Annotated in this window: 69 protein-coding genes (1 of these 69 running past the window's edge); 34 read left to right on the top strand and 35 right to left on the bottom strand. The window is 41.8% G+C overall.

Annotated features, from left to right (window positions below; translation table 11 throughout):
• The first annotated feature begins 187 nt into the window (after window positions 1–187).
• Window positions 188–772 (top strand): LEA type 2 family protein, encoded by a 585-nt coding sequence (locus tag M2470_RS13240; RefSeq protein ID WP_280745476.1) that lies wholly within the window; start codon window positions 188–190, stop codon window positions 770–772.
• A gap of 26 nt (window positions 773–798) precedes the next feature.
• Here the strand turns inward: M2470_RS13240 and M2470_RS13235 are convergent, their stop codons facing one another.
• Window positions 799–3,291 carry a TonB-dependent receptor gene (locus tag M2470_RS13235; protein ID WP_280745475.1) on the bottom strand — a complete coding sequence of 831 codons (2,493 nt, stop codon included), beginning with the start codon at window positions 3,289–3,291 and terminating at the stop codon, window positions 799–801.
• A gap of 383 nt (window positions 3,292–3,674) precedes the next feature.
• Here M2470_RS13235 and M2470_RS13230 point away from each other — a divergent pair, with 383 nt between their 5' ends.
• The 9 genes from M2470_RS13230 to M2470_RS13190 all read left to right on the top strand — a co-directional run bounded on the left by M2470_RS13230 (window position 3,675) and on the right by M2470_RS13190 (window position 12,724).
• Window positions 3,675–4,313: a SagB/ThcOx family dehydrogenase gene (locus M2470_RS13230; RefSeq protein ID WP_280745474.1), complete on the top strand. Its 639-nt coding sequence runs from the start codon at window positions 3,675–3,677 to the stop codon at window positions 4,311–4,313.
• Between the two features lie 9 nt (window positions 4,314–4,322).
• Window positions 4,323–5,411, top strand: coding sequence for a metallophosphoesterase (locus tag M2470_RS13225; protein ID WP_280745473.1), 1,089 nt, complete (start codon window positions 4,323–4,325; stop codon window positions 5,409–5,411).
• Window positions 5,412–6,536 carry a metallophosphoesterase gene (locus M2470_RS13220; RefSeq protein WP_280745472.1) on the top strand — a complete coding sequence of 375 codons (1,125 nt, stop codon included), beginning with the start codon at window positions 5,412–5,414 and terminating at the stop codon, window positions 6,534–6,536.
• A 124-nt stretch (window positions 6,537–6,660) separates the two neighbouring features.
• Window positions 6,661–6,948, top strand: coding sequence for a LysO family transporter (locus M2470_RS13215; protein WP_280745471.1), 288 nt, complete (start codon window positions 6,661–6,663; stop codon window positions 6,946–6,948).
• The gene (locus M2470_RS13210) at window positions 6,945–7,571 is read left to right on the top strand and encodes a lysine exporter LysO family protein (RefSeq protein WP_280745470.1); all 627 of its coding nucleotides are present in this window, start codon (window positions 6,945–6,947) and stop codon (window positions 7,569–7,571) included. Before M2470_RS13215 ends, M2470_RS13210 begins: the two co-directional genes overlap by 4 nt.
• Window positions 7,572–7,653: 82 nt before the next feature.
• The gene (locus M2470_RS13205; protein ID WP_280745469.1) at window positions 7,654–8,781 is read left to right on the top strand and encodes a hypothetical protein; all 1,128 of its coding nucleotides are present in this window, start codon (window positions 7,654–7,656) and stop codon (window positions 8,779–8,781) included.
• 10 nt (window positions 8,782–8,791) lie between these two features.
• Window positions 8,792–10,648, top strand: a complete 1,857-nt coding sequence (locus tag M2470_RS13200) for a DNA topoisomerase IV subunit B (protein WP_280745468.1) — start codon at window positions 8,792–8,794, stop codon at window positions 10,646–10,648.
• A 6-nt stretch (window positions 10,649–10,654) separates the two neighbouring features.
• The gene (gene coaD, locus M2470_RS13195; protein WP_280745467.1) at window positions 10,655–11,116 is read left to right on the top strand and encodes a pantetheine-phosphate adenylyltransferase; all 462 of its coding nucleotides are present in this window, start codon (window positions 10,655–10,657) and stop codon (window positions 11,114–11,116) included.
• 27 nt (window positions 11,117–11,143) lie between these two features.
• Window positions 11,144–12,724, top strand: a complete 1,581-nt coding sequence (locus tag M2470_RS13190; RefSeq protein WP_280745466.1) for a S41 family peptidase — start codon at window positions 11,144–11,146, stop codon at window positions 12,722–12,724.
• 67 nt (window positions 12,725–12,791) lie between these two features.
• Here M2470_RS13190 and M2470_RS13185 read toward each other — a convergent pair whose 3' ends face one another.
• The 4 genes from M2470_RS13185 to M2470_RS13170 form a co-directional block, all read right to left on the bottom strand.
• Window positions 12,792–14,870 (bottom strand): beta-galactosidase, encoded by a 2,079-nt coding sequence (locus M2470_RS13185; RefSeq protein ID WP_280745465.1) that lies wholly within the window; start codon window positions 14,868–14,870, stop codon window positions 12,792–12,794.
• Window positions 14,867–16,048, bottom strand: coding sequence for an N-acetylglucosamine-6-phosphate deacetylase (nagA, locus tag M2470_RS13180; RefSeq protein ID WP_280745464.1), 1,182 nt, complete (start codon window positions 16,046–16,048; stop codon window positions 14,867–14,869). Before nagA ends, M2470_RS13185 begins: the two co-directional genes overlap by 4 nt.
• Window positions 16,045–17,451, bottom strand: a complete 1,407-nt coding sequence (locus tag M2470_RS13175) for a S41 family peptidase (RefSeq protein WP_280745463.1) — start codon at window positions 17,449–17,451, stop codon at window positions 16,045–16,047. The genes nagA and M2470_RS13175 overlap by 4 nt, the downstream gene beginning before the upstream one ends.
• 402 nt (window positions 17,452–17,853) lie before the next feature.
• Window positions 17,854–18,816 carry a tetratricopeptide repeat protein gene (locus M2470_RS13170; RefSeq protein WP_280745462.1) on the bottom strand — a complete coding sequence of 321 codons (963 nt, stop codon included), beginning with the start codon at window positions 18,814–18,816 and terminating at the stop codon, window positions 17,854–17,856.
• A gap of 83 nt (window positions 18,817–18,899) precedes the next feature.
• Between M2470_RS13170 and nhaC the strand changes: the two genes are divergently transcribed.
• Together nhaC and M2470_RS13160 are read left to right on the top strand one after the other, a co-directional pair.
• Window positions 18,900–20,366: a Na+/H+ antiporter NhaC gene (nhaC, locus tag M2470_RS13165; protein WP_280745461.1), complete on the top strand. Its 1,467-nt coding sequence runs from the start codon at window positions 18,900–18,902 to the stop codon at window positions 20,364–20,366.
• Complete coding sequence (locus tag M2470_RS13160; protein WP_280745460.1) at window positions 20,335–21,507, top strand: dicarboxylate/amino acid:cation symporter; 1,173 nt, start codon at window positions 20,335–20,337, stop codon at window positions 21,505–21,507. Before nhaC ends, M2470_RS13160 begins: the two co-directional genes overlap by 32 nt.
• An 85-nt stretch (window positions 21,508–21,592) precedes the next feature.
• Here the strand turns inward: M2470_RS13160 and M2470_RS13155 are convergent, their stop codons facing one another.
• From M2470_RS13155 to M2470_RS13130, 6 genes are all read right to left on the bottom strand, one after another.
• Window positions 21,593–24,406, bottom strand: a complete 2,814-nt coding sequence (locus M2470_RS13155; RefSeq protein ID WP_280745459.1) for a M16 family metallopeptidase — start codon at window positions 24,404–24,406, stop codon at window positions 21,593–21,595.
• Between the two features lie 741 nt (window positions 24,407–25,147).
• Complete coding sequence (locus M2470_RS13150) at window positions 25,148–28,018, bottom strand: TIM-barrel domain-containing protein (RefSeq protein ID WP_280745478.1); 2,871 nt, start codon at window positions 28,016–28,018, stop codon at window positions 25,148–25,150.
• 108 nt (window positions 28,019–28,126) lie between these two features.
• Window positions 28,127–29,815 carry a RagB/SusD family nutrient uptake outer membrane protein gene (locus M2470_RS13145; RefSeq protein WP_280745458.1) on the bottom strand — a complete coding sequence of 563 codons (1,689 nt, stop codon included), beginning with the start codon at window positions 29,813–29,815 and terminating at the stop codon, window positions 28,127–28,129.
• A 30-nt stretch (window positions 29,816–29,845) separates the two neighbouring features.
• A complete protein-coding gene (locus M2470_RS13140; protein WP_280745457.1) occupies window positions 29,846–33,169 on the bottom strand; it encodes a TonB-dependent receptor in 3,324 nt (1,107 codons plus the stop codon).
• A gap of 146 nt (window positions 33,170–33,315) precedes the next feature.
• Entirely contained in the window at window positions 33,316–34,269 is a 954-nt protein-coding gene (locus M2470_RS13135; RefSeq protein WP_280745456.1) for a FecR domain-containing protein, read from the bottom strand.
• A gap of 71 nt (window positions 34,270–34,340) precedes the next feature.
• Window positions 34,341–34,934, bottom strand: coding sequence for an RNA polymerase sigma-70 factor (locus M2470_RS13130; RefSeq protein ID WP_280745455.1), 594 nt, complete (start codon window positions 34,932–34,934; stop codon window positions 34,341–34,343).
• Between the two features lie 251 nt (window positions 34,935–35,185).
• Here M2470_RS13130 and carB point away from each other — a divergent pair, with 251 nt between their 5' ends.
• The 3 genes from carB to M2470_RS13115 all read left to right on the top strand — a co-directional run bounded on the left by carB (window position 35,186) and on the right by M2470_RS13115 (window position 41,527).
• The gene (gene carB / locus M2470_RS13125; protein ID WP_280745454.1) at window positions 35,186–38,404 is read left to right on the top strand and encodes a carbamoyl-phosphate synthase (glutamine-hydrolyzing) large subunit; all 3,219 of its coding nucleotides are present in this window, start codon (window positions 35,186–35,188) and stop codon (window positions 38,402–38,404) included.
• A gap of 210 nt (window positions 38,405–38,614) precedes the next feature.
• Entirely contained in the window at window positions 38,615–40,591 is a 1,977-nt protein-coding gene (locus M2470_RS13120) for a transcriptional regulator (RefSeq protein ID WP_280745453.1), read from the top strand.
• A 525-nt stretch (window positions 40,592–41,116) separates the two neighbouring features.
• A complete protein-coding gene (locus tag M2470_RS13115) occupies window positions 41,117–41,527 on the top strand; it encodes a DUF3836 domain-containing protein (protein WP_280745452.1) in 411 nt (136 codons plus the stop codon).
• A 98-nt stretch (window positions 41,528–41,625) separates the two neighbouring features.
• Here M2470_RS13115 and M2470_RS13110 read toward each other — a convergent pair whose 3' ends face one another.
• Window positions 41,626–42,987, bottom strand: a complete 1,362-nt coding sequence (locus tag M2470_RS13110; RefSeq protein ID WP_280745451.1) for a TrpB-like pyridoxal phosphate-dependent enzyme — start codon at window positions 42,985–42,987, stop codon at window positions 41,626–41,628.
• 159 nt (window positions 42,988–43,146) lie between these two features.
• Here M2470_RS13110 and M2470_RS13105 point away from each other — a divergent pair, with 159 nt between their 5' ends.
• Window positions 43,147–44,376, top strand: a complete 1,230-nt coding sequence (locus M2470_RS13105) for a hypothetical protein (protein WP_280745450.1) — start codon at window positions 43,147–43,149, stop codon at window positions 44,374–44,376.
• A gap of 11 nt (window positions 44,377–44,387) precedes the next feature.
• On the opposite strand, the gene M2470_RS13100 is transcribed toward M2470_RS13105, so the two are convergent.
• Complete coding sequence (locus tag M2470_RS13100) at window positions 44,388–45,542, bottom strand: TlpA disulfide reductase family protein (RefSeq protein ID WP_280745449.1); 1,155 nt, start codon at window positions 45,540–45,542, stop codon at window positions 44,388–44,390.
• A 187-nt stretch (window positions 45,543–45,729) separates the two neighbouring features.
• Here M2470_RS13100 and M2470_RS13095 point away from each other — a divergent pair, with 187 nt between their 5' ends.
• Window positions 45,730–47,367 (top strand): tyrosine-type recombinase/integrase, encoded by a 1,638-nt coding sequence (locus M2470_RS13095; protein ID WP_280745448.1) that lies wholly within the window; start codon window positions 45,730–45,732, stop codon window positions 47,365–47,367.
• 434 nt (window positions 47,368–47,801) lie between these two features.
• On the opposite strand, the gene M2470_RS13090 is transcribed toward M2470_RS13095, so the two are convergent.
• From M2470_RS13090 to M2470_RS13065, 6 genes are all read right to left on the bottom strand, one after another.
• Entirely contained in the window at window positions 47,802–48,455 is a 654-nt protein-coding gene (locus M2470_RS13090) for a hypothetical protein (protein WP_280745447.1), read from the bottom strand.
• Window positions 48,456–48,565: 110 nt separating this feature from the next.
• The gene (locus M2470_RS13085; protein ID WP_280745446.1) at window positions 48,566–49,321 is read right to left on the bottom strand and encodes a hypothetical protein; all 756 of its coding nucleotides are present in this window, start codon (window positions 49,319–49,321) and stop codon (window positions 48,566–48,568) included.
• Window positions 49,322–49,433: 112 nt separating this feature from the next.
• The gene (locus M2470_RS13080; protein WP_280745445.1) at window positions 49,434–49,652 is read right to left on the bottom strand and encodes a hypothetical protein; all 219 of its coding nucleotides are present in this window, start codon (window positions 49,650–49,652) and stop codon (window positions 49,434–49,436) included.
• Between the two features lie 107 nt (window positions 49,653–49,759).
• Window positions 49,760–50,410 (bottom strand): DUF805 domain-containing protein, encoded by a 651-nt coding sequence (locus M2470_RS13075; protein ID WP_280745444.1) that lies wholly within the window; start codon window positions 50,408–50,410, stop codon window positions 49,760–49,762.
• A 10-nt stretch (window positions 50,411–50,420) separates the two neighbouring features.
• Window positions 50,421–51,023, bottom strand: a complete 603-nt coding sequence (locus M2470_RS13070; protein WP_280745443.1) for a hypothetical protein — start codon at window positions 51,021–51,023, stop codon at window positions 50,421–50,423.
• A 358-nt stretch (window positions 51,024–51,381) separates the two neighbouring features.
• Window positions 51,382–51,837 carry a JAB domain-containing protein gene (locus M2470_RS13065; protein ID WP_280745442.1) on the bottom strand — a complete coding sequence of 152 codons (456 nt, stop codon included), beginning with the start codon at window positions 51,835–51,837 and terminating at the stop codon, window positions 51,382–51,384.
• 932 nt (window positions 51,838–52,769) lie between these two features.
• Between M2470_RS13065 and M2470_RS13060 the strand changes: the two genes are divergently transcribed.
• The 5 genes from M2470_RS13060 to pnp all read left to right on the top strand — a co-directional run bounded on the left by M2470_RS13060 (window position 52,770) and on the right by pnp (window position 58,600).
• On the top strand, window positions 52,770–52,952 hold the full coding sequence (locus M2470_RS13060; protein WP_280745441.1) for a hypothetical protein: 183 nt from the start codon (window positions 52,770–52,772) through the stop codon (window positions 52,950–52,952).
• 404 nt (window positions 52,953–53,356) lie between these two features.
• Window positions 53,357–53,998 carry a MarR family transcriptional regulator gene (locus M2470_RS13055; RefSeq protein WP_280745440.1) on the top strand — a complete coding sequence of 214 codons (642 nt, stop codon included), beginning with the start codon at window positions 53,357–53,359 and terminating at the stop codon, window positions 53,996–53,998.
• Window positions 53,964–54,938, top strand: a complete 975-nt coding sequence (locus M2470_RS13050; RefSeq protein ID WP_280745439.1) for a hypothetical protein — start codon at window positions 53,964–53,966, stop codon at window positions 54,936–54,938. Before M2470_RS13055 ends, M2470_RS13050 begins: the two co-directional genes overlap by 35 nt.
• Window positions 54,939–55,068: 130 nt before the next feature.
• Window positions 55,069–55,923 (top strand): hypothetical protein, encoded by an 855-nt coding sequence (locus tag M2470_RS13045; protein WP_280745438.1) that lies wholly within the window; start codon window positions 55,069–55,071, stop codon window positions 55,921–55,923.
• Window positions 55,924–56,374: 451 nt separating this feature from the next.
• Window positions 56,375–58,600, top strand: a complete 2,226-nt coding sequence (gene pnp, locus M2470_RS13040; protein ID WP_280745437.1) for a polyribonucleotide nucleotidyltransferase — start codon at window positions 56,375–56,377, stop codon at window positions 58,598–58,600.
• A 49-nt stretch (window positions 58,601–58,649) separates the two neighbouring features.
• On the opposite strand, the gene M2470_RS13035 is transcribed toward pnp, so the two are convergent.
• Window positions 58,650–60,266 (bottom strand): fumarate hydratase, encoded by a 1,617-nt coding sequence (locus M2470_RS13035; protein ID WP_280745436.1) that lies wholly within the window; start codon window positions 60,264–60,266, stop codon window positions 58,650–58,652.
• A 65-nt stretch (window positions 60,267–60,331) separates the two neighbouring features.
• The gene (locus M2470_RS13030) at window positions 60,332–60,703 is read right to left on the bottom strand and encodes a YraN family protein (RefSeq protein ID WP_280745435.1); all 372 of its coding nucleotides are present in this window, start codon (window positions 60,701–60,703) and stop codon (window positions 60,332–60,334) included.
• 70 nt (window positions 60,704–60,773) lie between these two features.
• On the opposite strand from M2470_RS13030, the gene M2470_RS13025 reads away from it, so the two are divergent.
• Both M2470_RS13025 and M2470_RS13020 read left to right on the top strand, forming a co-directional pair.
• On the top strand, window positions 60,774–61,004 hold the full coding sequence (locus M2470_RS13025; protein WP_280745434.1) for a hypothetical protein: 231 nt from the start codon (window positions 60,774–60,776) through the stop codon (window positions 61,002–61,004).
• Window positions 61,001–61,441, top strand: a complete 441-nt coding sequence (locus M2470_RS13020) for a nucleoside deaminase (RefSeq protein WP_280745433.1) — start codon at window positions 61,001–61,003, stop codon at window positions 61,439–61,441. Before M2470_RS13025 ends, M2470_RS13020 begins: the two co-directional genes overlap by 4 nt.
• 5 nt (window positions 61,442–61,446) lie before the next feature.
• Here the strand turns inward: M2470_RS13020 and M2470_RS13015 are convergent, their stop codons facing one another.
• The 3 genes from M2470_RS13015 to M2470_RS13005 all read right to left on the bottom strand — a co-directional run bounded on the left by M2470_RS13015 (window position 61,447) and on the right by M2470_RS13005 (window position 62,747).
• On the bottom strand, window positions 61,447–61,701 hold the full coding sequence (locus tag M2470_RS13015) for a DUF4834 family protein (protein ID WP_280745432.1): 255 nt from the start codon (window positions 61,699–61,701) through the stop codon (window positions 61,447–61,449).
• 310 nt (window positions 61,702–62,011) lie between these two features.
• Window positions 62,012–62,317: an integrase core domain-containing protein gene (locus M2470_RS13010; RefSeq protein ID WP_280745431.1), complete on the bottom strand. Its 306-nt coding sequence runs from the start codon at window positions 62,315–62,317 to the stop codon at window positions 62,012–62,014.
• Window positions 62,318–62,417: 100 nt separating this feature from the next.
• A complete protein-coding gene (locus M2470_RS13005; protein ID WP_280745430.1) occupies window positions 62,418–62,747 on the bottom strand; it encodes a hypothetical protein in 330 nt (109 codons plus the stop codon).
• Between the two features lie 607 nt (window positions 62,748–63,354).
• Here M2470_RS13005 and M2470_RS13000 point away from each other — a divergent pair.
• The 3 genes from M2470_RS13000 (at window position 63,355) to M2470_RS12990 (ending at window position 66,007) form a co-directional block, all read left to right on the top strand.
• Entirely contained in the window at window positions 63,355–63,552 is a 198-nt protein-coding gene (locus M2470_RS13000; protein WP_280745429.1) for a hypothetical protein, read from the top strand.
• A 215-nt stretch (window positions 63,553–63,767) separates the two neighbouring features.
• On the top strand, window positions 63,768–65,030 hold the full coding sequence (locus M2470_RS12995) for a PD-(D/E)XK nuclease family protein (RefSeq protein WP_280745428.1): 1,263 nt from the start codon (window positions 63,768–63,770) through the stop codon (window positions 65,028–65,030).
• A gap of 56 nt (window positions 65,031–65,086) precedes the next feature.
• A complete protein-coding gene (locus tag M2470_RS12990; protein ID WP_280745427.1) occupies window positions 65,087–66,007 on the top strand; it encodes a glycoside hydrolase family 16 protein in 921 nt (306 codons plus the stop codon).
• Here M2470_RS12990 and pssA read toward each other — a convergent pair.
• The 6 genes from pssA to cysS all read right to left on the bottom strand — a co-directional run bounded on the left by pssA (window position 65,969) and on the right by cysS (window position 72,993).
• The gene (gene pssA, locus M2470_RS12985) at window positions 65,969–66,682 is read right to left on the bottom strand and encodes a CDP-diacylglycerol--serine O-phosphatidyltransferase (RefSeq protein WP_280745426.1); all 714 of its coding nucleotides are present in this window, start codon (window positions 66,680–66,682) and stop codon (window positions 65,969–65,971) included. The genes M2470_RS12990 and pssA overlap by 39 nt on opposite strands.
• A gap of 20 nt (window positions 66,683–66,702) precedes the next feature.
• Window positions 66,703–67,404 carry a phosphatidylserine decarboxylase family protein gene (locus M2470_RS12980; RefSeq protein ID WP_280745425.1) on the bottom strand — a complete coding sequence of 234 codons (702 nt, stop codon included), beginning with the start codon at window positions 67,402–67,404 and terminating at the stop codon, window positions 66,703–66,705.
• Between the two features lie 35 nt (window positions 67,405–67,439).
• Complete coding sequence (locus M2470_RS12975; RefSeq protein ID WP_280745424.1) at window positions 67,440–70,634, bottom strand: UvrD-helicase domain-containing protein; 3,195 nt, start codon at window positions 70,632–70,634, stop codon at window positions 67,440–67,442.
• Window positions 70,635–70,641: 7 nt separating this feature from the next.
• Window positions 70,642–70,986: a translation initiation factor gene (locus M2470_RS12970; RefSeq protein ID WP_280745423.1), complete on the bottom strand. Its 345-nt coding sequence runs from the start codon at window positions 70,984–70,986 to the stop codon at window positions 70,642–70,644.
• Window positions 70,987–71,039: 53 nt separating this feature from the next.
• Window positions 71,040–71,447, bottom strand: coding sequence for a PaaI family thioesterase (locus tag M2470_RS12965; protein ID WP_280745422.1), 408 nt, complete (start codon window positions 71,445–71,447; stop codon window positions 71,040–71,042).
• A gap of 70 nt (window positions 71,448–71,517) precedes the next feature.
• On the bottom strand, window positions 71,518–72,993 hold the full coding sequence (gene cysS, locus M2470_RS12960) for a cysteine--tRNA ligase (RefSeq protein ID WP_280745421.1): 1,476 nt from the start codon (window positions 72,991–72,993) through the stop codon (window positions 71,518–71,520).
• Window positions 72,994–73,075: 82 nt separating this feature from the next.
• Here cysS and M2470_RS12955 point away from each other — a divergent pair, with 82 nt between their 5' ends.
• Window positions 73,076–73,876, top strand: a complete 801-nt coding sequence (locus M2470_RS12955; protein ID WP_280745420.1) for a phosphatase PAP2 family protein — start codon at window positions 73,076–73,078, stop codon at window positions 73,874–73,876.
• A gap of 1 nt (window position 73,877) precedes the next feature.
• Here M2470_RS12955 and M2470_RS12950 read toward each other — a convergent pair whose 3' ends face one another.
• The 4 genes from M2470_RS12950 to M2470_RS12935 all read right to left on the bottom strand — a co-directional run bounded on the left by M2470_RS12950 (window position 73,878) and on the right by M2470_RS12935 (window position 78,662).
• Complete coding sequence (locus tag M2470_RS12950; RefSeq protein WP_280745419.1) at window positions 73,878–75,170, bottom strand: hypothetical protein; 1,293 nt, start codon at window positions 75,168–75,170, stop codon at window positions 73,878–73,880.
• Window positions 75,171–75,249: 79 nt separating this feature from the next.
• A complete protein-coding gene (locus M2470_RS12945; RefSeq protein WP_280745418.1) occupies window positions 75,250–76,614 on the bottom strand; it encodes a tetratricopeptide repeat protein in 1,365 nt (454 codons plus the stop codon).
• On the bottom strand, window positions 76,615–78,270 hold the full coding sequence (locus tag M2470_RS12940; RefSeq protein WP_280745417.1) for a M56 family metallopeptidase: 1,656 nt from the start codon (window positions 78,268–78,270) through the stop codon (window positions 76,615–76,617). It lies immediately after the preceding gene.
• A gap of 29 nt (window positions 78,271–78,299) precedes the next feature.
• Window positions 78,300–78,662: a BlaI/MecI/CopY family transcriptional regulator gene (locus M2470_RS12935; RefSeq protein ID WP_280745416.1), complete on the bottom strand. Its 363-nt coding sequence runs from the start codon at window positions 78,660–78,662 to the stop codon at window positions 78,300–78,302.
• Between the two features lie 481 nt (window positions 78,663–79,143).
• On the opposite strand from M2470_RS12935, the gene M2470_RS12930 reads away from it, so the two are divergent.
• From M2470_RS12930 to M2470_RS12905, 6 genes are all read left to right on the top strand, one after another.
• Entirely contained in the window at window positions 79,144–80,187 is a 1,044-nt protein-coding gene (locus tag M2470_RS12930; RefSeq protein WP_280745415.1) for a sugar kinase, read from the top strand.
• Window positions 80,188–80,276: 89 nt separating this feature from the next.
• Window positions 80,277–80,948, top strand: coding sequence for a bifunctional 4-hydroxy-2-oxoglutarate aldolase/2-dehydro-3-deoxy-phosphogluconate aldolase (locus tag M2470_RS12925; protein WP_280745414.1), 672 nt, complete (start codon window positions 80,277–80,279; stop codon window positions 80,946–80,948).
• Window positions 80,948–82,351 (top strand): glucuronate isomerase, encoded by a 1,404-nt coding sequence (uxaC, locus tag M2470_RS12920; protein ID WP_280745413.1) that lies wholly within the window; start codon window positions 80,948–80,950, stop codon window positions 82,349–82,351. The genes M2470_RS12925 and uxaC overlap by 1 nt, the downstream gene beginning before the upstream one ends.
• 40 nt (window positions 82,352–82,391) lie before the next feature.
• A complete protein-coding gene (locus tag M2470_RS12915) occupies window positions 82,392–82,724 on the top strand; it encodes a hypothetical protein (RefSeq protein WP_280745412.1) in 333 nt (110 codons plus the stop codon).
• 74 nt (window positions 82,725–82,798) lie between these two features.
• Entirely contained in the window at window positions 82,799–84,955 is a 2,157-nt protein-coding gene (locus M2470_RS12910; RefSeq protein ID WP_280745411.1) for a TonB-dependent receptor, read from the top strand.
• Window positions 84,952–85,419: a DUF4625 domain-containing protein gene (locus M2470_RS12905; RefSeq protein ID WP_280745410.1), complete on the top strand. Its 468-nt coding sequence runs from the start codon at window positions 84,952–84,954 to the stop codon at window positions 85,417–85,419. Before M2470_RS12910 ends, M2470_RS12905 begins: the two co-directional genes overlap by 4 nt.
• Here the strand turns inward: M2470_RS12905 and M2470_RS12900 are convergent, their stop codons facing one another.
• Window positions 85,420–86,650 carry the 3' portion of a TolC family protein gene (locus M2470_RS12900; RefSeq protein WP_280745409.1) on the bottom strand. It continues 110 nt past the right edge of the window, so only the last 1,231 of its 1,341 coding nucleotides appear in the window; its start codon lies off the right edge, out of view; it ends in the stop codon at window positions 85,420–85,422.

Below are 86,650 nucleotides of genomic sequence, written 5' to 3'. Positions count from 1 at the left end.
AAAATTGACCGAGACAAGTCAAATTATAACACAGTTAGCAATGATCAGAATTTTTATAAACAGAATAAAATGAAATTTCCTAACAGTTACTAAGATACTACAAAAGAAGTTAGCAGTACAGGATTTGATTCCCGGTTTTTTTATACTTTTGTGGTATCAAATTTATGTAACTAAATACGACCGTTTTATGAAGCTCAAAGTTTTTTTATTTTTTTTTGCTATCTTCTTCACATTCTCAGGATGTGATGTAGCTAAACAGCTTGGAAGTGCTTATAACTTTACCCAGTGCAAGTTCAATTACAATTCGCTTACGAACCTGACGCTTTCGGGGACGAACTTGTCGAAAGGTTTGTCGGCTGCCAATATTCTTCAGTTGACATCTTTACTGACAGGGAATGCTTCGTCTATTCCGTTGAATTTTACATTGAATCTGGACGTTACCAACCCGAATCAGTCGGCTGCTGCCCTTAGTGGTTTGCAGTATATACTGAACATTGATGATGTAGAATTTACAACAGGAACGATCAACCAGAGCTTCAATGTAGCAGCCAACTCAACACAGGTGATGCCTCTGACAATCGGGTTTGACCTGGCTACATTGCTGACCGGTAGTTCAAAGAATGCAGTCCTTAATATTGCTAAGAATTTCCTGGGATTGGGTAATGAGAAATCCAATATCACATTCCAGGTAAAGCCTTCTTTCAATATCGGAGGATATCCGCTTACTTCACCGGTTTATATCCCGGTAAGTTTTTCTTTCGGAGGTAAATAAAAAACAAGGGAGGGAAGGGGCATGTATTACATGCCTCCTCCGCCTCCTTCTCCTCCGCCGGAGTTTCCACCACTCTTCGCATCATCATTCATGATACCCCGGCGTACTTTCTTTATACTGTCTTTCAAGGTTCCGAAGCGATAGGAAACACGGATGCTGAAATCGCGTGTCCGCCAATGGTTCGTACTCTTCATCGCAAAAACAGGATCAGATGTTTCGTTTGTCATCTTCATAGACTTCCAGAAAGGACTGTTGCATGACAAGGTTACGGTAAGTTTCTTGTCGAGGAAGCTCTTATTTACATTGAATCCCGCATGATAGAAGCTGGAACCTTTCCCTTGCAAACTGATCCAGGGAGAAGAATACCCTCCATACAAGGTGATGTTTATATCTTTCGGTAAGATAAACTGAGCGTTAGAGAAGAGGCGTCCGGAAACTCCGTCGTTCTCCAGGTTGCGGGATTCGGCTTTATAGCTGACATAGTTCACCCCTCCGTTTAATGAGATATTGAAGAACTTAACCGGGTTCCAACGTATGTATCCGTAGGAGCCGGCCTGATGGCGCTTTCCTATATTGCCAAAGGTACTTTCCGCTACACCTGTTTCGTTGTTGATAAACGTATAGCGTTCGATGGCATTGTTCAGGAAGCTGTAATTTGCACTTACATTGATGTTTATCTTTTGTGCAAACATACTATAGTTCAGGTTGATATTATGGCTTTTTTCCGAATCAAGTTTCGGGTTACCATAGGATATATTCTCCGGGTCGGTAGTGTTTACATAGGGATTCAGATACCAGATACCCGGACGCTGGATACGCATGTTATAACCAATCCGGATCTGTTGTGCCATATTTAGCTGGTAAGAGATGGTTCCGTTCGGTACTACATCATAATAATCCGTCTTAAAGTTCTTTTGCGGAGAATCTTCAAACTTCACGTTCAGAGCAGTTCCTTCTCCACGTACGCCTGCTTTGAAGCCCCATTTATCAACTTTCAATGTATAGCCTGCATAAACGGAGTAAATGTGTTGTTTATGTCTGAACTCGCTCGATGGGTTGTATTCATTCTCTGTCCATAAGCCGGTAGAGTCGATGAAGTGCAGGTTGTCTGTGTTACTGTTATTCTGCCGGTTGATGTATTTCAATCCGGTTTCCAATGTTTGTCCTTCACGGATGGGGGTAGTATAGTCGAACTGTACCGTATGTTCGTTGGTATAGGCTTCATTCGTTTCCCATCGCGAATTGAGCGGAGGCATATACGTCGGATAGTTGGATATTCCGGAATATACGGTCCGGCTTTCGCTATCGTCGGGAGAGTTACTGAATCGGTATGAAACAGTGAACAGCTCGTCTTTCTTTCTTGTTGAACGTTGATAGTCAAGACTTAGATCCGTTGACCCGAAGGTGTATTTACCATAGCCTACGCTTCTGTATTTATAGTTGGATGCTTCGTCGTAATAATTCATGTCGACGTTTGACTCGGAGTTGTTTTTCATATTTCCGTTAAACAGATTAGCACCAACCGTCAGCAGGTTCAGGGTATCTATTTCGTAGCTTACTTCTACAGATCCGAACTGGAAGGGTCCCTTGTTCTTGTTTCTTCCGATTTGCTTCAGCTGAGAAGGGTTCTCGCCTTTTGTGTCGCGGATTGTTTCGGCATCCGTCCAGGGGCTGTTCTGGTGGCGATAATTATAGTTACCGGTTATACCGAACTTCCCGGCTTTTACGGACAGGTTGGCACCTGCCCCAAAGCGTCCCAAGGCGCTAGCGTCTGCCCGTACGGTTCCGGTATAGCCTTGCAGCGAGTTACGGGTAGTAACAATATTGATGATCCCTCCTACCCCTTCTGCGTCATACTTGGCACCCGGTTCGGTGATTACTTCTATGTTCTTTACGGAGCTGGCAGGCATACTCTTCAATACATCCGAGGCGTTGTTGCTGGATAGCATGTTGGAAGGTTTTCCGTTCAGGTATATCTTAAAGTTTTCAGAGCCTTTTAGCTGTATTTTATCTTCGCCGTCTACTGTAATCATCGGCACTTTGCGCAGCATGTCGAGGGTGTTATTGGTTACAGCTTCGGGGTCATCTTCCAGGCTGTAGGTGAGTTTGTCTATCTCTACCTTTACCAATGGTTTCTGTGCCACTACTGTTACTTCATCCAGGCGCTGGTTATCTTCCTGCATATAGATCTGTCCGAGATCTAAGGTCTTGCGGTTTTCGCTGATTGTGAAGGTTTTTCTGGCCGGAGATTTTCCGATAGACTGGAGGAACATGATATAATTACCGGTAGCATTCAGAGAGGATTCAAATTTTCCATCTTCATCACAAGCTAATAATTTAACAGGGGTTTGCGGAGTGGATGCCAAAGCAATACTCAAGGTCGCATAAGGTACTGTTTCATTTGTCAACGAATCTACCACTTGTCCTTTGATGATGAAGCCATTCTGGCTAACGGTCTGAGCAAATAAAGGAGTAACAAAGAAAAGGAGTAGAAGTAAGGAATAAATTTTCTTTTTCATTCAACTGTGAATTAAGTCATCTTCAATAAAAACACATTCTCTCAATTAAAAAACAATTTGCAAAAGTAGCAGTTTCATTTGCAATAATACTATTTGTTAAATCAGAATTATTAATTTAATTAAATACCTATTTGTACACAAAGGTATCGGTCTACCTTTTAATAAAAGACCGCTTCTTTCTTTAAAACGAAAAAAACGTTTTAAACACGAATGCTGTTCATATCTAAGACAATGTTAGTTAAATAATCTATTTTCATGATACAGATTATATGATATTTTCTACTTTTGCATTACAACCTTTAATACGTCTGACTCTTGTTTTTATTTTATTTTTTATTAGAGAATTACGATTATTTAGTACAATTCGCAAACATATTAAGATTATGAAACAATTATCTTTTCTGCTATGTGCATTCCTCTTAGTTAGTTGTGTAAATGCGCAGGATTTTAAAGTAATAAAGCTTGACCCTCCGACTAAAACCGGCGGAAAACCCTTGATGGATGTATTTAGCAACAGGAAGTCTGACCGAGAGTTTGCTCCTGAGAAATTATCACGTGCCGACCTCTCGAACCTCCTTTGGGCTACCAACGGAATCAATCGCGAAGACGGCAAACGCACAGCCCCCTCGGCTCGTAATGTACAGGATGTGGATGTATATGTTATCATGGAGGAAGGTGCTTACCTCTACGATGCCAAGGCACATGCCCTGAATCCGCTTACTCCCGGTGATCATCGGGCAGCCGTAGCCAAAGGGCAGGATTTTGCTGCTACAGCTCCGCTCAGTATCGTATTGGTTACCGATTTATCCCGTATGAGTGATAATATGAGTGAATGGACTAAGCTGATGGGAGCCGTTGACGTAGGTATTGTATGCCAAAACATTAACATAGCATGTGCCGGCATGGGACTGGCTACCGTTCCGCGAGCTACGATGGATCAGGAGGTGTTGAAAAAAGTGCTGAAGCTAACGGATCGTCAGCTTCTATTGATGAACAATCCGGTGGGATATCCGAAGAAATAAGAAAGAGTAATGCCGGTTTTTTTCATTGTTATTTTCAGTGTTTATTTCAGTGGGAATCTATATGTATTCTATCGTGGTTGGCAGGCTATAAGCGGCTTGCCAATCGGTTTAAAGATTACCCTGGCCATTCTATACTGGTTGGCAATGCTCTCGTTTCTGCTTTTGATAAAGAGAGACGGTAGCATTCCGGCCACCTTGGGGCATTACCTGCATCAGGTGGGTACCGGTTGGTTGGTCTTTACGCTCTATATGGTTATCTGTTTGTTGGTTATCGACTTTCTGAAGCTGTTTCATCTTCAGTATGCCTATAGCTTCTTCATCGCCTTTGGACTGGTAGCCTGTGTGTTAATCTATGGATTCATTCATTACAAGCATCCGAAAATCACACAGCTTGATATCCATATCGACAAGCCGATTGACTCTCCCGACAAGCAGCTGAAAGTAGTGGCCGTTAGCGATGTGCATATCGGCTACGGAACAGATAAGCCTGCTCTGAAGAAGTATGTAGACCTGATCAATGCCCAACAGCCCGACCTGATCCTCATTGCCGGAGACTTGATAGACAACAGCATCGCCCCCCTTCGTCAGCAACGCCTGGACGAAGAGCTCTCGCAGCTGAAGGCTCCGCTGGGCATCTACATGGCAGCGGGTAACCATGAGTATATCAGCGATATGCAGGGAAGCATCGATTTTCTCGCCAATACGCCGATACATCTGCTACAGGATTCGGCAGTAACGCTGCCCAACCGGCTACAGATTATCGGACGCGACGATCGTAGCAACTCACGCCGCCTGCCGGTTTCAGAACTTATGCAAAAGGCAAACTCTGAATGGCCAAGCATCCTGTTAGATCATCAACCCATGGAGCTGGAAAAAACAGCAGCAGCCGGAGTAGACCTGCAGATCAGCGGACATACCCATGCCGGACAGGTATGGCCCATTACGCTCGTTACCAAACGGATGTTTGAACTCAGCTACGGCTATCTGAAGAAAGGAAATTCGCACTTCTATACCTCCTCCGGTTTGTCGCTATGGGGGCCTCCTTTCCGCATCTGTTCAAGCAGCGAGATGGTGGTTTTTAATCTCACGTTTAAGTAAATGAAAGTATTTTTCGGTTCGATTATTGCTCAATTACTTCTCAACCCCTACGTGTTCTGGAGGGGCTGGCAAGCCATTCCGGCAAAGAAAAGCTGGCGGGTACCCTACATCTTGTTCTTTGCCATCGAATTGCTCGTTTTCTTCGTAGGCTTTTTCTTTCATAAATTACTGCCCGACGATGTGATCATCTCCATTCTCTATTATTGCGGAACCTGGTATATCTACCTGATATACCTTACGATGGCGCTGTTGCTGATAGAGGTTGTACGGCTATCGAACCGTTACTATCCCTGGTATCCCAAGTGTGTTACTGCGCATTGGGGGCAAACCAAACTGGCCCTTTTCTTTGCCGTTATCATCAGCGTAGGAGGCCTAATGATTCATGCCTATCACAAGGTGGCAAATCCCGTTGTAAAGCATGTGCATCTTACTATGCCGAAGGGGACCAGCGAACGCGACAGCCTGAAAATCGTAATGATGACCGACCTGCATATAGGCGAAATCATCAACAAACGAATGGTGCAGAAGTACGTTACAATGAGCAATGAGCAGCATCCCGACCTGGTAGTGATGGTGGGCGATTTGATGGACTATGAATCGCGCTTTGCCGAACAGATGCATGCCGAAGACGACCTACGGCAACTGCAAGCCCCGCTGGGTGTATTTGCCGTATTGGGCAATCATGAATACCGCGCCAATCGCTTTGCCAAACTCCGCTGGATACGAAAAACAGGGGCTACCCTACTGGTAGATTCCGTTGCCTTGGTAGATAACTCTTTCTATATCATAGGGCGAGATGATTATATCAACAAAACGCGCCAACCGCTTCGCTATCTTACAAAGGAGCTTGATCCCACCAAGCCGGCTATCTTACTCGATCATCAGCCCTGGACATTTGCCGAAGCAACTATGAATGGCATAGACCTTGGCCTTTATGGGCATACGCACTTCGGACAAATCTGGCCCTATCCCCTGCTTATGAAACTGATCTATGAATGTCCCTACGGATACTATCGCAAAGGCGACTCTCAGTTTTATGTATCCTCCGGCATCGGCATTGCCGGCCCTCCCTACCGCGTAGGAACAGTTTCCGAAATGGTTGTTTTACACATCCGCTTTGAGTGAATTCCCCGAGCTGCGCCTAATGGCTTAGCAAGGGGTAATCTATAAGATCACCTATGAGATTACCTATTATTGAGGAGGAATCCCTATCTTTGCGGACAGAATTAAATTTAAATCAGATAAACACGTGTTTACAGTTATTGGTATTATGTTTGGCGGCATCGCCATAGGCTATCTGTTGCGCCGGGTAGAATTCCTTCAAAAGATAGGCAAACCCATTTCTTACACCATTATCCTTCTTCTTTTTCTGCTTGGAATATCGGTAGGAGGAGATCGCGAAATCGTAAATAATCTCCCTGCATTGGGCGGACAAGCCTTTATCCTTGCACTGGCAGGTACGCTGGGGAGCGTGTTGGCAGCCTGGGGAGTGTATCACTTTTTCTTCAAAGAAAAGAAGGGAGATCTTAACGAATGAAAGGAAGTTTGGTTATCGTAGGATTCTTCATCCTGGGATGCTTATTGGGATTGGGCTTTACGCAATGGGATATTACACTTCCCTCAGACCTGACATCGTACGTATTGTATCTGTTAATGTTTCAGGTAGGACTGAGTATCGGCTCCGACAAGAAACTAAAAGAAATACTTACCAGTATTCGCCCTAAGCTGTTGTTGGTCCCTTTGGCGACAATTGTGGGGACGCTTAGCTTCTCGGCACTAGCCAGTCTGCTTATCACCAAGTGGAGCGTATTCGATTGTCTGGCCATCGGAAGCGGTTTTGCCTACTATTCTCTATCGTCTATCCTCATCATCGAACTGAAGGAAGCCTCGCTGGGCGTTCAACTGGCTGCCGAGATGGGAACAATCGCTCTGATGGCCAACATCATGCGCGAAATACTAGCCTTGCTTGGCACCCCACTATTCGTAAAATACTTCGGACGCCTGGCCCCCATCTGCGCCGGAGGAGCTACGACGATGGACACTACCCTCCCCATCATCACCCGCTATAGCGGCAAAGATATGGTATTCGTCGCCATCTTCCATGGTATCCTGGTAGACCTCACCGTCCCCTTCTTCGTCTCCTTCTTCTGTTCATTCTGAATAAGCCGGCATAGGAGAATTTGCGAATTTGTAAACGATACTATTGTTTATTTATGTAACTTTGTCGTTTAAAAAATATGCAATGGGCGTTATAATCAAAGAAGTAACCGATAAGAAAGAGCTTAAGAAGTTTGTTAAGTTCAGCATTGATCTCTATAAAGACAATCCTTTTTATGTGCCGGGCTTGATTGATGATGAGATGCAAACCTTCGATAAGGAGAAGAATCCGGCATTCGAGGTGGGCGAAGCTATCTGCTTTCTGGCTTATAGGGATGGCGAGATAGTAGGGAAGATTGCCGGCATGGTGAATCACCGGAGCAACGAGGTATGGAATCAAAATGCCGCCCGTTTCGGATTTGTTGATTTCATTGATGATGAAGAAGTGGTAGATGCCTTGTTCAAAGCGGTTGAAGACTGGGCGAAAGCAAAGGGGACAACCATGCTACACGGACCGCTCGGCTTTACGGATATGGATCCGGAAGGAATGCTGATAGATGGGTTCAACGAGCTGGGAACCATGGCTACCATCTACAACTATCCTTACTACCCAAAGCATATGGAGCGGATGGGATATGTGAAGGATCAAGACTGGAAAGAGTTTAAGATATATATACCGGACAGTATACCGGAAAAGCATCAACGCATAGGCGAGATCGTAAAGAAGAAATATGGACTGAAAATCATGAAGTTCAAAAAGCGGAAAGAAATATGGCCGTATGCTCATAAGATATTCCGGACACTGAATGCCGCCTTCTCTCCTCTGTATGGCTTTGCACCTCTTACGGATAAGCAAATCGATTACTATGTAAATATATATATACCGATGGTGCGGCTCGATCTGGTGACGATTATTGTACGTGAGGCAGACGATGAAGTGGTAGGTTTCGGTATCTCATTACCCAGCTTGTCTAAGGCTTTGCAGAAGGCTAAGGGACGACTGTTCCCGTTTGGTTTCATCCATCTGTTAGGTGCATTACGATCAAAACCGAAGATTATAGACCTTTATCTGACGGGTGTATTGCCTGAATATCAGGGAAAAGGAGTAAACGCCTTACTATTCAATGACCTGATACCTGTCTATCAGGCATGCGGTACCGAATATGCAGAGAGTAATGTAGAATTGGAAACAAACAATGCTGTGCAAGCCCAATGGGAGTACTTTAAGCACGAACATCATAAAACAAGAAGAGCATTTAAGAAGGATTTGTAAAAAGTTTAAAATGGAAGATTTATCTCAGATACAACAACCAACGGATTATAATGACGAGGATATAAAAACCCTCGATTGGATGGAGCATATCCGTCGCAGACCCGGTATGTACATCGGGAAGCTGGGCGACGGTACGCACGCCGACGATGGGATTTATGTGCTGTTGAAAGAGGTATTAGACAACTCCATCGACGAATACATGATGGGGCATGGCAAAACAATAGAAGTAACCGTAGAAGAAGGCACGGTAAGCGTGCGTGATTATGGACGCGGCGTTCCACTTGGGAAAGTGGTGGATGTTTCCAGCAAAATGAATACCGGAGCTAAATACGATAGCAAGGCCTTTAAGAAGTCGGTAGGGCTGAATGGTGTAGGGATCAAGGCTGTAAACGCGTTGAGCAGCTACTTCCTCATTCAGAGTAACCGCGACGGGGAGTGTAAAAAAGTAGAGTATAACCGGGCAATTATTAAGGAGGAATCGGATGTTGCTCCTACAAAAGAAGCCAATGGTACACTTACTTATTTTATTCCCGATAAAGAGATATTCAAGGATTACGAATATAGAGACGAATATATCGAAAGTCTGTTGAAGAATTACGTATTCCTCAATTCCGGGCTGACAATTCTTTATAACGGGCAGAAATTCTATTCACGCAATGGACTTGTAGACTTGCTGAATGAGAACATGACTACCGAACCCCTATACCCTATTATTCAACTGAAGGGAGAGGATATTGAAGTAGTAATTACACACAGTAACCAGTATGGCGAGGAGTACTACTCTTTTGTAAACGGACAGTACACCACGCAGGGAGGAACGCATCTTTCTGCCTTCAAGGAAGCCATCGGACGCGTAATAAAAGAATATTACAACAAAAACTTTGAATACTCCGATATCCGTGCCGGTATAGTAGCGGCTATCAGCATCAAAGTAGAGGAGCCGGTATTTGAAAGTCAGACTAAGACAAAGCTGGGTTCTAAGGATATGGGTCCCCAGGGGCCGACAGTTACCAAATTCATCGGTGACTTTATCAAGAAAGAGTTGGACAACTATCTGCATAAACAACCCGATACTTCGGATGCGCTTCTGCGGAAAATCCAAGAGTCGGAAAAAGAACGGAAGGCCATTGCAGGCGTAACAAAGCTGGCTCGCGAACGGGCAAAGAAAGCAAACCTGCACAATCGCAAGCTGCGCGATTGCCGCATCCACCTGAATGACTCCAAAGGAGACAGAACGGAAGATTCCTGTATCTTTATTACCGAAGGTGACTCGGCAAGCGGTTCGATAACCAAGAGTCGCGACCCGAATCTGCAAGCTGTTTTCAGCCTCCGGGGTAAGCCTCTGAACAGTTACGGGCTGACCAAGAAAATTGTGTATGAGAATGAAGAGTTCAACCTGCTACAGGCTGCCTTGAATATTGAAGATGGCCTGGAGGGACTTCGCTACAACAAGGTGATTATCGCTACCGATGCGGACGTAGACGGGATGCACATCCGTTTGCTTATCATCACCTTCTTCCTGCAATTCTTCCCTGACCTGATCAAACGGAATCATGTATATATCTTGCAAACCCCGCTCTTCCGTGTGCGAAACAAACAAAAAACCTGGTACTGCTATACCGAAGAGGAGCGACTGGCAGCTATTGAAGCAGCCGGAAAGAATCCCGAAATCACCCGCTTTAAAGGATTAGGCGAGATATCTCCCGACGAATTCAAGAACTTTATAGGAGAAGACATCCGTCTGGATCAGGTAACGATGAAGAAGGAAGACCTGGTAAAAGATATGTTGGCGTTTTACATGGGTAAGAATACCATGGAACGGCAAAACTTTATTATTGAAAACCTGGTTGTAGAGGAAGAAATATAATTCAGCATGAAAAAGATAGCCCTTTTCCCGGGAACGTTCGACCCATTTACAATCGGACATCAGTCTTTGATAAAACGCGGACTCGCTTTGGTAGACGAGATTGTTATTGCTATTGGTATCAATGAGAAAAAGCAAACCTATTTCGCTCTGGAAGAACGCTTAGCATTTATTCAGCGACTTTATCAGGACGACCCCAGGGTAAAGGTAACCTCCTATGACTGTCTGACGGTTGATTATGCCAAGGAAGTAAGCGCTCAGTTTATCCTTCGCGGTATCCGTACAGTCAACGACTTTGAATATGAAAAAAGTATTGCCGATGTAAATCGTATACTAACAGGGATTGACACCTTTATTCTTTTTACAGAACCCGAACATACCCATATCAGTTCCAGCATTGTACGCGAACTTTTGCGATATGGGAAAGACATCTCTCTCTTTGTTCCTGAAGAGATGTTCCAAGACAAATAATATAATTAAGAGGATATTAAAAACAGGATGAGAAAAATAGGATTATATCTGTTACTCACAGCATGTTGCTGGATGCAACTGATTGCTCAAAGCGATGCTCGGAAGCTTTCGATGGCTTTGTATGCTGTTTCTACTTTATATGTAGATTCTACCGATACAGGAAAGTTGGTTGAAAATGCTATTACCGGCATGTTGGAAAAGCTGGATCCGCACTCCAACTATCTGGATCCGGAAGAAACAAAAGAGATGACCGAACCCTTACAAGGTAACTTCGACGGAATCGGTATTCAATTCAATATGCTTACCGATACACTGTATGTGATTCAGGTAATAGCCGGAGGCCCTTCTGAGAAAGTGGGAGTAATGGCCGGTGACCGCATTATCATGGTAAACGACACCCTGATAGCCGGTGTGAAAATGAAGAACACCGACATCATGCGACGCCTTCGCGGCCCTAAGGGGACAGAAGTACGCGTGAAAGTGCTTCGCCAGAACGAACCGCAATTAGTAGAGTTTAAAATTACCCGTGGGAAGATACCCGTTTACAGTCTGGATGCGGCCTATATGGCCGATAAACATACCGGCTATATCAAGTTGAACCGCTTTGCTGCTTCGTCAACCGATGAATTCAAGAAAGCAATGGTTCAGTTGAAGAAAAGCGGGATGAAAAACCTAATCCTGGACCTTCAGGGGAATGGCGGAGGCTATCTGAACGTAGCGATAGATATAGTCAATGAATTTCTAGGGAGAGGCAAGCTAATCGTATATACCGAAGGAGCCAAGCAACCCAGAGAAGATGCCAAAGCTACCGGAGGAGGAGGCTTTGAACAAGGTCGTCTAGTTGTGATGGTAGACGAATCGTCGGCTTCGGCCAGCGAGATCCTTTCCGGAGCCGTTCAGGACTGGGACAGAGGTGTAATCGTAGGACGTCGTACCTTCGGCAAAGGCCTGGTACAGAAACCTATTCCCCTACCCGACGGCTCGATGATCCGTCTGACAGTATCCCGCTATTATACGCCTACCGGACGAGGTATTCAGAAACCTTATGAGAATGGTAAAAAGGAAGATTATCAGCATGACCTGATAGACCGTTACAACCGGGGCGAACTGATGAGTGCCGATAGCATTCACTTCCCCGATTCTATGAAGTATAATACGCTTGTTACCAATCGAACAGTATATGGTGGTGGAGGTATTATGCCCGATATTTTCATCCCGATTGATACGAGCCGGTATACAGATTATCATCGTCGCTTGGTAGCAACCGGACTGGTAAACCGCATCTCCATGAATTACCTGGATCAGAACAGGCAAGAGTTGACTTCTAAGTATCGTAACTTCAAGCAATACAAAGACTCGTTTGAAATAACAGACGATATGATGCAGACGTTATTGGATATGGCGACAGAAGAGAAAATAGAGTTCAAAGAAGAAGAATATTCCAAGTCGAAAGCCTTGATTAAACTTCAGGTAAAAGCGCTTATAGCCCGTGATCTGTACGAAATAGCCGAGTACTTCCAAGTTATGAATGATGATAACCCCAGCTACCAGGAAGCCCTACGTATCATCAACGACAAGGAAGCCTACGAGAAAATTCTGGGAATTTAAAGTGGTAAGAGCTAGGTGGTAAGCGGTAAGAATTTTCACATACCACCTACCCCTTACTACTATTATATCAATATTGCCAAACTAAAACACCGGCGGGTTTTAATTCCTGTTCTCCGAATATGATTTTCGCTCCCTGAGGTAAGGGGTAGCGATGGTTTTCGCTTGAGTAGTTGAGAGCCACGCCAAAACCGTCACGACACTCCATCCATACACCTTCCGGCAAATTCAACAGAGAGGTATTATTCAAAGCATAGATACGTTTCAGGATATCCCGTTCAAAGGAGCCGTCTTCGCTGTCTACTCCTACATAGGTAACACTACCCTTGCCTACTTTGTGATGCAAAATGGCAGGTTTTCCTTTATAGAAATCGGCATCATAATTAGCCCACACCTCTGTTCCCTTATAAGGACTAACAATGTCTCCCCAGATGCCCCAGTTATACTCCTTACCTTCCATCTTTACACGTCCGGTACGATTGGCAGGCAGTAAATCATAGAAATCTGTTGTACCGCCAATCAGGGAGTAGATTTTACCTCCTAAAGGTAGCTCAAAGAGGTGGCTCATGCGGTCTTTCATTCCCGTGCGACAGGTGAGCACTAGGTGTCCTCCTTGTTCTGTATAGCTTTTCCAGGCATGGATCAGCGAATCGTCTACCATTTCGTATGCCGGAGCAATCAGTATAGGATATTCAGACCAATCTTTCCCTTCAGACACTACATCTACCGGAGCACCGAAGCTCTTTAACGACTTATAATACTTTTGTATGTGATTATCAAAGTTCCACCGGTTAGTGAGCGGGCGTTTGGAGATACTCCAAGCATTCTCGTGATTATAGAGGATGCCCACTTTTCGTTTGGCATAGTCAGCCGGCAAACCTGCTTTGGAGTTGTATAGTTTCCTCAGTTGGTTGATCTCATTGATAAACTGTACAAACTCCATCCCTCCGCGAGAAGTAGTTACACCATCCGGACCGATAATGGCCTGGTGGAATTGCTCATCGCCGTAAAGTGGCTGGCGGAAACGATAGGTGCAGGTCAAATCACTTCCTCCGGCAAATACAGACCAGAGCCATAGCCTGACAGCTCCCGGGTATGGTTGTGTATTCAGTGTTCCCCAGTTTACCTGTCCGGGTTGTAGTTCCATTACGCCATACATGCCGCTGATAGGGCGGAAAAAGTCATTAGCGTACGGAATCCGCATCGGGTCGCCAATCCGGAATCCCAGTTCTCCGATGCCCGGGTCTCCATATACCATGTAACGGGTATAGGTGTAGAAATCATATTGAAGCGACTGGCCAATATGCCCCTCGTCATAGTTGGGTATATAATTAGAAGTAATCCATTGTTTATCATTACAATATTTGCGAAGCTCCAAGGATTGTTCATCCAGGAAGGTAGCTGCATCATGTGCACAGAAACGTTTCCAGTCAAGCAATTGATGCGGATTCTGTCCCCAGTTTGCAGGGCGCGGAAAATTAATCATTTCAAAGGAGGGATATATCTGGCTCCAGAAAGCCGTTCCCCAAGCCTTGTTGAGTTGGTTGATATCGTTCTTGTATTTACCTTTCAGGAAGGTACGGAAACGCTTCAGGGCATCATCATTAAAATCCTGTCGTACACCCGGCTCATTGTCTATTTGCCAGCCAATCACCCGGGGATCATTCCCGTAGCGTTTTCCCAGTTCGGCAATCATTTTCATGGAATATTGCCGATAGAAAGTGTTTGAGAAAGAGGCATGCTGGCGAGCCCCGTGATCCATCGTTGTACCATTTTCGTTCTTGATCAGAATCTCCGGATGGGCACGGGTAAGCCATACGGGAGGAGTAGCTGTAGAAGTACATAATACAACTTTCAGTTTATGTTTGGCTGCCAGTTCCAGGGCTTTATCCAGCCAAGCAAAGTCATACTTACCCTCTTTCGGCTCCAGCTGTGCCCAGGCAAATTCGCCAAAATGGGTAAATTCGAAGCCTAATTCGGCCATCTTTTTCAAGTCACGGTCCCATTGGCTCTGATCCCAATGTTCGGGATAATAATAAGCGCCAACAGAGGTTAGATTTTTTTTCGGAAAAAAGTCGTGTTTCATTTGCGCGGAAAGGCTTGTACACACAAATACCACGATAGCGATCATTAAAAATTTGTTTTTCATACGTTTTCTGATTTATGGACGATACGTCCTTCTATAATAGTGGTTGATACATGAATGTCAGAGTCAAAAATGATTATATCGGCATCTTTATTCTTTTCGAGAGAACCTTTCCTGTCGTCTATCCGCATGATCTTTGCCGGGGTTTCCGATGCCATCCGCACGGCATCAACTAAGGGTATCTCTGCTTGTTGCACCATGACACGGATCAGGCGGTCGGCAGTCGCTATACTGCTAGCCAATGCCGAACGGTCGGCCAACTTGCCTACTCCGTCTTCTACGATTACGCGGCTGTCTATATCCTCTACAGAGCCGTCATAGGCTGCAGCAAACATAGAGTCGGTCACCAATGCGATACGTTCCACTCCCTTTACCTTATGCACCAGACGCATGATTACCGGAGGAACATGAATTCCATCGGCTACCAGCTCAACTGTCATATCATCCAACAGGTAAATGCTTTCGATGGTTCCTTCTTCTTTAAATTCCCGTTTTTTATGTACCCCTGTCATCGCATTGTAGAAATGTGTAACATGGGTATATCCTGCTTCAAAAGCTGCTTTAACTATGGGATAGTGAGCCGTTGTATGGGCAAGGGACACCAACACACCCTGGCGGGTAGCATAGCGGGCGAAATCCAAAGCGCCGGGTAGCTCGGGGGAAGCACTCCAGCGTTTGATGCAATGCGTAGACGATAATAGCTCTTGGTATTCTTCCGGATCCGGATCATAGAGGTAGTCCGGGTTTTGTCCTCCACACATTACTTTATTCAGGTAGTTACCTTCCAGATGCAGTCCCATGATACGTGCTCCGTCTTTGGGGTCATTCATTACTGTTTCACAGGCCTGTATTGCTTGTTCAAAAACACTTCTAGGTGAAGCTGCCAATGTAGCATAGATGGCCGTCATACCATGCCTGGCATGTGCCTGGGCTATTGAATAAAAAGCTTCCGGAGTCCCTTCTGTAAAGTCGTGTCCATTTCCGCCATGCAGATGGATGTCAATACAGCCGGGAGCTATGTAATTTCCCCGGGCATCGATGGTTTCTGCCTGAGGTATGTCCGTGTTCTGCTTTGTTATTTCTGCGATCTTTCCGTTACAGACAATAAGGGTATGTCCGAATAAGATACCGGAGGGGGTTATGATTTGTCCGTTAATTAGTTTTGTGTAGTTGTTATTCATGGGTTTAAAATCACACTATTCATGCTTTTTCTTTCGATAGAAGAATAGAACAGAGTCTTATCCGTATCCGAAGAACGGAGCGCTTTGGTTCCATCCTCTACAGGTGTTTGATAATTTATGTAGTTTAAAACTTGTTTCAGCATAAATTCCCGTTCGTCGCCCAGTTCATAGAACATATCCTGATATGTCTCCACACAGGGGAAGGTTGGCTCAAAGCCGCCGGAATAATCCGAGAAATCCTTTTTGTTACTGATTGTACTGACGATAGGATGTAGCTCCCATTCGTATTTATCATCGGAAAATGTTACAGAGCCTACATTTTTCCCTTCGGTTTTAGCACCTATCAGGATCAGTTCATCCACATACGGCTCTAGTCCGTTGATCACTGCTTCCGACGCCGAAGCTGTCCAAGTACTTGTAATAACATAAAGCCTTTTTATATTGAGGTTGGCACCTTGAGTCCCTTGTTTTATCAGGTCAGGATCCAAATACAGCGTTTGGTTTGAGTATGAATTTGATTTGCCGTTGTATGTAAGCTTGCAAAAGATATCAGACAGGGCACTTTCCGGTGCCAACATGGTAGCCATTAAGCGGGCACTGGATACAAGCCCTCCGCCATTATAGCGCAAATCAAGGATAAAATCCGTAGGATTCTTCGTTTTGAGTTCCGAGAAGGCTGTACGTAGCTTATTGTTATAGGTCTGATCTTCGTCGCCACCAGGGCCGGCTGTAAAGTGATTATAAAGAAGATAAGCTGCATTTTTTCCATTCGCCAAAGGGATGGTTCTGTAAGTAAATACAGGATTATCTGTTACCGGACGCGATGTAATATCTACCGACCGGGTAATCGTACCTTCGTTTACATCGGCAAAGCCCAGCTTCAAGGTCTTGGAAGATGACTTATCCAACAGGAGTGAAATCAGCTCAGAAGAAGTTCCCGGCACATCCGCATTGTTAATGGCGAAAATCCAGTCGCCCCGTTTGATTCCCGCTTTGTCTGCCGGAGATGAAGGTAGCACATACAGTACCAATAAGGCATATTTCTTTAGTTTGGAAACATTATAAGCTTGAAATTCAAAACCAAAAGAATTTCCCTCACCCATATTAGCCTTCGAACCTGTGCTTTTCTTATTGATAGAAGAATAGTAATAATGTTCACCGCTACTGTTATTTTTTCCGTCTTTTCGGGATAACAGGGAATAGAAAAACGCCTCGGGTTCAGCAGAAGAATTCAGCCGCTTACTATCCGGTATCTCATCATACCAAAAGTAATACCTGCGCATTGTTTCCTCTATCCAGCTATTTACCGTATCTGTTGTAGGTTCTTCCGGTGTTTCTTCCGAAGAACATCCGAAAAAAACGAAACAGACAGACAGTATAAAAAATAATCTTTTTGCCTTCATAATGATCTATTCTTTTGCCAATAACAAAGATAGGAAAGAAATCGTTCATTCTCCATTAAATATGATATAATTACATTGGTTTTCATGTCGGGCTAACGATTTTTTGTGGTCCGGAGAAAACATAATCTTGTCGTTTGAAAAGACAATGGCTTTCGTATAATTTCTATCGAACAAAATAATTGCACATAATGTAAAACAATCAATAATAATAGAGAATATAGTGTGTAGTTCGTATACCGACTAACGACATAATTTCATTAATTCATAATAAATTAGAGTTAGACCATAAGCAATATTCAGAAAATACAAGGTCTGAATTGATAATCCATTTTCCTGTAAATCCGGAAAGTGAAAACAATTTTGTCTTAATTGATCCTGATTTATTCAAATATTATTGTTTTACTAATACAAGCCTCCTTTATACATATCGTCAAAGTTAGTTTTGGGACTTTCTTTTTTATTTTCTTCTTCCTTTGGACTCAATTCGGCTGCTTTTTGTAAATCTTCTGCTGCCCCAGTGCTGTTTCCTTTCAATTCTTTCGCTTTTGCCCTTTCTTTATATGCCTGAATAAAGTCTGGTTTGAGTTCAATGGCTTCATCAAGGAAAAGAATGGCATCATCCAACTTCCCTGTATTTATCAGCAAAGTACCAAAATGCAATATCGCATCATCGTTAAACGGATTTAATTCCAAAACCTGCCTATAGTCGTCTGCGGCTGCAGAGAAATTGGCCATTTTTTCATGGATTTTGCCTCTTAACAGGTAAACACTTTCCTCTTCCGGTGTTAGTTCGATTACTTTTTCTATGTCGGATAGCGCTTCTTCGTGGCGGTTCATTTCCAATGTTATTTCTGCGCGGAGCAGGTAGGCCTCGGTAAAATCGTCTTTAAGGGCGATTGCTTTACCCAGATCCTCTATAGCTCCCAATGAATCCTTTGTTGCTTTCTTTGCTTTTCCCATCAGATACCAGGCGGCAGGGCTATCTTCTTCCCGTTCGAGGATTTGCAAGCATACGGGGATCACCTCTTCTTCCTTGTCCAACATAAAGAGGATGTTTGTTTTTGTCAGGAGGGCTGATATATTCTCCGGTTCCAGCTCCAACAGGCGGTTTGTTAATGCCAGAGCCTCGTCAAATTCGTGACTGCCTACATAAGCAGTTACTAAATAGCTCATCGTTTCGGGATCTTCCTTGATCGCTAAGGCTTCCGTAAAGCATTTGATAGCATATCCGGTTTGTCCGATGCGCTGGGCGCGGATGCCATCATACTTGAAAATCTCGAAGTTCTTTTTATCTGCTTTGGAGTTAGTGCCTGATGTCTCTTCTGTCTTTGCAGATGAGAATAAGGATTTAAAAAAGTTTGCCATGAGTCGTGATCGTTTTTTATGTATAAGGCAAAAATACGCCTTTTTCTTTATCTTTGTGTTTTTTAAAGCAATCTACATTATAAATGAGTGATCATAAGCCAAAAATACCACATCCCCTCGTATCGTTAATACCAATATTGGTCTTAGTATCTCTCCTTTTTGCTACCATAAAGATTTTTGAGACAGATGTGCTGAGTGGAGCAAGCCAGATTGTGTTGCTGACTGCTACCGGCCTTTGCAGCCTGATCGCTATCGCCTTCTACAAGGTAAAGTGGAAGACAATCGAGCTTGCTATTGTCAATAACATATCCGGTGTAGGAATCGCTCTCTTTATCCTTTTGATCATTGGTGCACTGTCCGGAAGCTGGATGATAAGCGGTATTGTCCCTACCCTGATATACTATGGGATACAGATTATCCATCCCAGCTTTTTCCTGGCTTCTACCTGTATTATCTGTGCCATTGTATCGGTGATGACCGGTAGTTCGTGGACAACAATCGCGACCATCGGGATTGCTTTGCTGGGAATCGGGCAGGCACAAGGATTTTCGGAGGCCTGGACTGCCGGGGCGATTATCTCAGGCGCTTATTTCGGAGATAAAATCTCTCCTTTATCGGATACAACCGTTCTGGCCTCTACTGTAACTGAAACGCCTCTGTTTACGCATATACGCTATATGCTCTATACTACGGTTCCTTCTATTCTGATCGCTTTATTAATCTTTACAATAGCCGGATTTTCATACGAAACGGCTTCTACCGGGCAGATTGCCGAGTATATGGTTTCACTGAAAGCAACCTTCAATATCTCCCTATGGTTGCTGATCGTTCCTGTTGTAACAGGTGTATTGATCGCTAAAAGGTTGCCTTCGGTTATTACCTTGTCTCTTTCAGCCGCTTTGGCCGGGGTATTTGCCCTTCTTTTTCAACCTGACATTTTAGACAAGATAGCCGGAGCAGATGTGTCGGGTATGACGGCAAAGTTTAAAGGACTGCTGATTACCTTTTATGGCAGCACGCAGATAGCCACCGGAAGCGAAGCCCTGGATGAGTTGGTTTCAACCAATGGGATGGCCGGTATGCTGAATACGATCTGGCTGATTATCTGTGCAACGAGCTTTGGAGGGGCGATGGCTGCAAGTGGTATGATCGGCAGTATTACGTCTGTATTCCTTCGTTTTATGAAGCGCAGGGTAGGAATGGTAGCTTCTACGGTTGTCTCCGGATTGTTCCTGAATATGACAACCGGCGACCAATATATCTCTATTATCCTGACCGGTGATATGTTCAGAGACGTATATAAGAACAAAGGATACGAAAGCCGTTTGCTGAGCCGTACAACAGAAGACGCTGTTACCGTTACATCCGTATTGGTGCCCTGGAACTCCTGCGGGATGACACAGTCTACCGTCTTGGGCGTTTCTACCTTTGCTTATCTGCCTTATTGCTTTTTTAACCTGATCAGCCCCTTGATGAGTATAATCATTGCCGCTTTAGGCTATAAAATATACCACACAAATGAAAAGAATAAAGATCTCACTACTGGGTAAGGTAGTCATTGCCATTGCTGCAGGTATCTTATTCGGGCAGTTTCTGCCAACGCCAATCGCCCGTATTTTTGTTACGTTCAACTCTTTGTTCGGGAATTTCCTTTCTTTTTCTATTCCGCTGATCATCCTGGGACTGGTGGCTCCTGCTATTGGCGAACTGGGAAAGGGTGCGGGAAAACTACTTGCCATTACGGCTTTGATAGCCTATGGCTCTACCTTGTTCTCAGGCTTTTTTACCTTTCTGAGCAGTTCGCTTATCTTCCCGGGCATACTGCCGGTAGACCCTGAGTTTACGGCTGTTGACAATCCCGAAGACTTTATGCTAACTACCTATTTTAAAGTAGAAATGCCTCCGCTGATGGACATTATGACAGCTCTTTTGCTATCGTTTGTCCTCGGACTGGGGATCTCCAATATAGCCGGAACGACTCTGCGCGACTTCTTTGTTGATTTCAGGGATATTGTCATCAAGCTGATAGAAGTGGTTATCATTCCCTTACTGCCATTGCATATTTTCGGTATTTTCCTGAATATGGCGGTAAGCGGACATGTGGCAGGGATTATCGGTATGTTCCTGAAGGTCATAGTTGTTATCTTTGTCCTGCACGTCGCCTTGTTGGTCTTGCAGTTTACGATTGCCGGGATTGTAAGCAAAAAGAATCCATTTCGTTTGCTAAAAAATATGCTTCCGGCCTATGCTACAGCTTTGGGCACGCAGTCTTCGGCAGCCACGATTCCCGTTACATTAAAGCAAGCACTTAAGAATGGCGTACGCGAGAATATCGCTGTCTTTGTTATACCGTTATGCGCCACCATTCACCTGGCAGGAAGTACGATGAAGATTGTAGCCTGTGCCATGGCTATTATGTATATGGCGGGAGAGCCTGTGTCGATAGGTATGTTCAGCGGTTTTATTATGATGCTGGGGATTGCGATGGTAGCAGCTCCTGGTGTTCCCGGAGGAGCGATTATGGCAGCCTTGGGCTTGTTGCAAAGTATGCTTGGCTTTAACGAAACTCTTCAGGCCCTGATGATTGCCCTTTATATCGCCATGGATAGCTTTGGTACGGCCTGTAACGTAACAGGCGATGGCGCAATAGCAGTTGTAGTAGATAAGATTGCCGGAAAGCAGCTTTCATGATAAAATCAGGCACGGATTACGCAGATTTCACAGTTTTACGATGTATTAAAAATCGTGTAATCCGCGTAATCCGTGCCTAAAAAACTTATGGTTCCATCACTACTTCGATGGTGTTTCCTTGATCCAGCAAGGCTTTGGTGAAGGCTTGCAGTTTGGCGGGAGTGATGCCCTCCAGGGTTTCGAGGTACTTGCTGTAGCTGTCGAAGCTCTTGTAGAAATAGTTGTTCAGAGAGCTTAGCCAGTAGCTGTTTTCCTGCAACTGCTCATCGTGGCGCTTGCGGATGTTATCCTTTGTTTTTGTGAAATCTTCCGGACGGGGGCCTGATGTGGCGACACTCTTCAGCTCTGCATGTACGATCTGATTCATGCGTTCGCGTTTCTCGGGATCCGTGTCGAAATAGGTTTGGAAAACCGTCTGCCCTTTGGGGAAATCGCTGATCATTCCATACGACTGAACGCCATACGAACCTCCTTCATCCTGACGTACTTTCTCCATATAAACAATGTCGAGTACTTGCTTCAACATCGTCATCATAATGGCATTTTCCAAGCTGTATTCCATTGTTCCTGTAAACAGGTTCATGACAGATGATTTGGGAACTTCCAGTTCGCGGTTGAAGATATTGTTGTAAGCGCCTGTACGCAGGGCAGGTATATTGGATTCGTTGGGCTTTTCAGTACGTTTCAGAGATGGAAGGCTTGCCAGGTATTGTTCGATCAACGGACGGATCGCTTCCATATCCAGATTGCCTACAAAGGTGAATACAAAGTCCGAAGCATCTGCAAAGCGTTCTTTATACATCTCCATGATACGAGGGTAACTTAAGTCCCCAAGATCAGCCTGTTTGATACGTGCCGTACGTGGGTTGTCATAATACATAGCTGTTGTAATCGTATCACTGAAAGCTACCATCGGGTTCAACTCCAGGTTTTGCAGCTGAGCTGTCAACCTGTTGATGTAAGAAGAATAGGCTTCTTCATCCATGCGGGGAGCTGTAAAATTCAGGTAAATCAGTTCAAACAACGTTTTGATATCGGCAGGAGTAGACGATCCGCTAAGGCTTTCGCTATCCTGGTTTATGGCTGCCTGGCAAGTTACCTTTTTGCCGGCCAACACCTTGCTCAGATCTACCACCGAGAAGTTACCAAGCCCTCCTAAGGAGCTGAGACTGTTCAGCATCCGTATGTTGGCACTTTCTTCATTTCCGAACAAAGAAGATCCCCCGACGCTATTGGCACTCATCAGGATTTCATCTTTCTTAAACTCGGTATGTTTCAATACCACCTTCGCTCCATTGCTCAGTGTCAGGACTGTAGCCTTGAACAGTGGGTTTTCTTTCACATCTGTGATCTTACCCGGAGCAGGCAGATTCGGGATCAGCGGCTCGTCTGACAAGGTTTCCTGATAGGCTTCTATCGGGCTCTGCAGGGCCGCTTTGTAAACAGTCAACAGTTCCGCTTCGGTAGGATATTTGGCATCCTCTTTATCCGGTCCTGTAAGGGAGATCACCAGATTTTTCTCACTGATAATCTGCTGCATATACTGGTTTACCTGTTCTACCGTCAGTGCCGGAGCAATCTGGCTGAGCATCATATATTCAGTTTCAATACCGGGGATGTAGCCCCCTTCCGTAAAGTGAGATACGTACTCGGTAACATACATGTTATTCCGCTGATTCTCATGTTCGTTATAAGCTGATTCATATTCTTTCAATACATTGATACGTGCCCGTTCGTATTCCGAAGCCGTAAAGCCGAATTGACGGGCCCGTTCCGTTTCAGTGGCCAGTGCCTCTACGGCACGCTCTATCTCGCCGTCTTTTGCTACGGCAGCCATCATCCAGGCAGCTTTCGTGTTGGAAATGAAGTAGTCGCCATCGCTTGCCATTCCGTATACATAAGGAGGATCGGCTTTCAATACCAATTCACCCAGGCGTTCGTTCATCATGGTAGCTGTTACGCTCTGCATATAGTCGGTAATCAATCCGGCAGCTGTAGAGCGCAATTCCATCGGCAACTTGTCGTGCTTGTAAAACATATACAGGATGGTATTAGCCGCTTCCTTGTCTGTAGCAATGGATACCAGCGGATCGTCATTGTCCGGAACGGAGAAAATCTCACGTTCGGCAGGATTAACCGGAGCCGGAATATCGGCAAACATCTTCTTTATAGAGGCTTCTACCTTGTCTACATCAATATCACCTACGATGATAACAGCCTGTAAGTCGGGGCGATACCATTTCTCGTAATACGCCTGTAGCTCTTCGGGCTTAAAGTTGTTGATTACATCAATCGTTCCTATCGGTAAGCGGTTGGCATAGCGGCTACCGGGATACATCTTAGGCAGTTGCTGCTCCCACAGACGCATTTGCGCATCCTGTCCGGTACGCCATTCTTCACGGATTACGCCCCGCTCCTTCTCGATCAGTGAATCGCTCAAGGTGATGAAGCTCGACCAGTCATGCAGGATCAAAAGGCAGGAATCAACCACTTCCTGACGCATAACAGGAACATTCATCATCATATAAACGGTTCTGTCAAAGCCGGTTTCCGCATTCAGGTTCTCACCCATACGCATACCGATACTTTCCGTATAGTCCATGATACCATCGCCCGGGAAGTTCTTACTTCCATGAAAAGCCATGTGTTCCAGGAAGTGCGCCAGCCCTCGCTGATTCTCTTCTTCCAACACAGAACCCACATTCTGAGCAATATAGAAATCGGCCCGTTCTTTCGGCAACTCGTTATGGCGTATGTAGTAAGTCAAACCATTCTCCAGTTTGCCGTATCGTATGTTAGGGTCGATAGGCAGAGGAGGAGGAGTTTGTTGTGCTACCAGCTGCATCAAGCCTACAAAACACAAGAGCAACGGCACAAATAAAAATCTTCTTGTCTTCATAATGTTATAGTTAAAAATATGTTATAGAATGCAAAACTAATAAAATATGGTAGAGTGACAAAATAACAGCTTTGACAAATTGTTAATTCAAAGCTCCATATCAGGCGATATTCCGGAGCAAGATAAGGAACAGTCGAAAAAATCGGCTGAATTTGACACTTAAGGAATATCGTTTTGAAAGCCATAGAACACAGAACGGAACACACAGCACGCATTTTTTAATATTCTTTATTCATCATTCTACATTCTTCGTTCAATATCCTTCTTTTTGCTATTTCAGAAACGATAGTCATTTTACCCGTGTTTTTGGTTAATAAACCTTTCAAATTATACATTTCGGCCACAATGTTTCGACTTGGCAGAAATATACAACAAAATGATCCAAGTGATTTCAGTAAATCATTTAGATCACTTTACCAAATCACTTGGATCATTCAGTAAAATCACTTGGATGATTTGGGGAAAAAGAGGTGATTTAACCAAATATCTATTAAAATCGACTGGGTTTTTATTAAAATTTGTTTCATTTTCTATTTTTACGACACTTTTCAAGAAAAGAGAAGTTAGCAAAAAACGCCATTTTCTGAAATGATGCAACGATATAAGGAATTTTAACATCAAAATAGCATCTCTCCTTCACCAGAGGGACACAGGGGGTATATATAAACAAAGCGGGTGTGCCATAATAACACACCCGCCGATCACTAGTGGCTAGCATTCATCCACTTACATTGGTCTCGGTTATAACTTAATACTCACTTTCTTTCCGTTATATTGAATAACTTTGTCGGGTTGCTTCTTCGCATCCCATCCGGAAGCCTTATCCGGACTGACATAAACGATGTTGAAGGTGCGATTTTCCAGCATTCCGGGGAAACTACCTTTGCGATCACTTATAAGCAGCGTTTTATCGGCATCCTTGTATTCAAAGTTAATCGTAGCAAAGGCGCCTTTCTCGTAGTTATAGTTCGTTCCTTCATCTTCATACAGATAGAAAGAACCATCTTTTCCGGCATATACATATACGTCGATTTCGCTGGGTTTCTTTTCTCCTACATAGTTGATCTCAGGACCAAAGAGAAGGATTCCGCCTTCAGGCACATATAATGGCATCCGGCTGTAAGGAGCGTCTACTACCTTAGTTTCCCCGCCATTATACCGCTTTCCATTGTAGAAGTCATACCAGTTGGCACTCTTCGGGAAATACACTTTTTTGGTAGTTGCCTTGTACTCATACACCGGCACCACCATTAAAAAAGGCCCGAACATGTATTGCGTTGAAAGGTCACGAACATTCGTATCCGAGGGATAATCCATTACCAAAGGACGCATGATTGTATAATCGTCGAAGTACGTTTTTCCTGCCAAAGAATAGATATAAGGCATCATATAGTAGCGCAACTTGTTGTAATAATAAATGGTTTTGTAGGCCGGATGATCCTCGGGCGCAATGTTGTAGATCTCACGCAAAGGGAACTGTCCATGAGCCCTGTACAGAGGAGTAAATGTTCCGAACTGATACCAGCGCGCATTCAATTCCCGCCATTCGTTCAGGTCTTCGGATACTTCGCCCGTCTTATCATAATTGAGTTGAGCATTTCTGTAACGTCCTTCTACACAGAAGCCTCCGATATCCATTGTCCAGTAAGGGATGCCGGATATAGCAAAGTTGAGCCCGGCAGAGATCTGAGCTTTCATCTCCTCCCAACGTGTCCCTATATCGCCGCTCCATGTAGCTGTAGAGTAGCGTTGCAGCCCGGCAAATCCGGAGCGTGTCAAGAGGAATACCCGGTCGTTGGGGTTCTTACCCCTCTGGCCGTTATAGATAGCTTCCGCATTCACCAAAGCGTATGTGTTATAGTACTTTGTAGACGATCCTAAAGCCGTTGGCCCTGTCAATGCTTTTTGGTATGAATGAGGCGTACAGTCCTTTATATTAGGCTCGGAAGCATCCATCCACCAGGCATCTATCCCCAACTTATAAAGATGCTCGTCCATCTGTTTCCAGAACAATTTACGGGCTCCTTCCGAGTGGGCATCATAGAACGAAGCAAGATAACCCGGAGGTACAAAGTCTCTAATACTGTCGCGAACAGCACGTGTAAACATCCAACCCTTAGCATCGAATTCCTTGTAATGCTCAGTCGTATTGTAGAACTTCGGCCATACGGAAATCATTATTTTTGCATGTTGCATATGAATGGTATCAATCATGCCTTTAGGGTCGGGGAAACGGGATTTCTCAAACTCGTGGCTACCCCATGAATCGGCCTCCCAGTATTGCCAGTCGAGCACGATATTGTCTATTCCGAATTTACGTTTCCTAAGCTCACTTAAAGCGCCTAGCAACTCACTCTGTGTCTTATAGCGTTCGCGGCTTTGCCAGAATCCCATCGCCCAGTTGGGCATAATCGGCGATTTTCCGCTTACATAGCGATAGCCTGCTATTACCTGATCCAGGTTGTCTCCGTGTATGAAATAATAGTCAAGGTCGGTTCCGAGTTCAGACCATAAGGATAATTTGCCTGTTTCTTCGGCAGGTTTGGGAGTCAGTACTTTCAGGCCTATATATGAACCGGAACCTTCTTTCCACTCGATACGTAAGGGCACTTTCTTACCGGCTGTAAGTTCGGCTGTAAATTTCACATTGTTAGGATTCCATGAAGGGCGCCATCTCTCTTCTACAACCAGTTTATTATCAAGATATACTTTCGTATAAGCTCCGTAATAGAGCCTGAAATTGTATCTACCCGATTCGCTCGGCTCAATCTCTCCTTCCCAGATGGTAAGAGCATTCCGGAAGCGGAATCCCTCCGGGAACTTGTCGAAAGTTTCTCCTTTAAAATCAAAACTTTTCGGAAGCCAGTGATGGGTAAACAGGGTTTCGTAATCAATCCGGCTTTCTGTCCGTTCAACGAAGAGTTCTTTCCCTCCTTCTTTATAGTAGCTGGCTGTCAGCCCACCTTCCTTGCCATATTTGTCATACAGCTTGAAGATATCTATATTGGAATACGGGCGTTCATCCCCAAAGCGGGAATAAGAATAATTGTCAAACAAAACGCCATAATTGCGGGAAGAAACGATAAAAGGTACCGAAACCTTTGTGTTATACTGGAATAATTCTTCATTTTTCCGTTTGTAATTGTATTCATCCGACTGATGTTGGCCCAATCCGTAGAAGGCCTCATCTTCCGGAGAATCAAACTGTTGGCGAACGGCATATCCTTTGTCATTCTCTATTGTAACGGGTGTAAAGCTTTTCCCGCCCTTGCTTTCTTTGGTGATAAGATTTCCGGCTTTGTCATAAAAAGCAATCTCTCCGTTTTTCAGGCTGATAGATGCTTTCAGCTTAGGAGTAGTGAGGTATGCCGAATCCGCTGATGCCGACACATCCCATTTTGTCTTTGTTTCATAAGGCGCTACCCTGACTAAGCTTTGCTTGTCAGCTACTTGGTTCTCCGGTGTTGCTGTAACCTGGATAACTTCGTCATTTACAACCAGCAAACGAACGGTTTTCACTTTGTTTGCACCACTCCCGGGAAGAGTAACGATAATTCCGTTACTCAGTTTTTTATATCCCGGTTGCGCAGTTAAGGGTAGAGCAATCAGCATGCATAGAAATGCAGAATAAATGTATTTCATATCTTTATTTCAAAAAAATGTTAACCTTGTGAAATAGAGTAGAAAGGGTACCGGCCCGAGCCGGTACCCTGATTCATTTTAGTAGCCGTAATTCTGGCTTAGATTTGTGTTCAATTCCAATACTGCTGTCGGTATAGGAAATACGGTTGTGTAACCTGTTTTGTCATCTACATAGTCGCCTGTTGCCACATTATGGTGAACACCTAGATAGCGGTCTGCCGTAGGCTCTGTGAATGTGCCGAAACGTACCTGATCCTGACGCCTCATCCCCTCATAAGAGAGTTCAAGCATACGTTCGTCGAGGATGTCTTTCAATGTAACGTTTGTTTTAGCAGGAGCTCCTACACGTGCGCGCACCTTATTCACCTCGACATCACCACTCTGTCCCAAGCGTACTTTTGCTTCGGCAGCCAACAATAAAGCATCGGCATAGCGCCAGAATACCTTATCATTATTATGGTTCAGGTAGGAGGATGTTGTATTGTCAATCTCATATTTAGCCATACGTGCTCCGGCCATTTTCAATGTATAATCAGCTACGGAGTTGGGGAAATCCACAACAACATCCATCGGGTTGTAAACCAGTTGTTTTCCATCACCAAGCCCGGAAGGCAAAGCCACACCGTTTACAAACATAGGCCCATAAAAGAATGTCATATCCATTCTCGGATCCTGATCTTCCGTGCCATACTTGAAAACATTCATCTGTTCCACAGTAGCGCAGGCACCGTTCCAGCCCTGTAAACCATAAGCGTTTGCCTGAGAAGAGTGCATGGTACGGGTTGGGTTATAATCGTTTATTTTATAAGTTGTCCCGTCACTTGGCTGGGTCCAGATATTCTCAACAGAAGTATCATTCGTTTTGTTAAAATTGGCGGAGAAATCGTTTTGCAAGACATAGCCTTCTTTTTCAATCTGTTCCTGGCAGTAAATAACCGTTTCCCAGGCATTTCTCTGAACGCCATCAAGGGTAATGTTTATTTTGGAACCCGCTTGATTAACATACGGAGCCACCTTATCTATACCGCCTACCAGCGAGCCGTCATTCCAATTGTTATTTGAAAAAACCGGGCTATTAATCGCCAACTTAGCGATAGCCATATAACATACGGCTTTCGTGATACGTCCGTAATAAAGGCCTGAGTTCTGACTTTTGGCACTAGCCAGATAAGGAAGAGCTTCTGTCAACTCACCTAAGACGAAATCAAACACTTCATTTCGTGAAGATTGCGTTACTTCCGATGCCGGAACCTGTGATGAAAGCACCAATGGCACTCGTCCGAAAATGTCTACCAGGTGGTAGTACATCAAGGCGCGAATCGCGCGAACCTCGTATTGGTAATCCAGCAAAAAGCTTTCACCTCCTGCCTGAATAAACTTCTCAAGATTGTCTATCGAACTATTACAATTACCTATTATTTCATACAAGCCGTCCCAGGCAGATTTTCCTGTAGCCATACCGGGGCCATAATTGTGCAGAAATAAGGTTTGCCACTTACCGCCATCTACCCAGTCTGCCTGCCGACCCGGCAGTATCCATGCGTCTGATGAGAATTCCTGTAATGTATGTACATTATCCGTTCCGCCATATAAACGGTTGGAAAACGAAGAATAAACAGAGGCTACAGCATTTACATATACCAATGTAGGACTTTTATATGCCTCTTCTTCAGGCATCAGGCTTTTCGGATTTTCATCAAGAAAGCCGGAACAACTTTGGAATATCCCGCAAGCCAGTATAATTGAGCTTAATATTATCTTTTTCATATATATATGTTTTTCCTGAATGTGAATTAATTAGAATTTAACACCTACTGAAAGAGAGTACGTACGGCTTAACGGATAAATAAGTTTATCGTCTAGCCCTATCGTGCGCGAAATAGATGATTCCGACCCTGAATTCATGGAGTTAATAAGCGGAGTTAATCCGGAGTAACTGGTGATAGTTGCCAGGTTATTCACAGAAAAAGCCAAACGTAACTCCTTCAGATATTTCGTATTAAATACCTTTTTAGGGATGTTGTAAGCTAATGTTACATATTCGATATGTACATAATCTCCCTTCTCAAGGTAGTAGTCGGAAATTTTGATGTCATATATATTCTTTTCCAAAGCTCCGTCCAGTACATTGTAGGTGGGGAATAAGGACAAATTGTTGAACGTCAGACTTGTTCCATTGTATATTTTATGTCCGAAAGCACCGTTTAACTGGGTAGACAGTTCAAAATCCTTATAACGCAAATTAATAGATGCCCCTAAATATGCTTTAGGAATGGCTTGTCCGGCGATATATCTGTCTCCTCCGTTATTCGAGAGATCCACTTTTCCATCTTCGTTCAAGTCAACGATATCATATACATTTTTTCCGTTGACATCCATCAAACCATTACACTTAGGAACAAAGAATACACCGATAGGCTGGCCTTCTGTCAGATAGGTAACATAGGAATACTGCGTTAAGCCGGAGGCATTAACCATGGCAAGCTGGATATACTGGCTTGTTGTAAATTCCGAGCCCATGTATGTACCGCTTAATGATTCCAGTTTGTTTTTCTGGAAAGACATATTAAGCCCGACTGTCAGCCCGAAATCCTTTTTACGGATGACATCGCCACTGATTGCAAATTCGAAACCATTATTACTCATTTCGCCCAGATTGGCCAACATAGTTGAATACACAAAAGGAGGAACCGGTACAGTATACTCGTAAAGCATATCCTTTGTCCGTGAAGCGTAATAGTCGGCCGTAAAGCGCAAACGGGAATCAAACATGGCAAGATCCAAACCTACGTCAAACGTATATTTCTTTTCCCAACGAAGATCCGGATTGGCATTGGAGGCAATGGCAAAGGTAGTTGTTGCTGAACCGTCAACCAAGGTTGTACCGTTTGGATCCATCAAAGAAAGAGACTCATAAGGATCGATTGCATCCTGATTTCCGGTAACTCCATAGCCTACCCGTAATTTCAGATTGCTAATAGCTTTGATATCTTTCAGGAAACCTTCATTGGAAGCGATCCATGCTGCAGAAGCAGAAGGGAATATCCCCCATTTATTACCGGATCCTAACTTAGAAGAACCATCCCGGCGCACATTTGCTGTTACAACGTATTTTCCGTCATACATGTAATTCAAACGAGCCATATATGAAAGCAGGGAATAGCGTGTTGCATTAGAAGTTGCATTACCCCAGCTGATGTTTGCTCCTGCTTCCAGGTTGTTGTATTTAAAGAAGTTGGTTTCAAATCCGGTAACTCTTGTCCGTGATTCAAAGTAGGTTTGTTTCTGAGCCTCTAAAAGGGCTAATGCATTGATGTCATGCTTGCCAAAGCTTTTTGAATAGTTCAGCTGCAAATTACCCATTAGGTCATTCCGTTCTCTGTAATGTACCTGGGCACGCCCGTTACCTAACATAGAACCTTGTTGGATATCATTCGGGATGTACAGTTTCTGGTTGTTGCTGAAATAAGTATAAGAGCCAAAACCTGTGAGGTTTAAACCCGAAATGATTTCCAGATTAAAACGTCCGTTCACATTTACATGTGTCATAATCCGCTTGTTGTCAATATCTAACATACCCAGAGGATTGTACACCTCAAGGGCTGTTTGATCCTCGTCCCAAACGCCGGTTTCCGGGTTTTTATAATTAGGATATGTAGGATTATAGGATGCTGCAGAATAGAATGTACGATATATATCGTATTGTTCGTCTCTCTCACGACGTGAGGCAAAGGCTCCCATATCGAGTCTCAATTTCTTATCAAAAGCAAACTGGCTACCATCTATCTTCGCCGTATAGTTTCTTGAACCGGAGTTTCTCAATAATCCCGGACGATCCACTACTCCCAGTGATGCCCTGAAGTTTCCATTCTCGCTCCCATTTGTAAGCGACAGGTTATGTGTTTGTACAAGCGTTGTACCACGTTGTATCTCTTCTGCCCAGTTGGTACTCGCGCCCTGGTCATTGCCGTTCAGACCAAGTTTGGATACTCCTGCCCGCCATTCATCGGCAGTAAGCATATCCAGGTTTTTGTATACTGCATTCACACCGAAAAGCCCGGAATATTCAATTTGTGAAAAGCCGCTCTTGCCTCGTTGAGTCGTCACAACAATAACACCGGATGCTCCACGGCTTCCATACTGTGCCGTTTCGGATGCATCTTTCAAGATTGTTAAAGACTCTATATCAGAAGGTGAGATGGCATTCAACATACTTAAGTCGCCGAATACTCCGTCAATAATAACCAATGGGTCATTACCGCCCGACAAAGAGGTTGTACCACGTATACGAATATTCATATCACCTGTAGGATCGCCCCCTACATTACTGATGATAACTCCGGCTATTTTCCCTTTCAAACCTTCCAAAGGCTGGGTTACAACCCCCGAGTTCATGTCTTCTTTTTTAATTTTCTCTACTGCTCCGGAAACTGACCGTTTATTTCCGACGGCATACCCTACGATAACTACATCGTCCAGCTGCTGAACATCTTCGCCTAGTTCAATATTTACAACATTCAGGTTACCGACAGTTACTTCTTTCGTCATATATCCGATATAAGAAACGACCAAAACTGCATTATTCCCTTGTAGCTGTAATGTGTAATTACCATTCATATCGGTAATGATACCGTTTTGTGTCCCTTTTTCCAGAATACTGGCACCAATAATGCTTTCTCCTGTATTGTCTGTTACGGTTCCGGTAATCTTTTTTCCTGTTTGCTGCGAAATAGTTGGAGCTACTACCCTTTTATTCGCTTCTGCTTTAAAAATGATAATGTGTTTATCATTAATTACATATTGCAACTCCTGGTTTTTCAACACATTATCTAAAATTTTTTCTACAGGTTGGTGGTGTGCCTCTACTGAAACCCTCTCTTTAAGGTCGACTTCATTGCTTTTATAAATAATTGAAAATTCGGATTTTTTTTCTATCTCATTAAAGATTCGCTCTAGGCTTATATTGCTTAATGAGATATCAAATCTGGTATTCTGTGAATATCCGGATGAGGCTAATAAATTAGAAGCAAAGAATATGAGAAGGATAAAGATATTCCTCATAATAGCCATAAATTTTCGATGCCAGGGCGTATAAATACCGGCACCCATGTTTTCTTTCATGATAGTTCAATTTTAATTAACAATAGTCTGTAACATAATCCCTTGTATACGTAGCTTTGTGGTTAAAGCATCCTTTTGATCTACTGCGAATAGGAACAAAAGGTTAGTTTGTCAAATAATTACTTCATAGGCAAAGTTGTTTTAATTTATTTTCGATTTTCAATATATATCTTACCATGGCATTTCTCAAATTTCCAGTTTCGTTTATAGGATAGTTTATGCAGTACTTCATCTAACGTCTCACCATGTTTAAACTGAGCGCTATATTTTTCATCCCTGATTTTTTCGGAAAGAATAATTACTTTCATTCCGAAGTGTCGCTCCAGCGTAATGGCTATTTCTTCTATTGTTTGTTCACGGAAAGTTAAAATGCCGTCTTTCCATGTAATATAATCGTCGGCAATTACATTTTTATGCTGAATTTCTTTTGTTTTATTATCAAGTATGATTTGTTGGTTAGGTTTCATAAATATGCCGTTAGGCGATTTATTTCCGAGAGGATATACATTTACACTGCCTGACGCCAGAGTTACTATTGTTTGCTTATCCTCACTATATGCTTTGAGTCCAAAACAGGTGCCCAACACTTTAACCAACATATTGTCGCTATGGACGAAAAATGGTTTTTTCTCGTCTTTGGTCACATCAAAGACTCCCTCGCCTGAAAGAGTAACATGTCTTTCGCCCGCGAATGTAACAGGATAGGTCAGCCTGCTACCCCCGTTTAATGAGACTTTTGTTTCATCCGGTAACGTAATATGAGAGATCGTTCCAAGTGGCGCCACTACTTCTACATATTCCTGGCCCAAACCGTCTACGGCAGAATTATAACCGAAAAAATAAGTAAATGTACTTACCGAAACAATTAATAAAGCGATTGCTGAAGCTATAGAAAAATAACGGATGAACCGTCTGTGTCTGAATGGTAATCTAAAGGTGTCGGCCTCTATTTTATTATTGATTTTATTGTATATAGGTTCACGAGATTCTTCCATCTGCCGGGAAGTATCCGGATGTTTCAATGCATTTAATATATGCTGAGCTTCTACTGATATATCTTCAGTATTATTAGCTTCTCCCCTTTTAGTATCGTCCACCATTCAAAATTAGTAAAGTCCGTTTTTAATAAAGAGTTTGTTTTTCTGATTACCCTATAAACGAATATGGACTTTTAACTTTTATTTTGTTTTCTGTTTGCTTTTATAAAGGGGTAATACTGCTTGACAACAGAAACGACTTTACGGATAGCAATATTCATTTGTTGTTCTACAGTTCCTTCTGTTATGGATAATATATTGGCTATCTCTTTGTACTTAAGCTGTTGTTCACGAACCATTAAAAAAACGAGTTTGCATCTTTCCGGCAGTTCTGCGACAGCAGCATTATAGATATCCAGCATCTCTTTTTCGATTATTTCGCCATCTATGGAAGAGGGATCCATAGATAATTCCACAGACACATCATCAATTGAAATGTTCCGGTAGCCATCTCTTTGTTTGATATAATGATAAGATTCGTTCCGGCACACAATGTATAACCAGGGTTTCAAATCATTTATAGATGATAGGGTTTCACGCTTTTTCCAGATGATATAAAATACTTCCGATACAACCTCTTCACAATCATTTTTATCTGACAAAAAATAGTGAATAAAGTGATAGATAGCAGGATAAGTTGAGTCATAGAAGGCCCTGAACGCATTCCGGTCTCCCTGCGAAATTTTTTTTATCAACGTTTCCGATATAACAAGCGGCTTTTTGAACATTTGATTTTTGGATTAGCTTATTATATTCTTAGTCTTTCTTTCACAACAAAAGTAATAAAGATAAATAAAATGCTACATTTATCCGTTATCTTTGTACTGTTTTGATTAATGATATTCTGTAACATAATCTATTGTAGTCAAAACAGGAACGGGAGGTACTGCGAATACTTCCCGTTCTATAAGTGTGTTAAATTTACTTTTCTATAATTGAATTTTGCCGTATCTTTGGGGGCAAAAACAAAGAGTTTATCATGTCAGAAAGCGGAATCAAAAAGGTTATTGTATTAGGGTCGGGAGCTTTGAAGATCGGGCAGGCCGGGGAGTTTGACTATTCAGGGTCACAAGCTTTGAAGGCTTTGCGGGAAGAAGGAATCAGCAGCGTATTGCTGAATCCGAATATTGCAACCATTCAAACGTCAGAAGGTATAGCAGATAAGGTGTATTTTTTACCTATCACACCTTATTTTGTAGAAGAGGTAATTAAAAAAGAACATCCGGACGGTATTTTGCTGGCTTTTGGTGGGCAAACGGCTTTGAATTGCGGAACCGAACTATATACAAACGGTACGTTGGCTAAATATGGAGTGAAAGTTCTGGGAACTTCTGTTGAGGCCATTATGTACACGGAAGATCGTGACCTTTTTGTGAAGAAGCTGGACGAAATAGATGTTAAAACGCCAATTAGCCAGGCTGTAGAAAGCATGGACGATGCCATTGCAGCTGCCAAGCAAATTGGTTTCCCTGTTATGATACGTTCTGCTTATGCCTTAGGAGGTATGGGAAGCGGGATTTGTAAGGATGAAGCCGAACTACGTATATTGGCGGAAAGCGCTTTTGCTTACTCTTCCCAAATCTTAGTAGAGGAGTCATTGAAAGGTTGGAAAGAAATTGAATTTGAAGTAATCCGCGATAAAAACGACCATTGCTTTACTGTTGTAAGCATGGAGAATGTAGACCCACTGGGGGTACATACCGGAGAAAGTATAGTAGTAGCTCCCACCTGCTCGCTAACTGATGCGGAAGTGAAAATGCTACAAGAGCTTTCTATCCGTGCCATCCGTCATTTAGGCATTGTAGGTGAATGTAATATACAGTATGCGTATAATTCGGATACAAATGACTACCGGGTAATTGAAGTAAATGCGCGCCTGAGCCGTTCTTCTGCCTTAGCTTCCAAAGCGAGTGGTTATCCCCTGGCGTTTGTTGCAGCCAAACTGGCACTGGGTTACGGATTGGATGAAATAGGCGAGGTGGGAACTTTAAACTCGGCCTATAAAGCACCTGAAGTAGATTATATTATTGTAAAGATACCTCGTTGGGACTTGACGAAATTTGAGGGAGTAAGTCGGCAGATTGGTTCTAGTATGAAGTCGGTAGGAGAAATAATGTCTATCGGGAAATGCTTTGAAGAGATCATACAGAAAGGTTTACGTATGATCGGACAAGGCATGCATGGTTTTGTAGGAAACAAAGACCTGGACTTTGCAGACCTGGACGAAGAACTTGCCAACCCAACGGATTTACGCATTTTTGCCATTGCAGAAGCTTTGGAGAAGGGCTATACGGTAGATCGTATCCACGATCTGACAAAAATCAATCATTGGTTCCTGAATGCGTTGAAGAATATTGTAGATTACAGCAATACACTGGCTGCTTATAATAAGATAGAAGATCTGCCCGAAGAGGTGCTGAAAGAGGCGAAACGCCTGGGCTTCTCCGACTTCCAGATTGCTCGCTTTGTAGAGAATCCGGAAGGTAATATGGAAAAAGAAAATATCCGTGTACGTAGTCTGCGTAAGAAAATGGGAGTATTACCCAGTGTAAAACGCATCAATACCATCGCCTCAGAACATCCCGAACTAACGAACTACCTGTATCTTACCTACGATGGAAGCGAACATGATATTCCTTATTATGCCAACGACAAAAGCGTCGTGATCCTCGGCTCAGGAGCTTATCGTATCGGTTCGTCGGTGGAATTCGACTGGTGTTCGGTGAATGCAGCCCAGACAGCTCGCAAATTAGGATATAAATCAATCATGATCAATTATAACCCGGAGACTGTTTCTACGGATTATGATATGTGCGATCGTTTATACTTCGACGAGCTTTCCTTTGAACGGGTATTAGACGTAATCGACCTTGAAATGCCCAAAGGAGTGGTTGTTTCCATGGGAGGACAAATTCCCAATAATCTGGCAATGAAGCTATATCGCCAGCAGGTGCCCATCCTGGGAACTTCGCCGCTTTCGATTGACCGAGCGGAGAACCGCCATAAATTCTCGGCCATGCTTGATTCGTTGAATATCGACCAGCCGCGCTGGGCAGAGTTGAGCAGTATGGAAGAGATAGACTCGTTTATTGCCAATGTAGGATTCCCCATCCTGATACGTCCGTCTTATGTATTAAGCGGAGCGGCCATGAATGTGTGCTATACGAAAGAGCAAATGATCGAATTCCTTGATCTGGCAGCCAAAGTCTCTAAAGAATATCCGGTGGTGGTATCCGAATTCCTGCAAGATGCCAAAGAGGTTGAATTTGATGCTGTAGCCATGAATGGAGAAGTGGTAGAGTATGCGATTTCCGAACATATTGAGTTCGCAGGAGTCCACTCAGGAGATGCCACCTTGGTTTTCCCGGCTCAGAAAATCTATTTTGAAACAGCCCGCCGCATCAAAAAGATCAGTAAAATGATCGCCAAAGAACTGAATATAAGCGGCCCGTTTAATATCCAGTTCCTGGCAAAGAATAATGACGTAAAAGTGATCGAATGCAACTTACGCGCTTCCCGCAGCTTCCCGTTTGTTTCAAAAGTATTGAAACGTAATTTTATCGAAACGGCTACCCGTATTATGCTGGATGCTCCTTATACCAAGCCGGATAAGAGCGCATTCGACATAGACTGGATTGGCGTGAAAGCTTCTCAGTTCTCATTTGCACGCTTGCACAAGGCCGACCCTGTATTAGGCGTGGATATGAGTTCTACCGGTGAAGTAGGTTGTCTGGGAGACGACTTTAGCGAAGCGTTACTTTCTTCTATGATTGCAGTAGGAAATAATATACCTCAGAATAATATCCTGGTATCATCCGGAGCCGCAAAAAGTAAGGTAGACTTACTGGATCCTTGTCGGAAACTCGATGAGAAAGGATATACGCTCTATGGAACTGCCGGAACTGCCAAATTCTTAAACGATAACGGCATTAAAGCAACAACCGTCTCCTGGCCCGATGAAACCGGCGATTTGAATATTATGGAAATGTTCAGTAAGCATGCGTTCGACCTGGTGATAAATATCCCCAAAGATCACACCAAACGTGAGCTGACAAACGGATACAAAATACGCCGGGCAGCGATTGACCATAATATCCCTTTAATTACAAATGCCCGTCTGGCCGGAGCTTTCATTGATGCCTTCTGTTCAATTAAAGTAGAAGATATTCAAATAAAAAGTTGGCAAGAATATAAATAATCGTTATTTTTGTAAGAAGATAACCTGAAGGAGTAACAAAATAACAGAGAACATGTTGCTCCTTCAGGATGATACTATGAAATAAGGGCTTTATGCCCGACTCAGTCTATAATGCGTGCTTTTTTGTCATACCTGATGTTCCTTCTCTTGAGCACCTTTGCCATAAATGCTTCGGTGTGCCTACCTTCTATAACTATCAGAAAATACAGTTTGACTGAGTATAATGCCAGTGGACAAAACTGGAATATGGAAGTTTCACCGGACGGAATTCTTTATGTAGCAAACAGTTCCGGTCTGTTAACTTTTGACGGAAACACATGGAATACGTATAAATTACCCGATAAATCGATTTTACGATGGGTGGAACTGGCTCATGATACGGTTTATACACTTAGTGAAACATCCGTAGGCTATTGGTTGCCTGATAGTACAGGAATATTGAAATATCAAGCAACAAAACAGGTACCTGCACATATTCAGTTCCAGAAAACATCACAGGACTTACAACAGCTCATACACCCTCTACCCTCAGAGATCATAAAAGCTAAGCCTTCATCCTATATCTTCGTGAATGGACTTTATTTTATAGGAACGCTAGGACAGGGTATATATATCACCGACTCAGCAGGCGAAATCTTACTCCATCTGACAGCTGCACAAGGCCTGCAGGATAATATTGTAAACGATATGTTGATTGAAAACAATCGTGTTATATGGATTGCTTTTGACAATGGACTTGGGAAGATAACGCTAAATTCCGCACTTAGTTTCTTAGCATATCGCAATGATGTAGGAAAACTAAAAAATGCCGTTTTACATAACGATACCATATATATAAAAACCAATATAGGCTACTATAAACGATCGATAGATCTGTTGGAACCTTTTGCAACTATAGATGAAAAGAAGGCCTTATCTCAGCTGAACAATAAAACGGAGATACGAAAAGCACAGCTTGATAAATTCAGGCAGTTGGCTGGCCAATACAGCGGCTTAAAGGAGATTGAGAATATTTATATGGCGTCGGATTCGTTGGCTTGGCTGGTCAATGAGAATGAGGCGGAGTTCTTTTTAGCAGGCAGAAACCATGTACAATTAAAATGTCGTCTTATTTTCGATAATTACAATGCGAATCTGGTTTACAGGGAAGAGCAAATATTCCCGTTGAATGATTCACTGCATCTGGCCTCTACTACACAAGGGGTATTTCTTATCAACACCAACCGGTTGATACGGAATGGAGGAGACAGAGGTTTGCCTCTCCGACTCACAGGAATAGCTTATAAAGACGACAAAGAACAGTATTACCTAAAGGCCAGTGATAATGAAAAAATCACGTTGCCGTATAACTTTTATGAAATGATGATCAGCGTTGGAGCTTCAGTCTTTAACTCGGTAAACTATATCAGCTACAAAATTGATAACATTTCTGATGAATGGTCGGATTGGCAACGTGGAGGTAAAATCCGTTTTCTGAAACTTCCGGAAGGCGACTATCGGCTTTCTGTCAGAAAATATGTTCCATACGGAGATTTCCCCGAATTACATCTTCTTATCACCGTTCATCCTCCCTGGTATAAAACAGACTGGTTTTCTTTCATCTTCTTAGGTTTTTTAGCCTTTGTATTATTTGCAATAAGCAGGGGCTATCAAAGGCGTCTGCAGAAAAAAGAAAAAAATCGTTTGCGAGCGGAACGGCAAGCCGAGCAACAAAGACTGCAGCAGTTGCAAAATGAAATGCTGGAAGCTGAATTACAAAATGAAAGAAACGAGTTGGTGAAACAGTCATCAACCTTGATGCGCAATGAGGAAGCCATTAGTAAATTGCAAAAGGAGCTGGAGCAGCAAAAGAAAACATTAGGGAGTCAATATCCCACCAACCTTTACCTAAGGATGCGCAAACTGATAGAAGAAACCTTAAACGACTCAAATGAATGGCAAGCTTTTGAGTCTTATTTCGACAATGCACATCAAGATTTCATCAAACGTTTCCGCCAACAATACCCGGACATAACCAATGCGGATTTACGACTAAGCTGTATGCTGCGAATGAACCTTTCCACAAAAGAGATCGCATCTATACTGAATGTATCTATACGCGCCGTAGAACTAAGACGATATCGTTTGAGAAAACGGCTTAATCTGGATAGTGGTATTAACCTGACTGAGTTTCTCATGGATTTCTGATTCAGAGAAAACAATGTTGTAGAAATTTTCCCTTTAAAAAAGAACGTTGAGCAATTGTTGTTGTAGTTGTTTTTTTGCATATCCCCTCAGGATGCATTTACTTTGTAATAGAAAAAGAACCAAGCCTTTGACTTATTATATATGGCTGAGGGAATGCTGGGATTTACATGTTCGCTTTTTATAAATGCAATCGTTTCCTCCTTCTCTCTTAGCTTTAATCCAAATGAAAACAATAGAGGTTTTTCGTAGCTAAAGTCAACGGGCTTTACCACTCCCTCGATTTAAACGCCAAAACCCTGGTTTCCCGATTTCAGTAATTGAAATCGGGAAACTTACTATATATACCCTTCATAAATATTTGCTTACGATTTGTAACTTATAAATAAATTTAGCAAAGCTCATGGTTCTTTATAATTGTTAAATAACCATATTTAACTATCAAAATGTCAGCAAATATTTTTTTATCTCAAAAGAAGAGCCTTACTTTGCATCAAAATGAAATTAAATCTGTTAAAACAAATTGAAATGAAAGCGTCAGTATTAAACAAAAGTATTTTGAGTATTGTCTTTGTGTTTATATGCAGTATGGCAATAAATGCTGCCTCTCCAAGAAGTTATATATACGACACAAAGGAAGAAAATGGTAAGATCGTTTCAAAAACTGTCTTTACTAATGATAATGGACTGTTAAACAAGCAGGTAATGTACGAATTCACCTATGATAAAGATGGGAAAGTAGCAGAAAAGAAAGCGCGTCGCTGGAATAAAGCAAGTGAAACATGGGAGCCTTTCTACTTGATTTCCTATCAATATGACAATGAAAACGGGACAATTCATTCTGTATACGGAATGTGGGATAAAAAGACAAATGCTTACGATTTGAATATCCAAGAGATGACTTTGTCTTCATCCAACTACGAAGAGATTTTTTCATAAACACAAACATATTTACACACATTAAAAATGGTGCAATACCGAAGATGGGAATCTTCGTATTGCACCGCTTTCTTTTTCTTTTGTACTCTCCTACTATATCAGATGATCTTTTCTAATGATTCCAGATTCTTTGCTACTTCACTGTCGGGCAAATCGTAATTTCCTAAGTCGCCTGACAGGTATTGATCGTATGCAGCCATATCAATCAAGCCATGTCCGGAAAGGTTGAACAATATGGCCCGGGGTTTTCCTTCCAATTTTGCCTGATTGGCTTCCTTAATAGCGGCAGCAATCGCATGCGCAGACTCAGGAGCCGGGATAATTCCTTCCGTCTGAGCAAATAAAGTAGCTGCTTCAAACGTTTCCAATTGTTTAATATCAACAGCATCCACATATCCGTCTTTCCTTAGCTGGCTAACAATTGAACCGGCGCCATGATAACGTAGTCCACCTGCATGAATATGAGCGGGAGAGAAATTATGTCCCAACGTAAACATAGGTATCAGAGGAGTATAACCGGCTTCATCGCCAAAATCATACTGGAATTGTCCGCGCGTAAGTTTGGGACAGGAAGATGGTTCTGCCGCAACAATACGGATATCCTTTCCTTCAAGTAATTTATGGCGAAGGAATGGGAAACTAATTCCCGAAAAATTGGAGCCGCCTCCGAAACAACCAATCACAACATCGGGATATTCTCCGGCCATTTCCATTTGTTTTTCAGCTTCCAGTCCGATAACCGTCTGGTGTAGCATAACATGGTTCAATACACTACCTAATGTGTATTTACAATTAGGCGTTTGTATAGCCAGTTCTACAGCTTCAGAGATAGCCGTACCCAGGCTACCCTGATAATTCGGATGATCTGTTAGTATTTTACGACCAGCCTTGGTACTCATACTGGGCGAAGCAATTACCTGCGCTCCGAACGTTTGCATGATAGAGCGGCGGTAGGGCTTTTGATGATAACTGACTTTTACCATATAAACAGCCAGTTCCAATCCGAATGCCTTTGCTGCATATGACAAAGCAGCCCCCCATTGTCCGGCTCCTGTTTCTGTTGTAATATTAGTTACACCTTCTTTTTTGCAAAAATAGGCTTGCGGGATAGCAGAATTCATTTTATGTGAACCAATGGGGCTTACACTTTCATTTTTAAAGTAAATATGAGCAGGTGTATCCAATGCTTTTTCCAGTCCGTATGCTCTTACCAATGGAGTAGGGCGCCATATTTTGTACATATCACGAACTTCTTCAGGTATTTCTATCCATGCATCGGTTTGATTCAGTTCCTGATGTGCTAATTCTTTGGCAAACAAAGAATAAAGCTCTTCCTCCTTCATGGGTTTTTTATTAGCCGGATTTAATATGGGAAGTGGCTTATTCTTCATATCGGCAGCAATATTATACCAAGCCGTCGGGATATCTTTTTCCTCTAATAAATACTTTTTTGTCTTCATATAATCTATTTCTGTTTACATTATTGTGAAAATGGAGTGGTAATACTAACAAGTTGGAAGCAAAGTAACAAATAATATTCCGTTTCTCAATAGAGAATAAATAAAAATGTATACCTTTGCATGCCGGACGATAGAAATGCTATTATACATCCAAAAGTTATGCAGAAACTATTATTTATTTTTGCTTCCATATTTCTTATCCAGTCTTCTGTAAACGCTCAACAGAAAAATTTCACGTATAAGTTTTATGGTTTTGTAAGAGGAGATTTATATTATAACTCCAGGAACAATGTAGAGGCGGTAGATGGAAACTTTTACCTCTATCCGTTGGACAAAGCACCTGATGCAACAGGTAAAGACATGAATGCCAATCCTAACGGCTCGTTTTATACATTCACTACTCGCTTTGGGCTGGATGCTACCGGGCCAAATGTAGGGAGTGCAAAAACCACAGCAAAGGTAGAAGTAGACTTAGGAGGTTTTAATCTGGCACATTATACACTACGTATCCGGCATGCCTACGTAAATATGGATTGGGATAAAGGTTCTTCACTGCTGTTGGGGCAAACCTGGCATCCTTTGTTTGGAGACGTTATGCCGGAGGTGTTAAACCTGAATACCGGAGGCCCCTTCCAGCCTTTCAACCGTAGCGCTCAATTACGCTATCAGTATAAGAAGAATAAAATTACACTGACAGCCTCTGCCGTCTATCAACTGATGTACTTATCAACAGGTCCGAACGGGAAAAGCGAGGAATATTTGAAAAACGGAGTAATTCCCGAGTTATTTGCCGGAATTACGTATCGCAACAATGGTTTTCTGGGAGGATTTGGTATCGAGATGTTGTCTTTGAAACCCCGCTTAAACTCTACCCACGAAGGAAAAACATACAAGGTAAGCGAGCGGGTGACGAGTGTATCGCTTATGGCGCAGGCGCAATACCGGGCAGATAAGCTTTTCCTGGCAGGAAAGACATTGTTGGCTTCCAATCAAACCCATACGGCAATGCTGGGAGGTTATGGCGTTTCTTCCGTAGACCCTGCCACAGGTGAACAGGAATACACACCATCCCGCCACTCAACAACATGGCTAAATGCTGTGTATGGTACTAACTGGAAGGGAAATCTATTCATGGGATATTCAAAGAACCTGGGAACTACCGACAAACTAGTAAGCGTAGACCGCTTTTATGGAAGCGGAGTAAATATAGACCAACTATTATCAGTATTTGCCGGACTCTCGTATAATTTACCTCATTGGAAAGCCGGAGTGGAAGGTTCAGTCACCACCGCATGGTACGGAGATACGGATCTCTCCAACGGAAAAGTGCATAACACACATGGCGTAACCAATCTGCGTATTCTGGGATTACTCGTTTATTATTTCTGATCTTTCTTCTGTCAGAGGATTTTCTTTATATCCTCTTCCAATTTTGAGAGGTCTTCAACACGCTTAACCAAGTCTCCTTTTTTGTTCAGCAAGAACAAGGCTGGCAGCTGTCTTACATTATATAAGGCAGCAACTTGCGAATAAACAGATTCCGGATCATGTACACATGTCCACGGAAGTTTAGATGCTACATTTTTCCAGAAGTGGGTGTCTGTATCTAAAGAAACCTGGTAAATTACAAAGTCTTTATTGCCGTATTTATCATATAAGTCCATCAGATCCATATTTAATGCAGCCGACCACTCACTTTGATAAACGGTGAAATTAATCAATACCGCTTTGTTCTCAGCAACAGAAGATAGCTTTACAAGTTCACGGCCTAAGTTGGGTAAAGATATATCGAGGTAGCTGACTGTTTGCAGGTTCACCTGGTCTGTATCCAATACCCGTTGTTGGCGAATTACTTTTATAGATTGTAAAGCCAGGTTATGCAGATGGATTGCCCGTGGGCTTTCAGGATAATTAAAGTCGTAACTGGTAGCCACAGCACCATAAGCCTTGGAATCGTTTTTGTCGTACAAGTCAAAAAACAACAAGCCGTCTATTGTCTGAAACAAAGCAAAATAAGCTGTAGACGACATAGGAGCAGCATAAATATATTTACGGGCTGTCTCTTTATATGCCTCGGCTACTTCCAGCACCTTAGAACGATAGGTAGTATCTGATATCAGTTTGCTCTCGTAATCTTTCCGCAAGCGTCCAATGGCCTGGTTGGCATCAAGCTGGGCCAATGTAATAGTTTTGAAGGCTTTTGCACTCTCAGAACCTTCTACCATATACGACGTTGCGAATGTTCCGGCATCAGCTGTGAACGTGAGGGCTTCAGTAGAGTCGACAGCAAAATTGATCAACTGGTTATTCAGGCGAAAACGATAGAATTCAGGATATTTCGGACGAGGTTTTTCAAAAGAAAACTTACCGGCAGCCGTCAGCTTAACAGAGTCCATCGTCTCAACAGAAGAGACACCCACATTTTCAAGGTACATCATTTGTCCGTCAGCACCGGAAACGACTCCTTTTACCGTGAAGCTGTTTTTGCTACAGGCAGAAAACAAAAGTGTGCTTACAATGAAAGCTGTTAATAGATATATAGTAGTACGTTTCATATTAGATTATCCCGATTTTACATTAGCTTGCAAATATACATTATTTAAGTTATAAGTAGATAAAATACGAGGGTATTTATAATCAATATTATGTATCAGTCGCTTAAAAGTAGCAAATAGTCTTTTCAACCTCAAAAAGAACCGAATTAAAGAACGTATTTGAAGAACCATTTTGAAGAACAGAGGTATGGAAAGGCAATTATTTGTGAATGAATTGCAACTATCATTTAACTTGCGTAAGCCAAAAGGCAATAAGCCAACAGGTATTTATCTTGTATGCCGAATAGATGGGAAACAAGTAAAACTCTCAACTGGTGTCAAGGTTTATCCTGAGCATTGGAATAAAAACAGACAAGAAGCCTATATCAGCCTACGATTATCAGAATTAGACAACAGAAATAACCAGATTGTAAATGAAAGGATAAGTAAGTTAAAGTTAGACTTTTTCGAGTTTAAAAAGTATCTTTGCGGGAACACACATAATATTGAGAATTGCCTTGATATTCTCAAGTCATATATTTATAAATCAGACTATTCTATGCGTAAAGACAAACAAAGGGTAAATGCTTCTATTGAGATGTTGCAAATAGTTGAATCTAAAGACGTAAAGGAGAGTACTAAAGAAATTCAATTAGGTATAGTTCAATTATTTGCAAAATTTTTAAAGGAAAGCAACATACCAGACACCTGGAATAGTATTAATCTTGAAACACTTAACAAATACCAGCAGTATCTTATTGCTAATGGCAAAGTATTTCAAACGATAAAAAATAATTTTGGAGTGATTAATTCTATACTAAAAATTGCTAATAAACGGCAAGATATACCCTTTAAAATTCTTGAAAGCGGAACAGATAGTTTTGACCTTATAAGAAATAAGGCCAATAAAGAAAAGCAAAAAGATAAACAGATTGCTTTAACAGAAGAACAGGTAGAAAGGATATATAAACACACTCCAACAGGTAAAAATGCAGAAAAGGTCACAGAGATAAAAGATATATTTGTATTGCAATGCCTAACAGGGCAAAGATTCTCTGATATGGATAAGTTTTTCTGTGGTGACTATAAAACAGATGGAGACATTATAAGTATTGTGCAAAAAAAGACGAATAAAATAGCTACCATTCCTCTACTGCCATTGGCACAAGAAATACTAGCTAAATACCCAAATGGGACGAAATATGTAACCTTTAAACGTAGTGATAATACAATATCAAATAAGGAGCTAAAAAAGATTGCAAAAGAAATTGGATTCACAGATACTGTATCTTATCATGTACAAAGGGGTAAAGAAGTAGAAATAATTGAAGAACCTTTATATGAATTGATTCATACTCACTCTGCACGTCACACATTTATAACAATTTGTTGCATGAGAGATATTCCCAAAGATATTGTTATAATAGCAACTGGTCACTCAGATACAAAGTTGATAGATGAAGTCTATAGCCATTTGAGTGACAAGAGTAAAGGGGAGAAAATATCTAAAGCATTTAATGATAAACTAAAAGGTGCTGGAGTGTTTTCAGCTTCTAAAAAAGATATAACTAGCAAGATAACAGAACAGATTAATAAACATTCTGAAAATGGAGAAATTTCTCCTGAAAACATATATAAAATCACTTCTATGGTTATAAATATAGTTAGCTTCCTTGTCAAAGATGAAGATAAAGATACAGCGATTAAAACGGCTATAGATATGTCTTTGTCTATGCTGAAAAAAGAAGTACCAATGGAAACTATCGTTGATGTTGTTATAAGTAGTTTCAAAAAATCCAACAATATTCCTGACATAATAGTGAATGATAAAGAGTCCACCAGCTAATAAAGCTAATGGTAATATCTATAATGAATGTCTGCTATTTAATATAATAGTATTATGACTGGACTTGTCCTCATAATGTCCTATTATGTTATATAGCTTTTAGACATTCGTTAGGGATATGGTTCGCCACACACCATCAGGTATGCATATAAATACAATTATTATAAATATCACTGCCAATAACAAACCTATCCCTTTAATCCACTTCTTCTTATAAAACAAGTATGAAACAGGAATGAAAGCTTGTAACAATGCTATATATAATATCCAGTCAGGTAATGAGTGAATCCAAATTTTAGGAAAATAATTGTAGATATTGCTTTTAGTTTCAAACCCATTTATTGCACCCTGACTGAATATATATAAAGAAATCAATATTAATGAGAGTAATATTGGAACACGTATATCATTAAAATATCTAAGTATCAATGCCTTCATATCATGTAAATTAAATGATGTATAAACTTATCTACCATTGGATGCAAGTGCGTTCCTAAACGATATGCTATTAATGGGATTGGATACAAGAATAGGAGTATTAAGCCATTAATATACTGCTTCCTAAACATTAGGTATAGTATAATTATAGACACGATGACATATATATTATCACCATTTTCTAAAAAGTATCCTACCCTTAAAATCAGTAAAAGCATTAGTGTTGCAATATAATAGCAATAACCTAACCTAATCCTTTTCCAGTTCCAGTTAAATCCATTAATCTTTCTGTGCCATTTTCTGACAAAGAATGATATTGCTATGTTTATAGGCAATACTGCAATGCAGTAAATAAGTCCTGCCCCAAATATGTAGTTGAACATACAAGGTACACGTATAGGAAAAAGTAGAAAGCTATCCCATGTTATATACCTTAATGCTTGTGTCTTTAAATACACTTGATATGAATCAATATTAAACCCCAAGATTAACGGTAGTAACAGTAGTAGCAAGCCAATATACCATTTAGAGAAGGTCTTTATCGTATCATAGAGTAATTCCTTTAAAGTTTTTCCCTTATCATATTGTATGAAAGCTATTGCCCCTAATAACTCCACTATGGAGATTGCATCTATCAAAAATATATTCATATTCAGCTTCTTTTCTGTATAAAACTATAGATTGGGACATTTTTGTATCAGGGTCTATAAAAGAGAAAACGACTGATTTTTGTCCCACTCAACTTTATAAAAAGATAGCATTATTCATAATGATAGTTTGTTGTAAGAACAACAGTTTCATCAAGATATGCAGTGGAAGAAATCCTGCCCTCACTGTCTCTTTTAATGTTCATGAGGTTCTTGGGTAAATAAGAAACAGGCTTTCCTGAAAACCCTCCGTAGTACAAAAAATATGTTATACCAAATGTAGCTGCACCAAAGAGTATAACTGGCTCAACTCCTCCTGTATTCTTTTCATTTGATAAAAGTATATCATAAGAGTGTGGATCAGGATACCAATTAACTGTAACTTTAATTTTAGTATTATAATATTCATACAAATAATGGTCATCAAAAGAGCCTTCTTGTTCCCATTTTTCTTTTATGTAACCTTCCTCATTATAATGGCATTCAAATTGCTCAACCCACTCTTCGCTATCTTCTGGATAATAGGTAACTGTCATTTCAGAAGCATAACCTTTATCATTTAAAGCGATGATAAAAGATGTTGTATAAGTAGAGCCTTCTATTGCTTTTGTTGTACCATATATGCGATTTTTATCATATGAAGCTTCTAAAGATTGTCCTTCAGTATCATAAATTTTAATAATACGTCCAGATTTATCCCTTTGAAAATTCATCTTATAACCATTGTTATCGCTAATCGCTATTAGCTTCTGAGTTATTAAAGATGTTGCTGGCTTTTCATCAGGTTTCTCTCCACCTTCTTCACTACTGCATGAGATAAAGCATAATATAGCTATTATAGTAGCTATGAATAGTTTAAAAGTTTTCATAAGTTTAATTTATTGAGTTTATAATGAATTCTTTTGTTTAAAACTATAGACAGGGACATTTTTAACTTTGGGTCTATAAAACCTTTATTCTGAAAAAAATGTCCTTATCAAATTAATCCCATTTGTTTTTTTCTTTTTCATCGTCATATTCCTTCTGTGTAAAATAAGAAAGTAATAAAAATATTATTCCTATAATAAGAAGTATTATTCCCCAGCCAGTATTTCCATTTAGCAAGCATATAATCCCATATGGGATAAAAAAGAATAGGCCTGAAATCCACATAAAACCTATACACCCTGAATTAGCAGGATTTCTATCACTATCATTCATAACTATTTCTTCCTAAAGATATCTTTTAAATACTAAATAAAATGAATGCTGCTCCTAAGAACAGCAAAGCATATAGCCAATAATCTTCTTTATCTTGTTTCATATCGTTATTTGTATTTTGGAGATGCTCCATATTCATTTGAACCTCTTTCTCCATCACCAAATAACATTATAAAGAAGTAAAGTGGAATTAGTTGAAACCACCCTGAGTTCCCCCTGTCATGACAGCGTTTTGCTCCCTGTGCGCAGAATATCCAAAATAAAGGAATAAGTAGTAATCCCAGAAAAATGGCAACATATTCATTGATTTCTATCATGCCCATATAATTAAAGATCAACGTGTAATATATTGCAGCAAAAAGCAAGCAATAAGACAGGTAGGTAAAGCAGTACTCTGAACGCCTTATTCTCCCTTCAAAAGAAAACAAATGCTCCCAAAAATTGCTCTTTTGTTCTATTCTTATTGTGTCTATTTCTTCTGCCCCATCATAAATAGCGACATAAAGCGGAGTTGAATATTGGTTTATATAAAATTCATGTTCACCGGAAGCGGGAAGATCTTTAATTATTTGCAGTTGTGTCCTATGTTCAGAATATAAGCGGATGCTTAACTCTGTAAAGTCTTTAGTCTTCCACCTAACAGGTATAGAGTTCATTCCACTGGGCAAAGTCACTTGCTGATTAATAAGCCTGTCATTTTGAACGCAAATAGTTTCTCCATTGACGTACATTTTAAAAAGGTCTATAACGGGTTTCATATGATTATAATTATGGTGTTATCTGATTTTTTAGAAGATAATAATCATTCCCTGATTTGCCAATCCAGTAGAATTTTTCTGAAATCAATCGCTCTGCTAATCCTCCGCTGATATGCCCTTGGTTATAAAAGTCATATATTTTATGCAATTCAACATCTGCAAAAAACCAAGAGTTTTCATTAAACAGTCTGCCTCCCGGTTTGCTCTGTACAATTTTATGAGCTAACGAACCATCATCGTACCCAATGGAAACTATTTGGACTGTCCATGTAGAATAATCGGACAGTTTTGTCGCTTCTGTTTCAAGTTTTCTTTCTGAAACTTTTTCTTTGGGTTTGTTCTTTTCCAACGCTTCAAGTCTAATTCTTTCTTGATTTTCAAGTTCTTCCCAATACGCATCCATTTCTTGCTTGGTTTTGTTGTTTTCAGGAGATTTAATCCTGAAAAAATCTATTATCTTTTCCCAATACAATTCGCTCTCTGGTATTTGCATAACTTCGGTAGTAAACTCTATGTTACTATAATCGACGGGTTCTTCAGGTGGTTTAGTTCTTAACAAGTCTACTACCCATAATAGGAAAAGTAATCCCAATAATCCTAATATGTATTTCATAAATCTGCAATATCGTGCTCCCTGTCCCCTACAGAAGCGGTTTATAAAAAAAGAAGCAGGGAACTATCCGTATATCTTATCTGCTTTAGAAGGTATCGCCAGAGACCCCCGAACAAATAAGCGAATAGCCCCTGCCCTTTATGTGATACGCCTTGTAAAAGGAATATTCCATAGAAAGACAGAGCACTTCTTCGCTATCACTCGTTCGGATTCGAAAAACTGGCGATTTTTCTAAAGCAGAGTAATATCTTAGAATGCTTCTTGTAATAAGTACTTCACTACCTTGCTAACTCTTTAGCTATAATGAAGTAATGCAAAGATAAACAAAAGCGTTAAATATCGTATTCTGATAAAAGAATTATAAAACTCCTTCATCAGCAAAAGAATAATAACCTTCTGCTGTAATAATCAGATGGTCTAACACAGTAATATCAAACAGCTTGCAAGCCTCTTGAATATTGTTCGTGATGCATCTGTCCTGATTGCTAGGCATCATATTGCCTGAAGGGTGATTATGGCAAAGAATAATGCCACTACTGTTAGAGAGGATTGCAGACTGTATGATTAACCTAATATCTACTATAGTCCCGTTAACTCCTCCTTCACTTATGAGGTGAACACCAAGTACCTTGCTAGCACGATTCAGTAATACCACATTAAAAGACTCCTTGTGTTGAATTGTCTTCATGTCAAAGACGTGCTCCATCAGAAAACTAAAAATATCCCGCGAGTTCTTAATCTGCAACCTTTCAGAAGGCTTGATTAGGGGCTCATAGTGGATAGTAACATCACAAACTTTATAAACATCTTTCATCTCTGTAAATGATTAGATTAAACAATAAGAGAGCCACTCATTGCTGAATGACTCTCATTTTGAATTGGTTGTAAAGGTTAAATGATATGTTTATTTCCCCACCAAAAAGAAAAACCCCTTAGATTTCTGCCTTATGTTATTTGGGTAGCAGTTTTCTCTAAGAGTGATTTTCGGAACAGGGCAGGTTAAACTAAAAATGCAGCGTAGTTTCCACAGCTACAATTCGAGTTAATAATATATCATTTTCCTCTGAGCCACCTCTCGGGGCGTATTGGGGAACACTACTATCGCTCACATACCTATAGCTATGTTTGTATGGAACATCTTACTAGATTTTAACGGGGAGGGGGTGTTTTTTGTTGATTCCTTTATATACGGAACATCACTCAGGAACAAGCCATTTTATGTAGTTATATTGTTCGTATTTCGGTTAGTATAAAATTTTAGAAAATTGATTGTATATGACCCGGTAAAAATTTCATACTAAAGTGGATTTATCAACAATAGAGTGACCTTTTGCATGAATTTTCTGTAACATGGCACACCGTAGTACCATTAATAGAACATATAGAGGTACAGTGGTTGTTTTTGTAGATTTATCGCATTTCATTTTTTCAACCTATCAAGTCTTTGTACCTTTGTTTATCTCCAAATCGAAAACTACCCTACGTCCCAGTAAACGGAATAACTCACTTCGCGTCCGGTTCTGGCATTGCTACTACCTTTAAGAGGACGACGTCTGAGAGATACATTATTTATAAATCAACCAAACCGTAATATGTACCATACCTACGAACAGTTAAAAACAGTAGCTATTAAAGCTGGCATACCAGACTCACGAATGCATATCGCCATTTGGGCGCAACTTAATGGATATGTAAAAGTAAGAAAACAGATTAACAACATTAGACAAACTTATTATTTTAAACCTTATGAAACTATCGAAGAAAAGTAAGAAAAAAGTATATGTAGTAGATGAAATAAGAGAAAAGACAGTAACGGAATTTGTGTATAGACCAATGGATTTATCCTTAGCTAAGCAATACTTCCCTGACCTTTTCAAAGAGTACTCAAAAGAGAACAAGAAACCACGTTTAAAGCCGAAAAAGAAATAAGCAATCAATAATGACAAACCTTGCTTCTTTTTCATAGGTATACTTGGCAGATACCTATTGTTATGGGGTGTAGATACAGATTAAGTAGTGTCCACCACTGGAATATAACTGTCCACTACAGGAATATAGGTGTCCATCAGAGGAATCTGCATACTAATACCTAATAATACTAATACCTAAAGAACTAATACGCTACTATACATTTTTCCTTTGTCAAGAAAAAATGTGATTTAGCAACTATCAGTAAAATCATACATATTTTAGAATGATTATCCATAAACCAACCTCACTGCTTTTTAATAATAGAAAAGAAGCCAAACTATATTTTGGAACAAGCGCCTATTTAAAGATGGAAAAGGAAAAAAGAGATTTGATATTTATAAACACTAATTCATCTGCGACTAATGAATTATCGAGAAATCACAGAATTAATAGCTAACCTTCTGAGTTTAACAGAAGCATATACTTTCCTCTGTTTGGCAATAAAATCAGATAGAGACACTTATGAGTCAAATATCAAGCAGGATAACTTAGCTGCATATATTAATGACAACGCATTTAGTGAAAAAGATGCAATAACACAATCAACGATTTCCAAACACATTTCTAAGTTTAAAGCTAAAGGGCTCTTGACAATAAATACCAGATTTGTGAAAGGTAAAAACGGGAAATTTGCCAGGAACAAATATTTTCTAAATACAGAACACTACGTCTTGATAGACGAAGCCTTAGTAAAAGAACCAATACCTAATGAGTTAAAAGGATTCTTAGTACTTATAAAGACCTTGTGTTTAAACAGCACCAATTTGTGTAGATATTCTATCAGGGAACTGGAAAATATTATGGTTATAAAGAAATCCACTATTGGAAAGTATTTGAAGATGGCTATTGATATGGGATACATTAAGAGAACTAGTAAAGGAATTGAACTAATTAATGATAAGATATTTTATAAAACAAGGGAGACTCCTATTGCTGAAATGAAACGCTTTTGTGAAGGAGCAATAACAGATGAAGATTATCTGGCTGGAAAGTTTTTGCAATAATTGTTTATCTTTAGCCTTAAAAACAATAAGGCTTATGTTCACACCAATTGAAACTTTTAAAGATAAAGGATATTCCTACAATAAAGAGGCAGACACTAACGTCTTAGAATATTTATACCCTGTAGCCAATCATTTTTGTCCTGATTTTAGTGGTGAGTATGATGAAGAAGGTAATCCTGTATTTTATAATTCACAGGCCGTAGAAAGATTTATAATAAGGTATAATTGGCAGTCCATGAACCCAAATAAACCAAATGACCAAACGTCATATTTGGAGAAAGCAAAGGAAAGGGCTAAAAAATATAATTTCAATGAAGAATTGAATTGGTATATCAAGAGTTTTAATTTAGACGTAGAAAAATTCTGGTATCTACTATTATTTGTTTATGATTATTGCATAGGTAAATGTATTGAAAACATTTTTGTAGAAAAAGAATCACCACTAGAGCAAGTGAAGAATTTCACAGATGCAGTCTATAGTAATTACTATAGAATAAAAACTAATGAAAATTTCTCCAAAGCTAAGCCAATCAAGCCTATGGTTTTAACTTTATCTGTTGGGGATAAAGAATATTCCATCAATTCACACAATATTATTAATGCTATCGCTATGTTCTGTTTAAAAGAAAGGTTATGTGTTGACCCTAATAGTCCTTTATATGGGAAACAAGCCAGAATGAATAAAAATAGAGATAGACAAGATACAATACTAGAATACTCATTCATATCTATGTTTGCATGGTTTTTTCAAAACAATAACTTCACTTCGTATAAAAGAAGAAAGAATGCAAAATTGGTTGATGATGAAAAATCTTTTATTGCATATTTGATTCAATTCCTAGGTATTAATAAAAAAATGACTGTTGATAGTTTAGAAAAGATAATTCAGCGGAAGAAGAGAGATATTCTTTATTCGTCTAACGGTTATTATCCAATGTAAAACAAGGACAATTTTCTCTTAGCTCTTTGTCCTTCCTTCTTATAATTATACCGAGTTCTTTTGTAGTGTTGAATGATGGTCAAATTCTTCAATAAACTAAAGACCCGGCTTAAAGGAGCTGTATCCAATTATGGATAATCAAATTTTTTCGAAAGCAACTATAGTGAATAACTTGGCTAAAATTATAACATTAGCTGAAGTTTATGACAAAGGTAAAAGAGTAGCCTTTGTAAAAGGGAATAGGGAAATTTCAAAAGAGAACGTTAATGCAAAGAAAAAATCTCTTAGAGCATTTGGCGTATTAGTCCCTATTATGTATGTAAGCGGAAGAAAAGCTATTGCAGATGGCTGTAGTATTGTTGGACTTGATGGGAAAGAGATACCTTCTGAAGAGGCAGGGGATCATATTGTCATCATAGACGGACAGCATAGATTCATGGCTGCCATAACTGACAATACTGTTAACCCTGAAGAAATTTATATGTTTGAAAGTTGGAGTAGCGAGAATACCATCGCTCTTTTATCAGAAGCCAACATTGAAATGAATAAGTGGAAAGGAAAAAACTTTGTAGATGGCGCTGTATTAATCTTGCCTGATGAAGAGTTATTATCAAGAATCAAAGAATTAACAGACAGAAAATACCCTCTAAGCACAGCAAGTAAAATATACTGTTTTAATATGGACATCACAACTGCTGTATTAGCAGCCTGTATGAAAGGAGAAGGCATAGACGCTGAATATGATTTGGTACGTGCTGAAAAATTTCTGGCAGTTGCTCGCAGTAAGTTTGAAGAAAAGTTTATCGCAAAACGTTATTTAATTGATGCTGTAATCAAACTTGTCTCTGGCGGTAGCACTCCTTATGAAAAAGTTTTTGCTGCCATAGACAAACTGTCAGTCAATGATGTAAAGAATATCATAGAAGCTAAAACAGATGTGACAAAAATAAAAGACATCATTAAAAGCCATATCGAAACTGCATAAATACTAAATGACTCATAAGAAGAACGCCTACCCCTTTATGAGGGAGTAGGCTTTTTCTTTTTATGTTCTCCCCCGTAAATTCACCAACTCAAAACTGGCAGATTAAAAGCAAAACATTATATTTGTGCTATCCTTAGAGAGGTAGAAAAGAACTAAAACAAAGAACGTTCTTCGTAAGTGACTGATAGCCAAAACGTGTTGAAATATACATTATTTAAGTTATAAGTAGATATGTTAGCGAAACAAAATAGCTTATGAGCAAAACAAAATAGTTCATGAGCAAATACGAATGGCTCGTCCGCTATTTCATAATTTCATACTATATAGTTGGTATGGGGTGGATTTTTTTCTCCACAATGAGTTATTTATTGTATTTCCATACATTTAGCAAATAAAGTTTCATTACATTTGCAACAATTTTATAGATAGATATTAAGAAGAAAGAAAAATTATGGTTAATCCAATTAACAAGACGATCGATTTAGGTGATGGAAGGTCTATCACCATCGAAACCGGAAAATTGGCTAAACAGGCAGATGGTTCAGTAACCGTCCGGATGGGTGACACAGTGTTACTCGCTACTGTTACAGCTGCTAAAGATGCAAACCCCGGTGTTGATTTTATGCCGCTTCAAGTGGAATACAAAGAAAAGTTCTCTGCAAATGGCCGCTTTCCCGGTGGTTTTACAAAAAGAGAAGGAAGAGCCTCCGACTATGAAATACTTACGTCTCGCTTAGTAGACAGAGCCCTTCGTCCGTTATTTCCGGACAACTATCATGCTGAAGTATACGTTAACATAATATTATTTTCTGCTGATGGCAATGACATGCCTGATGCATTAGCCGGCTTGGCAGCTTCGGCAGCCTTAGCCGTATCAGATATTCCGTTTAACGGCCCTATCTCTGAAGTTCGTGTAGCCCGTATCGACGGAAAGTTCGTTATCAATCCTACATTTGCTGAGCTGGAGAAAGCTGATATTGATATTATGGTAGGTGCCACAATGGATAATATCATGATGGTGGAAGGCGAAATGGATGAGGTACAGGAATCCGAAATGCTGGAAGCAATCAAGATTGCGCATGAAGCAATCAAGATTCAATGCCAGGCACAGTTAGAATTGTCAGAAGCAGTTGGTACATTGACCAAGCGCGAATACAATCATGAAGTGAACGATGAAGAGCTTCGTAAAGATGTTCGTGAGAAATGCTACGATAAAGTATATGCTGTAGCCGTTTCCGGTTCGGCCAAACATGAACGCGCCGAGGCTTTCGGAAAGATTGTAGAAGAATATAAAGCAACCTTTACGGAAGAAGAGTTAAGCGAAAAAGCTGAAATGATCGGTCGTTATTACCACGACGTAGAGAAAGAAGCTATGCGCCGTGCCATTCTGGACGAAGGTAAACGTCTGGACGGACGTAAGACAACGGAAATCCGCCCAATCTGGTGCGAGATTGATTATCTGCCAGGACCTCACGGATCGGCAGTTTTCACCCGTGGAGAAACTCAATCGCTTACTACAGTAACGTTAGGAACAAAGGCGGACGAAAAGATGGTTGACGATGTATTAAACCATGGCAAAGAACGCTTCTTGCTTCATTATAATTTCCCTCCTTTCTCAACCGGAGAAGCCAAAGCATCCCGTGGGGTAGGACGTCGTGAAGTAGGTCACGGAAACCTGGCTCACCGTGCTTTAAAGAGAATGTTCCCTGCTGATTATCCATACGTAGTACGTGTTGTTTCCGATATTCTGGAATCAAACGGATCATCTTCTATGGCTACAGTTTGTGCCGGTACATTGGCTTTGATGGATGCCGGGGTGACAATTAAAAAGCCTGTTTCCGGTATTGCGATGGGACTTATCTCTGAAAACAAAGGAACGAATTATGCCATCCTTTCAGATATTTTGGGAGATGAAGACCACTTGGGAGATATGGACTTTAAGGTAACAGGAACAAAAGACGGTATCACCGCTACACAGATGGATATCAAAGTAGATGGTTTATCGTATGAGATCCTTGAGAACGCCTTGGCACAAGCCAGAGAAGGTCGTATGCATATCTTGGGCAAGCTGACCGACACGATTGCAGAGCCTCGCGAAGATCTGAAACCACATGCTCCGCGTATTGAATCATTAACCATCGGTAAAGAATTCATTGGTGCTATCATTGGCCCGGGTGGAAAGATTATTCAAGGAATACAAGAGAAAACAGGCGCCATTATCTCCATTGAAGAAGTGGACGGCGTAGGCAAAATAGAAATAGCCGGTACAAATAAAGCTGTTATCGAAGCTGCAATGAAAGCAATCAAAGCAATCGTTGCCGTTCCGGAAGTAGGCGAAGTGTACGAAGGTAAAATAGCATCTGTGATGCCTTATGGAGCTTTCGTAGAATTCATGCCGGGCAAAGACGGTTTACTTCATATTTCCGAAATAGACTGGGTACGACTGGAAACAGTAGAGCAGTCCGGATTAAAAGAAGGCGATACGGTAGAAGTGAAGCTGGTTGACATTGATCCGAAGACCGGAAAATTCAAACTTTCACGCAAAGTATTACTACCCAAACCGGAAGGTTACGAAGAACGTCCTCCCCGCCCCGAGCGAGGTGATCGCGGAGGTGACCGTGGCGATCGCGGAAACAGAGAGTTCCGCAGTAACAGACCTCCTCGCCGTCAGGAATAATAAATAAAAAAAGCTGTCTTTTCAGACAGCTTTTTTTATTTGTGTATATTTACAATTGTTTGAAAAAGTCATTCCCTTTATTGTCCACCAGGATGAAGGCGGGGAAGTCTTCTACTTCGATCTTCCAGATAGCTTCCATTCCCAACTCGGGGTATTCCAGACATTCTACTTTCTTTATACTGTCTTGAGCCAGGATGGCTGCCGGACCACCGATACTTCCCAGATAGAAGCCACCATGCTTTTTGCAGGCATCCGTTACTTGCTGGCTACGGTTTCCTTTGGCAATCATAATCAGGCTACCACCGTTTTCCTGGAACAGGTCTACGTACGAGTCCATACGTCCGGCTGTTGTCGGGCCAAACGAACCCGAAGCCATACCTTCCGGAGTCTTGGCCGGACCGGCATAATAGATCGGATGGTCTTTGATATATTGTGGCATGCCTTGTCCGCTATCCAGACGTTCTTTCAGCTTAGCATGAGCAATATCGCGACCTACTACAATCGTTCCCGACAAGGAAAGACGGGTAGCTACCGGGTATTTATCCAGCTCTTTCAGGATATCAGCCATTGGCTGGTTGAGGTTGATCTTCACGGCTTCTCCTTCTCCTGCCTTGCGGAATTCTTCCGGGATAAAGCGTCCGGGATTGGTTTCCAGCTTTTCGATCCAGATACCGTCTTTATTAATCTTAGCTTTGATATTACGGTCGGCAGAACAAGAAACTCCCATTCCTACCGGACAAGAGGCGCCGTGACGTGGCAGACGGATGATACGAATATCATGCGCAAAGTATTTGCCGCCGAACTGAGCACCCAGCCCTATCTTGTATGACTCTTCCAACACTTTCTTTTCCAACTCAACATCACGGAAAGCCTGTCCGCCTTCATTGCCGCTGGTAGGCAGGTTGTCATAGTAATGGGCAGAAGCTAGTTTGACTGTCTTCAGGTTGCTTTCGGCAGACGTTCCACCGATTGCAAAAGCAATATGATAAGGAGGGCAGGCAGCCGTACCTAATGTCTTCATTTTTTCGATCAGGAAGGAAACCAGTTTTTCTGGTGTCAGCAACGCTTTTGTTTCCTGATACAGATATGTTTTATTGGCGGATCCACCTCCTTTGGCGATGCAAAGGAATTTGTATTCGTTTCCTTCAGTGGCGTATAAGTCTATCTGAGCCGGTAAATTACAGCCGGTATTGATCTCTTTGTACATATCCAGCGGAGCATTCTGTGAGTAGCGCAGATTCTCTTCCGTGTAGGTTTTGTAAACCCCTTTGGATAGCGCTTCTTCATCATTCCCGTCTGTCCATACCTGCTGCCCTTTCTTACCGGTTATAATGGCCGTACCTGTGTCCTGGCAGAAAGGAAGTTTGCCTTTTGCCGATACTTCGGCATTGCGCAGGAAGGTAAGCGCTACGAATTTGTCGTTGTCGCTGGCCTCGGGATCAGATAAAATCTTGGCTACTTGTGCTTGATGGTCAGGGCGTAAATAGAAGGCTACATCACGGAAAGCGGCGTTTGCAAGTTTCGTTAATCCTTCTTCTTCTACTTTCAGTATCTCTTTCCCTTCAAACTCGGAAACCGATACGTGTTCTTTTGTCAGCAAATAGTATTCAGTAGTGTCCTTTCCCATTGGAAACGGTTCCTGATACTTAAACGGAGGTGTTGCCATATCGCTATAATTTAAGAATGATTATTGAGTTGTTATCAAATAGCGCAAATGTACTGATTATTTTCCTATCTTCTCCTTAGCGGAGCATAAAAGGCATCTTCTATATGCTCTATCTCGTAACCATCATCATTCTTTATAAGTGTGATAATATCAAAGCGAACCGGCATGTTTATTCTGAAGTAACGGGCATACACATCGGCGGCAGCTACGATCCGTTTTATTTTCCCACGATCTACTGCGTCCTCCGGAGCTATCAGATAGCCATCAGATCGAGTTTTTACTTCCACAATTACCAGCTCGTCGTCTTTCGTAGCAACGATATCCAGCTCATAATGACGGAAATGCCAGTTGGTATGGTATATAATATACTCTTGTTTTACAAGATAGTTGCGGGCTTCTTCTTCGCCCTCTTTTCCGATAAGGTTTTGATCTGTCATATAAATCGTTAATTTGCACAAATGTACGGTTTTTCTTTTTTATTTAAGCTTTCACCCATATATTTGCAGCATGAAAAAGAAAGGACATAAGAGAGCAAACGCACTTCCGAAGGCACCTCGCGTGCACAGGGTATCCTTTCTGCTGAATGATGATGAGTTTAATGCCGTATGTAACCACTTCTCTAAATATAAGATAAGCAATAAATCCCGTTGGTATCGGGAAACTATCTTCTCTCAGGTACTGAAGACATTAGAGGAAGACTACCCTACTCTTTTCAACGAAAGCGAAATGCGCGGATGAATCCTTTTGACGACGAATATTTCATGAAGCAGGCATTGGCCGAAGCACGTGCTGCAGCCGAAGAAGGCGAAGTGCCGGTAGGTGCCGTGGTGGTATGTAATAACCGGATCATTGCCCGGGCACATAATCAGACAGAGCGTCTGAACGACCCAACGGCTCATGCCGAAATGCTGGCTATCACATCTGCTACCAGCGCCTTGGGAGCAAAATACCTGACAGACTGTAGCCTGTACGTAACGGTAGAACCTTGTGTAATGTGTGCCGGAGCCATCGGTTGGTCTCAGATAAGCACAATTGTTTACGGCGCTTCAGACGAAAAGAAAGGCTTCCAACGCTTTGCACCCCACGCCTTGCATCCCAAAGCCATCATTAAAAAAGGAATACTGGAAGATGAATGTTCATCTGAAATGACCGACTTCTTCCGCAAACGAAGATAAAATTTCTATTCTTTAATCTCCTCATAATCCACATATTCCCCCTCATCTTTAGGGAATATCTTCTTTTTAGGGGGAGACGTTTCCTGTCGGCCGGTACTTTTCTGCCGGCCATTAGCCTGAGCCTGGCGTTGCTGTCTGGCCCTTTTCTCACTCTCACTTTCGCCAAACAAAACCCGTTTGAGCGTACGCAAGAAAGAGAGACCCAGCATCAACGTCATCAATATAATAAAAAAGAATATGACGAATAAAAATTTAAACATGATCAGCTGTATATAATTTTAATAAGTAAACCACAAAGTTAGCATTTTCCCCGTAAAAAGAAATAGTCTCAATAAATCGAATATTCTTCCCAATGAAAGCCCTTTTTGAGCTGCCCTGTCCTAAAATTGGTTGTCAGGTTTGATTGTTTCAGAGTTTCAAAAAAGATTAACCGGTGTACTTTTTGTATTCAGTTTGCTTGGCAACATGAGGTGTTATCTTATTCTTCACCTCCCCAATTATTTTTTCTTTTCGAATGCCCTTCACAAAAGCCCCAGGGCGTTTGAAAAGAAAAAATAATTGTCAGACAGGCTATCCTGTAGTGTGCGAAGCTTGTTTCCTTGTGGCTCTTTTAACTTTGTAAGAGCGACGGTGTACTTCCTCCGGGGTTCGGTATCCGATTGCACTATGTAGCCTTTTACAGTTGTATATACGGATAATTTCATGGATGCGTTTTTGAGCGATCTGAAAATTATCATAAGACTCCTGATTAATCCATTCTCCCTTAAGGATACCATTAACCCTATCGGCCAGAGCGTTTTCATAAGGATCGCCGTTTTGGGTTACACTTACCAGCATTCCGGCTGTCTTTAACAGTTTTACATAGGCTTTGCTCATATACTGGCAACCCCGGTCGGAAGATGGATAATCCCTTCCTGTCGATGTTTATAATAAGCTTGGCGGGTATAGCCAAACAGACCGCAAAGGATCGCCAAGGTCACTCCGCAGTATCTCCCTTTGAGATATCCAACTGTTTGGCTACGGCTTTTTTTAACAGGTCTTCCCCATATTCTTCGCCACAAATGCGAAGCATATATTCACAACCTTCAGCCTTGATGTTGGCCAATTTTAACTCCTGCTGCAAGCGCAAGATCTCTTTCTCCAACGATTTTATGTCTTTTCCCTTTTTCATACGGATCAAAGATAAATCATTTGAGAAAAACAAACGCAAAGCTTCAGCCTTATACTGAGTTACATAGCGCCGAATCGCATCAAAACTAATACCGTATTCCAACGATAATTTGCGGATACTGGTCGATTCAGACAAATATCAATGCGTAATCTCTAACTTTAATTCATGGCTGTAACGAATACCGCCTCCATGTTTCGTTTCTGACATAAGTATACTTCAGTTCAATGACAACCTATTTCAGAACAAGACAAGCCAATGTTTCTATTAACCGATAGCCGTCGGTTAACTGGCGGACAATTGTCAGTTATTTGGCCGACGGCCGTCAGCCAACTGACCGATAGCTATCGATCAATTATTTTGATGGCAGATAATGCACCAAAGAACCAGTATGCATCCGATATTCATGCGGTAATTCGTTGCGAAGAGGCTTATACATGGTTTCATTAGTTTGTTTCAAGAAATAAGTATTATATATACTTATGCTTCGTTTTGGCAAAAAGGTATTCTATCTTTGTATTCAAAAACAGTTTGTGTATTTACAAGATAATATTCTTTGCTTCCTGATTTTTTAATTAGATTTATGGAATAATAGAATGTTAGAAAAATACTAACATCAGGTTAACCAAGGCCTATCGGTTGAATCATGGAACTGGAACTGCGTCCTTTCCATATATAAAAACAAATGCAGTCGGAGATGCCGAAAACCGTTATAGAGTAGGTGTAAAAAATTATCTACTATATTATGTCATATGCATTTAGAGTTACAGCCAAACAGAATATTGGTAGTAAAATTGCAAAAGGAATGAGTGTACAAGTCGTGGAGAAATCAACAAACTCTCCTCAAGTTAAAACAATTTTAGAAGCTTTCAAAAATCAGTTGGGAATTGATGTTAAGGGGATTTCTATTTCTACAAGTTATTTTATAGTTGAAAAATTATAAAGGATAACAGGGTGTATTTTTTCAGTTTAAGTAAAGGAGGATATTTTAATCAGTTGGGAAAAGAAATTATTCCATGTATATGTGATGAGATAGATATCATATATGCAGAAGGAGTTTCTATTACCAAAAAAGACTATATATCGGGTTTTGAAATCAAACAACAGTGTAATAATGAGTTACCATTTTAAATATTAGTTATCAACAAAACAACAACCATGAATGGAGTGAAGAAAAATACTGATCGAGAGCAATCTTTTCTATCTAGGATGGCTGTAATAGAGTATAAATATAGAATGCTGGATGAAAATAAAGAGCAATTCAATATTTTTTCAGCATTACATAAAGAAAATGATGAGGTTCGGTTATACTCACGTTTTATATCTGTATTATTATCACCTGAGAGTAGGCATAAAAAAAACGATGTATTTTTAAAATTATTTTTGCATACTTTATCTATAGATAATTTTATGGTCGATAAATGCAAGGTTTATCCATCTGAATATAATAAATCCGAATATAGCGAAATAGATATTCTTATAATAAACAGAATTAGCAAACAAGCAATAATTATAGAAAATAAAATTGGAGCTGGTGATTCAAATCACGAAGATGAAGGTCAATTGGAGCGATATTTTAATCTTATTCATCAAAAAGATGGTATTCCTAAAGAAAACATCAAAGTATTTTACCTTACACCAGATAGACGAGACCCATCAGATAAAAGTCTTGGAAAATATGAAACATTAGAAAATATAAATGGGGCAACAATTGATTATGAGCATGAAATACTGAATTGGTTAGATTTATGTTTAAAAGAATGTATCAATAATCCATATTTAAGAGAAAGTGTTTTACAGTTCATAGATTTAATTAAATATATGACAAATTCAGACAACAATATTCAAGAAAGATTGGAAATAATTGATTTGATAGCTAGTTCTTTAGATAATATGAGAGCGACAAAGTTACTTGTTGAAAATTTCAAGTATGTAAAATGGCATACTGCATGGAATTTTTGGAAAGAACTGGCTGATGCTTTTAATAAGGAAGGATTTAAAATTGACATCAGACCAACAGAATCAAACATAACCAATACAACTCATTACGAAGTATATAAAAAATCATATTCTTCTTTAAATGATTATGGATTATATCTTATCACTTCAGCGGGTTTTAAAATATACATTTGGAACGGAACTGATGATGATTGGATTTACTGGGGTATAATTAAGTCGGATATAACGAGCAATCAATTAGATTTAATTAATGAATTTATGAAGACACACCCTGGCTATCTGAAAATATCAGAATTGTCATATTGGAAATATTTTGATTTAAAAGATGATGAAAATATATTTTTCCCAGATTTTTTACATGAAGGAACCTTTAACCTAATTAATAAACAATATAGAGAAATTATGATAAAAGAGAAATTAGTTCCTGAAATTAAAAATTTCTTTAAAGATTTATATGTTTAGATGATATATTATCTGATAGTCATATTAAAGTAACTAACATTATACACAATTCTATTATGACAAAGCTTTTTTCTGTTTTATTGGTGGCCTTTTTGGCTGCTGGTTATGCGCAAGGGCAATCCGAATCGACAAAGAAAGAAAAGTATCATGGACGGTTTAGGGAGGATTTTGATAAGCCGACATCGAAATTTTTCAATTTTAATGTGAGAGAATCTGGCGAAGATTATCGTTATTTCTCTGGTATTAGTTCGCTGTCGGAGAAAGGGACTAAAGTTATGCTGTACAGGATTGATCCTGAAGATCCTGCAGGTGCCGGACGTGGTCCTGAAATCGTATCTAAAGATTTTACTCATTTTGGTAGTTATTCGGCACGGATTAGAATTCCCGATATTACAAAAGTTCAACCTGATGCCGGTGTGGTAGTTGGGTATTTTACATACCATATGGATAAGGTGGCCGGTTTAAGTGAAATTGATATTGAATGGTTGATTGCCGACCCTGAAATAATATATATTGGTACGTGGACAGGTGAAAGTGGTAACTTACAAAGAGTTGGCAGAATAATAAACCTGGCTAAAGGCATCATTTACGACACTTCTTACAGGAAGGGAAACGAAGCAAGTAAACCTCTTTCCGGAATTCAAAATATGCCTGAATCAATTCAACCCATTGAAAATTATAATGCTGCTTCACAGTTTTATACGTATGGCTTTGACTGGTATCCCGATCGTCTCGAATGGTGGATGCTTCATCCAACTACAGGTAATAAAATAGTATTATGGAATTATTCAGGTTCAACTCCTGAATTTACAGGTATTCCTCAAAACCCATCCCATTACAGATTAAATTTCTGGCACACAAACAACTGGCCCGTCGAAACAAGACCAAACTCAATAGAGAAGCCACTTTACCCTTATGAACTGGAGGTAGATTGGATGTTATATACTCCATTTAAAGGAATAACCAAAAACAGATAAGAGGACGTATAGGAATATAGTGCCGGCGATTCCTAAAAAGCCGAATAGGGAGACGAATAGTATGGCGCAGACTACCAGTATGTAGCGTAGTTCGTTTCCTTTCCAGTGGAGGGATTTTATTTTCAGGGAAAACATGGGTATTTCTGATACCAGCAGTAAAGAAGTGGCAATGGAGAGCAGTATGATGGCCGGAACAAAAATAAGATCGTTTAAGTGGATTATCGGTAAAAGAGAATAGCCCAACGACGACCAAAACAGGGCGTGTGCCGGGACGGGCATTCCAATAAAGGAAGTGGTCTGCCTGTCGTCTATGTTGAATTTAGCCAGACGCAATCCGGAAAAAGCCGGGATAACAAATGCCAGATAAGGAATATATGTGTTTATGACTCCGAAGGGGAGCTGTGGACAGGCCTCGCTCAACAGGTAAAAAACAACCATCCCAGGAGCTACGCCAAAGCTAACCATGTCTGACAAGGAGTCAAGCTCCTTCCCCATAGGAGAATAGGCCTTCAACAAGCGGGCGGCAAAGCCATCGAGGAAGTCGAAAACAGCCGCGATAATAATCCACACGGCAGCCAACAATAAGTTGCCTTGCAAGGCCATCACAGTGGCAATACAACCAGACACCAGGCTTAGACAGGTGATCGAATTAGGAATATGTTTTCGGATATTCATAGATAGAGTAAGAGGGAGATTTAACTGCGTTTCTCCAAACGGGCAATCGGCGTTTGGTTGCCGGTTACTTTCTGGTCCATTTCCACCAGTACTTCACTATCCAGCGGTAAGTATACATCTACCCGTGAGCCGAATTTAATAAAACCCATCTGGTCGTCTACATGGCAGGATTCGCCTACTTTGGCGTAGGTTACGATACGGCGGGCAACCGCTCCGGCTATTTGTCTCGCCAGAATATCATGTCCGTCTTTTGTGGTGACAACGACAGCAGAGCGTTCATTTTCCGTACTGCTCTTAGGCAGATAGGCAGCCATGAAGCGTCCGTTGTTATGAGAAACATGTTTGACAACACCATTTACCGGAAACCAGTTGGCATGTACGTTAAATACACTCATGAAAACGGATATCTGCAAGCATTTACAATGAAGTATTTCATTTTCCATTACCTCTTCAATAGCCACAATAGTGCCATCAGCAGGTGCTATGACCAATCCTTCAGAATCATAAGGGAATCTTCGGAACGGACTACGGAAGAAATTAAGGACAAGGAAGAACAAAATAGCAGAAGGAAACAATACGGAATAGAATAGCGTACCTTTACCGGCCGTGTGGTAAAGGCTCAGATTGATAAAGAATAAAACAGTAAAAAGAGCTAGTAGCAGACCTGTTCCTTCTTTATGAACTTTGTGAACTTTAATTCGTCTTAGTTTCCTCTTAGCCATATTATTTGTACAAAAGTATTCATTTTTGACGAATATCAGCTATACACGACTTCTATTTTCTCTAATTCCACATACCAGAGGCAACCCTCTACGTGTGTATAGCCCATTTCGCGAATTAGTTTCATGTAGTTTTTCACCTGATAATGATGACGTTTATCTTGTTGCTCGCCAAACTTATAGTCTACCACCGTTACCTTTTCAGGAGTTATCATTACCCGGTCGGGGCGTCGGGTTATATTCTTTCCGGAGAGGATATCTACTTCGTTCAGAACATGAGCCGAACCATTATACCAGGATTCAACTTCAGGATTTGACAATAATTTTTCAAGCCGCAAGAGAAGTTCGTTGCTTTCTTCACGGTTGATAACTCCCGCCTGACGATAGCTTTCTACTGCCGGTGAAATATCTTTGGAAGTGCGGATTGCACTTAAAATATCATGCATCAATGCTCCATGTTTCCGTTGGCTATTATCGAAGAAGAAGCCTTTACCATGCAGCCGTAATTGCAAACGCTCGTCGGGTGATACGGAGTAAAGCTTTCCCAGAGACAGTTCTTCCGGTAGCAATTCTGCTTTCTTTTCGGTAGCAGACTTGCAGGGGGAGCCGGACTCAAAGCAGCCGTTTGTCGTATCAAAAGAAAAGCTTTCGTGTAAGCTCGCCCATAACAGATCAGTGATAGATGAAATTTTCTCTACAGCTCCGCTTTTTTCACTGATTTTCTTCGGACGTGGTGCAAAAACAATCAGTTCTTCCTTCGCACGGGTAAAGGCTACATAAAGAGTATTCAGATTGTCGATACAGGCATGGAGGCGTTCCTGAAAATAGTCTTTAGCAAAGATCGTTTTAGACAATGCCTGCCCGTAGCGTACCGGTAACAGATGGAGTTTGTTAAAGGGAGCTTCCTGAGGCTGGCACCAGATAATCACCTGTTTGGTAGGCTTATGGTCTATTTCCCAATCTCCGAAAGGCATAATCACAACCGGAAAACCTAAGCCTTTTGATTTATGGATGGTCAGGATGCGAATGGCATTTTGCCCATCCGGGGTAGCGATTGACTTTTTATATCCGGCATCATCCCACCAGGAGAGGAAGCGACTCAGGTCTGCACTCTCTTTTTGGGCATATTCCGACACCATATCAAAGAATGCTTGCACATAGGCTTGTTCGTCTGCTGCAAAATAGTTGGAAAAAAGCCGGAACAAACCTTCAGTCAATTCATACAATGACAGCCGGGATAGAATATCCAGTTCCTTTTGAATGTCAGAGGGAAATTCGTTTTGTGAACCTATATTCAGCGATTTTCCGCTTAATATTGCATAATTGAAAAGTGCCATCTGTTTATTCGTCAGGTTATCCGGACTCTTCAGGTGACGTAATAAAGCAATCATAAAACGTACCGCCGGAGAACTGCTTACGAATAAAGCCTCATCGGAGATAATATCATAATGGTAGTGCTCCGACGGATGCTCCTCCTTGTACGTCAACAGGAAATCGGCAACCGAAGCACCTTCCAAGTTTGTACGGGTCAGGATTGCTATGTCCTTCAAGGAATAGTCATTATCCTGTAATTGCTCCAAAACGGCAGGAAGACGTTGCAAGGCTTCTTCTTTCCAGTCTGTCTCTTCGTCACCGGAAAGGAAGTCGATCTTTACATGCCCGTCTTTCTTTTGAAACTTAGGTGGAATCAATTGTGCACTGTCCGCATAAACAGTTGCTATTTTGGTGCTAAACAATCCTTTGTCTTCTTCATTTAGAGATGAAGTATCCAGCGCCTCATTATAAATAAGCTGCAAAAGTGAAGGAGCCGTTTGGAAAAATGTATTATTAAATTCTACGATATGACGGAAACTGCGCCAATTATCCTTTAATGTTTGCTCATTTACTTGTGCCGGAGAGAAATCTTTCTGTACCTGTTCGTCCAGCAATTTCCAGTCGGAATTACGGAAACGGTAGATACTTTGTTTCACGTCTCCTACAATCAGGTTGTTATAATTATGAGCCAAACTTTCTTCTATCAGCGGGCGAAAGTTATTCCACTGCATATTGCTGGTATCCTGAAACTCATCAATCATATAGTGATCTACATGCGTTCCGGTCCTTTCGTATATAAAAGGCGTATGGCTGCCATCGATTACCTTGTTCAGCAACTCAGTCGTATCAGCAATCAGCATGATATTCTTTTCTTCGCGATAAGCTGCTATCTGCCGGGAGATATCATTCAAGATACCCAATGTATAATAAAAACGAACAATCTCTTTGGCTGTGTAATAGGTTTTCAGATTAGCGAATAATGCCACAACTCCTTTGACACAATCATTCAACCCATCCTCAAAGGCACACTGTATGATCTGCACTAATCCGGGGGGAGTTGTTTTAGCATACCAGACGTCTACATTATCAGCCAGGTTCATGAATGTAGCCGTAGGTTCTTTTGTCTCGCCTCGTGCGTATCGTTCAAAGTGCTTCAGGGGAGAATTACTTCCTCCCTTAAAGTCTGTAGGCTGCAAGGCATATTGTTGTAAAATGGAAACACCTTTCTCGCCCAGCTTCTTTAGCTCATTTTCAACAGAACGGATGATGTTGTAAAGCTCATTCTTAAAACTTTCCAACTCTTGCTTGTCTTCAATATCTTTGCTTACCTGCTCACTGGAGGCTTTATAGCTTTCCTTAAACACCTCCCGGCTAAGCGACATGATATCTCTCCGCAGGTTCCACTCTCCACCGTTCTCTATTTTATCTTCGGCAAAGCGGAGCAGCCATCCCAGCAGTTCTTTATTTTCAGGTTTATCCAGGTCGGCTAATAAATTGTCTACTGCTTCCGTTAGTACCAACTCCTGGTCCATCTCGATATTGTAACCACCCTGCAAGCCTATCTCGCGGGTAAAGGCACGCATTGTCTGCTGGAAGAAACGGTCTATTGTGCTGATATTAAAAGCGGCATAATCGTGTAGGATGGTAATCAGTATTGTTCGGGCTTTCTTTCGGATCTGTTGTTCATTCAGGGTATATTTCTCCATCAGCATGTCAATATATCCTGACTGCTTTTCGGATGCTAAATGATAAAGTTCATGGATGATCCGACTTTTCATTTCGTCGGTAGCTTTATTGGTGAAAGTAACAGCCAATATTCGCCGATAGGCAGCATCTCTGTTGAACAGCAATTTCAGGTATTCACCGGTTAGTTTATGGGTTTTTCCTGCTCCAGCCGAAGCTCTGTAAACGGTTAGCATAACTGTTTCAGATGGTCCGGCTTTTGGTATAGCCTTCTTTTTGCAATATTTCGAGTACTTTGGTTCGTAAATCCCCTTGTACGATAATTTCGCCGTCTTTAGCTGATCCGCCTACACCGCATTTTACTTTCAGAAACTTACCTAAAGCTGTCAGATCGTCTGAAGTTCCGCGAAATCCGGTAATCAGAGTAACCGCTTTCCCTCCTCGGTTCCGTTTGTCTAATGAAATACGAAGCAGCTGTTTCTCTTTTGGTAGCGTATCTTCTTCTGCCTCATCACCTGTATTATATTGAAAGTCCGGATTGGTAGAATACATCACTCCGAGTCTGTCTTTCCAGTCATTTTTCTTCATAAGCAAGTCTTCTTTACTTCTCAAAAATACGTATTAATCACCGGATATGCAAGTCAGGGAACGGGAGGAAAGGGGAGTTCAATATCTTTCCGGTATCCGGTTCCGACAAAGGTGGCGATTAGTTCGCCCGTATCATTTGTAACACTTACCTCACAATTAGTTAAGCGGTTACGGGAGAAAACCTCGTTCGCTTCAGCATACAAAAAGCCTTCGCTTTCCGATTTGAAAAAATTAATTGTAGAATTAATCGAAAAAGTAAGCTGAGCATGACTGTTCGTTGCTGCAGCAAAAGCAAGATCGGCCAGTGTAAATATCGCACCTCCCTGACACACCCCACCGGCATTCAGATGCATCGGTCCTATCTTCATACGAGCCCTCGCATATCCAGACTCCACTTCTAATAATTCCACCCCCGCATGCAACGCGAAAGCATCCCCTTCTAGAAACTCATATATTGTCATAATCTATCGGTTGGCAGAACGGAACACCGAAGACCTCTCCCTTTCTGCGTTCTGCGTGTTCCATTCAGCGTTAGTTTAGTTTCCATTCGGCCCCATCCTTCGTATCTTTTATTTCGAAGCCAATGGCCATTAGTTCATTCCGTATTTTGTCTGAAGTAGCCCAATCCTTATTGGCTTTGGCTTCCTGACGGATATTGAGCAACAAATCTACGGCTTTACCAAAGGCTTCATAGCTACCGCCATCTGCCGAAGAAGCATCGTCGCACATACCCAGTATATCGAACAAGAAAAGTTGAAATACCTCTTTCAGTTCCAGGATATCTTCGGCTGTCATAGTACCTTTGCCATCTTTCACAGTATTGATAGCCCGGGCTGCATCAAACAAGTGTGATATAGCGATGGGCGAATTCAAATCATCGTTCATAGCCTCATAACACTTGGCACGCAAGCCTTTTGTGTCTACTGAAGATATAGCTGAAGGTTGGAGTTTTTCCAGATGGTGATAGGCATCCATCAGGCGCGACAAGCCTTTCTCTGAAGCCTGTAAGGCCTCGTTGCTGAAGTCTACCGTACTCCGGTAATGCGCTTGCAGGATAAAGAAACGGATTGTCATCGGCGAATAGGCCTGGGCAAGCATGGAGTGGCTTCCGGTGAAGAATTCATCCAGTGTAATGAAGTTACCTAACGACTTACCCATCTTCTGTCCGTTAACGGTAATCATATTGTTATGCATCCAGTAATGAACCATATCATCCCCTTGCGACGCTACGGCTTGTGCAATCTCGCATTCATGGTGCGGGAAAATAAGATCCATTCCTCCGCCATGAATATCGAAGTGTTTACCCAAATACTTCTTTCCCATTGCCGTACATTCGCAATGCCAGCCGGGAAAACCATTACTCCAGGGAGAAGGCCAACGCATGATGTGTTCCGGCTGAGCATTCTTCCAAAGGGCAAAATCTACCGGATTACGTTTCTCGTCCTGCCCGTCCAGTTCACGGGTGGTATTCATCATATCTTCTACGTTCCGTCCGGACAAGATTCCGTATTTATGTTTTTTATTATATTTTTCTACATCGAAGTAAACCGACCCTTTGCTTTCGTATGCATAGCCATTATTCAGTATCTCTTTTACCAATTCAATCTGTTCGATGATATGGCCGGAAGCGTGCGGCTCGATACTGGGAGGTAATACATTCAGAGCATCCATCGATTTACGGTAACGGTTCAGGTAATACTGAACAACTTCCATCGGTTCCAGTTGCTCCAAACGCGCTTTTTTGGCGATTTTATCTTCACCCTCATCCGCATCATGTTCCAGATGTCCTACATCCGTAATGTTACGCACGTATCGTACCTTATACCCTAAATGAGTCAGATAACGAAACAGCAGGTCGAACGTGATAGCCGGACGGGCATGTCCCAGGTGCGCATCACCATAAACGGTTGGTCCACACACATACATCCCAACATGGGGTTCATGTAAAGGAATGAACTGTTCTTTCTTGCGCGTCAGAGTATTATGGATGATTAATGGATGTTGCATATTCTTTTTACATTAGTAAGACTGACAAAGATAGGAATTTATTTATAATTTTGCCGGTCTATATCCTATCAGGAATAAGAAGATGAAGAACAACATACTACCAATTTCCATAGTTTTATTTGCTTGGTTGATCAATATGCCGCTTGCTCATGCGGAAACCGTTGAATTACCGCTCTCCTCTGCTACAGACTCAGTTTCTTTATATACTCCTACAGAAAAGATGCCGGTAGTAGACTATCGCTTTAAGCCTACCCGATTCATATTGCCTGCTGCTCTGATTACCGCCGGTGCTATTGGTACCGCTGTAGACGGCTGGAACGATTTCCATCTGTTCACCCGCAAAGATTCGATCCATTATAATATTAAGGTGGATGACTATCTGGAATGGGGAATGCTGGGCTGGGTATTTGTTTGCGACCTGATGGGAAAAGAGAAGCATAACTTCGTAGATCAACTCTTTATCGTTGCTTTGGCTGAAGGCCTCAACGCAGGATTCGTACAAGGACTAAAGAGAGTAGTAGACACTACCCGCCCCGATGGCGCACGTTATTCATTTCCTTCGGGACACACCGCAAATGCCTTTTTGGGAGCACATGTAGCTTTCAAGGAGTTTAAGGATAGCAGTCCCGTATTAGCCTATTCCGGCTATGCCATTGCCGCCTTTGTAGCCGGCACCCGCGTGTATAAAAACCGCCACTGGATAGCCGATGTAGTAGCCGGAGCCGGTTTCGGCATCCTGTCCGTCGAACTATCCTACCTGATCTATTTCCCCATCCGCAATGCCATCGCCCGCAGCGTCAACGCCAAAGCCTCCGACCGCCTGGTAGTAGCCCCTATGCTCAATCAACAAGGCGGCGGTTTATACTTTTCTTTTCGCTTTTGATTTATCTATCAGATATGGCTATTTTCCAATGCTTATCCCTAATTGATACTATATAGATACCTTTTGGCAAAGGGATCCGAACTGTTCCATTCCCTATATTAACAGTTTTTAGTAGCTGTCCGGTTGCCGTATACACAAAAGCGTTCTGCGTGTTCCGTTCTGCGTGTTCCTGTGTAATGATAAGGTGTCCAGGAATAGCATATACCTTAGTTCCTTCTTCAGTAGATGGTGTAGAAACCCCCGTTAGCTTATCTACTGTAAACTTATAAACCATAGCAGGAACATCAAATGCTGATAGCTGCTCACTCTGGGCTGGGAATTCATCATTACAAATATGCACTTCCACATCCCCCTGGAGGTCATCGGGTAAGGTAAGGATACCGTCTTTAACCATAGCCCCTTTGATTAACAGTCCGTCTACATCGTAACATTCATATGTTGTACCACTTCCTATATCAAAGGAAGAGAGATTTACCGGTTGTGCCAATGGCAACGTTTCTGTAACAGTTTGTCGAGCATAAAAATAATAGCCTCCCATATTGTTGCTATACGGCTCCGTACCCTTATTAGAAGGTAAACTGTGTATAGGGATTAGATTATTTTCACAATTCAGAGTATGTAAAGTTTTACATTCTGATACATCTAATGATGACAATGAAGCATTACTACAAAGTAACATTTTTAATTTTGTACAACCCGATATATTTAGTATAGATAAGGGAGTGTCATAGCAAAATAAATCGTATAGATTTGTACAAGTTGTTAGATCTAATATGGATAATAATGTAGAATAACATGCCAATGTTCTCAGATTACTACAACCTGATACATCTAACGTTATCAAAGGTGTAAAACAACAGTTTATCACATACAAATTACTGCACCCACTTACATCTAAAGACGTAATAGAAGTATTTATAAAATCCAAATCATGTAAAAGAAAACATTCCGTTAGATCTAATAAACCAGATAAGAATTCATATCGATCATAATCATATCCAGGGTGAGCAATCCAATTAATCCCCCCGATTCTTTGTTCATTAGAAACCTCTACCCAAGTAGTCCCGGGTATTCTTCCCCAGGCAGCGCTATCGGCTTTCCAGGTCGTTGGGTCGCCATCGGCAGGAGTGATACCGAGTTGCTGCCAGTTCTTCTCTCCTTCAATGGCAGATTCCTGCCCAAAGAAGGCTTTTAACTGGTCGATATCGTGACTGTTGTACGTTGTCTGGCTAAATGTTGTGATAGCTCCGGCAAACAAAGTAATGAAGAGTAAAGCTGTTTTTTTAACGAACATAATATAGAAATTTTATACGAAAAAGAGTTAATAGCTATTATAGGTTTAACAAATATAATAACATTAACCAATAACGCCTCTATTTTCTCCTTTTATTTCCTTCGATAGTTTTGGTAGCCTCTTCAATTTCCTGGCGGATTTTTTCGGGCATTTCGGGAAGTTTGTTGGCTAGTTCGCGGAGTTCGATGTTGGTTATTTTGCTTCTTTTTCCGTCGGGGGCGATCATGGTTTCTTCTTTTATGTTGCGGAAAAACATGTCTTCGAGGAAGGATTCCAGTACGTATCGTCTGTAGTACATGTATTTGAGATCTTCTCCGCTTGACAGGTATTCTTTTACGTATAATACGTTGATGAATAGTCCCCGTTGTTTTGTGTTTTCGTCTTTATATTCGTTTGCGTTTTGTACGCTGTAGAGGTTGAGGATGTTTCCCAGTAAGTTGAGTCTTTTTGTCTTCTTCCAGAGTTCATAGTAAAGGCGGGCGGCATCGCTAAACCGCCCATCCTTTTGATATGTTTCTCCTCTGAAGAGGTATAGCTGGTTGACCATATATTCTTTCGGTTGCATTTCTTTCTCGGCATTGTCGAAGAGAAGATATGCGCGTTTGCGGTCGTATGTTTTCCCCAGGGCAGAACCTAGAAGCAGGGATACATCTACCGACGTGGTATCCTCTTGGTAAGCGAGCTCTAGCAGGTCTACCGATTTGAGGTACTGTCCGGCATAGTATTGGGAAGCTCCGCCGTATTTGAGGCTGAGGTATGAAGAGTCACCTTCGGCTATCAGTTGAGAATAGAGCGTGTCTGCTTCGGCATATTGCTTGTTCAGGTAAAGAGCCATCCCTTTGTTTTGCCGGATCAGGCGATTGCCGGGATTGTAATACAAAGCCGTATCGCAAACGGCTATTGCATCCGAGGCCTCTGTGCCCGGTGTTTGAAGCAGTATGTTGACCAGCGTACTGGCAAGCCCTACATTCTCTTTGTTATGCTCATACGCCAGGTAATAAGCGGCAATGGCAGCAGCTACGTCTCCTGCTTTCAGGTAACAATCTCCTACATTCCTCAATAGAGTGGTGTTTTGCTCGTCTGTTTCCAGCAGATACTCATACTTTTCGATGGCTTTGTCGTAGTTGCCCAACTGATAGTAGAGCCGTCCCAACTGATAATTGGCATAGAAGTTGGTACTGTCTGCCTGCAATACTTTGGTGAAGTAATGTTCGGCATCCGATGCTTTCCCCAGGTTGGTAGCTATGCGTGCCAGGGCATTGAGGATCTCAATGTTGGTCGTATCCATCGTTAGGCAATGCTGATAGCAGGCATAGGCATCTCTGTACTTCAGGGCCCCTTCATGCGATTGTGCCAGGGCGATGTTTTCTTGCAGGGATGCTGTTTGCGCTATGCCTGATGCAGACATACATACACTCAGAATCAGAATGTAGAGTTGTTTCATTTATTTCATTCGAAAGGTGATAGGAATGGTATATTTTACGTTGACAGCCTGTCCGTTTTGTGTACCGGGCGTCCATGTTGGCATCAGATTGACTACACGTATGGCCTCGGCATCCAATAGGGGATCCACTCCTCTTACGATTACAGGGTCGGTGATGCTTCCATCTTTTCTGACGACAAATGAACAGATTACTCTTCCTTCAAGCTTCTTGGTTTCTGCTTCTGCCGGATATTGTACACTTTGGGCGATAAACTTCATTAGTTCTCCTTCGCCTCCCGGATACTTTGGCATCTCGTCTACAACTGTATATATACGATTGTTGGGATCGCTATTTTTATCTACTACGGCTACTTCTTTTTTCTTTTCCTGCTTTCCGCCCAAGGAAAAGCTGATGGGGATGGTATATTTTGTGTTGACAACCTCTCCTTTATGCTTGCCGGGTGTCCATTTCGGCATTAATTTGATTACCCGTATGGCTTCGGCATCTAATAGGGGATCAACTCCTCTTACGATTCGAGGATCGCTTACAGAGCCATCGTCTCTTACGATAAATGAGCAAATTACTCTTCCTTCAACACCTTTTGCAGATGCGTCTTCCGGATATTTTACATTTTGATTAATAAACTTAAGCAATTCATCTACGCCTCCCGGAAACTTCGGCATCTCGTCTACAACTGTAAATACGGGCTTGTCTTGCAGTATTTGGATGTTGTCCGGAATATCGGGCAGGGAAATTTCTTCTGATTTTGTAACTTCTTTCGTGATGCGGGCTACAGCTTCCATGTTACTGAGTAACATCAGGATGGCTGCGAGGGGAATGAATATTAAATATTTAGTCATTCCGATTGTGCGGGAGCGTTTTTTATTCATCATGTTGATTCTGTTTTTTAGATGTAATACATTAAAACTGTTGTATAGGTTTGCCCCTGTTTGATTACTGTGATGGGCAAGTCCTAATAAATGGTATTGATAATTCTTGCTGTCGTAGCCTGATTGCAGAACAGTATGGTCGGCCAGGTATTCAAGATTGTGCCTGACTTCGCGTTTCAGTAACCAAACAAAGGGGTTGATCCAGCATAAAACACAGATAAGCTCACTAATGATTACGTCTATCGAATGCCATTGCCTGGCATGCGTTTGTTCGTGAGTAAGGATCTCTTCCAGCTCGTTTTCGCTATGGCTTGCCGGATGCAAAAAGATCAGGTGAAAGAAGGAAAATGGTCCGGCAGGCCTCTCCAGAACATATACTTCTACCTGATTAATAGCCGTCCGTTTGCTATTAAGCCTAAGCCATAATATACTGGCAAGCTGAACCAGAAAGCGTGCAAACAAAATGATAATTACCAACCAGTAAACACCCAAAGCTATACTTACCAATAACTCCTTCCAATCCGGCGCCGTAGCAGTATTGCCATTGGCTACAACTTCGGGAAGCATCACGGAATACAGCTGTATAACTTCCGCAATGGGCTCCTGTTCTTTCACCCACTCTTGTATGTTCAGCAATGGATAAGCAAAGGCTAATCCAAAGAATACCAACAAGATGGAGCGACGCAATTTAAAGAATGTATCTTTGTAAAAGAACAGTCTGTAGAAGGCGTAAAAGAGCATAAAAGCCACATTCACCTTAACAAAGTAGGCAAATTCCGGTGTCATGGTATGTATGTTTTAATGGGGTTTTTTGTTTATTCTTTTCCTTTTTCTATCATATCAATGATGTCCTTCAAATCGTCGGTTGATATTTTTTGTTCTTTAGCAAAGAAGGAAACCATTTCTTTATAGGAGTTCTCGAAGTAATTGTTTACCACTCCGCTCATAAAGGTACGTTTGTATTCACTTTCCTGAATCAGCGGATCGTATTGATATGTATTACCAATACGCTTGGCTTTTACATACTTCTTACGTTCGAGATTTTTCACTACAGAAGCAATCGTAGTATAAGGAGGCTTGGGCTCCGGATACAGCGTCAAAATCTCTTTTATGAAACAAGGAGCATTTTGCCATATCAAGATCATAGCCTCTTCTTCCTGTATAGTTAGCTTTTCCATATGTTTTATTTTTAATATCAACCCGACACAAATCTACGATTATTTCGTAAACGAACAATAATCTGTTTGTTAAATAAACATAATGAAGTGGATTGGTGTGATTTTATTTTCGGTAATCATTTTCGCAAAAAAAGTTACTGGATTCCGGATTTGAGTAATCATTTTGTCTCAAAAAAATGTTTCCCTGAGTAGGGGAAGAATGCTTTTGTGTTAAAAGATTACTCAATCTCAGGTTTCGGTAATCATTTTACCTAAAAAGGTTACTCAATTCCGGAATGCGGTATTCTTTTGATGGAAAATGATTACTCAAATCTTAAATGCGTCATCTTTTTGACAAAAAAGATTACTGAATTTAAATATGGGCTTGTTGGGAGGTAATTACTTTCTCTAATTTTTCGTAAAATCGTAATGTTTTCGCACACACATGATGGTTAATTAAAATATATCCCTATTTTTGCAGCAAATTATATTCACACATATCATGGAAAAAAGAGTAATTACCTTTGGAGAAATTATGCTTCGGCTGGCCACACCAGATTATCTACGCTTTAATCAAACAGACAAGTTTAGTGCAACCTTTGGCGGCGGAGAGGCAAATGTGGCTGTATCATTGGCCAATTATGGAATACCAACAGACTTTGTTACACGCTTACCGCAGAACGATATTGCACGTGCCTGTGTGATGGATTTGCGTAAGTATGGAGTAGGAACCTCGCATATTGTTTATGGGGGCGAACGGCTGGGAATCTATTTCCTGGAAACAGGCGCCGTAGCCCGTGCCAGTAAAGTGGTGTATGACAGGGCTCATTCGTCTATTTCGGACATCAAACCGGGAATGGTAAACTGGGAAGAGGTATTTAAGAATGCATCCTGGTTCCATTGGACAGGTATTACGCCCGCTATCTCGCAAGGAGCAGCCGATGCTTGTCTGGAAGCTATCCAGATGGCCAATAAAATGGGTGTTCCCGTATCTTGCGACCTGAATTATCGCAAGAACCTTTGGAAATACGGAAAATCAGTATCGGAAGTAATGCCTGCATTGGTAGCTGGATGCGATGTAATCCTTGGCAATGAAGAAGATGCAGAGAAGGTATTCGGCATCAAACCCGAAGGCTTCGACGTGGCACATACCGATGGCGAAGTAAATGCTGCCGAATTTGAATCGGTATGCAAGCAATTGATGGCTAAATTCCCTCGCGCCAAGAAAGTGATCATCACCCTGCGCGGCTCTATCAATGCCAATCACAATACCTGGGGAGGCGTATTATATGCCGACGGCAAATTGTATCAATCTCGCCGCTACAACATCACGCACATTGTAGACAGAGTAGGAGGAGGCGACTCCTTTATGGGTGGACTGATCTACGGCCTACTAACCTATACGACAGACGACCAGAAGGCGCTCGACTTTGCTGTAGCCGCCTCCTGCCTGAAACACACCATCTATGGCGACTACAACCAAGTAACCGTAGAAGAAGTAGAAAAACTAATGTCCGGCGATGCCTCCGGAAGAGTAAGCAGATAAAATTTTATAAGGGTTAATTATTAATGGTTAATTGTAAATTCGTAGGCTTGAAGTTAATCATTAATAATTAACAATTAACAATTAGAAAAATGGCAAAGTTCAATAAATTACAGGTTTTAAGTGCGATGATAGATACCGGGATGGTTCCGGTCTATTATGATAAAGATATAGAGGTGGCGAAGCAAGTGGTAAAGGCTTGCTATGCCGGAGGTGTTCGCGCCTTTGAGTTTACGAACCGGGGCGACTTTGCTCAGGAAGTGTTTGGCGAGTTGGTGAAGTTTGCGGCCAAGGAATGTCCGGAGTTGATTCTGGGTATCGGTTCTATTGTTGATCCGGCTACTGCTGCTCTGTATATACAGTTGGGTGCCAACTTTATCGTAGGCCCACTCTTCAATCCCGAAGTAGCCAAAGTATGTAACCGCCGCTTGATCCCCTATACGCCCGGCTGCGGATCAGTCTCCGAGATCGGCTTTGCGCAGGAAGTAGGCTGCGACCTCTGCAAAATATTCCCCGCAGGCAATGTAGGCGGCCCCTCCTTTGTCAGCAATATAAAAGCACCGATGCCCTGGTCGATGATCATGGCTACAGGAGCCGTTGAGCCTACGGAAGAAAACCTCTCGGCCTGGTTCAAGGCAGGAGTTACCTGTGTAGGCATGGGCTCGAAGCTATTCCCCAAAGAAGCAATCGCTAAAGGTGACTGGCAAGCCATCACTCATTTGTGCAAAGATGCATTAACCATCATAAAGAAATACCAGAAATAATGAAGACTTTTCTTGATGCAGACTTTTTGTTGCAGACAGATACGGCGAAAGAATTATATCATGAGCATGCGGCCAAGATGCCGATCATTGATTATCATTGCCACCTGATCCCTCAGCAAATAGCCGATAACTACCAATTTGCCGACCTGACAGAAATATGGCTAGGCGGCGACCATTATAAATGGCGGCAGATGCGTGCCAACGGAGTGCCCGAAGAATACATAACAGGCAATAAACCCTCTTACGAGAAGTTTACCAAATGGGCGGAAACCATGCCTTACACCATGCGTAATCCGCTCTATCACTGGACACATCTGGAGCTAAGCCGCATCTTCGGCGTAAACAAGGTACTGAATCCTTCTACCGCTCGCGAGATCTACGACGAATGCTCTGCTAAATTGCAGACCGAAGCCTTCCGCGCACAAGCTATCATGGAGAAGATGAACGTAAAGGTAGTCTGCACAACGGACGACCCAATCGACTCGCTGGAGTATCACAAAGCTATCCAAGCTAGCGGCTTCTCGGTAAAAGTATTCCCTACCTGGCGTCCGGACAAAGCAATGGCGATTGAGAATCCCGTAGCCTATAACGAATACCTGGCCCGCTTGGAAGAGGTATCAGGCGTTACGATCCTGACCTTCGACGATCTGTTGCAAGCGCTTCAGAACCGTCACGATTTCTTTGCCTCCGTAGGTTGCACCGTGTCTGACCACGGACTGGAAACATTCTATGCCGAACCTTATACCGATGCCGAGATACGCGCCATCTTCCAGAAAGTACGCGCCGGCAAGTCTGTAGACGAGAAAGAACTGTTGAAGTTCCGCTCGGCCATATTATACGAAGGTGCACTGATGGATGCCCGCTCCGGCTGGGTACAACAGTTCCACATAGGAGCTATCCGCAACAACAATACAAAGATGTTCAATATCCTGGGGCCGGATACCGGCTACGATGCCATCCACGACCATAACTTCGTGGTAGCGATGGATCGCTTGCTCGACCGTCTGAACAGCGCAGGCATGCTTGCTAAAACCATCCTGTACAACCTGAATCCTCGCGACAACGACCTGATGGTAACCAATGCGTACAACTTCAACGACGGAACAACACCCGGCAAGATACAGTTTGGCGCCGCCTGGTGGTTCCTGGATACCATGAAAGGTATGGAGAATCAGATGAACTCCTTGTCTGCTTTAGGACTGCTAAGTCGCTTTGTAGGTATGCTGACGGATTCGCGCAGCTTCCTGTCGTATCCGCGTCATGAATACTTCCGCCGCATCTTGTGTAACATGCTTGGTAACGATGTAGAGAATGGCGAACTGCCGGTATCCGAACTGCCATTCATCAAGCAGATGGTGGAAAACATCAGCTATTACAACGCGAAAAATTATTTTGGCTGGTAAGGATTTCTTTTTACCTTTGCTGCCACTTTAACAGGCATTTGTGAAGGAAACCAATAGTAAACAACGTATATCGGCATGGGTTTTGATCCTGTGTTTGCTTCCTTTGACGGTAGCGAAACTAACGCACCATCATGCTCCGGAAGATACGGGTTGCTGTTCCTCCCATCATAGTACAGATGAAACAGAACAGAAGCATTCGGCAGACGACTGTTTCATCTGTAAATTTACCTTATCACCTTTCCTTCATATTGAGATTCCGGATAATCCCGTAATCCAACCGGCCCTTCCTTTTGAGCCGGCTCCTTACCAGAGTACGCATCTTCTTGCCGTTACTCACTCCTACCTCCTTCGCGCACCTCCTTTTCTTTCATGATTAATTAATTGGTTGTTAATTATTATTGTGTCAATAATTAACAATTAACCATTTACAATTAACCATTAAGAAAAATGCGTATAAAGATAATTATGGGATTATTGCTATTGGTGCGTGTGGCCGGAGCGATAACCCAGGATCCTGACACCTTGAAGGAGTTGTCGATCCGTGAGATTGTCATTACCGAAAACGTGAAACAGGCGCGTAACAAACAGTCGACTGTGCAGTTGGAGGTAGCTGACAAAGATTTTCTAACACACTATTATTCCGGTAGCCTGATGCAGACCTTGGAGAAGCTGCCTGGTGTACGTTCGATGGATATTGGTTCCGGCTTTTCCAAGCCCGTGATCCGTGGAATGGGATTCAACCGGGTATCTGTTACCGAGAATGGCATCAAACAGGAAGGTCAGCAATGGGGAGCCGATCACGGCTTGGAGATTGACGCCCTGAACGTAGAAACCGTCAATGTCCGCAAAGGGCCAGCCTCCCTCTTGTATGGCAGCGACGCTATGGCCGGAGTGGTGGAGATCATGCCGCCCTCGCCGCCCTTTGAAGATCAGTTCTTCGGTGAAGCGACCCTGCTGGGGAAATCAGTGAATAGCCTGTATGGAGGCTCGCTGTTGTTGGGGCTTAAAAAGGGCAGGTTCCATACCCGCCTACGTTATTCCGAGCAGCGTTTCGGAGATTACCGTGTTCCAACGGATACCATAATCTACCTCACCCAGCGAATACCCATCTACAATAAAAGGCTCAAAAATACAGCCGGGCTTGAACGGAATGTAAACTGGCTGGGAGAGTACCTGAACGGACGCTACCGGAGTACCTATGCCCTAAGCAATGCGTATCAGAAGGTAGGCTTCTTCCCCGGTGCGCATGGTATACCGGACGCCTCACGGGTAGAAGACGATGGCGATTCGCGGAACATAGATATGCCTTATAGCAAGGTCAACCATCTGAAGGCTACGACTCGTCAGCAATACACTTGGGACGGGGCTCAACTTCGTTGGGACATCGGCTACCAGAACAACCATCGCGAGGAATGGAGTTTCTTTCATACCCATTACGGTACGCAATCTCCTCCCGCAACAGATCCCGATAAGGAGCTGGCCTTTACCTTGCATACCTTTAGCTCCGGCCTGAAAGTGCGTCTTTTAGGCTCTGCCGTTTGGGAGCATACCGGAGGATGGGACGTGCAGTACCAGCGGAATACCATCGGAGGTTATTCCTTCCTGCTGCCGGAATACAGCCGTTTGACTAGTGGTTTATTTTGGCTGACAAACTATAAGCTAAACGATGCCTTTACACTCAGCGGAGGACTCCGCTACGATATCGGCAAGATAGAAGCGGAGCCTTTTTCCGACCTTTACCTGGCTACATACCTGAAACAACAGGGATATACCGAAGCAGAGATTGCCGCCAATGAAGTGCGTAGCCATAAAGTAGATAAGAACTTTGGCGACTGGTCGGGCTCACTGGGGATTGTATGGCAAGTAGCATCCGAACATCTGTTAAAAGCAAATATAGGACATAGTTTCCGCTTGCCGGGAGCCAATGAGTTAGCCTCAAACGGCGTGCATCACGGTACCTTCCGTCACGAACAGGGAGACGCTTCACTGGACTCGGAACGGGGCTGGCAATTCGATGTGGCTTATACTTTTACATCTCCATACGTCACAGTGAATGTATCTCCCTTTGTATCCTGGTTTAGTAATTATATCTACTTGCGGCCTACGGGTGAATGGTCTATCCTTCCACATGCCGGACAGGTTTATCGCTATACCGGATCGGAGGCTCTGTTCGCAGGAGGTGAAGCCTCAGCAGCGGTTCATTTGCCCTTCTATTTCAAGTACGAATTAGCGGCAGAATATGTATACACCTATAATTGTGACGATCACATCCCGCTGTCTTTTTCTCCTCCTGCTACATTGCGTAATACGCTGTCATGGGAACGGGGAAAGCTTCGCCTCTATGCCGAGCATCATTGGATTGCCGACCAGAACCGTACCGACCGGAACGAAGACCCTACACCGGGAGCCAATCTGTTTCATGCAGGAGCCGCAGTCTCCATACCTCTAGGAGCTACGGAAGCCGAGATCACGCTGTCGGCCCGGAATCTGCTGAATACCAAATATTATAATCATTTAAGTTTTTACAGGAAAGTAGAAATCCCCGAACCGGGAAGAAACTTTCAAGTTATTATTAAAGTACCTTTTAAAAGTATATTCAAATGAAAAAAGTAGTTTTATTCCCTATCCTGATTACTATTCTTAGTCTGCATATTTTAGTTTCCTGTGATGATAATGAAAGTGATACACAAAAGCCCGTTATTAATCTGATCGAACCGGAAGAAGGAGCTGTATTAAAACCGGGTAGCGCCATCCACTTCGAGATGGAATTAAGCGATAACGAAATGCTTCGCTCGTACAAAGTAGAAATACATGACAATTTTAACAACCATGGACACGAAAGTAAAGCCACTAAAGCAGAAACGGCTCCTTTCACTTATAATAAGTCATGGGATGTGTCCGGCCTTAAGAACACACACATACATCATCACGAGATTGAGATTCCTGCTAATGCTACGGAAGGTGCTTATCACTTCATGGTCTATTGTACAGATGCAGCAGGTAACGAATTGAATGTAGCCCGTAGCATTGTATTAAGCAAAGATGGAAACGACGGAACGCATGAATGATCACTGGCTCGCTTCGTTCGGATCAGGAATCAGATAATTGGTGATTTGTCCGCTTAGTTGTAATAGGGATATTTCACACAGCTTAGTAGAAAACTCGGCAATGGACTTGCTCTCCTCAGCATTGAGGAGGCTGTTCTGCGCTTCGCGTAATTCAATACCGGAGAGTTGCCCCAGGCGATATCTCTCCATTGCGATACGGTAGTTCTCTTGTGCGGCTACTACGTTTTCTTTCTCCAACGCCCAAAGGTTCAGGTTGTTTTCGTAGGCCATCCATTGGTTGCTCATATCGGCACGCAAAGCCAGTTCCAATTCTTGTCTCCTGAGTTCGCTGTTCTCTATCTGGATACGGGCGTTTCGCTGTTCACGTTTCCGGTTGAGTCCGTCAAACACTGTAAAGCCGACAGTCACTCCGTAATTGAAACCGAGCCTCCGCTGGAAGTCCGTATTTCCTACTTCGTACCAGTTGCCGGTATAGCCATATCCTCCGTTCAGTCGCAGATAAGGATAGTTGCGACTTTTGGCCTTTTTCAGGTCGAGTTCCGAGAGTCGCTGGTCTTTCTGAGCCAGCAATAAGGATACATTAGAGCTCATGGTACTGCTCCACAAGTCCACTTCATCAAGGAAGGGATTGGGGTAGATCGTTGAGTCTTTCTGATGGATCCGTTCTTCTACATTATCAATAGACATCAGTTGGTTGAGAGCTGTACGCGAACGATGTACTACTTCCAGCTGGTTCAACACAGCCGAGCTGTCGGAGTTAAAGTCCACCTGGGCCTGTTGCAAATCCAGACGAGACATTGAACCGATATAGTAACGTTCTTCCACAATGCGGAGCCGTTCACGCGACAGGTTCAATGTAGAAGTCAGGTTTTGTAAGCGGATTTTCTGACGGATAAGGTTGTAATACTCACTGGCGATATCGGCGATAAGGTCTTCAATCGTCATGCGGGTATTGAGCTCTCCAATGCTTTTCAATTCTTTCAGTTTGGCATATTCAGCCTGTATACCGAAGCCATCGAAGATCGTCCAATTCACATCAATTCCGGCTGTTGCCGTTTCCGAGTTGATACCGTTTGTTTTTGTAACCGTCCCGTCTTTTGCTTCCTCGCGGGTATTGTTGATACTTCCGTTAAATCCACCATTCATTCCTACTGTCGGCAGATAACCGGCATTTCCGATGGTGGCGTTATTGTCACTAATTTGTTGTGTGTTGCGTATGATGCGGATGGCA

It is taken from the genome of Parabacteroides sp. PH5-46 (assembly GCF_029892785.1).
GTDB lineage: Bacteria > Bacteroidota > Bacteroidia > Bacteroidales > Tannerellaceae > DFXE01.
This window is presented reverse-complemented; position numbering and strand designations above follow the sequence as displayed.

Coding starts and splice junctions, on each gene's coding strand:
- M2470_RS13240 (WP_280745476.1), top strand. CDS start 188: ATGAAGCTCAAAGTTTTTTTATTTTTTTTTGCTATCTTCTTCACATTC.
- M2470_RS13235 (WP_280745475.1), bottom strand. CDS start 3,291: ATGAAAAAGAAAATTTATTCCTTACTTCTACTCCTTTTCTTTGTTACT.
- M2470_RS13230 (WP_280745474.1), top strand. CDS start 3,675: ATGAAACAATTATCTTTTCTGCTATGTGCATTCCTCTTAGTTAGTTGT.
- M2470_RS13225 (WP_280745473.1), top strand. CDS start 4,323: ATGCCGGTTTTTTTCATTGTTATTTTCAGTGTTTATTTCAGTGGGAAT.
- M2470_RS13220 (WP_280745472.1), top strand. CDS start 5,412: ATGAAAGTATTTTTCGGTTCGATTATTGCTCAATTACTTCTCAACCCC.
- M2470_RS13210 (WP_280745470.1), top strand. CDS start 6,945: ATGAAAGGAAGTTTGGTTATCGTAGGATTCTTCATCCTGGGATGCTTA.
- M2470_RS13205 (WP_280745469.1), top strand. CDS start 7,654: ATGGGCGTTATAATCAAAGAAGTAACCGATAAGAAAGAGCTTAAGAAG.
- M2470_RS13200 (WP_280745468.1), top strand. CDS start 8,792: ATGGAAGATTTATCTCAGATACAACAACCAACGGATTATAATGACGAG.
- coaD (WP_280745467.1), top strand. CDS start 10,655: ATGAAAAAGATAGCCCTTTTCCCGGGAACGTTCGACCCATTTACAATC.
- M2470_RS13190 (WP_280745466.1), top strand. CDS start 11,144: ATGAGAAAAATAGGATTATATCTGTTACTCACAGCATGTTGCTGGATG.
- M2470_RS13185 (WP_280745465.1), bottom strand. CDS start 14,870: ATGAAAAACAAATTTTTAATGATCGCTATCGTGGTATTTGTGTGTACA.
- nagA (WP_280745464.1), bottom strand. CDS start 16,048: ATGAATAACAACTACACAAAACTAATTAACGGACAAATCATAACCCCC.
- M2470_RS13175 (WP_280745463.1), bottom strand. CDS start 17,451: ATGAAGGCAAAAAGATTATTTTTTATACTGTCTGTCTGTTTCGTTTTT.
- M2470_RS13170 (WP_280745462.1), bottom strand. CDS start 18,816: ATGGCAAACTTTTTTAAATCCTTATTCTCATCTGCAAAGACAGAAGAG.
- nhaC (WP_280745461.1), top strand. CDS start 18,900: ATGAGTGATCATAAGCCAAAAATACCACATCCCCTCGTATCGTTAATA.
- M2470_RS13160 (WP_280745460.1), top strand. CDS start 20,335: ATGAAAAGAATAAAGATCTCACTACTGGGTAAGGTAGTCATTGCCATT.
- M2470_RS13155 (WP_280745459.1), bottom strand. CDS start 24,406: ATGAAGACAAGAAGATTTTTATTTGTGCCGTTGCTCTTGTGTTTTGTA.
- M2470_RS13150 (WP_280745478.1), bottom strand. CDS start 28,018: ATGCTGATTGCTCTACCCTTAACTGCGCAACCGGGATATAAAAAACTG.
- M2470_RS13145 (WP_280745458.1), bottom strand. CDS start 29,815: ATGAAAAAGATAATATTAAGCTCAATTATACTGGCTTGCGGGATATTC.
- M2470_RS13140 (WP_280745457.1), bottom strand. CDS start 33,169: ATGAAAGAAAACATGGGTGCCGGTATTTATACGCCCTGGCATCGAAAA.
- M2470_RS13135 (WP_280745456.1), bottom strand. CDS start 34,269: ATGGTGGACGATACTAAAAGGGGAGAAGCTAATAATACTGAAGATATA.
- M2470_RS13130 (WP_280745455.1), bottom strand. CDS start 34,934: ATGTTCAAAAAGCCGCTTGTTATATCGGAAACGTTGATAAAAAAAATT.
- carB (WP_280745454.1), top strand. CDS start 35,186: ATGTCAGAAAGCGGAATCAAAAAGGTTATTGTATTAGGGTCGGGAGCT.
- M2470_RS13115 (WP_280745452.1), top strand. CDS start 41,117: ATGAAAGCGTCAGTATTAAACAAAAGTATTTTGAGTATTGTCTTTGTG.
- M2470_RS13110 (WP_280745451.1), bottom strand. CDS start 42,987: ATGAAGACAAAAAAGTATTTATTAGAGGAAAAAGATATCCCGACGGCT.
- M2470_RS13105 (WP_280745450.1), top strand. CDS start 43,147: ATGCAGAAACTATTATTTATTTTTGCTTCCATATTTCTTATCCAGTCT.
- M2470_RS13100 (WP_280745449.1), bottom strand. CDS start 45,542: ATGAAACGTACTACTATATATCTATTAACAGCTTTCATTGTAAGCACA.
- M2470_RS13095 (WP_280745448.1), top strand. CDS start 45,730: ATGGAAAGGCAATTATTTGTGAATGAATTGCAACTATCATTTAACTTG.
- M2470_RS13090 (WP_280745447.1), bottom strand. CDS start 48,455: ATGAATATATTTTTGATAGATGCAATCTCCATAGTGGAGTTATTAGGG.
- M2470_RS13085 (WP_280745446.1), bottom strand. CDS start 49,321: ATGAAAACTTTTAAACTATTCATAGCTACTATAATAGCTATATTATGC.
- M2470_RS13080 (WP_280745445.1), bottom strand. CDS start 49,652: ATGAATGATAGTGATAGAAATCCTGCTAATTCAGGGTGTATAGGTTTT.
- M2470_RS13075 (WP_280745444.1), bottom strand. CDS start 50,410: ATGAAACCCGTTATAGACCTTTTTAAAATGTACGTCAATGGAGAAACT.
- M2470_RS13070 (WP_280745443.1), bottom strand. CDS start 51,023: ATGAAATACATATTAGGATTATTGGGATTACTTTTCCTATTATGGGTA.
- M2470_RS13065 (WP_280745442.1), bottom strand. CDS start 51,837: ATGAAAGATGTTTATAAAGTTTGTGATGTTACTATCCACTATGAGCCC.
- M2470_RS13060 (WP_280745441.1), top strand. CDS start 52,770: ATGAAACTATCGAAGAAAAGTAAGAAAAAAGTATATGTAGTAGATGAA.
- M2470_RS13055 (WP_280745440.1), top strand. CDS start 53,357: ATGAATTATCGAGAAATCACAGAATTAATAGCTAACCTTCTGAGTTTA.
- M2470_RS13050 (WP_280745439.1), top strand. CDS start 53,964: ATGAAGATTATCTGGCTGGAAAGTTTTTGCAATAATTGTTTATCTTTA.
- M2470_RS13045 (WP_280745438.1), top strand. CDS start 55,069: ATGGATAATCAAATTTTTTCGAAAGCAACTATAGTGAATAACTTGGCT.
- pnp (WP_280745437.1), top strand. CDS start 56,375: ATGGTTAATCCAATTAACAAGACGATCGATTTAGGTGATGGAAGGTCT.
- M2470_RS13035 (WP_280745436.1), bottom strand. CDS start 60,266: ATGGCAACACCTCCGTTTAAGTATCAGGAACCGTTTCCAATGGGAAAG.
- M2470_RS13030 (WP_280745435.1), bottom strand. CDS start 60,703: ATGACAGATCAAAACCTTATCGGAAAAGAGGGCGAAGAAGAAGCCCGC.
- M2470_RS13025 (WP_280745434.1), top strand. CDS start 60,774: ATGAAAAAGAAAGGACATAAGAGAGCAAACGCACTTCCGAAGGCACCT.
- M2470_RS13020 (WP_280745433.1), top strand. CDS start 61,001: ATGAATCCTTTTGACGACGAATATTTCATGAAGCAGGCATTGGCCGAA.
- M2470_RS13015 (WP_280745432.1), bottom strand. CDS start 61,701: ATGTTTAAATTTTTATTCGTCATATTCTTTTTTATTATATTGATGACG.
- M2470_RS13010 (WP_280745431.1), bottom strand. CDS start 62,317: ATGAGCAAAGCCTATGTAAAACTGTTAAAGACAGCCGGAATGCTGGTA.
- M2470_RS13000 (WP_280745429.1), top strand. CDS start 63,355: ATGTCATATGCATTTAGAGTTACAGCCAAACAGAATATTGGTAGTAAA.
- M2470_RS12995 (WP_280745428.1), top strand. CDS start 63,768: ATGAATGGAGTGAAGAAAAATACTGATCGAGAGCAATCTTTTCTATCT.
- M2470_RS12990 (WP_280745427.1), top strand. CDS start 65,087: ATGACAAAGCTTTTTTCTGTTTTATTGGTGGCCTTTTTGGCTGCTGGT.
- pssA (WP_280745426.1), bottom strand. CDS start 66,682: ATGAATATCCGAAAACATATTCCTAATTCGATCACCTGTCTAAGCCTG.
- M2470_RS12980 (WP_280745425.1), bottom strand. CDS start 67,404: ATGGCTAAGAGGAAACTAAGACGAATTAAAGTTCACAAAGTTCATAAA.
- M2470_RS12975 (WP_280745424.1), bottom strand. CDS start 70,634: ATGCTAACCGTTTACAGAGCTTCGGCTGGAGCAGGAAAAACCCATAAA.
- M2470_RS12970 (WP_280745423.1), bottom strand. CDS start 70,986: ATGAAGAAAAATGACTGGAAAGACAGACTCGGAGTGATGTATTCTACC.
- M2470_RS12965 (WP_280745422.1), bottom strand. CDS start 71,447: ATGACAATATATGAGTTTCTAGAAGGGGATGCTTTCGCGTTGCATGCG.
- cysS (WP_280745421.1), bottom strand. CDS start 72,993: ATGCAACATCCATTAATCATCCATAATACTCTGACGCGCAAGAAAGAA.
- M2470_RS12955 (WP_280745420.1), top strand. CDS start 73,076: ATGAAGAACAACATACTACCAATTTCCATAGTTTTATTTGCTTGGTTG.
- M2470_RS12950 (WP_280745419.1), bottom strand. CDS start 75,170: ATGTTCGTTAAAAAAACAGCTTTACTCTTCATTACTTTGTTTGCCGGA.
- M2470_RS12945 (WP_280745418.1), bottom strand. CDS start 76,614: ATGAAACAACTCTACATTCTGATTCTGAGTGTATGTATGTCTGCATCA.
- M2470_RS12940 (WP_280745417.1), bottom strand. CDS start 78,270: ATGACACCGGAATTTGCCTACTTTGTTAAGGTGAATGTGGCTTTTATG.
- M2470_RS12935 (WP_280745416.1), bottom strand. CDS start 78,662: ATGGAAAAGCTAACTATACAGGAAGAAGAGGCTATGATCTTGATATGG.
- M2470_RS12930 (WP_280745415.1), top strand. CDS start 79,144: ATGGAAAAAAGAGTAATTACCTTTGGAGAAATTATGCTTCGGCTGGCC.
- M2470_RS12925 (WP_280745414.1), top strand. CDS start 80,277: ATGGCAAAGTTCAATAAATTACAGGTTTTAAGTGCGATGATAGATACC.
- uxaC (WP_280745413.1), top strand. CDS start 80,948: ATGAAGACTTTTCTTGATGCAGACTTTTTGTTGCAGACAGATACGGCG.
- M2470_RS12910 (WP_280745411.1), top strand. CDS start 82,799: ATGCGTATAAAGATAATTATGGGATTATTGCTATTGGTGCGTGTGGCC.
- M2470_RS12905 (WP_280745410.1), top strand. CDS start 84,952: ATGAAAAAAGTAGTTTTATTCCCTATCCTGATTACTATTCTTAGTCTG.